Below are 114,648 nucleotides of genomic sequence, written 5' to 3'. Positions count from 1 at the left end.
TCTCGACGAACTTGCCGTCCTTGAATTCGACATGCACGGTCTTCAGGCCCGTGACCTTGCCGTTCTTGCCGATGAATTCCTTGGTCGAAATGGCGAACTCGCGCTGGCAACCTTCCTCGTGGCTGGAACTGGTCCGCAGCTTCAGCGGCCAGTAGGGCCAGACCAGAGGTTTGTTCTCCTGCTCGGGCGGCATGGGCATGACTTCGAACTGGGTCACACTGGCGGCACCGTGACGGTTGCTGGTGCCCACACAGTCCGAACCCGTGTCACCACCACCGATCACGATGACATGCTTGCCATCGGCACGGATCTGATCCTTAACCTTGCCGCCGGCATTGATACGGTTCTGCTGCGGCAGGAACTCCATGGCGAAGTGAATGCCGTCGAGGTCGCGACCGGGCACCGGCAGATCGCGCGACTGCTCGGCACCACCGGTCAACAGCACGGCGTCGAACTCCTTCTTCAGCTGTTCGGCACTGACCGTGTCCTTGGCCCAGTTGGTGACCTTGGAGCCCTTGGGCAATTCGCCGACCAGGGTGTTGGTCTTGAACACCACGCCCTCGGCTTCCATCTGCTTGACGCGACGGTCAATGTGCGACTTGTCGAACTTGAAATCCGGGATGCCGAAGCGCAACAGACCGCCGATGGTGTCGTTCTTCTCGAACACCGTCACGGCGTGGCCGGCACGCGCCAGCTGCTGGGCCGCCGCCATGCCGGCGGGGCCGGAGCCGACCACGGCCACCTTCTTGCCGGTCTTGACGGCCGCCGGCTGCGGCTTGACCCAACCCTGCTGCCAAGCCTTGTCGATGATGGCGTGCTCGATCGACTTGATACCCACCGCATCATCGTTGATGTTCAGCGTGCACGCTGCCTCGCAAGGCGCCGGGCAAACGCGGCCGGTGAAGTCCGGGAAATTGTTGGTCGAGTGCAGCACCTCGATCGCGTTCTTCCAGTCGCCCTGGTAAACCAGATCGTTGAAATCCGGAATGATGTTGTTGACCGGGCAACCGTTGTTGCAGAACGGCGTACCGCAGTCCATGCAGCGGGCGCCCTGGATCTTGGCCTGCTCGTCGGTCAGGCCGATCACGAATTCCTTGTAGTTTTTCAGGCGCTCGGCGACGGGCTGGTAGCCCTCTTCGAGACGCTCATACTCCATGAAGCCGGTGACTTTACCCATGATGTTTCCTATCTAGTCAGTTGGGGACAGAGCAGATTGGCTGCACAAATCCTGATCTGTCCCGCCAAGTCATTACTTAGCCGCAGCGGCTTCTTTCTTGCTGGCAGCCTTGGCAGGCGCAACAGCAGCCTTCTTGGCGTTGATTTCGCCCAGAGCACGCTTGTATTCGTTCGGGAACACCTTGACGAACTTGGCGCGGGCCTCGGCCCAGTTGTCCAGCAGTTCGCGCGCGCGCTTGCTGCCGGTCCAGCGGTGGTGATCTTCCAGCAATTTCTTGAGCTGGGCTTCGTCAGTCTGATCACGGTGCCAGATGGCGCGGTTGATCGTGGACTCCTGCTCGGCTGCCGGCAGCACCTTCTCCATGGACACCATGGCGGTATTGCAGCGCGTTGCAAACTGGCCGTCCTCGTCATAGACGTAGGCCAAACCGCCACTCATGCCCGCCGCGAAGTTACGACCGGTCTTGCCCAGCACGGCGACCGTGCCGCCGGTCATGTACTCGCAACCGTGGTCACCTGTACCTTCCACCACCGCCGTGGCGCCTGACAAGCGAACGGCAAAACGCTCGCCGGCCACGCCGCTGAAGAAAGCCTCGCCGCTGGTGGCACCGTACATCACGGTATTGCCGACGATGATGTTGCGAGTGGCTTCGCCGCGGAAGTCCAGGCTCGGACGCACCACGATGCGGCCACCCGACAGGCCCTTGCCGGTGTAGTCGTTGGCTTCACCAATCAGGTACAGCGTGATGCCCTTGGCGACAAAGGCGCCGAAGGACTGGCCGCCCGTGCCTTCGAGCTGGATGCGGATGGTGTCATCCGGCAAACCTTCCGGGTGCACCTTGGTCAGCGCACCGGACAGCATGGCGCCAACCGAGCGGTTGACGTTGCGCGCGACTTCCATGAACTGGACCTTCTCGCCCTTGTCGATGGCAGCACGCGACTTGGCGATCAGCACATTGTCGAGCGATTTCTCCAGACCGTGCTCCTGCTCGGCCACGTGGTAGCGCGGCACATCGGCAGTGACAGCCGGCATGGCGAACATGCGCGAGAAGTCCAGGCCACGCGCCTTCCAGTGTTCGATGCCGCGACGCATATCGAGCAAGTCGGCACGTCCGATCATGTCGTCGAACTTGCGGATGCCCAGCTGCGCCATGATCTGACGCACTTCCTCGGCAATGAAGAAGAAGAAGTTCACCACATGCTCAGGCTTGCCCGAGAACTTCTTGCGCAGCACCGGGTCCTGCGTCGCCACACCCACCGGGCAGGTGTTCAGGTGGCACTTGCGCATCATGATGCAGCCCTCAACCACCAGCGGTGCGGTGGCAAAGCCGAACTCGTCGGCGCCAAGCAGGGCGCCGATGGCCACATCGCGACCGGTCTTCATCTGGCCGTCAGCCTGCACACGGATGCGGCCGCGCAGGCGGTTCAGCACCAGGGTCTGCTGGGTCTCGGCCAGACCGATTTCCCACGGGCTGCCGGCGTGCTTGATGGACGACCAGGGCGAGGCACCGGTACCGCCGTCATGGCCGGCAATCACCACGTGATCGCTCTTGCACTTGGCCACACCTGCGGCAATGGTGCCGACACCGATTTCGCTCACCAGCTTGACGCTGACGCTTGAGTGCGGCGCCACATTCTTCAGATCGTGGATCAGCTGCGCCAGATCTTCGATCGAGTAGATGTCGTGGTGCGGCGGCGGCGAGATCAGGCCCACACCCGGCACCGAGTAACGCAGCTTGCCGATGTAGTCAGACACCTTGCCGCCGGGCAACTGGCCACCTTCGCCCGGCTTCGCACCCTGTGCCATCTTGATCTGGATCTGGTCGGAACTGGCCAGGTACTCGGCCGTCACGCCGAAACGGCCAGACGCGACCTGCTTGATCTTGGAGCGCAGCGAATCGCCATCCTGCAGCGGCAGGTCGACTTCCACCTGGGCGTCGCCGATCACGCTCTTGAGGGTCTCACCTTTCTTGATCGGGATGCCCTTGAGCTCGTTGCGGTAGCGCGCCGGGTCCTCGCCGCCCTCGCCGGTGTTGCTCTTGCCGCCGATGCGGTTCATGGCCACGGCCAGCGTGGCATGCGCCTCAGTGGAGATCGAACCCAGCGACATGGCGCCGGTGGCAAAGCGCTTGACGATTTCGCTCGCCGGCTCCACCTCGTCAACCGGAATCGCCTTGGCCGGATCAATCTTGAACTCGAACAGGCCGCGCAGCGTCATGTGGCGCTTGTTCTGGTCGTTGATGATCTGCGCGTATTCCTTGTAGGTGTTGAAGTTGTTGGCGCGCGTGCTGTGTTGCAGCTTGGCAATGGCATCCGGCGTCCACATGTGCTCTTCGCCACGGGTACGCCAGGCGTATTCGCCACCGGCATCCAGCATGGTGGCCAGCAGCGGATCGTGCCCGAAGGCCGCCTTGTGCATGCGGATGGCTTCCTCGGCGATCTCGAAGACGCCAATGCCTTCCACGCGGCTGGGGGTGCCGGTGAAGTATTTGTCGACAGTTGCGGTGTTCAGGCCGATGGCTTCGAACAACTGGGCGCCACAATAGCTCATGTAGGTGGACACCCCCATCTTCGACATGATCTTGGACAGGCCCTTGCCGATCGCCTTGACGTAGTTGTAGATGGCCTTGTCGGCGCTCAGGTCACCCGGCAGGTCCTTGTGGATGGCCACCAGGGTTTCCATGGCCAGGTAGGGGTGCACGGCTTCGGCACCGTAGCCGGCCAGCACGCCAAAGTGATGCACTTCGCGCGCCGTGCCGGTTTCGACCACCAGGCCGGCCGAGGTGCGCAGGCCCTCGCGCACCAGGTGCTGGTGAATGGCGGACAGCGCCAGCAGCGCGGGAATGGCCACCTGCATCGGGCTGACACCGCGGTCGCTGATGATCAGGATGTTCTTGCCACCCTTGATGGCATCAACCGCCTCGGCGCACAGCGAGGCCAGCTTGGCTTCCACCCCCTCATGGCCCCAGGCCAGCGGGTAAGTGATGTCCAGCGTCTGGCTGCGGAACTTGCCCTTGGTCGTGGCTTCGATGTTGCGCAGCTTCACCATGTCCGAGAAGTCCAGAATCGGCTGACTCACTTCCAGGCGCATCGGCGGGTTGATCTGGTTGATGTCAAGCAGGTTCGGCTTCGGACCGATGAAGGACACCAGCGACATCACGATCGCTTCGCGGATCGGGTCGATCGGCGGGTTCGTCACCTGGGCGAACAGCTGCTTGAAGTAGTTGTAGAGCGGCTTGTTCTTGTCGGACAGCACTGCCAGCGGGCTGTCGTTGCCCATGGAGCCGATGGCTTCTTCACCAGCGGCGGCCATCGGGGCGATCAGAAATTTGAGGTCTTCCTGCGTGAAGCCGAAGGCCTGCTGGCGGTCCAGCAGACTGACGCCGCCCTCTGCCACGTGGTCATCGGCGCCAGTTTCGACATCGTCGAGCTTGATGCGCAGGTTCTCGATCCACTGCTTGTAGGGCTTGCTGTTGGCGAGGTTGGCCTTGAGCTCTTCGTCGTCGATCATGCGGCCCTGCTCGAGGTCGATCAGGAACATCTTGCCGGGCTGCAGGCGCCATTTGCGCACGATCTTATTCTCCGGCACCGGCAGCACGCCGGACTCGGAACCCATGATGACGAGGTCATCGTCGGTAACGCAGTAACGCGCAGGACGCAGGCCGTTGCGATCCAGCGTGGCGCCAATCTGGCGACCGTCGGTGAACACGATGGAGGCCGGGCCGTCCCACGGCTCAGGGATCATCATCACCGCCTGGCTGATCGGATAACCTGCCATGGTCAGCAGTTCCAGGCAGTTGTCGAAGGTCGCGGTGTCGGACTGGCCGGCAAAGCTGATGGGGTACAGCTTCTGCAGGTCTTCGCCCAGAACCGGTGAAGACATCACGCCTTCGCGCGCCTTCATCCAGTTGTAGTTGCCCTTGACGGTGTTGATCTCACCGTTGTGCGCGACATAGCGGTAGGGGTGGGCCAGCGGCCATTCCGGGAAGGTGTTGGTCGAGAAACGCTGGTGCACCAGACCCAAGGCCGAGACGCAACGTTTGTCTTGCAGGTCCAGGTAGTAGGTGCCCACTTGATCCGCCAGCAGCAGGCCTTTGTAGACCACGGTCCGGCTGGACATGCTCGGCACATAGTATTCCTTGCTGTGCTTGAGCTGCAGGGCCTGGATGGCGGCACTGGCAGTCTTGCGGATCACATACAGCTTGCGCTCCAGTGCGTCCTGCACAATCACATCGCTGCCGCGGCCAATGAACACCTGACGCAACACCGGCTCTTTTTCACGCACGGTGGGCGACATGGGCATGTCGCGGTTGACCGGCACATCGCGCCAGCCCAGCAGTACCTGGCCCTCGGCCTTGATGGCGCGCTCCATCTCTTGTTCGCAAGCCAGACGCGAGGCGTGCTCTTTGGGCAGAAAGATCATGCCCACACCGTACTCGCCGGGCGGCGGCAGTTCCACACCCTGCTTGGCCATTTCCTCGCGGTACAAGGCATCCGGCAACTGGATCAGGATACCGGCCCCATCGCCCATCAGCTTGTCAGCGCCCACGGCGCCGCGGTGATCCAGGTTCTCCAGGATCTTGAGCGCGCCTTGCACGATGTCATGGGACTTGATGCCCTTGATATGCGCAACAAAGCCCACACCGCAAGCATCATGCTCACTGGCACCGGAATACAAACCGTTTTGTTGGAGATGCTGGATCTCGGCAGCCGTTGTCATGGCGCACTCCTAAATATTTCACAGGGGTTGCAAGCATAGTGCAGTGCAACAGGAATGCCAAGAGAAATAATTAGGGTCAGATTCCAATTATTTGTTGAATTTTTTTATTCAACAAATAATTGGGGACATATTAAATTGATAACGCAATCGCCCAATCCACTGCCGGAAAGAGTTCATGACGCACCTTTTGAGGACGACTGTGGGCGCCCTGCGGATGCCTTGCTGAGACGGCGACTTGTCCGCTTCTGCAAATCCGCCATGAAGTCAACCTCACCCAAGGCCCATCCGCGCAACGTCGACTGCGTCAGATCTTCTTGCTGAGCGGCACTCACCCCTGACTGCACCAGCCCGGCGTAAGCCGCTTCACGGGCGAAAGGGGTGTTGCCAAGTCCCCAGTACAAAGGATGGGGGGTGACCAACTTGTCCGTACGCAAGCCAATGTAATGCGCATGACTCGACCATGGATAGTCGCGCGCCTGGCCTACCAAGCCGGCACGGACCGGGTTGAGGTCGATGTAGGCCATGCAAGCCAGCAAATAGCGATCCGCCTGGATCAAGGTCGCCCTGTAACGCCCCTCCCACAGTGTGCCGCTGCGTTGCTGCGCATGGTTGAAGTACCGCACATAACGGCGGCCGATCGCCTGCATCATCTGCGGCAACGCGGTATCGGTCTGTGGCGTGACCAGCAGATGGAAATGATTGCCCATCAGCACATAGGCATGGATGGCGACGTCGAACTTGCGGGCATTTTCATCCAACAGGTCGAGAAAGAATGCGTAGTCAGCATGCGAGACAAAGATTGGCTGACGGTTGTTGCCCCGCTGAATCACATGGTGCGGATAACCAGGAACCGTGAGACGGGGAAGGCGTGCCATGATGATGCGAAGAAATGCGTCGCATCATCATAGTTCGAATCTGACCCTGATTATTTCTGGGCTTGGTTATTTGGCGCCTTGGCCACGCGGACCTTGCCGCCTGTCGTGACCAGCACAACGGACTCGCCAGGAGCAAAGACTTCAGCACCTTTGGCCTGCACCACAGCACGGCGGTCGCCATTCTTGAGCTGGACCAGGATTTCATTGGCATCTTCGCGTGTACTCATGCGCTCAATGGCATGGCCGGCCACCACACCGGCCACGGCACCGAGCACCCCAATGATCTGGCCTTCACGCTGGTTGCTGCCAGCGCCATAACCGGCCAGACCACCAACCACACCACCGGTGGCCGCACCGGCACCAGACTGGCTACCTTCCACCGTCACACTGCGCACGGACAGCACCGTGCCATCCTCGACCACCGACAGGCGTTGCGCATCATTGCGCTGGATCACATCCGGGCTGCTACTGGCACAGGCCGTCAAGACCAAAGCCAAAGCCACCGCAAAAAGCTTTTTCATAGTTCACACTTTCCTAAAACATCACAGGGTCGACACAGCCAAGTCGGAAGATACCGACACCGCAATCACTCTCCAACGCGGGGCGCATCCGACGGTTGACCTTCAGGCAGGCGAAAACGCGTCTCCAGCAGCGAGGTAAGCCCGAACTCCTCCAGAATGGAGTGCAGGCGCTGGGCCGCCGCCCGTTTTTTCTGCCCGGTGTAGCGAGCAATGATGAGCTCGTTCTTCATGCTGTGCTCCCAACCCACCAGTTCGGTCACCGTGACCTGGTAACCCCAAGCCTCCAGATAAAGGCAACGCAGCACATTGGTGATCTGGCTGCCCAATTCACGGGTGTGCAAAGGATGGCGCCAGAGCTCAGCCAGAGGTGTGCGCGACAGCGACAACGCCTTGCCCGAATTCAGCACACGCGCCACCTCCGCCTGGCAGCAGGGCACCAGCACCATGAAACGCACCTGCTTCAACAGGCCGAAGGCAATCGCATCGTCGGTGGCGGTGTCGCAGGCATGCAGCGCGGTCACGATGTCGATGCGGTCGGGCAACTCCTTCGAATGCGCTGACTCGGTCACGCTCAGATTGAGGAACGACATGCGTTCGAAGCCTAGTCGTGCAGCCAGTTCGCGCGACTTCTGCACCAGTTCGGGCCGGGTTTCGATACCGTAGATACGGCCACGCTGATGCTGTTTGAAGAACAGGTCGTAGATGATGAACCCGAGATAGGACTTGCCGGCACCATGGTCCGCCAGCGTGATGCCGGGGGCATCCGCACCGGCACGCTCGGACTGCAACTCCTGCAGCAGTTTTTCGATGAACTGGAACAGGTGATAAACCTGCTTGAGCTTGCGACGTGAGTCCTGGTTGAGCTTGCCGTCGCGTGTCAGGATGTGCAACTCCTTGAGCAGCTCGATCGACTGCTCAGGCCGGATCTCGGGCGCCAACAGCCCAGACGAACCGATACCCCCTTCTGCGACGGACTGCTTGCGCTTCTTGCCAGAAGTCATCATGGTGCATCTTTCTCTTTACCAGCATCGGCGGCTGGCATTGTTTCGGATTCGGGCTGGCCACCACCCACCTTCAAAGCCGCCCAGCCCGCGTGCCCGAGTTCCTCCAGCGTTTGCATGTTTTTCTCGAAAATCATTTCAGCCTCGGGAAAGGCCTGCACAGCACGATCGATGCTGGCCTCGCGCAACAGGTGCAAGGTCGGGTAGGGCGCGCGGTTGGTGTAGTTGGTGATGTCGTCCGGGGCAGTGCCGGCAAACTGGAACTGCGGATGAAAACTGGCAATCTGCAAGTCCCCCTCCAGGCCGAGCTCATCCAACACGGCATCGGCTTCGTCGAGAAAATCATTGAAGTCGAGAAAGTCCTGCAGGCACAACGGCGCCATCAGCAAGGTGGTGTCGCGCAACTCGGGATCGGCAGCATGCAAGGCCGTCAATTCGCGCACCAGTTCCTCACGCAAGGCCTGCGGTTCGGTCGCCAGGCTCACGACATAGTGGACCTGGCCCTTCACATGCACGCTCTTGGCGAACGGGCAGAGATTGAGGCCGATGACGGCCCGCTCCAGCCAAGTCTTCATGTCTTGCACCACGCGGGCGATCAGCGCCTGTTCGGGAAATGGACTCATCGTTGGCTCCTCGCACCCAGTTGCCGCGCCAGCAACAGACCGGTCAGTGAGCAGGCGCCCGTCACCCCCCAGGTCCAGTGCCAGCCCCCCACACTCGCGGCCACCCAGGCCACCAGCGGTGGCCCGGCAAACTGCCCCAGTGAAGACCATTGCTGCATCCAACCCACGGTGGTGGATACCGTGCGTTCATTGGGTGCCAATCGAACCGCCAGCGAGAACAGTGTGCCGGGGATCATGCCACCGAGCATGGAAAAAAGTAACACGGCCATGAAACGGAAGATCGGCGGCAGGCCCGAGGCGCCAGGCGCCAGCGGGAAGGTCACAAAGGCCAGCAGCGTGCCCAGCCCCATGGCACAAAAACCAATGTAGAGCAGGGTCTGCGGCCGCACGCCCCGCGTCAGCAGGCGCCCGGAAACGATGTTGCCGACCATGTTGACGGCAGCCACCAATGCCGTCAGCACAGCGGTAACGCCTGCTGCAACACCCGCTTGCGCATAGATGGTCGGAAGAAAACCGATCACGGCCAGCCACTGGCCCGAGTACACGGCAAAGCTCAACGCCACCAGCCACGGGCCGGGCGCCACAAGCGTCTGCCGCAAGCGCTGCGGCCAGGCGTTCGCCTGCGCAGCAGTTCCTGCCTTCATGTCTGGTGCGGAGTGGCCCGGCACACGCACCTGATCCGGCGGCACCACCTGCCACAACCACAACGCCATCAAGAGCGTCAGGGCGGCAAGCCCCCACCACCAAACCTGCCAACTCGCCAGTGCAATCACCAGCGGTCCGAACAGCAGGGCGCTGGCCGTCCCCAACGGCATGTAGGCGCCCCACAGCCCGAGCATGGCGCTCATGCGATGCGGCGCCACCAGATGACGAATCAGGCTCGGCGCCGGCATGGACACCAGGAGAAAACCAAAACCCTCAACCGCCCGCAGCAGCAGCAGGCTCGGGGCATCTTGTGCCCAACCACCCAGCAGCGAAGCAGCGAACAGCACCAGCAATCCGCCCAGCATGCTGCGCTTGAGGCCCAGACCATCGGCCGCCAACCCGACCGCCAGGCCGAGCGTCATGCCGGCGAGCTGTACCAGCGAGAGCAGAAACCCGGCTTGCAACAGTGACACGCCAAGCGCCTCTCGCAATACCGGCAAAGCCGGCGACAGCTTGCCGACATGCAGTGCTGCGCTGACGCCGCCGAGGATCACCACCAGGGCGGGATCGACCGTGCGGATGGATCGACTCCAGACGGCACTCATGCCAGCAACCTCTGCCCCGTGAGGCGTTCATGCTCGCGCCAGGCGAAACGGTCCGTCATGCCGGCAATGTAGTCGGCCACCACGCGCAGTACGGCGTGCTCTTCATCTGCTTTGCCGTGCACGGCCAGTGCCCGCGCAACAAAACCGGCCTGCATTTCCTCGGGTGACTCCCGGTAAGCCTCAAACAATTCGCGAATCGCCTGGCGCGCCTGCCCGGTGGTATGCACGACTTGCGGATGCCGATAGAGGTTCTGAAACAGGAATTTCTTCAGCGCCGCCGAGCGGGAACGCATCTCATCACTGAAGCGCAGCAGGGCCGGCAGCTGACGCACTGCGTCGGCACTCATGGGCGCCGCTGCACACAACGCCTGTTGCGTGGCCTCAATGACGTCGTACACCTGCGCACTGAGCATGCGACGTATCGTTTCATACAACAAGCGCCGCCCCTGCGCTGCAGACCCCAACTGGGGGTGATCCTGCAACGTCTGACGGCGGAAGTCGTCGAACAGCGGCACCGCCTCAAGCTGCTCCAGCGTGATCAGGCCCGAACGCACCCCATCATCGATGTCATGCGCGTTGTAGGCGATTTCATCGGCCAGATTGCACAACTGCGCTTCCAGGCTGGGCTGTGTACGCAACAAAAAGCGTTGTGCCACCCCACCTGGCTCGGCCGCCTCGAGCAGCTCGGCATTCTTGCGCGAACAGTGCTTGAGAACGCCCTCACGGGTCTCGAATGTGAGATTCAGGCCATCGAACGCAGGATAACGCTCTTCCAGCTGGTCCACCACCCGCAGGCTTTGCAGGTTGTGCTCGAAGCCGCCGTGAGCTGCCATGCATTCGTCCAGCGCGTCCTGGCCGGCATGACCAAAAGGGGTATGCCCCAGATCATGCGCCAGCGCGATGGCCTCCACCAGATCCTCGTTAAGCCCCAGGGACCGCGCCATCGAACGCCCGAGCTGTGCCACTTCGAGCGAATGCGTCAACCGCGTGCGGAACAGGTCGCCCTCATGATTCAGGAACACCTGCGTCTTGTAGACCAGACGACGAAAGGCCGTGGAGTGGACGATGCGGTCACGGTCACGCTGGTACTCCGTGCGCGTGGGCGCCACCGCCTCAGGGTAGCGGCGACCGCGCGAACGGGCGGGATCGCAAGCGTAGGCGGCAAGCGTCATGATCTCAAAAGAATTTGGGCATCAGCCCTTGTCAATAATGCGCAAGGTGCTACTGAATTTATAGCAAACTTAAACACAGCAAGAATCGATCACCTCGCGCACCAAGGCATCCGGGGCGCCCTTGACAGCGGCGCGCCCTGGCCCGTCGATGACCACAAAGCGGATCTCCCCCGCCTCGGCTTTCTTGTCCACGCGCATGAGTTCCAGATAGCGTCCGGCGTTGTCCTGTGCCGACAGCTTCGGCCCAACCACCGGCAAACCGGCCCTTCCGATCAGTTTTTTCAGCCGCGCGGTAAACGCCGCATCCACCAGACCGAGCCGACACGACAGTTCAGCGGCCATGACCATGCCGCAACCGACCGCCTCGCCATGCAGCCATGCGCCATAACCCAGTCCGGCTTCGATGGCATGGCCAAAGGTGTGCCCGAAGTTGAGGATGGCACGAAGTCCTGACTCGCGTTCGTCCTGCCCCACGACGTCAGCCTTGATCTCACAGCTGCGCTGGATCGCCTTGGCCAGGGCCGTCGCATCACGCGCCATCAGGGCCTCGATATTCGCCTCAATCCAGTCCAGGAACGCCATGTCGGCAATGGGACCGTACTTGATGACTTCGGCCAGACCGGCACTGAGCTCCCGCTCGGGCAAGGTCTTGAGCGTGTCAAGGTCGCACACCACGCGCAGCGGCTGGTAGAAAGCACCGATCATGTTCTTGCCCAGCGGATGATTGATCGCCGTCTTGCCGCCGACGGACGAGTCAACCTGGGCCAGCAACGTGGTGGGCACCTGAACAAAAGGCACACCTCGCATGTAGCTGGCTGCCGCAAAACCGGTCATGTCGCCGATCACGCCCCCACCCAAGGCAAACAGCACGGTCTTGCGATCGCAGGCATGGCCCAGCAAGGCATCAAAAATCTGGTTCAGGGTTTCCCAGGTCTTGAAGGCCTCACCATCAGGGAGCTCAACCAGATGGATCGTCGCGAAATGGGGCTGCAGCGCTGCCCTGAGCGTCGCGGCATACAACGGCGCCACCGTGGTGTTCGTGACAATGAGCGCCTGCGCGGAGCGCGGCAAGCCGGCAAAGGTGGCGGAATTGGCCAACAAGGCGCTGCCGATCATGATCGGGTAGCTGCGATCAGCCAAGCTGATTTGAACCTGGGCGGCCAGGCAAGGCGAAATGTCAGGAGAAGACTGCATAACCCCAAGTTTAGGGCACACGCTGCAGCCTTGTCGGTTTCTCGGCAATCACGGGGCCGACGGCAGCAGTCCGGCCAGCTCCAGTTGCATCACAATCATGTTGACCAGAGTCCCAACCGACGGACGTCCGGTCTCGATGACGAAATGCGCGGTTTCCCGGTACAAGGGGTCACGCACGGCGTAAAGCTCACGCAGGCGCCCCAAGGGGTCAGCCACCTGCAGCAGCGGTCGGTTGGTGTCGTGCCGCAAGCGGCGGAACAACTCATCCGGCGAGGACTTCAGATAGACCACCTGGGTGCGCGACTTCAGACAGCTCCGATTGACCGGCCGCAATACGGCACCACCCCCCGTTGAAAGCACACCCGCTGGCTGCCGCGTCAACTCGTCCAGCACCGCCTGCTCCATGTCGCGGAAACGCTCCTCGCCTTCACGCTCGAAGTAGGTCCGGATCGAACAGCCCAAGCGATCTTCGAGCACGTGGTCGGAGTCGACAAAGGGCAGATGCAGGCGCCGCGCAAGCTGCCGCCCGACGGTAGATTTCCCCGAACCGGGCAGGCCAATCAGACTGACTATCAACTTGTCACAGAATTGAAAATTAGCGCCCTGCTTCAGCGCACAGCCGCCTTGTCGCTGATCATCTTGGGCGTGATGAACACCAGCATTTCCTGCTTGTTCGACACCTTGCCCCGGCTCTTGAACAGATTGCCCACCCCCGGCAGGTCGCCGAAGAAAGGCACCTTGGTTTCATTGGTCGACTCGGTCAACTCGAAAATGCCGCCGATCACCACCGTCCCGCCATTTTCCACCAGCACTTGCGTTTGGATGTGTTTGGTATTGATGGCAAAGCCCGCTGCAGTCGACTGACCCACCGTATCCTTGGCGATGTCCAGCTCAAGAATGATGTTGCCTTCCGGGGTGATCTGCGGCGTCACCTCCAGTTTCAGATTGGCCTTGCGGAAAGCAATCGAAGTAGCACCGCTGGCTGTAGCCACCTGGTATGGCAACTCGGTACCTTGCTCGATCACGGCCTTGATCTTGTCGGCCGTCACCACGCGCGGACTGGACACTACCTTGCCCTTGCCATCAGCTTCCAGGGCGGAAATCTCAAGATTCAGGAAGCGTGCCGCGTTCTCGCCAAAGATGGACACCGCAAAAGTCGCCGGGTTGTAGCCCCCTTGACCGACAGCCGGCAAGCTGACAAAGGTACCCGAGGTGGTGGCCGCCGTGCCATCAACGTAGCTGGAGCCAACCGACCCGCCCATGCCCCCCGAGGCAGCAGGAACATTGCCGGTACCGCCGCCCAGCTTCACCCCAAGCGATTTGCCGAAGGTGTCGGAGGCTTCGACAATGCGCGCCTCGATCAAGACCTGCCGTACGGCAATGTCCAGCTTGGTGATCAGGCTGCGAACCTGTTCGAGCCTGCTGGAGACATCGGTCACAAACAACTGATTGGTACGCGGCTCGGCGATGGCACTGCCCCGTGTACTGAGCAGACGCGCACTGGCAGCACCTGCCGCACCCCCGACGGGAGCTGCCCCTGGAACAGCACCGCCCATCAACTGACGGGCCACGTCTGCGGCCTTGGCATAGTTCAACTGGAACGACTCGGTGCGAACCGCTTCCAGCCCCTCCAGCGCCACATTCGCTTCGCGCTCCAGCTTCTCCTTGGCAACGATCTCATCCTTGGGCGCGATCCAGAGCACATTGCCGGCCTTGCGCATACCCAGGCCCTTGGCCTGCAAGATGATGTCGAGCGCCTGATCCCAGGGGACGTCCTGCAAGCGCAGCGTCACAGACCCGGCGACCGAGTCCGAGGTCACAATATTGAAATTGGTGAAGTCAGCGATCACCTGAAGCAAAGAGCGCACTTCAATGTTCTGGAAATTGAGTGACAGCTTCTGACCGTTGTAACCCGGTCCCTGCGTCAGTTTCGAGGGGTCGACCCGCTGTGGCTTGACCTCCACGACGAACTGGTCATCGCTTTGGTAGGCGCTGTGCTCCCAAGCCCCCTTGGGCTCAATCACCATGCGCACCCGGTCCCCCGTCTGGAACGTGGTCACCGTCTGGACCGGCGTCCCGAAATCAGCCACATCGAGGCGACGCTTGAGCCCCTCGGGCAAACTCGTCTTCATGAACTCCACCACCAGGGTCTGACCACGCTGGCGGATGTCCACACCGACCTGGCTGCTCGGCAACGCTACGACAATGCGGCCTGCGCCATTGACGCCCCGTCGGAAATCAACATCTTTCAGCGGCAGCACATCCCGGCTCCGGGGTTCCGCAAAAGCTGGCACAGCAGTCGCCTCCGGCGCCGGCGTCACCACCGGGTCAAGCACCACGAGCAATGACTTGCCTTGCAACTGGGTCTTGTAGCTGGTGGCCTGCTTGAGATTGAGCACCACCCGACTGCGCTCGCCTGCCTGCAGCACACTGACCGAGCGCAAATTACCTTGATTGATATCGATGGTGGAACGCCCGATGGCATTGGTCACACCAGGAAAATCCAACGCAATCCTGGCTGGAGACTGAATGACAAAGCCCGTCGGCGCGGCCGTCAAGGCTTGCGACAAATCAATCCGCACCACCTCAGCCCCGCCTTGCAACGCGCCCGTGACGGACTCAAGGGTCGTTTGTGCCAGCGAGGACACGGCTGTCACCGCCAACGCCAACGCCAGCAGAACCTTTCGCCCCGCACGCTGTGCGGCCCAACATGTTTGACTGTTCATTTCAATCTCTCCTGCAACTGCAGCGTGGCAGGGCGCTCCACCCATTCGCCCACTGCGTCTTGCGCGATTTCACGCAGCGTGACTTGCGTTTCAGTAATTTTGGTAATCCGCCCATAGTTCTGGCCAAGGTAATTTCCTGGCCGCACTTGATAGAGCAGGTTGTCGACCTTGACCAAGGCCACCGGCTTCCCCTCTTTCAGCAGGCTGCCGACCATGGTCATGCTGTCGAGCGGAAAGGCCTCCAACGGCTCCTTGCGTCGCGCCAGTTCCGGCGCAATCAATGCGCTGCTGACCGCTGACTGCGACGATTCGCGTTTGAGGGCCTGTGCCAACTTCTCCTTGCTGAACGGCTCCACGGCTCCCGCCTGAGCATAGGGCTCCGGTTTGAACTGCTTCGGCTCAGGAATCGGCGTCACTCGCGGGCGTGTCTGGCTTCGCTGCTCAGCCATCCATTGGCGCAATTCATCCTCGCTTGACGCGCCGCAACCGGTCAAGACCAGAACAGAAGCCGCAACCAGAAATCCGTACCCCAGGGTCTTCATTTCTTACCCCCTTTGGCACCACCGGTTGCCTTGCGCTGTGCCGCGACCTCATCCGCATCAAGATAGCGGAATGTTTTCGCTGTCGCATCCATGGCCAGAGCGCCTTCTCGCCCCGGCACGATGGTCATGTTGTTGAGCGTCACAATCCGCGAAAGATGGGCAATGTCCGAAGCGAAAGCCCCGATGTCGTGGTAGCGACCGGTCACGCGCACGGCAATTGGCAATTCAGCGTAGTAGTCTTTCACGAGCACCTGGCCGGGCCTGAAGAGCTCGAACTGCAGACTGCGCCCCAGGCCGGCCTGGTTGATGTCTGACAGAAGCGCATCCATTTCAGCCTTGCTCGGCAGCTGTTTTTCCAGCTGATTCACATATTGCTGAACCTGTTCACGCTGCTTCTTCAGCACCTCCAGATTGACTGCCTTGACCAATTTGCCCTTGTAGTCTTCACGCAGCTGCGTTTCCTTTGCCCGCTCGATTTCCAGCTCCTCATCGGAACTGCTGAGCCAGACAAACCACAAGACCACAACGACCAAGGCCGCCACAGCCGACATCAGCGCGTAACGTGGAATCACCGGCCAGACAGCCGGATTCTGGGGATCCAGGTTGCGAAACTGGCTCTGCACCTGCTCTTTCAGGTCAGCGAGATCGGGGAAAGAAAGTCGGGATGCCATGACTCAATCCAGTTATTTGCCAGCAGGCGCCGAAGCCGCGGCAGTCGGTACGGATCCTGTTGCAGGCTGCGCCTTCTGAGCTTCACTCGCCCTCACCAACCGGACTCGGATGGAAAAATTGGAAACCCGGCGCTGGTCGCGCGCGCCCAGGGTGATGTTGCCAGCCACAATCTCCACCAGTTCCGGCTTGGAAAACCACGGCGTGTTGTTTGCAAGATTGCGCAACAACTCTGAGACCCGCTCATTCGACTGCGCCACCCCCTGCAGGCTGACGGCTTGATTCTCCTGCCGCATATTGGTGATGTAGACACCATCCGGCAACTGCTTGACCAATTCCGACAACATGTGCACCGGCAGGTTCCGGTCTGATTGCAAATCCTCCACGACCTGCTGTCGTGCGCGCAGGGCAGCAATCTCGGCCTCCAAGCCTGCAATTTCCTTGATCTGCGCGTCCAGGGACGCAATCTCTTTTTGCAGAATCATGTTCTGATCCTGCTGAGACGAAATCTGCCCTTGCAGCCACAGGTAAATGACACATGCGATCACCGCACCGGCCAGCGCCGAAGCAACCAGAGACAGATTAAAAACATCCTGTCGCTTTTTACGCGCCGCCTCTCGGTGCGGTAGCAGATTGATCAGAATCACAGCAGGAACCTCCGCAACGCCAAGCCACAGGAGGTCAAGTACGAAGGCGCCTCGCGCGTCATTCTTTTCAGGCGCACCCCATCGCCGATTTCCATGCCGTCAAAGGGATTCACCAGACTGCAAGGGAATCCCGTCTGCTGCGTCACAGCCTCCGTCAAACCCGGCAAGGCTGCCGAACCACCCGCCAGCATCACATAGTCAACCTTGTTGTGCGGCGTGCTGGTGAAAAAGAACTGCAAAGCACGGCCAATTTCCTGCACCATGCTCTCAACAAAGGGATGCAAGACGGTCGATTCATAATCTTCCGGCAGTTCACCACTGCGCTTCTTGCTCTCGGCCTCTTCGAGAGAAAAACCATACTGGCGCACGATCAGCTGCGTGAGTTGAGCGCCACCGAAGGCTTGGTCACGCTCATATAGCACTTCATCATCGCGGATCACCTGCATGCTGGTGGTCAAAGCCCCCACCTCGAACAGCGCCACAATGGTTCCAGCCCCCTTGTCGGGCAGATTTTCAATCAGGCGCCCCGCGGCCAAACGAGAGGCATAGGACTCCACATCAACGATGACGGGCTTGAGCCCGGCTGCTTCAGCCAAACCCTGGATGTCTTGCACCTTTTCCCGGCGTGCAGCCGCAATGAGTACGTCGACATCGCCCGCCGATGCCGCGCTGGGGCCAACCACACAAAAGTCCAGGCTGACCTCGTCCAGCGGGAAGGGGATGTACTGATTGGCTTCCGCCTCGACCTGCATCTCCAACTCGACATCGTTCAGACCACCGAGCAACACGATTTTCTTGGTGATGACGGCCGAAGGGGGCAACGCCATGGCCACATGGCGGGTTTTGGCGCCGCTTTTCTTGACGAGTCGGCGAACCGCATCGGCAACTTCATCGAATTTCTCGATATTGCCGTCACTCACCCACCCTCGCTCCAGCGGCTCAATGGCGCAGCGCTCAAGCACAAGCTGGCCGGCCTTGTTCCGACCCAGTTCGACCAGTTTGACACTGGATGAACTGACATCCAGACCCAACATTGGCTCCGGCTGACGACTGAAAAGCGACCCCAAAGAGATCAAGCGCATCCCCTGAAATATGCCGGCCCAAAACCGGAAAAACTTAAGAATTCACTTCAATGCTAGCAGTAAGATCCTTGTCCAGCAAAGGTTTTTCCCCATTCATCATCCTTGATGCGTTGTCAAAAGTTGACGCTTTGTATGCAATTGAAACAAGGCCACCAAGCCCAATCCGGGCTTGGTGGCCCAGCCTTCACAATGCAAGCTGAGCCCTGATCACTTGGATCGTGTGCAGATTTTTATAATGCACGACGCGCACCCTATTACTCTTTATGCCCGCAAAACCCAAGCCGCCTGTTTCAGCTGCCCCTGCAGGCGTGAACCCCCACAAACCCGCCATGCACTGGCTGACCCGATTAGGCTTGTGGGCTGGTGGACTGGCCTTGGCCGGGCTGCTCTCGATCCTGATGGTCGTGGCGATTGCCCTGGCCGTGGCCTTCCCTAACCTGCCAGACATCTCAGATCTTTCGGATTACCGGCCCAAGCTGCCGCTGCGTGTGTTTTCGACGGAAGGCGACCTGATCGGCGAATTTGGCGAAGAAAGGCGCAATCTCACCCCGATCAAGGACATCCCCAAGGTGATGACCGATGCCGTGCTGGCCATCGAAGATGCCCGCTTCTACCAGCATGGCGGCGTGGACTACCTCGGCGTGATTCGCGCCGGCCTGGCCAATGTCGGTCGCGTCAAGAGCCAGGGCGCCTCCACCATCACCATGCAGGTGGCCCGCAATGTCTACCTGTCGTCGGAAAAGACCTTCACCCGCAAGCTCTACGAGATCCTGCTGACGTTCAAGCTTGAGCATCTGCTCACCAAGGATCAGATCCTCGAGATCTACATGAACCAGATCTTCCTGGGGAATCGGGCCTATGGTTTTGCCGCAGCCTCGGAAGCTTATTTCGGCAAACCGCTCAAGGACATCACCATTGCCGAGGCCGCCATGCTGGCCGGCCTGCCCAAGGCACCCTCCGCCTACAACCCGATCAACAACCCGAAACGGGCACGCTCACGCCAGCTCTACATCATCGAGCGCATGCAGGAAAACGGCTTCATCACAGAAGAACAAGCCATTGCAGCCAAAAAACAAGAGTTGAAAGTCAAGCCGGCCCACCAAAATGGGCGCATCCATGCCGAGTTTGTGGCCGAAACCGTGCGCCAACTCATGTATGCCCAGTATGGCGATGAAACCTATACCCGCGGCCTGAATGTCTACACCACCATCCGCGCTGCCGACCAGGATACGGCCTACAAGGCCTTGCGCCGCGGCATCATGGACTACGAACGGCGCCAGATCTACCGCGGCCCGGAAAAGTTCGTCAACCTGCCGAGCAAACCGCAGGAACTTGAAGACGCGATTGACGATGCACTGGATGACTTTCCGGACAACGGCGACCTGATGTCAGCGGTGGTGCTGGAAGCCGACCCTAAAAAGATCGTGGCCGTCCGGCAGAACGGCGAACCCGTTGAGATCACCGGGGAAGGCCTGCGTCCGGCGCAGTCCGGCTTGTCGGCCAAGGCCCCGCCGCACATTAAGATCCGTCGAGGTGCGATCATTCGTGTCGTCAAGACCCCGAAGGACACTTGGGAGATCACGCAACTGCCCGAGGTCGAAGGCGCTTTTGTCGCACTGGATCCGCGAGACGGCTCCATCAAGGCCTTGGTCGGTGGCTTTGATTTCGTCAAGAACAAGTTCAACCATGTCACCCAGGCATGGCGCCAACCTGGCTCCAGCTTCAAGCCCTTCATCTACTCGGCCGCCTTGGAAAAAGGCTTCACGCCAAGCACCGTGGTCAACGATGCGCCGCTGTTCTTCGACTCCGGCGTCACCGGCGGTCAGCCCTGGGAGCCGAAAAACTACGACGGCAAGTTTGAGGGCCCGATGACCTTGCGCCGCGGCCTCGCCAAGTCGAAAAACATGATCTCGATCCGCGTTCTGCAGGCTGTGGGCCCACAGAACGCGCAGAACTGGATCACGCATTTCGGCTTCGAAGCCGATAAGCACCCCCCCTACCTGACCATGGCCTTGGGTGCCGGCTCCGTCACGCCGATGCAGATGGCAACGGCCTACTCGGTGTTCGCCAATGGCGGCTACCGCGTCAACCCCTGGCTCATTGCCAAGGTATCGGAACAAAAAGGCGGAAAGGTGCTGGTCAACACAACACCGCCAGTACTCGACGACGCCATGCGTGCCATCGATGCCCGCAACGCCTTCATCATGTCCAGCCTGCTGCAGGAGGTCACCCGCTCCGGTACGGCTGCCCGTGCGCAAGCCACACTGAAGCGCCCTGATCTTTACGGCAAGACCGGTACCACCAATGACTCCATGGATGCCTGGTTTGCTGGTTACCAACCCACGCTCACGGCCGTGACCTGGATCGGCTACGACACCCCCCGCAAGCTGGGTGATCGTGAGACTGGCGGCGGCTTGAGCCTGCCGGTATGGATCAGCTTCATGGAACATGCCCTCAAAGGGGTCCCCGTGACCGAAATCAGCGCCCCTGAAGGCGTGACCAATACCGGTGGCGACTGGGCCTATGAGGAGTACGCCAAGGGCGCCGGCGTCAGCAATCTGGGGCTGGAAGACAAACCGGCCGGCGAACCAGGCGGCACTGTTCAGGCCTTGCCGCCAGCCGATGAAAAGAAGAAGATCCTCGATCTGTTCAAGAACTGATCAGGCAGAGAAACTTAAGGGACAAGCCGCCTGCTCCGAGGCATGGGCCGACAGATTGGCAAAAAATTCGCCATGTCCTTTGGTGTCTATCCACTGGCGACCATCGAACTTGTAATGAAACCCCCCTGCCTTGGCGGCCAGCCAGATCTCGTGCAACGGTTTCTGCAGGTTCACGACGATCTGGCTGCGGTTGCGAAACACCAGCGTCACCATGCCTCCAACACGTTGGTTATCAATATCGGCGTCGCTTTCGTCGTTGATGCGGTCGCAGCTGGCCTCGATCGCGCGTAAGACCAATTCGGCGCGATCCATGAATTCGGTGTCGGTCATTACAATTTCGTGATGTTGCAAACAAACCAAATTCTAGTCAGGGCACTAACCCTTATGGGCCTTGCTGCCATTGCGGCTAGCTTGACAACCCTCCTCAGCGGCTGTGGTCAGCCGGGAGCACTGTACCTGCCGACCGAACCGGCTGCTGCCCGCCGCGCCACCTTGCCTGAAACCCTGATCCCCGACTCGCGCCGGGACAGCGCCGCCACCGCCCCTGCTGCCCCCGCCTCTGCCCCCGCCTCCAAATGACTGCTCCCAAACTTCCCGGCCATCCCCATATCGCCTACCAGGGTGATGAACTTTTCATTGAGAACGTTCGTCTGAGCGACTTGGCTCGCCAGTACGGCACGCCTTTGTTTGTGTATTCCAAGGCCGCCATGCTCTCGGCCTTGGCCGCCTACCAACGCGGCTTTGCGGGCCGGAAGGTGCAAATCTGCTACGCCATGAAAGCCAACTCCTCGCTAGGCGTCCTGCAGGTCTTCGCCCAGGCCGGCTGCGGCTTTGACATCGTTTCCGGTGGAGAACTGGAACGCGTGCTGGCCGCAGGCGGCGAGGCCAAAAGAGTCATCTTCTCCGGTGTGGGCAAAACGCGCGCTGAAATGCGCCGTGCACTGGAAGCCGGCATCGGCTGCTTCAATGTCGAGAGCGAAGCCGAGCTGGAAGTGCTCAACGACGTGGCCCTGGCCATGCACCAGCGTGCACCGGTCAGCATTCGCGTCAATCCCAATGTCGACCCGAAAACCCACCCCTACATCTCGACCGGCTTGAAGGGCAACAAGTTCGGCATTGCGCACGAACGCACCCTCGCCACCTACCAGCGAGCCGCTTCACTGCCGGGGCTGCAGGTCGTGGGCATTGACTGCCACATCGGCTCGCAGATCACGCAGGAAGAGCCGTATCTTGATGCCATGGACCGTGTGCTCGATCTGGTCGAGACCATCGAGGCTGCAGGCATCCCTCTGCACCACATTGATTTCGGCGGCGGTCTCGGCATTGACTACAACGACGATACACCGCCAGCAGCCGATGCGCTGTGGGCCAAGCTGCTGGCAAAGCTTGATGCACGTGGTTTCGGCGGGCGGCAACTCATGATCGAACCCGGGCGCTCCCTGGTGGGCAATGCCGGCGTCTGCCTGACCGAAGTGATGTATCTCAAGCCCGGCGAGCAGAAGAACTTCTGTATCGTCGACGCGGCCATGAACGATCTGCCACGCCCCGCCATGTACCAGGCTTTCCATCGGATTGTCCCTTTGACGTCGCGTCCGGCAACGTCGACGCTTTACGACGTCGTCGGCCCCATCTGCGAAAGTGGCGACTGGATCGGACGTGACCGCAGTCTGGCCGTTGCACCCGGCGATCTGCTGGCCGTGTTGTCTGCCGGCGCCTACTGCATGAGCATGGCCAGCAACTACAACACCCGCGGCCGGGCGGCAGAGGTCTTGATTGACATGAATCAAGTCCATTTGATCCGCGTGCGCGAAAATCCCGCAGACACGTTCAGCCACGAACGCTTGCCAACCTAGGCAGACATTTGTGGTTGCGGTCATTGCATCAGCGATCGACCGCCCATTCCGGATTGACGCCCCTGCCTCAGGGGCGGTCTTACTTTGCGCTGCCATGTCACCTGTTGAGCTCTACAAAGACAAGACCCATGAGGTCCTGATGTTCACCGACCTGATCGATGAAGACGGCCAGGCGGTGCAAGCCAACCAGTTCCTCATCTGCGATGGCGACACCGGCGCCATCATCGACCCGGGCGGCAACCTGGCCTTCAACGAGTTGTTCCTCAACATGTCGAAGCACTTCCCGCCCAGCAAGCTGGCCTACCTGATCGCATCCCATGCCGACCCGGACATCATCGCCTCGCTGGACCGCTGGATGACCAGCACCCGGGCGACACTGGTCATCTCCCGCATCTGGGAGCGCTTTGCACCACACTTCACCAAGGTAGGAAAAACCGATGACCGTGTGGTGGGTGTGCCCGATGCCGGGGGACGCCTGCCGCTGGGACAGCACGAGCTCTGGCTGCTGCCGGCCCATTTCATGCATTCGGAAGGCAACTTCCATTTTTACGACCCGGTCAGCCGCATCCTCTTCACCGGGGACCTGGGTGCCTCGCTTGTCAGCGGCAAACAAGCGCGCGAGCCTGTGACCGAACTGAAGCCGCACCTGCCGAACATGGAGGGCTTCCACCGCCGCTACATGGTCTCCAACAAGATCCTGCGCCTGTGGGTTCGCATGGCTCGGGAACTGGATATCGCAATGATCGTGCCGCAGCATGGCGCGCCGATCGCCGGCGCGGGAGCCATCAAAGACTTCCTGGCCTGGATTGAAAACCTGCAATGCGGTATCGACCTGTTCGACAGCTCGGCTTACCGTCTGCCCAAGAATGTCATCGATCCCAGCATCACGGCTGGGCATCGGCCAGCCTAAGTGCGCCGCAGCGCCAGCCTGCGCCACAAGCGCCAAGCCAGCAGGATGCCGACAATACCGGCGTAGACCACCACCTCGGCCAAGTTGTTCTTGGATGCGCGCATCCAGAAGAAATGCAGCACCCCCAAGACTGCGATGCCATAGACCAGCCGATGCAGGACCCGCCAGCGTGGAGCGCCCAGCCAGCGGATGGCACGGTTGAAAGAGGTGGCAGCCAAGGGCGTGAGCAAAACAAAGGCGGCAAAACCTACCAGGATGAAAGGCCGCTTGGTGATGTCGCGTGCAATGTCCTGCAACTCGAACCCCATGTCGAACCAGCTGTAGCACAGCAGGTGCAACAGCACATAAAAATACACAAACAGCCCCAGCATGCGACGGAATCGTGCCAGCGAAGGCAAGCCGGCCCGTATGCGCAGGGGTGTCACCGCCAACACCAGGCACAGGAAGCGCAAGGTCCAATCGCCCGTCGAACGCACCAAGGCTTCTGCCGGATTGGCCCCGAGTTGATCAGACGCGGCGGCATAAACCAGAAAGGCACATGGCAACAGACATACCGCCAGCAGCAGTGGTTTGGCTAAAGGACTCAGCAAGAAACGATTCATCCCCAGATTAGCTGCAACGGTTTCAGTAGTATTTCTTGAGGTCCATGCCGGCATACAGTTGGCCGACCTGGGCCTCGTAGCCGTTGAACATCAGCGTCTTGCGCTTCTGGGAAAACAAGCCGTCTTCCCCAATGCGCCGCTCCCGTGCCTGGCTCCAGCGAGGATGATCCACATTCGGATTCACATTGGAATAGAAACCGTATTCCTGGGGAGCGGCCTGGTGCCAGGCGGTCATGGGCTCCTTGTCGGTAAAACGGATCTTCACCAGACTCTTGCCACTCTTGAAACCGTATTTCCACGGCACGACCAGGCGCAAGGGCGCACCGTTCTGCTTGGGCAGGATCTCGCCATACATGCCGAAAGTCAGCAGGGTCAGCGGATGCATGGCCTCGTCCATCCTCAACCCTTCGACATAAGGCCAATTCAGCACGTGGGTGCTGACATAGGGCATGGTCTTGCGGTCAGCCAGGGTGACGAACTCGACATACTTGGCGCTGCTCAGCGGCTCAACTTTCTTGATCAGTTCCGACAGTGAGTAACCCACCCAGGGGATCACCATCGACCAGCCTTCGACGCAGCGCAGGCGATAGATCCGCTCCTCCTGGGGGCTGAGTTTGAGCAAGTCTTCTAGGGTGTAATTGGCGGGTTTCTTCACCAACCCCTCGACCGCCACCGTCCAGGGTGAAGTCTGCAGTGTGTGTGCGTTGCGCGCTGGATCGCTCTTGTCCGTCCCGAATTCGTAGAAGTTGTTATAGCCAGCGGCATCCTTGTACTCGGTGATCTTCTCCACCGTGGTGGCACCGCTGACCATGGACTTGGCAGCCGTCAGCGCCGTCAGTTTGCCTGGCCGTGCTGTCACAGTCTGGGCTTGGGCGTCGCGCATGGCCCACGTTGCCAGCGCAGCCCCGGCGGCGCCTGTGGCCATGAGCCGGATCAGTTCACGGCGCTGCGTGTAAATCCCCTGCGGGGTGATCTCACTGGCGACCGGATGAATGAAGCCATTGTTGCGCGATTTGATCAGCATGATGCGGTCCTTGTTACAACATGAGTCGTAGGAGCGCCTCCACGCTGACAAAGTTCCTACAAGGCGCCGTAACTGTGCAAGCCGCTGAGGAACATGTTGACGCCGATGAAGGCAAACGTGGTCACCCCCAGGCCAGCCAGCGCCCACCAGGAAGCCACCGTGCCGCGCAGGCCCTTCATCAGCCGCATGTGCAGCCAAGCCGCATAGTTGAGCCAGACAATCAGCGCCCAGGTCTCCTTCGGGTCCCAGCTCCAGTAGCCGCCCCAGGCCTCGGCCGCCCACAAGGCGCCGAGCACCGTGGCAATGGTGAAGAAGGCAAAACCGACGGCGATGGCCTTGTACATCACGTCGTCCAGCACCTCCAGCGTCGGCAGGCGTTCAGCGATGCGCTTGCGACCCAGCAGGATGCCGCCCACGATCAGGCTGGCGATGATGAAATAAACCAGCCAATAGCTGCCGCCCGCTTCGGCCGTGCTCTTGCGGAAGGCCAGCGGAACGAAGCACAGCACGATGCCGAAGATCCACAACGGCGCCAATCGGAACCAGCGCGTTTCCTGCGTCTGGCTCTTGATCAGATAGGCAAATGCCACCATCGCGGAGAGGGAGAAGGTACCGTAGCCGATGAAGTTGGCCGGCACATGCAGCTTCATCCACCAGCTCTTGAGCGCCGGCACCAGCGGCTGGATTTCATGCGCCTCACGCACCGCCGTGTACCAGAGCAGGAAACCGACCGCCGCACTGACCACCAGCATGACGAAAGCGCCCATGGCACGCGTCTGGTACTGGGCTTCGAAGTAGAGATAGAACAGTGCCGTCATCCAGCAGAACAGCACGAACACCTCGTACAGGTTGCTCACCGGGATGTGGCCGATGTCGGAACCGAGCAGATAGCTCTCATACCAGCGCACCATGGTGCCGATCAGGGCCATGGCCACGGCCAGCCAGGCCAGGCGCGAACCGATCAACTCCATCGTGGCGCCCTGCCCCTTGGCAAACATGCCGAGCCAGTAGAACAGCGTGCTCATGAAGAACACCATGCTCATCCACAGGATGGCGGACTGACTGGACAGGAAGTACTTGAGCCAGAACACGCTCTCGGCACGCGCCAGCTGCCCTTGGTAAGACACAATGCCCAGCAGGGAAAAGACCGCCACCAGCAGCATCAGGGCGCGCAGCGGACGCCAGAACCAGCCCAGCGCCACAGCCGAAGGCATGGCCAGCAACAGGATGCCCTTCTCGTACACATCCATGGCGTGGCTGTAGGTCGAGAAGGCAAACAGTCCCCCTGCCAGCACAAGGGCGGCAAACAGCCAGTCGAAGACATTGCGCTTGGCAAAGTAGCCTTCGTTCAGGGTCAGTGTCGTGGTTGCAGTATTCATGTCTTACTCCTTGGCCCCGATCAACTTGTCGCGGAGCTGTGCAAATTCGCGGTCACCGTCCATCGTCTTGCGGTTGGCCGACAGCGCCATGGTGGCGTGCGCGCCAGCGTCTTGCGGCGCCAGCCACACCCACAGGCGGCGCTCCCGCACATACAGCATGGCAAACACACCGAGGATCAGCAGGGCGCAGCCCAGATAAACAATGTTCTTGCCCGGGGCACGTGCCACCTGGAACACGCTGGCCTGCACCTGTTTGAAATCGACCAGTTGCAACACCATGGGTGCCGGGTACAGATAGGCATCGCTCAAGGCCAGCACGGCCTGCGTCATGAACGCCTGCGAAGCTTCATCCGGCACCAAAGCCTTGAGGCCGGCACGCTCACGCGCCACCTGGGCCAACTCGAACAGCGTCCCGTTGAGGATGCGGATCAGCATCTCGCCGGCACGGTTGCGCTCGCTTTCCGGCACGTTGGCCTCCATGAAATCGGCCACCGCCTGCAGGCCGCCCGGCGCCGAACTGCCTTTGACTTTTTCCAAACCGGCGAACAGGCCCAAGGCCCGCGCGGCAGACGCCGTCAGCTGCGGCAACAGATCGGGGCGCGAAGCATCCACCACCTTGGCAGCATAACGGCGCACCGCCTGCTCACGCAGTGCAGGGTCGGCCAAGGCAGACCGCAGGCGGAAGAATTCGTCGCTCGAACCCTGCGCATCGGCCGGTACGCGCAGATAGCGGAAGGGCTCGGCCGGCGTCTCGCGCATGCCCAACAGGAAGACCGGCACGCCATCACCCAGGTCCATCGGCAGCATGTAGTTGTGGAACTCACGCGCCTGGCCGGCAGCATCGCGCAGCTTGTAGCTGATGCTGGGGCCGACATTGCGCTGGGTCTTCTTGGCGTCGGCCTTGTTGGCCGCACCGAGGCGCTGGTTGAGCGATTCACGCAGATCGACCTTGCGCACATCCACGCCGGAAGGACCGTTGCCGGCAAAATTCTCCACATTGATCACCCGCAGGCCGGTGTACTCCAGCGTCAACTTCTCGCTGCCATTGGTAAGCTGTGACGCGCTGCCGATCACGCCCTCGATCTGGAACGGCTTGGTGGCCGCGTTCATCGGCAAGGCCTGCAGCCGCACGGTGGAGCCACCATCGTCAAAACTCGACTGGTAGATCTCGACACCTTTGTAGCTGGCCGGATGGTTGACCTCGACGCGCGCCTCCTGCTTCTCACCGGTGGCCTTGTCGTGGATCACGATCTCGCTGGCAAACAGCTTGGGCATACCGGTGGAGTAATGCTCGACGATGAACTTCTTCAACTCGACGGCAAACGGCAGTTCCTGCAGCAGGATGCCGTCAGACTGGCTCAGGATGGCCGTGCTCGATTGCGTGCCTTCGGCCACCAGCAGGTTGCCGCGGAAGGTCGGGTTGCGCTCGCTCAGGCGGTGTTCGGGTTTCACATCGGCGATCAGGCCGCCACCGTTGTAAGGCGTCTTGCCGCCCACCCACATCTGGGCACGCACGATCAGGTCACCATCGAGCAGGCCGCCCAGACACACCAGCACGATGGCACTGTGCGCCGCGATATAGCCCAGCTTGTTGGCCGCGCCCGCCTTGGCGGCTACCATCCAGCCGCTACCGGCCGACGTTTCGCGCTGCTGCAGTTTGACCTTCCAGCCGCTGCCCGCCAGCAGCTGGCCAATGCGTCGTGCCGCCGTTTCGGGTGCCTCACCCAGTGCCGCTTCCGCCCGATGGTGGAAAGCCCGCAGGCTCTGTTCGCGGATGTTTTCCTTGTACGACTTGAGGTCGGTGATGATCTTGGGCGTGTTGCGTGCGATGCACAAGGTTGTGCTGGTCACCAGAAAGGCCAGGATCAAGAGGAACCACCAGGCGCTGTACACCGCATACAGGTCCAGCTTGCCGAACACCTCGGTCCAGAAAGGACCGAACTGGTTGATGTAGTTGGTCAGCGGCTCATGCTGCTTGAGGACGGTACCAATGACCGAGGCGATGCAGATCACCGTCAGCAGCGAGATGGCAAAGCGCATCGACGACAGCAACTCCACCGCGGCGCGCAACGAGCTGGAAGACGACTTGAGTTCAAGACCCTGGGTGGAGACTGTCATGCGTGAATTGTGCTGTGCACCAATAAAAAAGGCAGGTCTTCACAAAAGACCCGCCTTGGTATGGAGTGTTCGAAAGCTGCCGGGTTCCGTCAGCGGGTGCGAATCCGCCATTCTCCCCCAAACATCATCCGAAACTTATTGATTTCGGCATTGCCCCGGCACCAAGCCGGTGTATTCGATCAGCGCAGACCGGCAATGTAGTCGGACACCGCCTTGATCTCACGGTCGTTCATCTTGGCCGCCACCTGCGTCATCTGGATGCTGTTCTTGCGCACGCCGTCTCGGAAAGCCACCAGCTGGGCCGTGGAGTAGTCGGCATGCTGGCCGCTCAGACGCGGGTACTGGGCGGGAATGCCGGCACCGTTGGGGCTGTGGCAGCCGGCACAGGCGGCAATCTGGCGGTCGGCAATGCCGCCGCGGAAGATGCGCTCACCCAAGGCCACCAGATCCTTGTCCTTGGCAAAGCCGGGTTTGGCTTTTTGCGAGGTCAGCCAGGCGGCGATGTTCTTCATGTCATCGTCGCTCAGGGTGGCAGCGAAACCGGACATCACGGCGCTGGCACGCTTGCCGGACTTGAACTCCTGCAGCTGCTTGACCAGGTAGGCGGGGTGTTGCTGCGCCAGCTTGGGGTTGGCTGGCGTGCCCGAGTTGCCATCGGCACCGTGGCAGGATGCGCACACCGCCGCAAACTTGGCCTCGCCTTGGGCCAGATCCGGCTTGGCCGGTGCTTTGGCCTCTTGTGCCGCGTGGGAAAAAGCAGGCGCTGCCAGCGCGGCAGCCATCAACAGGTGAGCAAGCAACTTCATGGTGATTGTCTGGTGTGGTTGGAGCAAAACTGCCTGATTCTACAATGCGGATCCAGGCTTTCCAGCACACACAATGACCACCCCCTCCAAAACGCCCGCTCCGTCCCGCCCTGACCACCGTCAAGGCACGCCCGCCAAGACGGAAGCCGTCCAGGAGTTGGGCTGGCTGCACACGGCCCGTTTCCTCACCACGGCCCCGCAGCTGCAGTTCCTGCCAGCGCTGGACGTGCCGGAAATCGCCTTTGTCGGCCGCTCGAATGCCGGCAAGTCCACCTGCATCAACACGCTGACACAGCAGAAACAGCTGGCCTTCGCCTCCAAAAAACCCGGCCGCACCCAGCACATCAACCTCTTTGCCCTAGGCAAGCAGGGCCTCACCGACGCCGTGCTGGCCGACCTGCCGGGTTACGGTTACGCCGCTGTCCCGAAGCAGGACAAGATCCGCTGGCAACAAGTCATGGCCAATTACCTGGTCACGCGCGAAAACCTCAAAGGTATCGTCCTCCTGTGCGACCCACGCCACGGCCTGACCGAGCTGGACGAGGTGCTGCTGGAAGTGATCCGCCCCCGAGTCGAAGAGGGCCTGAAGTTTCTGGTCATCCTGACCAAGGCCGACAAGCTCACTCGCAGCGAAGCCGCCAAAGCCCTGTCCATCATGAAGCTGAATGCCGGCGGCGGCGAGGTGCGGCTGTTCTCCGCCACCAAACGCACCGGCATCGAGGACGTGGCCCGCCTGTTATGGCAATGGGCCCACCCTGAGAGCGAAGCATTGCCAGCATGATCGAAACCTGGCTGCAGCCGCTGCCGCACGGCATCACCCTGAGCTGCCGCGCCGCCGGCGCGCGCGGCCGGCCGGTGCTGCTGTTTCTGCACGGTTTTCCGGAAGCCGCCTTTGTCTGGGACGAACTGCTGGAACACTTCGCCCGCCCCGAGCATGGCGGCTACCGCTGCGTGGCGCCCAACCTGCGCGGCTACGAGCAGTCGAGCGCACCAGCCGATGTGGCGGCCTACCGCGCCAAGCACCTGGTGCAGGACATCGCGGCGTTGATCACCATCGAAGCCAAGGACCAAGGCGGCCAGCTGGCCTGCCTGGTGGCGCACGACTGGGGGGGCGCGGTGGCCTGGAACCTGGCCAACCAGTTGCCGCAATTGCTCCAGAAACTGGCCATCATCAATTCGCCGCACCCCGGCACCTTTTTGCGCGAGCTGAAAAGCAATCCGAAGCAGCAGGCTGCCAGTGCCTACATGAACTTCCTCATCCGGCCCGATGCCGAAGCCTTGCTGGCGCAGGACGACTACCGCCGGCTGTGGGACTTCTTCCTCAACATGGGTGCGGGTACCGGGGGATATGGCTGGCTGACCGAAGAGGTTAAGGCGCGTTACCGTGCCGTCTGGAATCGCGGACTCACCGGCAGCCTGAATTACTACCGCGCCTCGCCGCTGCGCCCGCCGCGCGTGGACGATCCGGCGGCAACATCAATCGACTTGCCGCGGGAAATGCTCACCATCGACCGGCCGACGCTGGTGCTCTGGGGCCTGGGTGACACCGCCTTGCCGCCCGAGTTGATCGAGGGTCTGGACGACTACATCCCGCAGCTCACGCTGCAGCGCGTGCCAGATGCCACGCACTGGATCGTGCATGAGCAGCCCCAGTTGGTGATGGAGGCGCTGCAGGCCTTTTTGCTACAAAAATAGAAGCAGCTGGCGCAATCGGAACGGGCGCCAAACCCGGTTTTCATTGCCAAACACCGTCTCAGTAGACCGATGGCACACCGGCTGGCCGGTCCTTGAAGCGTTTGTGAACCCAGTAGTACTGGCCGGGCATGGTGTCGATGTAGTCCTGCAGGCGCCGGTTCATGCACGCCGTATCCGCCTCGGCATCGTCGGTCGGGAAATCATCCCAAGCTGGCATCACCCGGACCTCGTAACCCGCCGCCGTCATGCGCGTCACCACCGGCACCACCTTGGCACGACCCAGTTTGGCAAAGCGCGACAGTGACGGCACGGTCGCCGCTGGCACACCGTAGAACGGCACGAAGACCGAGTCTTCCGGGCCAAAATTCATGTCAGGCAGGAGATACAGCGGCTCGCCCTCACGCAACGCCGCCACGATGGCCTTGACGCCGTCAATACGGCCGAACAGCCGCCCCTGGCCAAAGCGCCGGCGCCCGGCCAGTATCCAGGCGTCCACCACCGGATTGGCCTGGTTGGTGTAGATGGTGGTGAAGCGGCGCGGCAGCTGCTGCGTCAACGCAGTCCAGCCGGCGTCCAGCCCCATGAAGTGCGGCGCGAAGATGACCGTCGGCGCCTCGCCCTGCAGTTCGGCCACGGCACCCGTCAGCCGCAGGCGCCGGCGCGTCACCTCGGGGGCACCGTGCCAGAGCCAGCTGCGGTCCAGCCAAGCCTGAGCAAAACGAATGAACGTCTCGATCGACAGCGAGCGGATGTGGCGCTCGTCCCATTGCGGGAAACACAGCCGCAGATTGGTACGCACCACATAGCGCCGCGACCGGATCAAACCGTAAAGCACCCAGCCAAACACCCAGCCCAGCGCCCGCAGCCACGGTAACGGCAAAAAGGCCAACAGCCGCATGAAAGCGACACCGACATGACTCAAAAGATGTCCCAACTTCAACCCTGTTCTTCCCGCGGCTGCTTGTAGCGCGCATAACCCCACAGGTACTGCTGGGGGCACTCGGCAATCAATTGCGCCATCGCTTGGTTGATGACGGCGGCGGCGGCCGTCATCTCGGCGGGCAACTCAACGCCCAAGGGGCGCACGTGAATGCGAAAACCACGCCCCCACGACAGACGTTCACCCCAGGCCACCAGCACCGTCGCCCCGGTCTGCTGTGCCAGCCGGGCCGACAGCGTCATGGTGTAGGCCGGCTGGCCGAAAAACGGCGCCCAGACGCCCAGGCCCAGCGGCGGCACCTGGTCAGGCAACAGCCCGACCGACTGCCCCTGGCGCAGGGCCTTCAGCATTTGCTTGACGCCCGCCAGGGTGGTCGGCACGGTGTGCAGCCCGGGACGGCTGCGCGCCGTGGCCACCAGCGTGCGCAGCCAGGGCTGCCGTGCCGGGCGGAACAGCACCGTCATCGGTTGGCGCTGGCCAAACCGCTGTGCATAGGCCTGCGCCGTGATCTCGAAACAGCCCAGGTGCGGCGTCAGGAACACGATGCCGCGGCCCAGCGCCAGCGCCGCCTCGATGTGCTGTGCGCCATCCCACTGAATGGTCACCGGCCGCCCCAGCCACAAACGCGGCAGCTCGGCCACCAATTGGCCGGCGGGACCCACGGCGCCGCGCCACTGCTGCCGACCATAGCCGGCCTGATGCGCGTTGGACAGGAAGCGGCGCCGGTACACCCTGGACAACAGAAACACCACCCAGCCCAGCAGCCAGCCAACGCCCTGCATCAACCCCAGGGGCAGGATGGACAGAAAACGGAACAGGGTGATCATGAGTCGGATAAACTACGCTGGTCGCTGAGTTATGAACTACTTGCAGGGCGACACCGCAGGCGCCGCATCCAAATGTGTGGCAATTGTGCCTCGTCCATCGTGACGAATCTGCTAAAGCGTTCGCCGAAGCTCCGGAGCCCAGGCAACGCGCCTGAAACCAAACTATGGAGTTTATTCACATGGCGAACGATTATCTGTTTACTTCCGAGTCCGTTTCCGAAGGCCATCCCGACAAGGTGGCGGACCAGATCTCCGACGCGATCCTGGACGCGATCTTCAAGCAGGACCCGCGTTCGCGCGTGGCCGCCGAAACCCTGACCAACACCGGTCTGGTGGTGCTGGCTGGCGAGATCACCACCAATGCGCATGTCGACTACATCCAGGTTGCACGCGACACCGTCAAGCGCATCGGCTACGACAACACCGAGTACGGCATCGACTACAAGGGCTGCGCCGTGCTGGTGGCCTACGACAAGCAGAGCAACGACATCGCCCAGGGCGTGGACCACGCCTCCGACGACCACCTCAACATCGGCGCCGGCGACCAGGGCCTGATGTTCGGCTACGCCTGCGATGAAACGCCCGAGCTGATGCCGGCACCGATTCACTACGCGCACCGCCTGGTGGAACGCCAGGCCCAGCTGCGCAAGGACGGCCGTCTGCCCTTCCTGCGCCCGGACGCCAAGAGCCAGGTGACCATGCGCTATGTCGACGGCAAGCCGCACTCGATCGACACCGTGGTGCTGTCCACCCAGCACAGCCCCGACCAGAGCGAAACCCAGACCAAGATGAAGGCCTCGTTCACCGAAGCCATCATCGAAGAGATCATCAAGCCGGTGCTGCCCAAGGAGTGGCTCAAAGAGACACGTTACCTGATCAACCCGACCGGCCGTTTCGTCATCGGCGGCCCGCAGGGTGACTGTGGCCTGACCGGCCGCAAGATCATCGTCGACACCTATGGCGGCGCCTGCCCGCACGGTGGTGGCGCCTTCTCCGGCAAGGACCCGTCCAAGGTCGACCGTTCCGCCGCCTACGCCACGCGTTATGTGGCCAAGAACATCGTGGCGGCCGGCCTGGCCAAGAAATGCCAGGTGCAGGTGGCCTACGCCATCGGCGTGGCCAAGCCCATGAACATCACGGTCAACACCCACGGCACCGGCGTCATTGCCGATGACAAGATCGCCGCCTTGGTGGCCGAGCATTTCGACCTGCGTCCGAAGGGCATCATCCAGATGCTGGACCTGCTGCGTCCGATCTACGAAAAGACCGCCGCCTACGGCCACTTCGGCCGCGAAGAGCCCGAGTTCACCTGGGAACGCACCGACAAGGCCCAGGCGCTGCGCGCCGCTGCCGGCCTGAAGTAAAGGCGGGGACGGCCGGGCATGAAGCTGCAGACGCAACGCTGGATAGATCGCTGGGTTGGCCAGCTCCTGTGCGGCGCTGTGTCGCTGTGGGCGCGGCTGATCGGCACGCGCGCACCGAAGGTAGACCGCAGCCGCGCACCGCGCCACATTCTGGTCATCCTGCTGTCCGAGATGGGCAGCGTTGTGCTGGCCGGCCCGATGTTCGCGGCGCTGCGCCAGCGTTACCCCGGCGCCACGGTGCATGTGCTGCAGTTGAAGAAGAACCAGGAAGTCGCGCGCATGCTCGGGCTGGCAGCGCACGAGCACCTGCACGCGATCGACGACAGTTCGGGTTTCCGGTTGCTGCGCGACATCCTGCGTGTCACGCTGGCCATGCGCCGCCTGCCGCTTGATGCCGTGATCGACTGCGAGCTGTTCTCGCGCGTCAGCAGCCTGCTGTCCTACCTGACCGGCGCCCCCCGGCGCGCCGGCTTCACGCCGCATACTCAGGAAGGCCTGTACCGCGGCAGCTATATCAACTACGCCATTCCCTACAACCCCTACCAGCACATCAGCAAGCAGTTTCTCTCGCTGGTCGACGCGCTGGAAAGCGATGGCGCACCACGCAACAAGGCCGCACCCATCCGCGAGCTGCCGAGCGAGACCGGCCTGTCGGTGCCCTTCACCGCGGAGGAGTTGCAGGCCTATCGGGCCCAGGTGCTGGCCGACCACCCGGTGCTGGCCGGTCGCAAGCTCGTGCTCATGTACCCCGGCGGCGGCATCCTGCCCGAGCGCGCCTGGCCGGCTGCGCACTATGCCCGCGTCGCCCGCGGCCTGTGCGACCAGGGCCATGCCGTGGCCTTCATCGGCCTGAAGGACGACACCGCCCTGGCCAATGAGATCCGCGCCCAGGTCGGCAGCGAACTGTGTGTGGCCCTGACCGGCTACACGCGCAGCCTGCGCGAGCTGCTGATGCTGTTCCACGCCAGCCACCTGCTGCTGACCAACGATGGCGGCCCGGGCCATTTCGCCAGCCTGACGCCGATCCGCGTCCTGATGTTCTTCGGCCCAGAGACCGGCAAGCTCTACGGACCGCTGCCCGGCCTGCGCCCTGCACATCTAGGCCCTCAAGCCACCGTGTACGAGTCCGGCATCGCCTGCTCACCCTGCCTCTCGGCCTACAACCACCGCCTGACCTTCTGTGACGGCGACAACCAGTGCCTCAAACGCATCGCCCCCGATCCCGTGCTGGCCGATGCCCTGCAGGCCCTGCGCGAATTACCGGAGCCCACCGCGGCATGAGTGCGTCTTCCTTGCGCGAGCGCATCTGGCGCCTGATCGACTGGCTGCACAGCTTCCGCTATGTGCGCTTCGGCCTGGTCGGCGCCAGCGGCACGGTGGTGAATCTGGCCGTGCTCTATACCGCACACGAGTTCCTGTTCAACGCCATCGAAGCGCCGGGCAGCAAACCCTATTTCTCGCTGGCACTCGCCATCGCGGTGGCCACGGTCAACAACTTCACCTGGAACCGGCTGTGGACATGGTCCGACCGGCTGCACGCCACCTCGATGCAGCACGAGGCGGGCTACTCGAAGCGCAACCTGCTGACGCAGCTGGGCCAATACGCCACCGCCTCCTGGCTGGGCATCCTGCTGCAGTACGCACTCACCCTGTGGCTGACGCACTTCATGCACTATCTGCTGGCCAATGTGATCGCCATCGTGATCGCCAGCGTCAGCAACTTCGTGGCCAACGACCGCTGGACCTTCCGTCACCGCCGCAAGCCATAATGCCGGGCATCGCCGGGGCAGCCCGGCATCGGGACTTCCATGCGCTCTTCCGGCTACTCGACCCCAGCCTCTGCGGCTGACCCTACTTTCATCTGGCTGGCCCTGTTGCTGCTGGCCATCGCGGTCTATGCCTGCGGGCTGGGCGGGCAGTACATCCCGACCAATGGCGACGAGATGGTCTATGCCCATATCGCGCGCAAGACGGCGGAAACCAGCCACTGGCTGCCGCTGGCCTCCGAGCTGGCCGACACGCGCAACACCAAGCCACCGCTGCTGTTTTGGCAGGCCATGGTGGCGGGCGATTGGGGCCAGCACTGGAGCCTGGCCGCCCTGCGCACGCCGAGCCTCATCTACACGCTGCTGATCGCCGCCGCCATCGCCTGGAGCGTGCGGCTGATCACGCGGCACTGGCGCGATGGCCTGATCGCCGCCTGCGTCTATCTGGTCTTTCTCAGCACCTTCCGCTACGGCCGGCCCTACCTGACCAGCGCGCCCGAGACCTTTTGGTTCAGCCTGCCGCTCTTCAGCCTGCTGTGGCAACGGCTGCGCCAGCCTGCCAACGGCCCCGGCTGGGGCCTGCATGCCCTGTTCGGCCTGGGCCTGGGACTGGGCCTGGCCTACAAGTCGTTTGCCCTCATCGCGCCGGCGGCGGCGGCCTGGTGGCTGGCCCTGGTGCTGAGCGAATCACATCTGACGTGGCGCACACTGCTGCGCCACACCCTGCGCACGGCGTTCAGCGCACTGCTGGCCCTGGGCGTGTTCGCGCTCTGGTTCGTACTCGACCCCGACCCGGCTGCGGTCTGGCGCGAGTTCATCGTTGGCGAGAACGCCGCCAAGTTCTCCGACGCACGCGGCTACTGGCAGGAGGCGCTGTCACTCAGCGGCTCCAGCCTCTGGTCGCAGCTGCTGGCCTATGCAGTCAATGCCGGTCTGCTGGCCTTCGCCGTCATTGGCTTGGCTTGGCTGGGTTTGAAACAACTGCCGCGGCTGCGTACCAAGCTGCCCTTGCCGCCACACCAAGCCATCCTGCTGGCCTGGGCTGCGGTCTGGCTGCTGGTCTTCCTGTTCCCAAGCCAGCGTTCGGCGCGTTATGTCATTCCGGCCATGCCGGTGGTGGCCATGCTGCTGGCGCTCCATTGGCGCAGCATCGGACGCCTGTGGTTTGTGCCGACCCTGCTGCTGTCAGGCCTGGCCTTGTTGGTGCTGGGGCGCATTGCCTGGGTCGGCCATGCGCTGGGCCTGTCGTCGGCCACGGACATCGGCCTCGTTTTGTTGACCGTCGGCCTGGGGGCCTGCGTCATCGTCATCGGTCTGTGGCATGCCACCTGGACGCGCACCGGTGCCGTGCTGGCAGGCCTGCTGGTCTATGCCACGTTCGACCTGACGGTGGCCCCCATGGATGGCCCGGTCGGGCTCTATGAGGCCGCCACTGCGACGCCTGCCGGGCGCATTGCCGTCCCCAATGGCTTTAACAGCCAGTTTGAGCGTTTCCAGTTCCTGCTGCCGGGCCAGCGCCAGTTCATCCCCTACGACACCGGGGGCCGCGCCCTGGCCCGGGTCGCGCCGGGGACCACCTTGCCGATGCCGGCACAGCAGCTCCAGCAGTTGCTCGCCTCCCATGACGGCGTGGTGTGGATCCAGTCCGACAGCGCGGAAACCGCACCGACGTGTCTGCCTCAGTGCCGAGTACTGGGGGAGCGCTGGCTGCTCACCAGCCGGCATATGCCAGGCGAAGTCACGCTGGCCAATCTGTGGCAGCCGCAGCAGTGGTTGTTCAAGCGTGAATGGTTGTTGACGCGTTGATGCACGTCGCCTGACATCAGGACTGACTGCTGCGAAAGCGGCGCAGCCCGCGCTGCAGCCCCTCAAGCTGCAACACGATCCACAGCCAGGGATCGAGCAGAGCGTCCCACAGGTTGCCAGTCGGCAGCCGCAACAGCACCTGCAGCAGAAGCACCGCAACGAGCAGAAGCGATATGTTGCGCGTCGACTGGCGTTGCCCCGCCAACAGCCATGGCAGGCCGGCGACCAGTGCCACCACGGCCAACGAGACCGGGCTGAAACCGAGCGCATACAGCGACACGGGCCACACCGCAAAGGTATCCAGCAACAGCAGCCAGCCCAACACAATGCCCAGCATGCCGAAATACCATGGCAGCGCACAGCACGTTGCCGGCAGCACCGCCGGCTTGAACTGCCGCAGCACGAACAAGCCGCACAGCACCGCGCTCATCAGGCTCGGCGCCTGGAATGCCAGCCCCAGCCAGTAGGTGGGCGACAGCGCCCCCGGCCACGCAGCCCAGAGCGCCAGACCTGCCGGCAAGAGCCAGTACCAGATGGACTTGCCCGCCGGCCCCCAGCGCCGCAACAGCCAGAGCCCGAATGTGGCCAGCACCAGGGCCCAGCTCAGCGCCAGGTACAGGCGCACCATGCCGGGCGAAGGTAGCACCGGGACCTGCGTCGACAGCAGGCTGTTGAGTTGGGCGGTCCAGTCCATGGTGCGTGGTCTCAGCGTTTGTCAGCGGGGTCCAGCCGCTGCCAGGCAATCGTGCGCCGCTGGTCGGTATAACTGACCCACAAGCTGCCGTCGGCCCAGGCCAGGGACGGGTAGGAGTATTCGCTCGGTCTTTCGCCTTGGGCCAGTGTCAGCAGGCGGCGCCACTGCAAGCCATCACTGGAAACACTCAGATCCAGCACGGCACGCGAATCAGGGCGCGGGTTGTGCGCCAACAGCATCAGCCCTGGCTCCAGTGTCAGCGCAGCAATGGCGGCATCCGGATTGTGCAGGCCCGGGTCTGGCAGGTCCTGCCAGTGCTGGCCACCGTCCAGCGTCTGCACGGCCCGCAGCTTTTTCTCCGCGCTGTTGTCGCGCAGCAAGGCCAGCCAGTCGGTCTCGTTGCGCATCAACAGTGTGGGCTGCAGCAGGTAGCCGCGCTGCGACATGCGCACCATGCCACGGAACTCGCCATGCGCGTCAAAACGCAAGGCCACCGGGTATTTCTTGCCCAGCTCGAAATAAGCCGGCAGCACCATGCCGCCATCGGCCAGGGGCAGCGGCATGGCACGCACCAGGTGACTGGTGTTCCACGCCCAGGACAGCGGCAGCACGCGCACCGGTGCAAAAGCCAGTTGCTCAAAGTCCGGTCCGCCATCGACCTGGCGCAGGTGCAGGATGCGCCCGGCCGCCCAGCCGCCCAGGCCGGTGGCCACGACAAACAGGTGGATGCGTCCGTCCGCATCACGCCAGGCCACCGGGTTGCCCAGGCGGCGCAAGCCAAAACCCAGCTGCACACCCGCCTCATGGCGGTTCACCACAAAGCGTGCAGCGCTCCACTGCTGACGGCTGCGGTCGAACGCCGAGGCGGCAATCTGCACATCTGGCCCGCTTTCGCGCGAACCGGCAAACCAGAAGGCCAACAGTGACACGGCGTTGTCTGCCGGCAGCGGCAGCAGCGTGCTCGCATGGGCTGCCGGCGTGTTGGCCGGCATTGGAATCTGGCCGCCGGCGCGCGGGATCAGTGTTGTCGTCGGCATGCTGTCCGTCGGCACAGGCCACACCGCGCGGGGCCGAGCCGGCGGCGGGACACGTTGCCACAGATCCAGCCCCACCAGCACCGCGCACACGCACAACACGCAGGCCAGCCGCATGCCGAAGGAACGACCGGAGAGGGGGGGCAGGGACTCAGACACGGATCAGGCAGGTGGGTAACAGGAGGCTGTCATTTCCTTAACCCGCGGGAGTGTAACTTGCCCTGTCTTGAAAGCCGACTAAAAAGCCTTATGATTAGCACTCGCTGGATTTGAGTGCTAACAACACCATCCAACAAAGTTAATGAGCACCAACTTAACCGCTGATGCTTCGGATTTAACCACCCATTGTTTCAAACTCAAGGAGATTCCTGATGAAACTGCGTCCTCTGGCCGACCGCGTGATCGTGAAGCGCGTGGAAAACGAAACCAAAACCGCCTCCGGCATCGTCATCCCCGACAGCGCCGCCGAGAAGCCTGACCAAGGTGAGGTGCTGGCCGTTGGTCCCGGCAAGAAGAACGACAAGGGCGAACTCGTGGCCATGAACGTGAAAGTTGGCGACCGCGTCCTGTTCGGCAAGTACAGCGGCCAGACCGTCAAGGTCGATGGCGATGAACTGCTGGTGATGAAGGAAGACGACCTGTTCGCCGTCGTCGAGAAATAAATCGCATCGCGATTCATTTTCAGCACAGGCTCACTTGGTGCAGCCAAGTGAAGGGGCAAAGCCCCGGCCGAAGCTAAAAATAAATCACAGCAATTTCCACCTCTTATTGAACTGAATTCGGAGAAATCAACATGGCAGCAAAAGACGTCATTTTCGGCGGCGAAGCCCGCGCACGCATGGTTGAGGGTGTGAACATCTTGGCCAACGCAGTCAAAGTCACCCTGGGCCCGAAAGGCCGCAACGTGGTGCTCGAGCGCTCCTTCGGCGCCCCCACCGTGACCAAGGACGGTGTGTCCGTGGCCAAGGAAATCGAACTGAAGGACAAGCTGCAGAACATGGGCGCGCAGATGGTCAAGGAAGTCGCTTCCAAGACCTCTGACAACGCTGGCGACGGCACCACCACCGCCACCGTGCTGGCCCAGGCCATCGTGCGCGAAGGCATGAAATACGTTGCCGCCGGCATGAACCCGATGGACCTCAAGCGCGGCATCGACAAGGCCGTGGCTGCCCTGATCGAGCAGCTGAAGAAGGCATCCAAGCCCACCACCACCTCGAAGGAAATCGCCCAGGTCGGCTCCATCTCCGCCAACAGCGACTCCAGCATCGGCGAGATCATCGCCAATGCCATGGACAAGGTCGGCAAGGAAGGCGTGATCACCGTGGAAGACGGCAAGTCCCTGCAGAACGAACTCGACGTGGTCGAGGGCATGCAGTTCGACCGTGGCTACCTGTCGCCCTACTTCATCAACAACCCCGAGAAGCAGGCTGCCCTGCTGGACAACCCATTCGTGCTGCTGTTCGACAAGAAGATCAGCAACATCCGCGACCTGCTGCCCACGCTGGAGCAAGTGGCCAAGGCTGGCCGTCCGCTGCTGATCATTGCCGAAGACGTCGAAGGCGAAGCCCTGGCGACCCTGGTGGTCAACACCATCCGCGGCATCCTGAAGGTCGTGGCCGTCAAGGCCCCGGGCTTCGGCGACCGTCGCAAGGCCATGCTGGAAGACATCGCCATCCTGACCGGCGGCAAGGTCATCGCTGAAGAAGTCGGCCTGACCCTCGAGAAGGTCACGCTGGCTGACCTCGGCCAGGCCAAGCGCATCGAAGTGGGCAAGGAAAACACCATCATCATCGACGGCAACGGCGCTGCTGCTGACATCGAAGCGCGCGTCAAGCAGATCCGCGTGCAGATCGAAGAAGCCACCTCCGACTACGACCGCGAAAAGCTGCAAGAGCGCGTGGCCAAGCTGGCCGGCGGCGTGGCCGTGATCAAGGTCGGCGCTGCCACCGAAGTCGAAATGAAAGAGAAGAAGGCCCGCGTGGAAGACGCCCTGCACGCCACCCGCGCTGCCGTGGAAGAAGGCATCGTGGCCGGCGGTGGCGTGGCCCTGCTGCGCGCCCGTCAGTCCGCTGGCGAGATCAAGGGTGACAACCATGACCAAGACGCCGGCATCAAGCTGGTGCTCAAGGCCATCGAAGCGCCCCTGCGCGAAATCGTGTTCAACGCCGGCGGCGAGCCGAGCGTGGTGGTGAATGCCGTGCTGGCCGGCAAGGGCAACTACGGCTTCAACGCCGCCAACGACACCTACGGCGACATGATCGAGATGGGCATTCTGGACCCGACCAAGGTGACCCGCACCGCGCTGCAGAACGCTGCTTCCGTGGCGTCCCTGATGCTGACTACCGAATGCATGGTGGCCGAGGCGCCGAAGGATGAAGCGCCTGCCGGCGGCGGCATGCCTGACATGGGTGGCATGGGCGGTATGGGTGGCATGGGCATGTAAGGGCTCCTTGCCTGACGATCCAGGGCGTCGTTGCGGCGGCTTGCCGTACCCCAAGGTACTGTCTGCGTCGCCGCGCCTAGCCCTGAATCGCCATGCTGCGTCGATGAGTGTTGGCGCTCACGACCATCAAAAAACCCGCAGTGCGCAAGCGCTGCGGGTTTTTCTTTGTTTGGACAATTCTGCTATTAATTCAGTAGCTGGTCGCGCAATATCAGAAAGGATTAATAGCCTATTTGGCTCTTAATTTTTTCAACAAGCCGGCGCTGGAAGCATCCAACCCATCGGCGTTGCCGCTGTCCAAGCGCTGCTCCATGTCCTTGGCCAGCACCTTGCCGAGTTCCACGCCCCACTGGTCGAAGCTGTTGATGCCCCAGAGTGAGCCGGTCACGAACACGCGATGTTCCTGCAGCGCGATGATGGCCCCCAGGCTGGCCGGCGTCAGCTCGTCCAGCAGCAGAAAAGTGCTCGGGCGGTTGCCTGGCAGATGACGGTGCCCCCCAGCATCCTGCTGCCCCAGCATCAGCGCGCGCGACTGTGCCAGCGCATTAGCCAGCAGCTTGTGGTGATGTTCCGGCAGCGAGTGTGACACCTTCTTCACTGCGATGAATTCCACCGGAATCACGTCACTGCCCTGGTGCAGCATCTGGAAATAGGCGTGTTGGCCGTTGGCCGCCGGCTCACCCCAGATCACGGGGGACGTGGCATAAGGCAGGGCCTGGCCCTCTTCATCCACTCGCTTGCCGTTGCTTTCCATCTCCAGTTGCTGCAGGTAGGCCTGCATACGGCGCAGGCCGCTGTGATACGGCGCCACACTGCGGCTGCCGAAGCCGTGGAAGTTACGGTACCAGACGTCGAGCAAGGCGAGACGCACCGGCAGATTGCGTTCCAGCGGTTCGTTGCGAAAATGTTCGTCCATGGCATGCGCACCGGCCAGCATCTCGCGAAAACGCTCCGGCCCGATGGCAATCGCAATCGGCAAACCGATGGCCGACCACATGGAATAGCGTCCGCCGACCCAGTCCCAGAAATCGAACGTGGTTCCGATGCCGAATTCGCGCGCCGCCTCGACATTGCTGGTGAGGGCACAGAAATGCCTCGCGATGTCGCGCCCGCCCTTGGCCTCGAACCAGGCCTTGGCCGAGCGCGCGTTGGTCATGGTCTCCAGGGTGGTGAAGGACTTGGAGGCGATCAGGAACAGCGTGCTCTCGGGCTGGACCTGCCGCAGCACCTGGCTGAGTTCATGACCGTCGACACTGGAGACAAAGTGGAAACGCTTGTTCTGGGCCACAAATTCATCGAGCGCCAGCACCGCCATCTGCGGTCCCAGATCGGAGCCGCCAATGCCAATATTGACGATGTCGGTGATACCTTCGTCATGACGCACCATATCGGCGTAGGTCAGCATAACGCTGAGGGTGGCATGCACCTGGCCCAGTTCTTTGGTCAGATTTTTTGTTGCCCCCTGCGCGGCATCCGCAAGGCCTGTTGCCGGATAGCGCAACAAGAAATGCATGACTCTACGTTGCTCTGTCGTGTTAATCACATCGCCACGGAACATGGCATCGCGATGCGCCTGCACACCGCACTGGTGCGCCAGTTCGAGCAGCTGATCTTGGACAGCAACATTGATCAGATTTTTCGACAGGTCGGCAAACACGTGCGGCGCCTGCAAGCTGAAGCATTCAAAACGCCGCACATCAGCGGAAAACGCCTGGCGCAGGTCGAAGTCACGGCCCTGGGTATCGTAGAGCGCGCGCAAGGCGCCCCAAGCCGGCGTATGGTCACAGCGACAACGACGCATGTCAGGCTGCCAGCATCAGCTGTTCGAGCTTGCGGGTATCGACCGCAAAAGCGCGGATACCCTCGGCCAGCTTGTCAGTTGCCATGGCATCTTCATTGAGCGCATAACGGAACCCCGGTTCGTCGTAACTGATTACTGGCAAATCCATGGCACGCGCCACTTGTACATCCAGTGCACGCACCAGTGGCGCATCGCTGGCCGCGAGCTGAGCCAGCAGTTCAGGCGAAATCGTCAGAAGATCGCACCCTGCCAATGCCGTGATCTGTCCGATGTTGCGGAAACTCGCTCCCATGATCTCGGTGGCGATGTCGAAGCGCTTGTAGTGCTGGTAGATGGCGCGTACCGAGGCCACGCCGGGGTCGTTGACGCCAGCATGGGCGGCCTCATCCCAACTGGCGCCGGCCGTCTTCTTGTACCAGTCATAGATGCGACCAACAAAAGGCGAGATCAGTTGTACCTTGGCCTGGCCACAGGCCACCGCCTGGCAGAAGGAGAACAGCAGGGTCAGATTGGTGTGGATGCCGCGCCGCTCCAGCTGCGCGGCCGCCTGGATTCCTTCCCAGGTGGCTGCGATCTTGATCAACACGCGGTCGATGTGGATACCCTGCGCTTGGTACAGCTCAACAATGCGCTCGGCCCGCGCCACGGTGGCCTGGGTGTCGAAGCTCAGCCGAGCGTCGACCTCGGTGGAAACGCGCCCCGGTATTAGTGAAAGAATCTCGCAGCCGAAGCGGACCAGCAGCCGGTCCATGATCTCGTCTAGCGGCCGCCCCCTGAATTGCGCCACCGTCTCCTTGAGCAAGGGCTGGTAATCGGCCTTCTGCACCGCCTTGAGGATGAGCGAAGGATTGGTGGTCGCATCCTGCGGCTTGAAGGCTGCAATCTGCCTGAAGTCCCCGGTATCCGCCACCACGGTGGTGAACTGTTTGAGTGCGTCGAGCTGGTTCATGGGCTTGAATTATGAGTGAAATAAAATTACGCTCAATCGCTTTTCTGTGTAACCATCACGCAGCGCTTGAAACAGGCGCGCAGGAGTCGACATGCTGGATCGAATCAGGGCCTCGCTGCCCTCCCTGGCCCCCGCCGAACAACGCGTCGGCAAACTCGTGCTGACCGACCCGCGCGCCTTTGCCAAGCTGCCGGTCAGCGAACTGGCCGAGCGCTCTCATGTCAGCAAACCCACGGTGGTGCGCTTCTGCCGCAGCATGGGCTATGACGGTCTGTCCGACTTCAAGCTCAAGCTTGCCGGTACCGTGAGTGAGGGTGTGCCCTTCATTCACCGCAGTGTCGATGTGGATGACAAAACCAGCGATGTGGTGGTCAAGGTGATCGACAACACCGTGGCAGCCTTCCTGAAATACCGCAACGATGCATCCACGGCAGCCATTGACAAGGCCGCTGCCGTTCTGGCCGCCACCTTCAAGACCGGCAAACGCATCGAGTTCATCGGCGCTGGCAACTCTGGCATCGTGGCGCTGGATGCGCAGCACAAGTTCTTTCGTCTGGGAGTCAATACCGTGGCCTACAGCGACGGCCACATGCAGGTCATGAGCGCCTCGCTCATGGGCCCTGGCGACTGTCTGGTCGTCATCTCCAACTCGGGCCGCACACGCGACCTGATGGACGCCTGCGACATCGCGCGCAAGAACGGCGCGACCACCATCGTCATCACCACCAGCGGCTCGCCGCTGGCCATGGCCGGCCACATCCATCTGGCGGCCGATCACCCGGAAGGCTACGACCGCTACAGCCCCATGGTCTCACGACTGCTGCACCTGATGATCGTGGACATCCTGGCCACCTGCGTGGCACTGCGCATCGGCGGCAGCCGCCTGCAGCCCATGCTCAAGGAAATGAAAAACAACCTGCGCAACAAGCGCTACGCTTGATGCGTCTCCATGCCCAGCCCCGGATCGCTCCAGACAGCCTTCAGTCGTTTTGAGCCAGCAGCGGCGACTGATGCTGCACTAGCCCGTACCAGGCACGTGCCACGGTCCGGGTGTTATCGCTGTCCGTCATGATGGCCATGCCAACCAGTGCACCCGGCGGCTCGCCAAAGGCTTGCATGAAGTCGGCACGGATATCACGCTCGTAATCCAGCCATTGGTTGAGACGACTCCGTCCCGACTCGACCACCAGTTTCCGAATGCGGTCGGTACGCGGGTTGACGATCACGCTGCCCGGTGGGCGCGTATTGCACCAGACATACATCAGCGTCGCATAAGGCATGGGCTCGCCGGTGAGCGCATGCGCCAACTCTGACAACATGCTATCTTTAAATGACAGTCTGGAACGGTCACCCTCAAAGGCCAACACAATCCGCACCGGAGAATCCGCCGTGTCGCGCTGCGCCAGATCGGCCTGTGCAATCAGTTCCGGCACCTTCCATGAAAAGTTGAGTTTCCCCAAGTCCTGCGGTTCAATGTGCACCCGTCGACGCAACATGCTGGCCGAGGCGTCTGCCCTGACAGCAACAGCCTCTCGCCCATCCTCTCGTGTGGGCACATAATCTGTTGCGTGTTTGCCCGGCAACTGCGAATGCTGCCATTGATCAAAGCCTGTTGCTCGTGTCTGGGGATCAGAAACAGTCGTTACGCTCGGCGGAAGTGGCGAGCACGCTGACAGCAACAACGTGAAACCCAGTGCCTGCACACGCCAACTCACGGCCTATCATCTCCAGTTGCCAGAGGTAACTTCTAACAAAAAAACCCTGCCGCTTTGCAACGGCAGGGTTTTAGCTTTCAATTTAACTACTGGCTAAGCCAGCAGAAAAATTAGAAAGTGTGACGGATACCAATGGAGGTCACGGTACGTTTGGTATCGCCAACACCATTGAAAGCAGCACCAGTCAGGCTATTAGCAGCGGTGATGTTCAGAGTACCGTCCAGCTTGTTGGTCACGCCGGTCTTCAGGAAAGCCGTCGTACGCTTGCTCAGAGCATAGTCACCACCGATAGCCCAGTCGCTACCGCTGGCATCGCCAGCGGTGTTGCCGGCCATGTCGGTCGTGTAGGTGTTGCGGCCGATCTGAGCGATAGCAGTGATAGCACCGAACGGAACGGTCACGCCCAGGTTGGTTTCAGTTTGACGGGTTTCGCCAGCCAAGTTCGAAACGGTGGCCTTCGTATTGATGTAGTTACCCACCAGTTTGAACGAACCGAAATCATAGGAAGCACCCAGGATTTGCATTTCGTTCTTGGTGTTCACGCCAACGGCGCCACGATTGCCAGCGATCGCTTCGGTGTTACCCAGACCGAGGCCGACGTACACCGGGCCGTTAGAGTAGACGCCGGAAGCGCTGTAGTTGCGGTTCACGCCATCTTGAGCAGTAGCAGCGGGGCCAGTGATGCTGGCGTCAGTATTGCCGTAAGACAGCTTGCCGGTGAAACCACCGAAGTTGGGGGTGGTGTAAATGAATTGGCGATCCAAGGTGCTACCAGCAGAAGCAGCCAGACCAACCGTGGTCAGGTAGCTTTGGCCGAACACGTCGGTAGCAGTAGCCAAGGAGAGGGTCGGGACATAGTCACGGCCCAGAGCGATGGTACCGAAACCGCCAGACAGGCTCACCAAGGAGGTGCGGTTGAAAGCGCCAGTAGAAGCTTGGGCAGTAGTTGCGCCAAAAGCGGCGATGCCAGAAGCTGCACTGCTGTTGCCGGTCACACCAGTTGCAACAAACAGGTCTTGCTCAAGCTTGAAACCAGCTTTCAGGCCACCGCCGAGGTCTTCGGTGCCCATGATGCCCCAGTAGCTGGAAACGCTATTGTGGGAAGTGATGCCGGTCTTGCGGCCTTCGCTCGTAACGCCAGCCTGCGTTTGCGAGTCAACTTGGCTAGCGTAGCCAACGTCCAGACGGCCGTACAGGGTCACGGAAGATTGGGCGAAAGCGCCGGTGGCAGCCAGAGCGGCCAGGGCAATCAGGGTCTTTTTCATATTGAAAGTTCTCCAAAGGTTAAACAAGGGTCCCGATGGGAGTTTCGGTTCCCCGGGCCAACCTCCTCTTAAGGAAGTTGTATGTATTGCACCAGAGCCCGGCGCCTTTGGCAAAGAAAAACTACCTCAATCAGCGTTATCGGAGTGGTTTCGTTGCATCACTGCAACAAAGTGCAACGTCGCAGCCTAGCTCCTCTTTGAGCCTCAAATATCTCCATGATCATCTCCATTTATCTAAAATCCATTCATCGTGAAAAAGCAGAAAATCAACATCACGCTGGATCCGGACCTTATTGCCTGGTTCAAGGCTCAGGCGGGCGGTCGCGGTTACCAGACACTGATCAACGCGGCTCTGCGCGAGGCCATGGACCGGGCTTTGCTGGAAGACGCCTTGCGCCGCATCATCCGCGAAGAAATGCAGCCCATGCAGAGAGCCCCGTCGCCCGCTGATCCCGCTGAAAAGGAACCCACATGATCGACGCCTTTCTGACCACGGCAGACACCGCCCTGCGCACCCTGTTCGCACCTCCGCGTGCGGCCCAGCCGACACCTCAGCCGACCCAGGCCGCCAGCGACCTCTCGAACGAAGAGAAAAAACTGGCCGCAGCGCTGATGCGCGTCAACCATGTGGGAGAAGTCTGCGCCCAAGCGCTCTACACGGCCCAGGCCTTTGCCACCCGCAACGAAACACTGCGTAGTCACTTCACCCGCGCCTGCGTCGAGGAGACCGACCACTTGGCCTGGACCAAACAGCGCCTGGACGAACTGGACTCACGTCCCTCGCTGCTCAACCCGCTCTGGTACGCCGGTGCGTTCGGTATCGGCCTGCTGGCCGGACGACTGGGCGACCGCGTGAGCCTGGGTTTTGTGGTGGAAACCGAGCGCCAGGTGGAAGCGCACCTGATGAGCCACATGGACCGTCTGCCGGCGGGCGATACCGCCTCGCGCGCCATCGTAGCGCAGATGGCCGAAGACGAAGTGCGTCATGCGCTTGACGCCCAGAAAGCCGGCGCCGTGGAGTTGCCGGCACCGGTCAAAAGCCTGATGAAAGCCGCCGCCAAGGTGATGACGACGGTGGCGCATCACATCTGAACGTCAGTCGACACTACAAAAACAGTAGCTGTCGGCGCAATCAAATCAAGGCCAAACGGCCAATTTCGCGCCAGATCAGAGTTCCACCAGTTCGAAACTGGTCGTGATCTCGGCCGTCTTGCCCAGCATGATGCTGGCCGAGCAGTACTTGTCATGACTCATGGCAATGGCGCGCTCCACCGCTGCCGCTGGAATGCCTTTGCCGCTGACGGTGAAGTGCATGTGGATCTTGGTGAACACCTTGGGATCGGTCTCAGCCCGCTCGCTGCTGAGCTTGACCGAACAGCCGCGCACGTCATGCCGGCCGCGCTTGAGAATGAGCACCACGTCGTAGGCAGTGCAGCCGCCAGTGCCGGCCAGCACGGTTTCCATCGGGCGCGGTGCCAGGTTCTGGCCGCCGTTCTCGGGTTTGGCGGCGTCGGGTGCGCCGTCCATCATCAGCGTGTGGCCGCTGCCGGTCTCAGCCAAAAAGCCCATGCCCGAGCGCGCGCCCGTGGCGCCGGTCCAGCTCACTGTACATTCCATGGTTTTTCTCTTGTCAAAATGGAGGGATGGTGTAGCGCAAATTATGACTACACTGGCTCCTCCCATGAAAACACCCCGCCTCAAACCCGCCGATTACCTGAAAAAAATCCTGACCGCCCGCGTTTATGACGTGGCGCTGGAGTCACCCTTCGAACCCGCCAAAGCCCTGAGCCGCCGCCTGCACAACAAGGTGCTGCTCAAACGCGAAGACCAGCAGCCGGTGTTCAGCTTCAAGCTGCGCGGCGCCTACAACAAGATGGCGCACCTCACGCCCGAGCAACTCAAGAAGGGCGTGATCTGCGCCTCCGCCGGCAACCACGCGCAAGGCGTGGCCTTGAGCGCGCATAAGCTGGGCTGCCGCGCCGTGATCGTGATGCCCACCACCACGCCGCAACTGAAGGTCGACGCCGTGAAGGCCCTGGGGGGTGAAGCGGTACTGTTCGGCGACAGCTACTCGGACGCCTACAACCACTCCCTGGCCCTGCAAAAGAAACAGGGACTGACCTTCGTCCACCCGTTTGACGACCCAGACGTGATCGCCGGCCAGGGCACCATCGCCATGGAGATGCTGCGCCAGCACCAGGGCCCGCTGGACGCGGTGTTCGTCGCCATCGGCGGCGGCGGTCTGATCTCCGGCGTGGCCGCCTACATCAAGGCCGTGCGACCGGAGGTCAAGGTCATTGGTGTGCAGATGAACGACTCCAACGCCATGATCCAGTCGATCGCGGCCGGCAAGCGCGTGACGCTGGATGACGTCGGCCTGTTCTCCGACGGCACCGCCGTCAAGCTGGTGGGCGAGGAAACCTTCCGCCTCACGCGCGCGCTGGTGGACGACTTCATCGAGGTCGACACCGATGCCGTGTGCGCGGCCATCAAGGACGTGTTCGTCGACACGCGCAGCATCGTCGAGCCGGCCGGCGCACTGGCGGTGGCGGCCATCAAGCAGTACGTGGCAAAGCACAAGACCAAGGGCGAGACCTACGCCGCCATTCTGTGCGGCGCCAACATGAACTTCGACCGCCTGCGTTTCGTGGCCGAACGTGCCGAAGTGGGCGAGGAGCGCGAAGCACTGTTCGCGGTGACGATTCCCGAGGAACGTGGCAGCTTCCGCCGTTTCTGCGAGTCGATCGGCACACTGCCTGGCGGCCAGCGCAACGTGACCGAGTTCAACTACCGCATCAGCGACGCCCGCCAGGCGCATGTGTTCGTGGGCCTGACCACCTCGGCCAAGGGCGAAAGCACCAAGATTGCGACCAGCTTCAAACGCCAGGGCTTCGACGCCATTGACCTCACGCACGACGACCTGGCCAAGGAACACATCCGCTACATGGTGGGCGGCCACTCGGCTCTGGCGCAGGACGAGCGCCTGCTGCGCTTCGTCTTTCCCGAGCGCCCCGGCGCGCTGCTCAAGTTCCTCAGCCTGATGCGCCCGAACTGGAACATCAGCCTGTTCCACTACCGCAACCAGGGCGCCGATTACGGCCACATCCTGGTCGGGCTGCAGGTACCGAAGGCCGACGACAAGGCATTCGCCAAATTCCTGGCCACGCTGGGTTATGCCTACGTGGAGGAAACCCGCAACCCGGCTTACCGCATGTTCCTGCAAGCCTGAAATGAAGCCCCCCCGTGGCGGCCCTGAGGCCGCCTCCCCCCTCAAGGGGGCAACGCCAGTAGCCCGGCATAGCCGGTTCTACGGCGTTCCCCGGTTGGACCGTTCCTTGCGCCGCGCACGATCCGCGGCGCGGTGGAGTAACTGATTTCAATGGAGACCCCTATGACCTACGAACTGATCCAGGTGCGCACCGAAGCCGACAAGGTCGGCATCATCACACTCAACCGCCCCAAGCAGCTCAATGCACTGAACGACCAGCTGATGAACGAGCTGGGCCACGCGCTCAAGGCTTTCGACGCCGACCCGGGCATCGGCTGCATGATCATCACCGGCAGTGACAAGGCCTTTGCCGCCGGCGCCGACATCGGCGCCATGGCCAGCTACAGCTTTGCCGACGTCTACAAGGGCGACTACATCACGCGCAACTGGGAGCAGATCCGCAGCATCCGCAAACCGGTGATCGCGGCGGTCAGCGGCTTCGCCCTGGGCGGTGGTTGCGAATTGGCCATGATGTGCGACTTCATCATCGCCGCCGACAACGCCAAGTTCGGCCAGCCCGAGATCAAGCTCGGCATCATCCCCGGCGCCGGCGGCACACAACGCCTGCCGCGCGCGGTGGGCAAGGCCAAGGCCATGGACATGGCACTGACCGGACGCATGATGGACGCTACCGAGGCGGAGCGCGCCGGCCTGGTCAGCCGCGTGGTGGCACTGGACAAGCTGATGGACGAGACACTGGCCGCAGCGCTGATGATCAGCGACTTCTCGCAGGTGGCGGTGATGGCGGCCAAGGAGTCGGTCAACCGCGCCTTCGAAGGCACCTTGAGCGACGGCGTGATGTTCGAACGCCGCCTGTTCCACGCCCTGTTCGCCACGGCGGACCAGAAAGAGGGCATGGACGCCTTCGTGGCCAAGCGCAAGCCCGAATTTCGGCACCAGTGACAAACAGCCAAAGATGACGCTATAATTTGAGGCTCTGGCGCTTTAGCTCAGTCGGTTAGAGCGATGGAATCATAATCCACAGGTCCGCGGTTCGAATCCGTGAAGCGCCACCAAACACCTGTCATGCCACGGCCCGTTCCGAGGCGTTGACAGACAAGCCACTGTCCCGCACAGTGGCTTTTTATTTTGTACTTTCAGCCTCTGGATGAACACCATGAACCGCTGTCTGCTTCTCCCCCGCCACCTGCTGGCGGCACTGCTCGCCCTGTCTGCCGGGCTGGCCTTGTTCCTTGCGTTTCCGGCGACGGCGCAAGACACCGTACAACGCCCCATCCCCCTGGCCGCCAAACGCGGTCTGCTGGTGGTCACCCAGCCGCCCGAAGTCCTGCTCGATGGCCGGCCCGACCGGCTGTCGCCAGGCACGCGCATCCGTGGCCGCAACAATCTGCTGGTGCTGTCGGCCTCGTTGGTCGGGCAGGAACTGCTGGTGCGTTATGTGCGCGGCCCGGAAGGCCAGATCCACGATGTCTGGATCCTGACCGAGGCAGAAGCCCAGGCCAAACCCTGAAACGGCGCACCCGCGCCAAGTTCAAGGCATTTCAGGGCCTCCGCCCTTGTCTTCATTGCGCAAACAGCTATCGATTTGATAGCAAAAAGATTCCCCATGAGCAAAAAAGTTTTCATCAAGACCTTCGGCTGCCAGATGAACGAGTACGACTCGGACAAGATGGCGGACGTGCTGGGCGCAGCCCAGGGTTATGAGCCGACGCAGAACGTGGACGAGGCCGACCTGATCCTCTTCAACACCTGCTCGGTGCGCGAGAAAGCGCAGGAGAAAGTGTTCTCCGACCTCGGCCGTGTGCAGCACCTGAAGAAAAAAGGCGTGAAGATCGGCGTCGGCGGCTGCGTGGCCAGCCAGGAAGGTGCCGAGATCATCCGCCGTGCGCCCTATGTGGACGTGGTGTTCGGCCCGCAGACCCTGCACCGCCTGCCCGAACTGCTGGCCGCGCGCGAGGCGCAGAAGCGGCCGCAGGTGGACATCAGCTTTCCCGAGATTGAGAAATTCGACCACCTGCCGCCCGCCAAGGTGGAAGGCGCCACTGCCTTCGTCAGCATCATGGAAGGCTGCTCCAAGTACTGCAGCTACTGCGTGGTGCCCTATACACGCGGCGAGGAAGTGAGCCGCCCCTTCGAAGACGTGCTGGTGGAAATCGCCGGCCTGGCCGACCAGGGCGTGAAAGAAATCAACCTGCTGGGCCAGAACGTGAACGCCTGGCGCGCGCCGATGGGCGGCACCGCGGAACAGGCCGACTTCGCCACCCTGATCGAGTACGTGGCCGACATCCCCGGCATCGAGCGCATCCGTTACACCACCAGCCACCCGAACGAATTCACGCCGGCGCTGATCGCCGCCTACGACAAGGTGCCCAAGCTGGTGAGCCACCTGCATCTGCCGGTGCAGCACGGCAGCGACCGCATCCTGATGGCCATGAAACGCGGCTACACCGCCATGGAATACAAGAGCACGGTGCGCAAGCTGCGCGCCATCCGCCCCGACATGTCGCTCAGCAGCGACTTCATCGTCGGCTTCCCGGGCGAGACCGAGGACGATTTCGCCAAGATGATGAAGCTGATCGATGACGTCGGCTTCGACAACTCCTTCAGCTTCATCTTCAGCCCGCGGCCCGGCACGCCGGCGGCCAATCTGCACGATGACACGCCGCACGACGTGAAGCTCCGGCGGCTACAGGAGCTGCAGGCCGCGATCGAGGCCAACATCAAGCAGATCAGCGCCAGCCGCGTCGGCACGGTGCAGCGCATCCTGGTGGAAGGCACGTCCAAGCGCGATGCGGACGAGTTGATGGGCCGCACCGAATGCAACCGGGTCGTGAACTTCGCCGCACCCGAGTCAATGGCAACAGGCAGCCTGATCGGTCAACTGGTGGATGTGACGATCACGCAGGCCATGCACTACTCACTGCGCGGCACGGTCTGCTGAACTCTGGCGCGCCCCTGGGCGCAACGCCAGTCAGCGCCTCAGTTCCTGAGCTTGTAGCCGGTCCGGAACACCCACCATACGAAAATCAGGCAGAGCACGAGGACCGCCAGGGTCATGCCGAAGCTCACAGCGATATGGACGTCGGCAATGCCGTAAAAACTCCAACGAAAACCGCTGATCAGGTAGACGACCGGGTTGAACAGAGCAATGGTCTGCCACAGCGGTGGCAGCATGCTGATCGAATAGAACGCCCCACCCAGAAAGGTCAGGGGTGTGACGATCAGCAATGGGACGACTTGCAGTTTCTGAAAACTGTCGGCCCACAGGCCGATGATGAAACCGAACAGGCTGAATGTGACGGCGGTCAGCAGGAGGAAACTGGCCATCCAGACTGGGTGGGTAATCTCGTAGGGCACGAAAATGCGCGCGGTGCCCAGGATCAGCAAACCGAGCATGACCGACTTGGTGGCGGCCGCGCCGACGTAGCCCAACAGCACCTCGATCCACGACACCGGCGCCGAGAGCAGTTCGTAAATGGTGCCGGACCACTTGGGCATGTAGATGCCGAACGAGGCGTTGGAAATGCTTTCATTCAGCAGCGACAGCATGACCAGGCCGGGGATGATGAAGGCGCCGTAGCTCACACTGTCGATATCGCCCATGCGCGCACCGATCGCCCGGCCGAAGACGATGAAATACAGCGAGGTGGTGAGCACCGGCGCAGCGATGCTTTGCATCACGGTGCGAAACGCGCGCGCCATCTCGAAGCGGTAGATGGCACGGATGCCATGCATGTTCATGCGAGTGTCTCCTTCGGGCTGCGCACCAGGCTGACAAAAATATCCTCCAGCGAACTCTCGCTGGAACGCAAGTCCTTGAAGTCGATGCCATGCGCACCCAGCGTGCGCAGCAGTTCGGCGATGCCGGTTTCTTCCTTTTGCGTGTCGAAGGTGTAGACCAGAGCCTGGCCGCCGGCGGCAAGTTCCAGCGGCCAGGCCGCCAGTTCGGCCGGCAGGCTGGCCATGGGGCGTTGCAGAGTCAGGGTGAGCTGCTTCTTGCCGAGCTTGCGCATCAGCACATGCTTGTCTTCCACCACGATCAGCTTCCCCTGGCTGATCACGCCGATGCGATCGGCCATGTCTTCAGCCTCTTCAATGTAATGGGTGGTCAGAATGATGGTGGTGCCGCGGTCGCGAAGTTCGCGCACCATACGCCACATGTCGTGGCGCAGCTCGACATCGACGCCGGCACTGGGCTCGTCCAGAAACAATATCTTCGGCTCGTGCGCCAGTGCCTTGGCAATCAGCACCCGGCGCTTCATTCCGCCCGACAGTGTCATGATCTTGGCGTCGCGCTTGTCCCACAGCGAGAGGTCGCGCAGCACTTTTTCCAGGTGGGCGGGATCGGGTGCATGGCCGAACAGGCCGCGGCTGAACGTGATGGTGGCCCAGACCGACTCGAAGGCATCGGTATGGAGCTCCTGCGGCACCAGGCCAATGGCTGCCCGCGCCGCGCGGTAGTCGCGCACGGTGTCGTGGCCATCGGCACGGACGGTGCCTTCGGTCGCATTGACAATGCCGCAGATGATGTTGATCAGGGTGGTCTTGCCAGCCCCATTGGGCCCGAGCAAGGCAAATATCTCGCCGCGCCGGATGTCCAGATCGATGTTCTTGAGCGCCTGAAAGCCACTGGCGTAGGTCTTGCCAATGCCACGCACACAGACGATGGGGGCGGTACGCCCGGCGGGGTCGAATGCGGCATGGGAGGAGGTGGTCATGAAGGTGATGTCAACAGAAGAACGGAGGTATTGAGGTGGTGTCGGCGCCCAGGGCACTGACGCCACCTGCGCCTGAACGTGTCAAAACGGCATCTTGGGCATGCCCTTCATGCCGCCCATGCGCTTCATCATCTTCATGAGGCCGCCGCCCTTCATCTTCTTCATCATCTCCTGCATTTGCTCGAATTCCTTGAGCAGGCGGTTGACGTCCTGCACCTGCACACCGGCGCCAGCGGCGATGCGGCGCTTGCGCGTGGCCTTGATAAGTTCGGGCTTGCGCCGCTCCAGCTTGGTCATGCTGTTGATGATGCCTTCCTTGCGGCGCAGGTCCTTCTCCACGCGGTCGGTATCGACCTGACCGGCCTTGGCCGCCATCTGCGCCGGCAGCTTGTCCATCAGGCTGGACAGACCACCCATCTGCTTCATCTGCTGCAGCTGGGCCAGGAAGTCGTTGAGATCGAAGCCCTCGCCGCTCTTGACCTTGGCCGCCAGCTTTTGCGCCGCCGCCATGTCCACGCCAGCCGCCACCTGCTCGACCAGGGCCACAATGTCGCCCATACCCAGCACACGGCCGGCATGGCGTTCGGCATCGAACACCTCCAGGCCGTCGATCTTCTCGCTGGTACCGGCGAACTTGATCGGCACGCCGGTAACAGCACGCACTGACAGGGCCGCACCACCGCGTGAATCGCCGTCGGTCTTGGTCAGGATGATGCCGGTCAGCGGCAGCGCGTCCTTGAAGGCCTTGGCAGTGTTGACCGCGTCCTGGCCCTGCATGGCATCGACCACGAAGAGCGTTTCCACCGGGTTGATGGCCGCATGCAGGTCACGGATCTCGCGCATCAGCGCCTCGTCAATCGCCAGCCGGCCGGCGGTATCGACCAGCAGCACGTCGAAATAATGCTTGCGGGCGTAATCCAGCGCTGCGTTGGCAATGTCGACCGGCTTCTGGTCCGGCGTGCTCGGGAACCACTCGGCACCGGCCTGCGCGCTCACGGTCTTGAGTTGCTCGATGGCCGCCGGGCGGTAGACGTCACCCGAAACGGTCAGCACCTTCTTTTTGCGCTTTTCGATCAGGTGCTTGGCCAGCTTGGCCGTGGTGGTGGTCTTGCCCGCGCCCTGCAGGCCAGCCATCAGGATCACCGCCGGCGGCTGCACCGCCAGGTTCAGATCGCTGATGCCCTCGCCCATGGTGGCAGCCAGCTCGCGGTTGACGATGCCCACCAGCGCCTGCCCCGGCGTGAGCGAACCCATCACCTCCTGGCCCAGCGCCTTCTCCTTCACGCGGGCCACGAAGTCGCGCACCACCGGCAACGCCACGTCGGCCTCCAGCAGGGCCATGCGCACCTCGCGCAGCATGTCCGCCACGTTGGATTCGGTGATGCGGGCCTGGCCCCGGATTTCCTTGACGAGGCGGCTGAGTTTGTCGGTAAGGGCGGAGGCCATAGAGGGTATTCCGGCGAACGGAACCAAAGTTGGGTGTCAACGGCGAAGTGACACGGTGCAAAACGCTAAACTGTACCCATGATTCTAGCGAGTGCTTCCTGGCTCCCCGTGGCCTTGGCCGTCGCGGCCACCGTTGCCTATATTGCGCCGGCCACCGCCGTACGCCGCCTGGGCCCGCAGGCCATGCGCCGCAGCATGATAGTGGCCTGGCTGCTGCACGGACTGGTGCTGGCCTTCAGTCTGCTGGGCACCAGCCCGCACTTCGGCTTTGCGCCGGCGCTGTCCGTCACCACCTGGCTGGTCGCGGCCGTCTACACCGTGGAAAGCCACGTCTACCCGCAACTGGAAACGCGCTGGGCTTTCTCAGCCCTGGGGGCCGTCGCGGTGATCCTGGCACTGTTGTTCCCGGGTCAGCCCCTGCACGCAGCGGCTTCGCCTTGGCTGCCCTTGCACTGGGCCCTGGGCATTGCCTCCTACGGCCTGTTCGCCGCCGCTGCGGCCCACGCCTGGCTGATGAACCGCACCGAAGAACGCATCCGCCTGGCGGCCGACCCGCACAGCGGCCTGCCGCTGCTGACGATCGAACGCCTGACCTTCCGCTTCGTCAGTGCCGGCTTCGTGCTGCTGTCAGCCACCCTGCTGGTCGGCATTCTGTTCGGCGAATCGCTTTACGGCACGACCGGCGCCCACTGGAAGTGGGACCACAAGACCGTCTTTTCCGTCCTGTCCTGGCTGACCTTCGCCATTCTGTTGATCGGCCGGGCACGCTTTGGCTGGCGCGGCCGGCGTGCCGCACGGATTCTCTACATCGGCTCGGGTCTGCTGCTGCTGGCCTATGTGGGGTCCCGCTTCGTCATCGAGATCATCCTCGGCCGCAGCACATGAAGTTTTTGCTGTTGCTCGTGGTGGTGGTCGCTGCTGTATGGCTGTGGCGTTCAGGCCGGCTGGCCGATGCTGCATCCAAGCAGAAACCATCGCCCCCACCGCCGCAGGACATGGTGCGTTGCGCTCACTGCGGCGTGCATTTCCCTCAAGCTGACGCCTTTGCCGGACGCAACGGCTTGTATTGCTGCGTCGAGCACCGGCAACGCGCGGAGTCCTGAATGCAGCCGGCCGACGAGGTTCACTCCTGGTTTGGACCATCCCTGCTGGACACCGACCTGGAACCTGCCGACAACACGCTCCCGGAACTGGAACGGTTGTGGCGCGGTTTCATGACCGCCCGCGTCACGCTAGGCTTGGTGCTCCTGCTGCTGCAGATCACCCTGTACGGGCTGGGCCAGGTCAGCAACCTCTGGCTGCTGGGCGTTTGCGTCGGTTATTTCATCAGTACGCTGGCGGTGCGCATTGGCTCCCGCCCACGCCGCTTGGGCCGGACATTCGACCTGCAATGGGTTGCCGTCATTGGTGTCGATGTGCTGGTATTTGCTGCCTTGCAGTTCCTGCATGGCAGCAGCATCAACTACACGCCGCTCTTCGCTCTGCCAGTGCTGCTGGCCTCGGTGCTGGGCTCCCTGCTGCTGGCCATGGGCACTGCGGCGGGCGTCACGCTGATGCTGCTGCTGCATGCCGTCCGGCTGTCACTGCAGACCCATGGTGACGTCACACCGCATCTGATTCAGGCGGCCCTCACGGGCGCGGGCAGCGTCGTGATCGCGCTCCTGTCGCACCAGCTTTCCACTCGTTTGGCCAGGGAAGAACAACGGGCCCGCCGCAGCCAGTCTGCCGCACGCATCCAGCAGCAGGTCAACGACCTGGTGATCGAGACCTTGAGCGACGGCATTCTGGTCGTCGATGCACGCGGTACCGTGCACGCGGTCAATCCGGCTGCGCGCCAGATGCTGCAATCAGACAACCAGCCCTTGCCGCCCCCGCCCTTCACGTTGAGCAGCGAAACGGCCTGGCAGCCCTTGGTCGACCTGACGCAGCAAAGCTTTGCGTACCGCGGCATCCAGCAGGCCGACATCAACATCCAGCATGCCGGACAGGGTCCGCGGCACATCCGGGTCCGCACACGTCTGACAGCAACCCGCGGCAGCGGCGCCAAAAACCTGTGTGTCGTGTTTCTGCAGGACCAGCGTGAGATGGAAGCCCGCATGCGCACCGAAAAATTGGCCAGCATGGGGCGCATGTCAGCGGCCGTCGCGCATGAAATCCGCAACCCACTGGCAGCCATTGCCCAGGCCAATGCGCTGCTGGACGAAGATCTCAGCGATCCCAGGCTCAGGCAACTCACCGGACTGGTGCAGCAAAATGCCCAGCGGCTGGAAAAGATCGTGGAAGACATCCTGGACATCTCCCGCGTGCACAAGCGTGGCGAGGGCTCCGCTCAGACACCGGAAACACTGCCGCTCGACGAGAGCGTCGCCCGCATCTGTCAGGACTGGGCGCAGCAGGTGCAGGGGCAACATGTCCTGCACTGGCAGCTGGCCACCGCCCCGCTCAGGGTGGATTTCGCGCAGGATCATCTGCGCCGCGTCCTGGTCAACCTGCTCGACAACGCCCGGCGTTATGCCAGCGGACAGGCCGAATCCATCCAGGTCGCCACGGAGGTGGCTGCCCGGGGGCAAGTCACACTCTCCGTCTGGAGCGAAGCTCCTCCCATGGAGCCATCGGTCGAGCGCCACCTGTTCGAACCCTTCTTCTCCTCCGAGAGCCGCTCCAGCGGCCTGGGCCTGTACATCTGCCGCGAATTGTGCGAGCGGCACGGCGCGGCCATCACCTACCGGCGCAGCCAGCGCATGACCCGCGGCACCCGCGTGGAGGGCAACGAATTTTTCGTATCCTTGCGTCGCACACGTGCCACCGGCAAAACCGTCCCCGCCATCAATTCCATCGACACCCCATGGCACTGAACACCTCCCCCGCTCACATCCTGGTGGTCGATGATGAGCCCGACCTGCGCACGCTTTACGAACTCACCCTGCTGCGCGAGGGTTACCAGGTTGACGTGGCCGAGAGTCTGGCAAGTGGCTGGCAGCAACTGAGCGAGCGGCGTTTTGACGTGCTGATCACTGACATGCGCCTGCCCGACGGCTTGGGCATCGAGTTGATCCAGCGCCTGCGCACTCAACAGCGCAGCGAGCGCTGCGTGGTCATCACCGCCTATGGCTCGGCGGAAAATGCCGTCGAGTCGCTCAAAGCCGGCGCCTTCGACTACCTGACCAAACCGGTCAATCTACGGCAATTCCGCGCTGTCATCGCCTCCGCCGTACAGGATGCACGTGCACAGCAGACAGATGTCACAACCGCCCGCCGCACGACCGAGGCCGGAACCGCCCCCCAAGCAGACATCAGCTTGCAGCGCCTGGTCGGCCCGTCTGTCGCCATGCGCTCGGTCAAGGAGCGCATAACCAAGGTGGCGCGCAGCATGGCACCGGTGCTGGTCTGCGGTGAGTCCGGCACCGGCAAGGAACTGGTGGCCAATGCGCTGCATGCCAACAGCCACCGTGCCGGCGGCCCCTTTGTTGCGGTCAATTGCAGCGCCATTCCGGAAACCCTGCTGGAGGCCGAGTTCTTCGGCGTCAAAAAAGGGGCCTACACCGGCGCCACACAAGACCGCGAAGGTTTCTTCCAGGCCGCCAACGGTGGCACGTTATTCCTGGATGAAATCGGTGACCTGCCTTTGGCCATGCAGGCCAAGCTGCTGCGTGCCATTCAGGAACGCTGTGTGCGTCCGGTTGGCGCAACCCAGGAAGAGCCGGCCGATGTGCGCATCGTCAGTGCCACCCACAAGAACCTGGCGGACGAAGTGCAAGCCGGCCGCTTTCGCCAGGATCTCTATTACCGGCTCAACGTGATCGAGATCGACATCCCACCGCTGCGGGAACGGCGGGAAGACCTGCCCGCCTTGTGCGATGCGCTGCTCAAGCGGATTGCCGCCGAGTCCGGGCTGCCCGTGCCAGCGCTGACCCAGACGGCCCTGACGCAACTGGCACAGCACCCGTTCAAGGGTAATGTGCGGGAGCTGGAAAACCTGCTGCACCGCGCCGTGGCCTTGAGCGATGGCCACGAATTGCAGATCGAATCAGCGGCGCAAGCCGTACCGCCCCCACTCGAACCCACGACCCCATCCACACCGCCCCCTGTCGCTGAAACGCCCAGCGCACTTCCGGACGACCTGCAACGCCATCTGGACCTGCAGGAACGCGACATCCTGATCAAGGCCCTGCAGGAAACCGGTTTCAATCGCACCGCCGCCGCCGCCCGCCTGGGCCTGAGCCTGCGCCAGATCCGCTACCGGATCGCCCGGTTGAACATCGACATGCCGCAAGACCATGACACAGCCCCCGACACCCCATAACGAGCCCGCTGCCGATGCCCTGTGGAACGGCGGCTGGTATCGCTTCGCCCGCCGTCTGGCATCCCCCAACTTCGGTCCGCGCCCACCACAGGCCACGGTGGACCTGATCGTCATCCATTCAATCAGTCTGCCGCCCGGCCAGTACGGCGGGGACGAAGTGCAACGTCTCTTCACCAACACCCTGGACTGGAACGCCCACCCTTACTTCCAGACAATCCAGGGGCTGGAAGTCTCCGCCCATTTCTACATCCGACGCAATGGTGAGCTCTGGCAATTCGTCAGCTGCGATGAACGGGCCTGGCATGCCGGCAGCTCACACTACCGCGGCCGCGACAACTGCAACGATGACTCCATCGGCATTGAACTGGAAGGCCTGGAAGGCACCCCGTTCGATACCGCCCAATACGAAACCCTGGCGGGCCTGTGCGCAACCCTCCCGCAGCGCTATCCCATCCGCCACATTGCCGGTCATGAACACATTGCCCCCGGCAGGAAAGCCGATCCCGGCGCTGGCTTCGCGTGGGCCGCTTTGCGGCAAAGTCTGGGCTGGCCAACTCAGTGTTTTCCCCAAGACGTTGCATAGATGTTGCGTCACTGAAAATATTTTTCTGCACCGGCGTGATGCGCACATCGCCCGCGCACATTGATCGTGCATCACACGATGCGCAAGCACCATGCGGCCATGCAAGCAAAAATCCGCTGCATCGCTTGTGTTCTCTGGCTGTCTCACAACAACGCTCGATTTGACCCGAGTTTCGGCCTGCTCTCGACATTCCGTCCGCCCTGTTTCACCGACTTGGTGCCAGCCATCTTTCATGCGACTGACACAGTCATGCCATCGCGACGCGATACACTACCTGTAGTGGCTTGTATTCACACAAGACCCCATATATAGTGTTTCCTGTTTGCACCACGGTTGTTGCCGGTGGTGCATGAAAAGCCGGCAAACAAGACTGAAATAACCAATAAATTTGCGAAGACGAGGAACAGATGCAACCTGCCCTGAACACATCCACCCCCCTCAACACAGGCGTCCTGAACATGCAAACTCAGGAAAATGCGGCAGCCCAACCGCTCAACCACTACCAGATCATCCGGCGCAATGGCGCCGTGGTGCCGTTCGAACCCAACAAGATTGCCGTGGCCATGATGAAGGCCTTCCTGGCGGTGCATGGCACCCAGGGGGCAGCATCGGCCAGCGTGCGTGAGGTGGTTGATGAACTGACCCAGGCCGTGGTGCGTGCCCTGATGCGCTCGCGTCCCGGCGGCGGCACCTTCCACATCGAGGACGTGCAAGACCAGGTGGAACTCGGCCTGATGCGTAGCGGCCACCACGAAATCGCCCGCGCCTATGTGCTTTACCGTGAACGCCGTACCCAGGAGCGGGCTCGCCAGACCACCGCAGAAACACCCAAGACGCCGGAGCTGCACGTTGTTGACGGCACCCAACGCATCGCCCTCGACCTCGACCGTCTCAAAAGCCTGATCGTGTCGGCCTGCGCCGGCCTGGGCGCCGACATCAAGCCAGAACCGATCCTGGCCGAGACCATGCGCAACCTCTACGACGGCGTCCCCATCGACGAGGTGTACAAGGCCGCCATCCTGGCCGCCCGCACATTGATCGAAAAAGACCCCGACTACACCTACGCCACCGCACGCCTGCTGTTCCATACCATTGCCAAAGAGGTGCTGGGGCGCGACGTGCAGCCGTCCGAAATGGCCGAGGCTTATACCGACTACTTCCCCGGCTTCATCAAGAAGGGCGTGGAAAACGACCTGCTTGACGAGAAACTGCTTCAGTTCGACCTCAAGCGCCTGGGTGCCGCACTCAAGGCTGAGCGCGACCTGCAGTTCGACTACCTTGGCCTGCAGACGCTGTACGACCGCTACTTCCTGCACGTGCGCAAATCGCGCATCGAATTGCCGCAGGCCTTCTTCATGCGCGTGGCCATGGGCCTGTCGCTCAATGAAATCGACCGCGAAGCCCGTGCCATCGAGTTCTACGAAGTGCTGTCTTCGTTCGACTTCATGTCCAGCACGCCTACCTTGTTCAACAGCGGCACGCTGCGCTCGCAACTCTCGAGCTGCTACCTGACCACGGTGCCCGACGATCTCGATGGCATCTACGAATCCATCAAGGAAAACGCTCTGCTGTCCAAGTTCGCCGGCGGCCTGGGCAACGACTGGACGCGCGTGCGCGCCCTGGGCTCCCACATCAAGGGCACCAACGGCGAGTCGCAGGGTGTCGTGCCTTTCCTCAAGGTCGTCAACGACACCGCCGTCGCCGTGAACCAGGGCGGCAAGCGCAAGGGCGCCGTCTGCACGTATCTGGAAACTTGGCACCTCGACATCGAGGAATTTCTGGAGCTGCGCAAGAACACCGGCGATGACCGCCGCCGCACCCACGACATGAACACGGCCAACTGGATCCCGGACCTGTTCATGCGTCGCGTGATGGAAAAGGGCCAGTGGACCCTGTTCTCCCCGTCCAACGTGCCCGACCTGCACGACAAGTTCGGCGCCGACTTCGAGAAAGCCTATGTCGCCTACGAAGAAAAGGCCGCCCGCGGCGAGATCAAGCCGACGCGCACCCTGCAGGCGACCGACCTGTGGCGCAAGATGCTGACCATGCTGTTCGAGACCGGCCACCCCTGGATCACGTTCAAGGACGCCTGCAATGTGCGCTCGCCCCAGCAGCATGCCGGCGTGGTGCACTCCTCGAACCTGTGTACCGAGATCACGCTCAACACCAGCGACACCGAAACCGCCGTCTGCAACCTGGGCTCCGTCAACCTGCGCCAGCACTTGAAAGATGGCCAGATCGACCACGCCAAGCTGCAGAAGACGGTGGCCACCGCTATGCGCATGCTGGACAACGTGATCGACATCAACTACTACGCCGTCAAGAAGGCCCGCGACTCCAACCTGCGCCACCGTCCGGTCGGACTGGGCATCATGGCCTTCCAGGATGCTCTGTATGAACTGCGCATCCCCTACGCCAGCGATGCTGCCGTGGACTTCGCCGACAAGTCCATGGAAGCCGTCTGCTACTACGCCTACTTGGCATCGACCGATCTCGCCAGCGAACGCGGCCGCTATTCCAGCTACCAGGGCTCCCTGTGGGACAAGGGCATCCTGCCGCCGGACACGCTGGACATGCTGGCACAGGCGCGCGGCGGCTACGTCGAAGTCGACCGTTCATCCACCCTGGACTGGGACGCCCTGCGCAAGAAGATTGCCAAGGACGGCATGCGTAACTCCAACTGCGTGGCCATTGCCCCGACCGCCACGATTTCCAACATCATCGGCGTGGATGCCTCCATCGAACCCTGCTTCGGCAACCTGTCGGTGAAGTCCAACCTGTCGGGCGAGTTCACCGTCATCAACAGCTACCTGGTGCGCGACCTCAAGCGCCTGGGCCTGTGGGACGACGTCATGGTCATGGACCTCAAGCACTTTGACGGTTCGCTGGCCCCCATCGACCGCGTGCCGCAGGAGATCAAGGCCTTGTACGCCACGGCTTTTGAAGTCGAAACCAGCTGGCTGGTGGAAGCGGCAGCACGCCGCCAGAAGTGGATCGACCAGGCGCAATCGCTCAACATCTACATGGCGGGCGCCTCCGGCAAGAAGCTGGACGAAACCTACAAGCTGGCTTGGCTGCGTGGCCTGAAGACCACCTACTACCTGCGCACCACCTCGGCCACACAAGCGGAGAAATCCACCGTGGCAGCTGGCCGACTCAATGCCGTGTCCTCCGGTGGTGCAGCGCAAGGCGGTGCCGGCATGAGCGCACTTGAAGCTGCGGCTGCGGCCGCGCAGGCACAGATGGCAACAGCCGCCACCGACATCAAGTTCTGCGCGATCGATGACCCTGGCTGCGAAGCCTGCCAGTAAATCGACGCCTGCTTCGCATGCCATGCGATGCTATTGAGCAACACAATTGAGCAGCGATGTGAATGAATACTTTTCATTTCATCTCGCTGCTCTCATAATCCGCTGATTGGAATCTCATATGTTGAACTGGGACGAAGAAGTCAAGCCCACATCGCAAATGCCTTTTGCACACGGCTCATCCAGCAGCCGTACGACCGAGCTTCCCCTGCAATCTCCTGAACTGCGTACGGCACAAGCCGTGAACGCCACGCCGTTCACCTCCGCCGCACCGGCTACGTCCGCGGCTGCACACCGCATCAAGGCAGCCGACAAGCGCATCATCAACGGCCAGACCGACGTCAACCAGCTGGTGCCGTTCAAATACAAATGGGCCTGGGAAAAATACCTGGCCACCTGCGCCAACCACTGGATGCCGCAGGAAGTGAACATGACGCGTGACATCGCCTTGTGGAAAGATCCGAATGGTCTGACCGAAGACGAGCGACGCATCGTCAAGCGCAATCTGGGCTTTTTCGTCACGGCCGACTCACTGGCCGCCAACAACATCGTGCTGGGCACCTACCGCCACATCACGGCCCCCGAGTGCCGCCAGTTCCTGCTGCGCCAGGCCTTTGAAGAGGCGATCCATACCCACGCGTACCAGTACATCGTCGAATCGCTCGGTCTGGATGAGAGCGAAATCTTCAACGCCTACAACGAAATCCAGTCGATCCGCGACAAGGACGAGTTCCTGATCCCGTTCATCAACGCGATCATGGACCCCAACTTCAAGACCGGCACCCAGGAAACCGATCAGACGCTGCTGAAGTCGCTGATCGTGTTCGCCTGCCTGATGGAAGGCCTGTTCTTCTATGTCGGTTTCACGCAGATCCTGGCGCTGGGCCGCCAGAACAAGATGACCGGCGCCGCCGAGCAGTACCAGTACATTCTGCGTGACGAGTCGATGCACTGCAATTTCGGCATTGACCTGATCAACCAGCTCAAGCTCGAAAACCCGCATCTCTGGACGGCTGAATTCAAAGCCGAGATTCGCGGGCTGTTCGAGAAGGCCGTCGAACTCGAATACCGCTATGCCGAAGACACCATGCCGCGCGGCGTGCTCGGCATGAATGCCTCCATGTTCAAGGGTTACCTGCGCTACATCGCCAACCGGCGTGCCACGCAGATTGGCCTGGAGCCCCTCTTCCCCAATGAGGAAAATCCTTTCCCTTGGATGAGCGAAATGATTGACCTCAAGAAAGAGCGTAATTTTTTCGAAACCCGCGTGATCGAGTATCAATCGGGTGGCGCCCTCTCCTGGGACTGAGCAAACAAACCATGGCTTCCAGAATTACACATGTCGCCGACCGCTCCCGAGAGAGCGGCTGTGGCATGTGCACCCGAGTTCATGGCGTTGGGATTGGTCCCAGCGCCATGAATCGCTTCATGCTCTCCAACTGGCGTGAAGTGCTCTTTGTAACTTGATCAAGGAGAAAATGATGGCAACTGCAAAAAAACCGGCCGCAAAGAAGGCCGCACCGAAGAAAGCTCCGGCAAAGAAAGTCGCAGCTAAGAAGGCTCCCGCCAAAAAGGTAGCAGCGAAGAAAGCTCCGGCCAAAAAAGCCGTAGCCAAGAAAGCTGCCAAGAAGCCGGCTGCGAAGAAAGCCGCGAAAAAGCCTGCTGCCAAAGCAGCGCCTGCCCCGGCTGCCCCCGCGGCTCAGACCACTCTGAACCCGCAGGCCGCTTGGCCGTTTCCGACGGCCAGCAAGCCCTGATTCAGCGGCTTAGCCTCAAGCCCGATGACCGCAAGGCATCGGGCTTTTTCTTCGTCACATCAACGCCGCCATGACTGTTTCCAAGCTGCCTTTCCTACGAACCGAAAAGGATGGTGGAGTCATCGTGGATGTTCACGTCATGCCCAATGCACCACAGACCCAGATTCAAGGCCTGCATGACAATGCCTTGCGTGTTCGACTGAAGGCGCCACCAGTAGACGGCAAGGCCAACCTCGCCCTACAAGCCTGGCTGGCGAAGACACTGGGCATACCGCGTGCGGCCGTCGAACTGGTTCGCGGTGACACGGCACGCAGCAAGCAGCTCCGCGTGGCAGCCGGCCATGTAGCGGCCGCCGACTGGGCGCAGCTGACACCCCCTGCCGTTGACTGAGCGTGACTTACAAGCCAAACGCCTTGGTATCGACCGTGTAGTTCTGCGGACCCCGGTGCGCGATCTTGTGGGAGCCCATGCGATTGCCAAGCTCGGCACAACGCGCCAACGACCAGCCCTGCTCCAGTCCATAGAGCAAGCCGCCACGGTAGGCATCGCCACAGCCTGTCGGATCAATCACCTCCACGGCCTTGACCGGTGGCACCAGTGTCTTCTGGCCATCGACCCAGACCTCGCTTCCCTCATGGCCGAGCGTGATGACCAAGCCACGAACCTGGCGTGAAATCTCGGCCGGGCTCCAGCCCGTGCGATCGCACAGCATCTTGCCTTCGTAGTCATTCACTGTCACCCAACTGGCCTGTTCAACAAAACGCGCCAACTCCTTGCCATCAAACATGGGCAGACCTTGACCCGGATCGAAAACAAACGGAATATCTGCGGCCTTGAACTGCTCGGCATGCTGGAGCATGGCATCGCGGCCATCCGGTGAAATGATGCCCAGCTTGACATCAGGATGGCGTTCGATGCGGGTCACGTGCGCCTGCATCATGGCGCCCGGATGGAAAGCGGTGATCTGGTTGTTGTCCTTGTCCGTCATGATCAAGGCCTGTGCGGTGTAGGTATCGCCCATCTCACGCACAAACTGCGTGGCAATCCCCAGTTCGCGCAAACGCTGCAGATAGCCGGAACCGTCGTTGCCCACGGTTGCCATCGGCAGCGGCACGCCACCCAATGCCTTGAGCGCATAGGCAATGTTGCCAGCGCAACCACCGAAGTCGCGGCGCAGCGTTGGCACCAGAAAGGACACATTGAGAATGTGCAGCTGATCCGGCAGGATTTGCTCGGCAAACCTGCCTTCGAAATTCATGATGGTGTCAAAAGCCAGGGAGCCGCAGATAAGAGATGCCATGGTGATGTTGAAAAGTTTCAGGGATAAAAAGCAAGAACACGGTAACCGGCAATGCGTTCTGCATTGCCATTGGTCGTGATGTTCAACGCCAGGGAAACAGGGGACTCGGAGCCAGCGGCGAGCACAGTTGAAGGCAAGCCCAGATCATCGGCCACAAAGACGCGCCGGATGAACACTTGGTCCTGGGTGTCGGTCACCGACAACTCGAGCGCCGGCAACGCCACATCGTTTCCGGCCGTGTTCTTGAGCGTCAGGCTCAATCGGTAGACATCCGGCCTAAGTTTGCTGAAAGATGAACTGTCAATCAGCACGGATTCAATCTGGCGCCATGGTGCCACGCTGCATTGCATCAGCACGCACACTGCCTCCACCACCGGTTGGAAGCCGGGTGCAGCTGCCGCAATCCTGTCTCGCTCGTGGGCGAGCAGCTGAACGGACAACGTCAGGCACAAGACAATCGCAGAAACCAGCCAAGCCATGCGCCGACGAGGATGCTCCCGGGTTTTAGTGTGGTCACGCGCCTGGCGCATGAAGGAAAGGGGCACTGGCTAGGCCGGCTCGGTCGAATCGGACAATGAGGTCGAATCCCAGACGTCCGTCAGCACCGCGGTTTCCGGTCCCTCCGGCTCTGGTGCGGGTGCTACGTCCTGCTCTTGCTCAATGAAAGAAGGCTCCGCATGGATAGACCGAGACCGATCAGACGTGGCATCGGGAGCCGGCTCGCCATCGGCCGGCACAGGCATCGCATCCACCTCGATATCAACTGGATCCGACGGCAATGCCTCGACCGCCAGCGGATCCTGCATGTTCAGCGAGGCATCGAATATCTCGTCACATTGGCCACAACGCACCCAACCTTCAGAAATGCGCAACTGGTCGGGCACGACCTTGAACATCGTCCGGCAGGCTGGGCATCGGGTGATCAGGCTCATGACTTCGGGATTGTAGAGCGCTGCCCCGCACCGATCAGAAGCTGGCCGTCATCAAGATCCAGCCATCTTCCGAGTCATTCACCGCCAGTTGGCAATAGGGCGCATAGGCCAGCTTCAGCTCTTCCGCCTGCCGTTCAAGAATGCCGGCCAGCACCAGCGAACCGCCAGCCGCTACCCGGGCACACAGCAAGGGTGCCAGCACCTTCAACGGTGTCGCCAGGATATTGGCCAGCACGGTCCGGTACTGGCCACTGACCGCATCTGGCAAGCCCGCATTCAACGCAACCTCGTTGGCCTGGGCATTGAGTAGGGTTGATGTAACTGCTGCCTCGTCGATGTCGACCGCATCAATCTCGGTTGCCCCGTGCTTGGCCGCGCCAATGGCAAGAATGCCGGAACCGCAGCCGTAGTCCAGCACACGCCCCAGCCCGCCCCGATCGGTGGCGTGGTGTGCGATCCAGCGCAGGCACATGCGGGTCGTTGGATGCGTGCCCGTGCCGAAGGCCAGCCCCGGATCAAGCCGGATGATGGTCTTGGCTTGTGCCGGTGGTTCATGCCAGGTCGGAACGATCCAGAAGTCCGGCGTGATCTCGACCGGAGAAAACTGCGACTGTGTCAGGCGCACCCAGTCCTGCTCGGGAACTTCAGCGATCCCCAGCAGGCGGCAACCATCGAAAAAGTCCTGCGCCTGCAGCAAAGCTGCCGCCTCGCTGGCTGCTGCTTCGGTCGGGTACAGGGCCAGCACACGCGAACGCTGCCAGCCATCCTGCGGCGGCGGCATGCCAGGCTCGCCGAACAAGGCCTGCTCGGCCTCGGTCTGGGCATCCGCATCTTCCACGCTGACACTCAGGGCGTCGAGCGCATCCAGCGCCTCACTCAGGACCTCAACCCGCTCCTGCGGACACAACAGACTCAGTTCGTACATGGCGGTTGCTTAGCGCGCGTGGCGAGCCATCCACTCTTCAAGGTAGTGGATGTTGGTTCCACCGGCCATGAACTTGGCATCCGCCATCAGTTCGCGATGCAGCGGGATGTTGGTGTTGATGCCTTCGACCAGCGTTTCGCCCAAAGCGGTACTCATGCGCGCCATGGCCTGCTGCCGCGTATCGCCATGAACAATGACCTTGCCGACCATCGAATCGTAGTTCGGCGGAACAAAGTAGTTGGTGTAGACGTGCGAATCAACCCGCACACCTGGCCCACCGGGTGCGTGCCACATGGTGATGCGGCCCGGCGACGGCGTGAACTTGTAGGGATCTTCGGCGTTGATGCGGCATTCGATCGCATGACCACGAATCTGGATGTCACGCTGGGTGAACGGCAGGCGCTCGCCAGCCGCCACCATGATCTGCGTCTTCACGATGTCCACACCGGTGATCATCTCGGTCACCGGATGCTCCACCTGGACGCGTGTGTTCATTTCGATGAAGTAGAACTCGCCGTCTTCATACAGGAACTCGAAAGTGCCAGCGCCACGGTAGCCGATCTTCTTGCAAGCCGCCACGCAACGCTCGCCCACCTTGTCGATCAGCTTGCGCGGGATGCCCGGTGCCGGCGCTTCTTCGATGATCTTCTGGTGGCGGCGCTGCATGGAACAGTCGCGCTCACCCAGGTACACCGCATTACGATGCTTGTCCGCCAGGATCTGGATTTCAATATGCCGCGGGTTCTGCAGGAACTTCTCCATGTAGACCGCCGGGTTGTTGAAGGCTGCCCCCGCCTCGGCCTTGGTCATCTGCACCGCGTTGATCAATGCCGCCTCGGTGTGCACCACGCGCATGCCGCGCCCACCGCCACCACCCGCCGCCTTGATGATCACAGGGTAGCCAATGGCCTTGGCAATGCGGCGGATCTGCACCGGATCATCCGGCAACTCGCCTTCCGAACCCGGTACACAGGGCACGCCGGCCTTGATCATGGCCTGTTTGGCCGACACCTTGTCACCCATGATGCGGATGGACTCGGGTGTCGGGCCGATGAACTGGAAACCGCTTTGCTCCACGCGCTCGGCAAAATCGGCGTTCTCGCTCAGGAAACCGTAGCCTGGGTGGATGGCTTCGGCATCAGTGACCTCCGCCGCCGAGATGATGGCGGGCATGTTGAGATAACTCTGCGCAGAAGGCGCCGGACCAATGCAGACCGCCTCTTCGGCCAGCTTGACGTACTTGGCTTCGCGGTCCGCCTCGGAGTAAACCATCACCGCTTTGATGCCCAGCTCGCTACAGGCGCGCTGGATCCGCAGGGCGATTTCTCCCCTGTTCGCAACCAGAATCTTCTTGAACATGAGACGGTGTGCCTTATTCGATGACGAACAGGGGCTGACCGTATTCCACGGCCTGACCGTTCTCGCCCAGGATCTGGGTCACAGTGCCAGCCTTGTCAGCCTCGATCTCATTGAGGATCTTCATCGCCTCGATGATGCACAGGGTGTCGCCTTCCTTGACAACGGAGCCCAGCTCCACAAACGCCTTGGCCCCCGGCGAGGCAGAGCGGTAGAACGTGCCGACCATGGGCGACTTGACGGTGTGGCCAGTGACTGCCGGCGGGGCGGCAACCGGAGCGGGGGCAACAGGCGCCGCAGCAACCGGTGCTGCCGCCACGGGCGCCGCCATCGGGACCGCAGGCATTTGATAGCCCTGAACCATGGCACCGCCGCCTTTGACGATACGCACCTTGCCTTCGGCTTCGGTGATTTCAAGTTCCGACACATTGGAGTCGGACACCAGGTCAATCAAGGTCTTGAGTTTTCGCAAATCCATGGGATCACCAACATCTTTCTAAAGATTGCTTCAATTTACTTCGAACTGAAGCGATTTCCACCCAATTTTTGGGAATTCCAAAAAAGCAAAAGGGCGGACACTTGCCGCCCGTCATCATAAAGGATGCGCTACAGGCCCTACTGTAACTCACGCCAGCTCGCCAAATCGGCCGATGAGACTTTGCCGATTTTACGATCGCGAACCACCCCGTCAGCCCCCAACACGACGGTAAAGGGGAGCCCTCCGCTCAGATTTCCCAACGATTTGCTGAGACCAACGCCTTCCATGCCCGCCAAGGCAACCGGAAAAGACAGGGGGTGCTTGGCCAGGAAATCACGCACAGGGAGCATTTTATCTACCGCCAAACCAAGAACTTGCCAACCTTTAGCCGCATTTTCTTTGTAGAAGACATCCAGTAAAGGCAATTCCTCGATACATGGCGGACACCAGGTTGCCCAAAAATTGATCAGCAAAGGTCGCCCCCGCAGACGCTGCAGTGTCAACGGCCCATCCGCCGGGGTGTCGAAGGACAGCTGCCACAACGCGGCCATGGCCTCCTCATCCACCGGTTTGGGTGAGAACTTCCACCAAGCCAAGCCGGCACCACCCAAGCCGGCAACCGCCGCCACAGCGGCATACAGCCAACGTCTCTTGGCAAGACTCGGGTTATTTCCAAAATTCACAAATTTCCTTAAATTAATTAAAAATCTGCCAACAACCGACGAACAGCATCCAAATTACCACGCGGTGATCTGTCTTTGGCGTCCCGCACCAATGCACCGCGCAAGTCATCAAGGTCGTGAATCATCAAATGGACCCCGACGGACTCCCCCAGTTCCGGACAGTGGGCATGAAGGCTTAGCGCCTCCACCGGCTCGTGATGGAAGCCGGTCACCCTACGCGGCTCGTAAGGCTGCCCCATGTCAATCAGGGCAATTTCCGCTGATTTTTCATCATCGCAAAACAACTGCAGATAAATATCTGACAAACGGGTCGCTGTGCCATGCCAGACTGCACCACTCAAATGCGGTCGGAACACGGCCAGCCGCTCCATCCACTGCAGGGCCAGTCGGCGCAGCGCCAGCAATTCAGCCGGCTGGGTGTCGGCACAGAACACGGCAATATAGTCACGCACCGCATCCTCCACCTCGTCATTGCCAGGTAGTGGCGTACGCTGTGGCAGGCCGAGCTGGCGCACAGCGCGGCGCTTGGCCGGCCCGTACTCCAACCCTTCTTCCACCACCATCTGTGCCGCTGCAGCGGCAATTTCCTGTTTGCTCATGCCAAGGGTATTGTGCACCTGCGCGGGATCTCCGGACGACCGCAAGGGCACCGGCAGCCACCCCCTAGAATCGGGCGATGCATATTCACATTCTCGGTATCTGCGGCACCTTCATGGGGGGACTGGCCGCCCTTGCCCGCGAGGCGGGCCACAAGGTCACCGGCTGCGATGCCGGTGTCTACCCACCGATGAGCGACCAGCTGCGCGCCCTCGGTATCGAGCTGATTGAGGGGTTCGGCACCGAGCAACTGGCGTTGCGACCCGACATGTTCGTGATCGGCAACGTGGTCAGCCGCGCACGCCAGGCTGACGGCAGCCCCAAATTCCCCCTGATGGAGGCCATCATGGAAGCCGGCCTGCCCTACACCAGCGGCCCGCAGTGGCTGGCCGAGCATGTGCTGCAGGGTCGCCATGTGCTGGCGGTGGCCGGCACCCACGGCAAGACCACCACCACCTCGATGCTGACCTGGATTCTGGACGCAGCCGGCCTGCAACCGGGATTTCTGGTTGGCGGCGTTCCCATGAACTTTGGTGTTTCGGCCCGCCTTGGCGCACCCGTTCGCCCCAATGCCAGAACACCGACCGACCAGCGCCCGCTCTTCGTCATCGAAGCCGACGAATACGACACTGCCTTTTTCGACAAGCGCAGCAAGTTTGTGCACTACCGGCCACGCACGGCCGTCCTCAACAACCTCGAGTTCGACCACGCCGACATCTTCGACGACCTGGCCGCCATCGAGCGCCAGTTCCACCATCTGGTGCGTACCGTGCCCGGCTCGGGCCGTGTCGTGGTCAATGGCTTGGAGGAAAGCCTAGTGCGCGTGCTGCACGCCGGCTGCTGGAGCGAGGTGCGCAGTTTCGGCGCCGCCGTGAGCGACTTCTCGGCCCATGGCGAACCACACTGCTTTGACGTGCTGAACCAAGGCCAACCGGTTGCCAAGGTCGAGTGGGCGCTCACCGGCATACACAATCAACTCAATGCGTTGGCCGCCATCGCCGCAGCCGAACATGTCGGCGTGGCGCCAGCGATGGCCGCACGTGCGCTGGGCGATTTTCAGAACGTCAAGCGTCGTATGGAGGTACGCGGTAGCGTCCATGGCATCACGGTCTACGACGACTTCGCCCACCATCCGACCGCCATCCGCACCACGCTCGACGGCCTGCGCCGCAAAGTCGGGGCGGACAGCCGCATCCTGGCGGTGTTCGAACCGCGCTCCAACACCATGAAGCTGGGCACCATGAAAGCGCAGCTACCCTGGAGCCTGGAAGATGCCGATCTCGCCTTCTGCCATGCCGGCGGCCTGGGTTGGGATGCTCGCGAAGCCCTGGCTCCCATGGGGGCACGCGCGCAGGTGGCGGATTCGATCGATGAACTGGTGCACCAGGTGGTCGCCAGCGCGCAAGCGGGCGATCACATCCTGTGCATGAGCAATGGCGGCTTTGGCGGCATTCACCTCAAGCTGCTGCAGGCGCTGCAACCCGCGAGCCCCTGAGTGCTGACGGCCATGCTCGCTTGCCCTAATATGGGGAGCGGGCGAAGATGCCGATAAGATGGCATCGGGTTAGATTTCTGTTTGCATCCAGGAACAGCCATGGCTTCCGACACACCGCCGAAAAGCAGCACCACCCAGGTGAAGGTCACGCCGTTCGCCCCGCACGGTCAGGTGGACATGTGGATGGACGGCGACCTGCTGCACTACGAGTCCACCGGACCTTTCAACAAGGAACTGGCAGACTGCCTGGCGGTGGCGCAGTCGAATTTCCTGCAGGCGCTGCAACCGAGCGGCCCTTGGGTCAGCATCTGCACCGTGCGCAAAAGTGCCCTGGCCACCCCTGACGGCCTGCAGCGCTACGCCGAACTGATCCGCCAGGCACCGCCGCAGTTCACCCCAGTGGCCACGGCCTATGTCATCGGCCCGGAAGTCGAAGGAGGCCAATTCATGGCCCCCCATTTCGCCAAAATTTTCGCCGATGTCGGCCGCCCGTTTCAGGCCTTTGAAACCATGGCCGAAGCCCAGAGCTGGGCCAGGGCCATGATCGACAAGGCCGGCGCGCCTTAACGTTCCCGGCGCGCCTTGACCGCGCCGGACAGGACTTCCAGCACTTCCAGCGAATCGTCCCATCCCAGGCAGGCATCGGTGATGCTCTTGCCGTACTCCAGGTTGCCGGCGTCGTCCTTGCCCGGTGTGAACTTCTGCGCACCGGCATGCAGGTGGCTTTCAACCATCACGCCGAAAATATGACGCGAGCCCCCCGCCATCTGGGTGGCAATGTCGCGTGCCACATCGAGCTGCTTTTCATGTTGCTTGCTGCTGTTGGCATGGCTGCAATCCACCATCAGGGTGGCGGGCAGCTTGGAGGCCTCCAGCTCCTTGCAGGCCGCTGCCACGCTGGCGGCGTCGTAGTTCGGCGCCTTGCCGCCACGCAGGATGACGTGACAATCCTTGTTGCCGTTGGTCTGCACGATGGCGACCTTGCCGTTCTTGTGCACCGACAGGAAATGGTGGCCGCGCGCCGCCGCCTGGATGGCATCGGTGGCAATCCGGATGTTGCCGTCCGTGCCGTTCTTGAAACCGATGGGGGCGGACAGACCGGACGCCAGCTCACGATGCACCTGGCTTTCGGTCGTACGCGCACCGATGGCCCCCCAGGAGATCAGGTCGCCAATGTATTGCGGCGAGATCACGTCGAGGAACTCGCTGCCGGCCGGCAGGCCCAGGCGATTGATCTCGATCAGCAGCTGGCGCGCGATGCGCAGACCCTCGTCGATGCGGAAGCTCTCGTCCAGGTAAGGGTCGTTGATCAGCCCCTTCCAGCCGACCGTGGTGCGCGGCTTCTCGAAGTAGACGCGCATCACGATCTCCAGCGTGTCCTTGTACTTCTCGCGCTGTGCCTTCAGGCGTCGGGCGTACTCAAGTGCTGCGGCCGGGTCATGGATGGAGCACGGGCCGATGATGACCAGCAGGCGATCATCCTTGCCGGCCATGATGTTGTGGATGGTGTGGCGAGTGTGGGAGATCAGGGTCTCCACAGGCGTTCCCTCAATGGGGAAAAAACGGATCAAATGTTCGGGCGGGGGCAACACGGTGATGTCCTTGATACGTTGGTCGTCGGTACGGCTGGTCTTGTCACCAGGGTGCGTATACCAAGCATCGGTGCTAGAGGGTTGTGCTTTGGCAGTCATCGTGTCGCTCCTTGTATTCGGATTGGATGTGTGAGCAGGTAAAAAAAAACCGCCGGACTGGCCGGCGGTTTGGTGGAATTCGGTACGTTTCTTGTGGGTACGTTCAGAACTCTCTTCCGCCGACGGCGCTTGAGAACCAAAAGTAGCCAAAAAAGTAGGAACGGGTCGAAACCATGGGCATCAATATAGCACACCAGCAAATCAGGCCGTTCCTCCAACGGTCAAACCATCGATGCGCAAGGTCGGCTGGCCCACGCCCACCGGCACGCTCTGGCCTTCCTTGCCGCAGGTGCCAACACCGCTGTCGAGTTCCATGTCGTTGCCGATCATGGTCACGCGCGTCAGCGCGTCCGGCCCGTTGCCCACGATGGTGGCGCCCTTGACCGGATAAAGGATCTTGCCGTTTTCCACCCAGTAGGCCTCGCTGGCCGAGAACACGAACTTGCCGGAAGTGATATCGACCTGACCACCGCCGAAGTTGGTGGCGTACAGCCCCTTCTTGATGCTGGCCACGATTTCATCCGGCGACTTGTCGCCGCCGAGCATGTAGGTGTTGGTCATGCGCGGCATCGGGATGTGGGCATAGCTCTCGCGCCGGCCGTTGCCGGTGGGCCGTACCTTCATCAGGCGTGCGTTCATGGCGTCCTGCATGTAGCCCTTGAGGATGCCGTCCTCGATCAGCACATTGCGCTGGCTGGCATTGCCTTCGTCGTCCACGTTGAGCGAGCCGCGCCGGTCGGCGATGGTGCCGTCGTCCAGCACCGTCACACCCTTGGCCGCCACGCGCTGGCCGATGCGGCCGGAGAAGGCGCTGGAGCCCTTGCGGTTGAAGTCGCCTTCCAGTCCATGGCCAATGGCCTCGTGCAAGAGCACGCCGGGCCAGCCGGGGCCGAGCACCACGGTCATCTCGCCGGCCGGCGCCGGGCGGGATTCGAGATTGGTCAACGCGGCGGCCACGGCCTCGTCGACGTACTGGCGAATGCGGGCCGGGTCGAAATAGGCCAGGCCGAAACGACCACCACCGCCCGAAGACCCCATCTCACGCCGGCCAGCCTGTTCGGCGATCACCGTCACACTCAGGCGCACCAGCGGCCGCACGTCAGCCGCCAGCGTGCCGTCGGCGCGCGCCACCAGTACCACGTCGTATTCGCCCGCCAACCCCGCCATGACCTGCACCACACGCGGATCCTTGGCGCGCGCCAGCTGCTCCACGGCTTCAAGCAGCTTGACCTTGGCCGTGCTGTCGAGCGTGGCGATCGGATCCATGCCAGGGTAGAGCGAGCGTGCCGAAGCAATCTTGGGTGTTCCCGCCTTCACACGCGCGGATTTGGCGGCGGCAGAAATGGTGCGCACGGTATGCGCGGCATCGAGCAGCGAGGCCTCGGAAATGTCATCTGAATAGGCAAAGGCGGTCTTCTCGCCACTGACAGCGCGCACACCGACACCCTGGTCGATGGAGAACGAGCCGGTCTTGACGATGCCCTCCTCCAGGCTCCAGCCCTCACTGCGCGTGTACTGGAAATACAGGTCGGCATCGTCCACCCGGTGGGCGCGGATTTCGGCCAGCGCACGTGTCAGGTGGGACTCGTCGAGCCCGAAGGGCGTGAGCAGCAGATCCCTGGCAATGGCCAGGCGCTCCAGGGTGGGTTCGCGGGAAATCATGGCCTCATTTTAGGCCGGTGCGATCTCCGCCCCCTGTGTGGGGCTTCCGCTCATGGCGCCTGACGTCAGGTCTGCACCAGACGTTTGGATCGGGCGATCGACATCAGGATGCCCAGGCCCATGCCCAGCGTCACCATGGCCGTCCCGCCATAGCTGATGAAAGGCAGCGGCACCCCGACCACCGGCAGGATGCCGCTGACCATGCCCATGTTGACGAAGGCATAGGTGAAAAAGATCATGGTCACGCTGCCGGCCAGCAAACGGGCAAACAGCGTGGGGGCTTCCAGTGCAATCGCCAGGCCGCGCAGGACGAGGAAAATGAAACTGCTGATCAGCAACAGGTTGCCAAACAGGCCGAACTCCTCGGAGAAGGCGGCGAAGATGAAATCGGTGGTGCGCTCGGGAATGAATTCCAGATGGGTCTGCGTGCCCTGCATGAAGCCTTTGCCGAAGATCCCCCCGGAACCGATGGCGATCATGCCCTGGATGATGTGGAAACCCTTGCCCAGGGGATCGCGTGTCGGATCCAGCAAGGTGCAGATGCGCTGTTGCTGGTAGTCGTGCAGCACCGGCCAGCGCACGCCCTGCGCGCACAACTGTGGCTCGAAGATCACCACCAGCAGCAGACCGACCACCCCCAGCAGGACCGGCGGAATGATGAGCTTCCAGCTCAGTCCGGCAAAGAAGATCACCGACAGGCCCGCGGCCAGCACCAGCAGGGCCGTTCCCAGGTCGGGCTGCTTCATGATGAGTCCCACCGGCACGGCCAGCAACAGGCCGGCCACCAGGAAGTCGAGCGGGCGCAACTGGCCTTCGCGTTTCTGGAACCACCACGCCAGCATCAGCGGCATGGCGATCTTGAGAATTTCGCTGGGCTGAATGACGATGCCGACATTGATCCAGCGCCTGGCACCTTTCTTGGTGATGCCGAACACCGCCACCGCAATCAGCAGGGTCACCCCCAGCACGTACAGCGGCACCGCCAGCGTCATCAGCCGCTGCGGCGGAATCTGCGCCACCACGAACATGATGAAGCCGGCAATCAGCATGTTGCGCCCATGGTCCAGGAAGCGCGTGCCATGGTCGTAGCCGGAGGAGAACATGGTCAACATGCCCGCACAGACCAGCAGGAAAACGGCAAAGGCCAGCGGGCCGTCAAAGCCACTGAACCAGGGCATTGCCCGCTTGAGCAGAGAAGGTCTTTCAAATACAACCGCCATGGTGTGCGATTATCCAGCACATGCCCACCACCCATCTGCTTTATCTGCACGGTTTCCGCTCCTCGCCCCGCTCCACCAAGGCCCAACTGGTACGCCAGCGCATCGAGGCGCAGTACCCCCAGGTGACGTTGTGGTGTCCGCAGCTGCCGCCTTCGCCACGCGAGGCCATGGCCTTGGTCACGCAGGGCATCGCCGGCTGGCCGCGCAAGCGTATGGCGGTCGTGGGCTCGTCGCTCGGCGGCTTCTACGCCACCTGGGTGGCGGAGCAAACCGGCTGCCGCGCTGCCCTGCTCAACCCGGCTGTTGACCCGGCACGCGATCTGGCCAAATACATTGGCGAGCAGACCAGCTGGCATGACCCGCAGGAGCGCTTTTTCTTTCGTCCCGAGTTCGTGGATGAGTTGCGCGCCCTCAGCGTCCAGGCCATCACCTATCCCGAGCGTTACTTTGCCTTGATTGCCAAAGGCGACGAGGTGCTGGACTGGCGCGAGATGACGGGCCGCTACCCTGGCACGCACCTCCGGCTGCTGGAAGGCAGCGACCATGCCATCAGCGAGTTCGCCGATTACCTGGACGAGGTGCTGGCCTTCCTCGATCTGGCGACCTGAGCCCCACTGCAACATTCTGAAAAATTCGAATCCTTCTCCCGGCTCGAAAGCCCCGGCCAACGGGAAGCGCTGATTTACTGGGACAATCGGGCCCATGTTTGCATTGTTTGATGAAGCCGGCAAATTCCTCGCCGGCAGGATCCTGTCCGAGGCCGAGGCCTCGATCCAGGTAGAACTGGAATCCGGCAAGCGCGTCAAGGTGAAAGCCGCCAACGTGCTGCTCAAGTTCGACAAGCCCAGCCCGGCCGAGTTGCTGAGTGCGGCCCAGACGCTGAGCCAAGGCATCGAGCTGGAGCTGGCCTGGGAATTCGCACCGGAAGATGACTTCGGCTTTGCCGATCTCGCCAGCGTCTACTTCCAGGATCCGCCCACGCTGCCGCAGCAAGCCGCCGCACTGTTGCGCCTGCAGGAAGCACCGCACTATTTCCGCCGCGCCGGCAAGGGGCGCTTCAAGAAGGCGCCGGCCGAAATCATCCAGCAGGCGCTGGCGGCGATCGAAAAGAAACGCGTGCTGCAGCTGCAGATCGAGGACTGGGCCGCCGCCCTGGGCCGCGGCGAGTGCCCGCAACCGATCCGCGAGCAGCTCTACAAGATCCTGTTCAAGCCGGACAAGAACGCACCCGAGTACAAGGCCGTGGTCGAGGCCTCGCGTGCCACCCACACCGCACCGCTGGACCTGCTGCAGAAGGCCGGCGCCATCGACTCGCCCTACCAGTTCCACTGGCGGCGCTTCCTGTTCGAGAACTTTCCCAAGGGCTACGGCTTTCCTGCCCTTGAAGCCCCCGAGATCCGGGACGAACTCCCGCTGGCCACCGTGCAGGCTTTTTCCATCGATGATTCGGCCACCACCGAGATCGACGACGCGCTGTCGGTGCAAGGTCTGGGCGAAGGTACGGTGACAGTCGGCATCCACATCGCCGCGCCGGGCCTGGCGGTGCAACGCGACAGCGCGGTTGACAACGTGGGCCGCGCGCGCCTGTCCACCGTCTACATGCCGGGCTACAAGCTCACCATGCTGCCTGACGAGGTGGTGCAACGCTACACCTTGCAGGAAGGGCGTGACTGCCCGGCGGTGTCGCTCTATGTGGCGCTGGACGAGACGACGCTGGAGATTCGCGGCCATGAGACGCGGCTGGAACGCGTGCCGATCGCGCACAACCTGCGCCACGACCAGCTCGACGCGGTGGTCACGGCCGAGTGGCTGCAAAACCCCGGGTTTGAGCATCAAAACGGCACGCAGCCCTTGTCACATCTGCGCGAACAGCTATCATTTTTATACCGCTTGGCCCTGCACCTGAAAGCGCAGCGCGAGATGGTGCGCGGCAAACCCGAGACCTTCAACCGCCCGGACTACACCTTCAAACTGGTCGGCAACGGCGATGCCGAACCCAGCGGCCACGAACAGGTCGTGATCGGCACGCGTCAGCGCGGCGCCCCGCTCGACCTGATGGTGGCCGAGGCCATGATCCTGGCCAACAGCACCTGGGGCCAGTGGCTGGCCGAGCACGGCGTGCCCGGCATCTACCGCAGCCAGGCCAGCCTGGCGCCGGGCGTCAAGGTGCGCATGGGCACCAAGGCGCTGCCGCACGCCGGCATCGGCGTCAAGGCCTACGCCTGGAGCACCTCGCCGTTGCGTCGTTACACCGACCTGGTGAACCAGTGGCAGATCATCGCCTGCGCGCGCCATGGCAAGACGGCGGCGCTGGCCGCGCCCTTCAAGCCGAAGGATGCCGAGCTGTTCGCCATCGTTTCCGGCTTCGACGCCGCCTACAGCGCCTACAACGGCTACCAGGGTGCCATTGAGCGCTTCTGGACGCTGAAATACGTGCAACAGAACAACATCACCGAGCTGGTGGCCATCGTGTTCAAGGACAACATGGCGCGCGCCGACGAGCTGCCGCTGGTGCTGCCGGTGCTCGGCGCACAGGACCTGCCGCGCGGCGCCAAGGTGCGCGTGAAGCTGGGCGAGATCGACGAGGTGGCGCTGGATGTCAAAGGCACGGTGATCGAGCGGCTGGACACCGCGCCCGAAGCCGTGGCCGAGGAGGAAGCCGAGGAAGAGGAGGCCGAACACCTGGCCGCCGGCCCGATCGAGATCGCCGTCGACGTCAACGAAGCTGAAGCCCCCGCGGGCGATAATCCTGCCTCGTGAACCTGCGCGCCCTCAGTCCCTTGCAGCTGGCCCTCGGCATCTCGGTGGCCGTCCATGCCGTCTTGCTGACGGTGCGCATCGTCGACCCCGAAGCCTTCAACCGCGTGTTTGAAGACACACTGCTGGAAGTGGTGCTGGTCAACGCCCGCACCAACGAACGCCCCGACAAAGCCCGCGCCATTGCCCAGGCCACCATGGCCGGCGGCGGCGAGGCGCAGCAGGGCCGGGCCACCAGCCCGTTGCCCTCCGCCTTGCTGAGCGACAGCGGGGATGCCGTCGAAGAGGAAACGCAAAGGAAACTGCAGGCCATGCAGGTCCAGCAGACCCTGTTGCTGGCACAGATCAAGCAGCAGATCGCGGCCCTGCCCAAGACCGATCCGACGCAACCCAGCGATGCCTCCGAGCTGGCTGCCCGCGAGGAAAAGCGCCGCCAGCTGATCAAGCTGCTGGCCGAGATCGAACGCCGCATCAACCAGGAAAATGCCCGACCCAAGAAGCGCTACATCAGCCCGGCCACGCGGGAAGAGGTCTACGCCATTTACTACGACCAGCTGCGCCGCAGCATCGAGGACCGCGGCACGGAAAACTTTCCCGAGGCCGGCGGCAAAAAACTCTATGGTGAGTTGACCATGATGGTCACCGTCAACCACGACGGCCGTGTGCTCGCCACCGAGGTGGTGGAAAGCTCAGGCAACCGTACGCTCGACCGCCGTGCCCAAGCGATTGCCAAGAGCGCCGGCCCCTTCGGCGCGTTCAGCCAGGCGATGCGCCGTCAGGCCGAGCAGATCGTGGTGGTGTCGCGCTTCCGTTTCACGCGCGACCAGACCCTGGAAACCCGCATCAGCGCACCGGTGTCACAGCGATGAAAGGCTTGCTGCGCTGGACTTTCCTGCTCGCGGCTGCGCTGCTGGCGCTGCAGCTGTTCTTCGTGGCGCGCATCGCCTTGATGGTGGTCGTCAATCCGCAGTCCACCGCCTTTGAGCGCTCCGAGGCCTGGCGCCTCCTGAACGAGAAGGACCAGCTGCGCTGGCGCCAGCAGTGGGTGGACTATGCCGACATCTCCGACCACCTCAAACGTGCGGTGATCGCCTCGGAGGACGACGGCTTCACCTACCACGATGGCGTGGACTGGGACGCGCTGGAAAAAGCCTGGCAGAAGAACGCCAAGGCCGAAGCGCAGGCTGCGAAAAAAGCCGCCAATGGTGCCAAGGTGGTGAAGCCGCCCAAGATCGTCGGCGGCTCCACCATCACGCAGCAGTTGGCCAAGAACCTGTTCCTCTCCGGCGAGCGCAGCTTCGTGCGCAAGGGCCAGGAGTTTGTGCTGACCTTCCTGCTGGAACAACTGCTGAGCAAACGGCGCATCCTGGAGATCTACCTCAACCACGTCGAATGGGGCGAAGGCGTGTTCGGTGCCGAAGCTGCCGCGCAGCACTACTTCCGCAAGCCAGCCGCCCGGCTCACACCGCTGGAGGCGGCACGGCTGGCCGTGATGCTGCCGCGGCCCAAATACTTCGAGAAGCTGCCCAACTCCAGCTACCTGGCCGAGCGCTCGGCGGTGATCGCCGCACGGCTGTGGAACGCAGAGCTGCCATGAGGATCCTCGGCATCGACCCCGGCCTGCGCACCACCGGTTTCGGCGTCATCGACGTGACCGGCCACCAGCTGAGTTATGTGGCCAGCGGCACCATCAGCACCCTGCACCTGGCACAAGGCGAGCTGCCGGCGCGCCTGAAGGTGCTGTTCGATGGTATCCATGAGGTGATCGCGCGTTACCAGCCCGAGGCGGCTGCCGTGGAAATCGTGTTTGTCAACGTCAACCCGCAGTCCACCCTGCTGCTGGGCCAGGCACGCGGCGCCTGCGTCACGGCGCTGGTGACGCGCGACCTGCCGGTAGCCGAGTACACCGCGCTGCAGATGAAGCAGGCCGTGGTCGGCCACGGCCGCGCACAAAAAGCCCAGGTGCAGGAGATGGTGAAGCGCCTGCTCAAATTGCCCGGCCTGCCGGGGCCGGACGCGGCCGACGCGCTGGGTCTGGCCATCACCCATGCCCACGTGGGGCAGGCTCAGGCGCAGATCGCCAAAGCCACGCCGCTGACGCGCAAGACCAGCGGCATGTACCGCGCCGGGCGCAGCCGCTGAGCACCAGCCGCCTCAGATCTCGATGCCGGGTTTGTAATCCGCTGCCGGTACGGTCTGCCAGTGCCGCACCAGACTGGCCAGCAGCAGCGCCAGCGCACCGATCAGCATCAACTCCAGCCAAGCCGATAGCCAGCCGTGGTCAAAGGCCCCGAACAGGCTGGCACGCAGTGCCTTGACGACCCACGTGAAGGGCAGCCAGGCGTGCACGGCCTGGAAGAAATCGGCCGTGAGTTCAATCGGCATCACGCCGCCGCCGGCCGCCAGCTGCAACGTGAGCAGCAGGACGACCAGCAGCTTGCCCGCCTCACCCAGGGCTCGCAGCAACAGGTAGACGATGGCCAGAAAGGCCTGGCCGGCCGCCAGCATGACCAAGATGAGGCTGGCATAGTCCGGCACCGTGATGCCCAGGCCGAACACCAGCATCAGCAAGGTCAGGCCCGTCTGCACCAGCACCACCAGGGCAGGTGCGACAAACTTGCCGAGTGTTTTGACCAGTGCAGGCGCCCCTGCGTGCTCCACCGCCAGCACGCGCACATTGAACAGGTACACCGCCATCACCGCCCCCAGCCACAAGGCCATGGCGATCATGTTGGGCGCAAAAGCGCTGCCATTGTTGGCCACTGGCGCCATCACTTCCAGCGCGGGCTTGACGGAATCCGCCAGCCCGCTCGCACTGCCGTCCAGCTTGCTGACTGATGTCGGCAGCGCCGAGGCCACCAGCTCGATCCCGGTCCGCAGCTTGGTGGCGCCGCGCAGCAAGTCGCCACTGCCCTTGGCAAAAGCATCCAGCCGCGCATCTTCCGGCAGTTTCTCGGCCAGCGTGCGCAGCCCCTCACCCAGGGCACTGGCGCCATCGACCAGTTTGTCCGCCCCCTCTTCCACCCTGGCAGCACCACGCGTCAGGCGTGCATTCGCATCCAGCGCCTTCATCAGCCCGTCGTTCAACTGTTGACCGCCTGCGGCCAGTTCCCCGGCGCTGGCTGAAATTTTGTCGCCCACGAAGGGAATGCCCGCGGTTTCCTGCTGCATCTGAACGGCGCCTTCGGTCAGCTTGAGTGCGCCGGCCTGCAATTGCTCCAGCCCTGTGCCCAGCTCACGCTGGCGCAGGTTCAGACGCTGGGTACCCGCCTTGAAGGCCTTGAGCTCGGCCTCAGGCGGCAACTTGGACTCCATGGTGCGGATGCCGGCGCCAACCTGCTTGAAGCCATTCGCCAACTGCACTACCGTGCCGCTGTAGCGGGTCAGCCCGTCGTTGTAGGTCAAGACGCCGGTGCGCAACTCCGCCATGCCGGCCTTCAGCATGTCCAGGCTTTTGCCGGAACCATCCGCCGACAGCAGCACCTGCTCCCAGCGCTTCTCGTTCAACGCTTCATTGACCTGATGCCCCAGGTCGACCGCAAAGCGGCGCGCAAAACCCGCCGCCGCGTAGTTGTTGCCTTCGGACAGCACCACCGTCACGGTGCCGGCCCCGGCATACTCGCCGGGTACCGCGCTGGCGCTGAAATCGCGCGGGATGATGATGGCAAACGCCAGGCTGCCGTGCTTGACCGCCTGGCGCGCGGCATCGGCAGCATCCAGCTTGCGAAAACCGAAGGTGGCGGACTTGATCAACTCGCTTGTCAGCTCCGCACCCACATTCATGTTGCGGCCACGGTAATCGAAGCCCTCGTCCAGGTTGACGATGCCTACCGGCAGATCACTGGTCTTGGCATTCGGATCCCAGACGCTGGAAAGGTAAATCAGCGCATAGGCTGCCGGCACCAGCGCAATGGCCAGCACGGCCAACCACAGGCGCGAAGAGCGACGGAACAACGCCAGGTCGGTCCTGACGATCTGCCAGATGGCGAGCATGGCGCGGCTCAATGGGTTTGCGGAGCTCATGGCGCTGATTGTGCTGGTTTTCACACGGGCACAACAACGCGCCCACGGTGCTGCCTCATCTTTTACATAACTTCATCGACCGCCCGCCAGCCTAGCTGGCATTGACAACCGCTCCTCAGACTGAAGAGTTGCATGTCTTTGGGTGAGCAGCCCATTCTTGCCTGCAAACGGCCTCAACGCTTGCAGTTCGACGACCCGCGAAAGCCCCAATCACCTGGGCATGGTTCTGTATCAACTTCGTATCGACAAGCGCTGCACCATGTCATGTTGATATGTCTTCGGTAAACATTTATTTCAATGTGGAGGCGTGGTTTCTCCAGTGAAAACCTGGTTTGTCAGAGCCCCGAGGAGTGACGAATTTTCTTCCGGTTAATGGAGAGAGCGACATGGAATGGCAAACCTACCATTCATTCACCCCCTCAACCAACCTTCGGGAGATTATTGTGAGCAGCATCAATTCGATTTCTTCCTATGTGCAACCTTTGACCTCAACAAAGGCTTGCCAGGACGACTACACGATCAACGCCAACCTGTACGGCCCGGCCGTTGCCTCCGTGATCGGTGTGGCCAACGCCGCGGCAGACTCGGTCAGCGCCATTTGCTCGTTCAGTGCGGAAAGCCTGGAAAAACTGGGCGACATGGCCGATGCCGGTTATGACGCCGTCGGCACGGCACTCAGCGATACCGGAGACGCCGTCGAATCGGCCATCGACAGCGTCACAAACGGTTTCACCCAGCTGTACACAGACGTCGCCGCCATGGCCAGCGACGGCCTGGACACCCTCGGCGAGGTCGGCCAAAGCGTGAGCCATGCGGCGGAAGACGTTGTCGACAGCATTGAAGACGGGCTGTCGGATGCCGCCACCGCCGTCAGCGATGCGGCATCCTCTGTCGTCGACGGCATCAGCACCGCCGCCGGCAATGTGGCCGACTTCGTGTCGTTGGGTGTTACCGCCGGCACGCTGTCCTGAACAGGGTCGGCTGACATGTTGTGCCGCCACTCACCACGCAAGTCACCGGTCATGCACCGCCAAGCGCTTCAACTGCAAGTCCTCGCCCTGGTCATGGCCGGGCTGTCGCTGTCAGGCTGCTCGATCATCAGCCCGGCGCCACTCTGGGAATTGGCCAAGGCAACAGGCAGTCTGGCCAGCATGGCCGTGGCAACCGCCCCTGGCGAGTCCAGCAACACGGTGTACCACGCCCATGAACCGCTCAAGGAGTTGTGCATTGAGTTCAACCCTCAAGCGCAGGTGGCGGACATCGTGCCGGCCCTGCAGATCGCGCTGCGCCAGCACCAGATCGAAAGCCGGGTGTACGAGGGCATTGCTGCGACCGAGAAATGCAATGTCTGGTTGAGGTACAGCGCTTTCATCGACTGGGGACAGTACCCGCTCAGCGACCGCTACAAACCGTATGTAAGCAAAGCCGCACTGACGCTGCAAACAGCCCGGGGACGGGTTCTGTCAAGCAGCCACTATGAACTGGACCCCGTGCTCGGCACAAGCAAATGGGCCAGCACGCAAGACAAGCTGACCCCTGTGGTGTCCGCCCTGATCACCGGCATCGAGAACAAGCCTGCGTCCACCCCCACCTCCCAGAAGGAGAAGACATGAAGCAACTTTCAGTACCTCGCGCATGCACGCCCGGCAACGGTGGCATGTACAGCACGCTGGTTTGTACGGTCTTGTGCGCCTGCCTGGCGACCGGTTGTGCCAACACGCCCCGTACGATTGTCCAGGGCCCGTTGACGGCACCGCCGGTCTCCCGTCCGGCCGCTGTGGAGCGTGTGAATACCGGTTCGCTGTTTCAGCCGGGCATGGCATCGCTCTACTCGGGCCGGCAAAAACCACGCCACATCGGCGACACGCTGAAGGTCGACATCTCCGAAAATCTTCGCGCGAGCAATACGGTCAAGAACGACATGAACCGCGCGAGCTCGTTCAGCTCCAAAGGGCCTGGCAATGCCGACCCGGCCAACCTCCTGAGCGGGTTGATGAATCAGAACATCTCGGGCTCGGGCAGCACTGCCTTCAAGGGCGATGGGACCACCAAGAACGACAGCAGCTTCACAGGCCAGCTGGCTGCCTCGGTGATCAATGTGCTGTCCAACGGTAATCTGGTCGTCGCCGGCGAACGCAGCATTGCACTCAGCGGCAGCGTCAGCACCATGCGCTTTTCGGGCGTCGTGGACCCCAAGGACATCAAGGAAGGCAACGTCATCATCTCGAGCGATGTGGTCAATGCACGTCTCGAGGTCGTCAGTCAGGGCGACGTGGCGGACAGCACCACACGCAACTGGCTGCAACGCGTTCTGACCAACAACCTCGCCGTCTGGTAACGGGGAAAACGGACCGCACTGTGCATCGACCCTCAGCATTTTTCATGCGGTTCCCCTGTGATATCGCGGAGCCGCGCAAGGAGAAAATCATGATTTCACGCTTTCGGACCAGCCTGGCTGCTGCTGCCTGCGCGCTTGCCTGGGCCCCGGCCATGGCCTCAGTCAACATGGAAGGTGTCGCGCTGGACGAATCGGTCCTGGTCGCCGGCAAGAACCTCAAACTCAACGGCGCCGGCATCAGCTTCCGGCTGATCTTCAAGGTGTACGCCATGGGGCTGTACCTGCTGGATCGCAAGGCGACCGTCCAGGACGTACTGGCCACGGACGGCCCCCGCCGCCTCGTCATCACCATGCTGCGTGACGTGAGCGGCGAAGACTTCAACGAAGCCATTCTGAGTTTCATCTCCAACGAAGCTAGCAGCATGCAGGCCAAATCGATCGGACATGTTCTGTTGCTGGGCAAGGCCATTGCCAGTCAGCCCCAAGGCCTGCGCAAGGGCGACACCTTGACCATGGACTGGGTACCGGGCACCGGCACGGTGATTGAACTCAACAAGAAGCCGCTGACCGAGCCGATGCGCGACATCGCCTTCTACAACGCATTGCTGAATATCTGGCTGGGTGACAAGCCGGCCGATCCGGCACTCAAGACCAAGCTGCTGGGACGCCCTGCGCAAGTGCGCGCCGCAGTCAACTGATGCCGGAATCTGCCGATGTTCCAAGAAGCCATGCGCCGTACCTGACAGGAAGCACGCTGCTTTTTCGCGCCGCACGAGATGCATCGAGCATCTCCCGTGTTGCGAGGCAAGGCCCTATCCAGCGTGTTTTTTTCTTTATGTAAACGCTATTTATCACCTATGTATCCAGCATGGCGTGAATGAGTCAGTAAGCGTTGAAATGAGCGAAGAAAATCGCGCAATTCAACGTTTAAGTCGGAATCGTCACTCGACTGTTTCTTGTTTAATCCGTATGTCATGACCTCGCGAAAACAAATTTTGATCGTTGACGACGACAAAGAGATCACCACGATGCTGCCCCAGTATCTGGTCTCGTATGGTTATGAAGCGTTTGCCGCTGGTGATGCCGACAGCATGCAATACCAGTTGTCCCAGCACGCGATTGATCTCATCATTCTGGATGTGATGCTGCCGGGCACCGATGGTCTTGCACTGGCGCGCGAGATGCGAAAGAAGTCGCGCCTGCCGATCATCATGTTGACCGCACGTACCAACCCCTATGATCGTGTCGTCGGTCTGGAAACAGGTGCCGATGACTACATGGGAAAACCTTTCGAGCGGCGCGAATTGGTGGCGCGCATACAGTCGGTCCTGCGCCGATCCACAGCCAGCCTCAGGCGACCAACGGACCATGCACGTAGCGACATGATCAGTTTTGACGGCTGGGAGTTGCATCGGGAAAACCACTGCCTGCATGCACCCGACGGGGCTGTCGTGGCCTTGTCCAATGCTGAATTTCGTCTGCTGTGTCTTCTTCTGCAAACGCCGCGTCGCGCCCTCAAACGCGATCAGCTCATGGAAAGAGGAAGCAGTCACACCCTGGATTCAGGCGAACGCAGCATCGATCTGCTGGTATCACGGCTGCGTCAGAAACTGGTCCGCACGCCTGGCGGCTTCAACATGATCAAGACCGTACGCGGCGTTGGTTACATGCTCAATGCCCAGTCAGTTCAGGGGCGCATGGTGTGGCGCAGCTAAGCACCTGGCTTCGAAGGCTGACGCCAAACACCCTGTTTGGCCAACTGACGCTGCTCTTGTTCACAGCCCTGCTGGCGGGGTACATCCTGGCCCTGATCGTGATGTTCCAATTGTGGCCGGAGATGTTCGAGACGGGCCCCGTGCCCGGTGGGACTCCGCAAGCTGGAGCAGCTGCCGGGGTGGATTCGCTGCCTCCCGCTCCAGCCGTCATCGACACACTTGTCACACTCGCTTCTTTCTCTCATACCGGTGCCTGGCTCGACCTGGGGGCGAGGTTCCTGATTTTGATACCGGCAGCCGGTCTCGGTGCCCGCTGGCTGCTGTCCAGCATGCAACGCCATGTCCTGTCGACACATGAGTTTGAGCACAAGCGCCCATATCTGGCGGGGATGGGTGGCAATGATGCGGCATGCCGGGAAATCGGCGAGGTGCGTCAACCGCCCTCGGCAGAAGTTGCTCGGACGCTCAGTGAGGCCGACTTCTTTCTGGCCGCGGTATCGCATGACCTTCGAGCGCCTTTGACACGTCTGGCACTGCGTGTCGAGAGCCTGTCCAGCGAAGAACAGCAGCGGGGCTTCTGGCGTGACATCCGCGAGATGAATGCCATGATCTCGTCGACGCTGAATCATCTGCGCGGCGTGGCTGATCCGGAACCTCTTGTATCGCTGGATCTGGTCTCGCTGTTGAACAGCGTCGCCGATGATCAATTGGCGAGCGGCCATCCCGTGCGCATCTTCGATGCCGACCCGCCCCTGCCCTGTCCGACCTTGCGGACCCAGGCTTCGGCTTTGCGCCGCTGCATCAGCAATCTTGTCGATAACGCTGTGCGCTACGGTGGCAGCGCCGAAATCCGTTACAGGGATTTGACCGACCATGTCTGCATCGAGATCCGTGATCACGGCCCCGGCATCCCTGACGACGAGCTGGACAAGGTAGTGATCCCCTTCTATCGCATGGCGGACTCACGCGAGCGCCATGGTGGCGGCGTCGGCCTGGGCCTCTCGATTGCCAACAGCATCGTGCAACGCCTTCAGGGCCAACTGCATCTGAGGAACGCCCAACCGAATGGGCTGGTGGTGACGGTGACGTTGCCGCGTTGAAGGTATTCAGCGCGGCTGCAAAGCCGCACCTTTATGCGATCCGCTCCAGGATCAGGACGGCAAAAAACCCGCCGGCGGCAATCAACGTCCACTTGAGTGTGAGCAAGCCCCAGCGCTTGTAGCGTGGCTGGCCTGTGCCAACAAAGAAGGCGAAAGACACCGCTGCACCGATCAGCAGCAACAGGATGAGCCAGCGAAACAGCAGCACCGCGCTTGCTCCGTGTCTGCCCTACCAGGCGCGCGCCAGCTGGGCAAAGCCCTTGGGAGCCAGCTTTTCGTCGGGGAAGGTCACGGTTTCCCAGGCATCGGTGCGCACCAACAATTCGCGCAACAGCTTGTTGTTCAGCGCATGGCCAGAGCGGAAGGCGCTGTAGCTGGCCAGCAGCGGCTTGCCCAGGACATAGAGGTCGCCCATGGCGTCGAGAATCTTGTGCTTGACGAACTCGTCGTCGTAGCGCAGCCCGCCGGCGTTGAGCACCTTGTAGTCGTCCATCACGATGGCGTTGTCCAAGCCACCACCCAAGGCCAGGCCGTTGGCACGCATCATCTCCACATCCTTCGTAAAGCCGAAAGTGCGCGCACGGGCAATGTCACGCGAGTAGGAGTTGGTGCTCATGTCGAACTCGACACGCTGTCCGGTGGAATCCACCGCCGGGTGGCTGAAGTCGATCTCGAAACTGAGCTTGTAGCCGTGATAGGGGTCGAGTCGCGCCCATTTTTCAGCCGCACCCTGGCCTTCGCGCACTTCCACCGGCTTGGTCACGCGGATGAAACGACGTGGCGCGTTCTGCAATTCGATGCCGGCACTTTGCAATAGGAAGACAAAGGATGCTGCCGAGCCGTCGAGAATGGGCACCTCTTCGGCCGTGATGTCGACATACAGGTTGTCCACCCCCAGGCCAGCACAGGCCGACATCAGGTGCTCCACCGTATGCACCTTGGCGCCGCCATTGGACAGCGTCGAAGCCAGACGCGTGTCACTCACCGCCATCGCCGAGACCGGAATGTCGACCGGCTGTGCCAGATCGACACGCCGGAACACGATACCGGTGTCGGGCTGTGCCGGGCGTAGCGTGATCTCGACCCGCTGGCCGCTATGCAGACCCACGCCAACGGCGCGGGTGAGGGATTTGAGAGTTCTTTGCTGAAGCACAGTTTGATTTTACGGTTGGCGGCATTTTCCTGCCGAAAACAGGCTGGCCCCCTTGCCACCCATAGGGGCAAGAGGGCCTGGCTCAGACCACAGGATCAGTCGGCTTGTTTGCGCAGGAAAGCCGGGATCTCGAAGTCGTCCATGCCACCGGAGGACAACGCATCGACCTTGGCCGCAGCCTGGGTGCGATTGGTGCGCCAGACGCTGGGCGTGGCCATGGTCTGGTAGTCCGGCTGCGGCACACCCGCGGTGGCGGGGGCCACGCCGGGCGCCATCATGCCGCCCGTGCCCAGAGCACCACCCGCCGGGGTGCCACCCATCGGCGTGCTGAGCGTGGGCACCTGGAACGGCACGTTGTCGGTACCGGTGCGCAGCACCTGCAGCGGCGGCGCGGTGCGGCGCATGCCCTGGCGGGAGAGGCCGGTGGCCACCACGGTGACACGGATGTCGTCGCCGAGCTCGTCGTCGTAGGCGGTACCGTAGATCACGTGGGCGTCCGGCGAAGCATAGGCACGGATGGTGTTCATGGCCAGCTTGGACTCAGACAGCTTGAGGCTGCCCTTGGCTGCGGTGATCAGCACCAGCACACCGCGCGCGCCGGAGAGGTCGATGCCCTCGAGCAGCGGGCAGGCCACGGCCTGCTCGGCAGCAATGCGGGCCCGGTCCGGACCGCTGGCGACGGCGGTGCCCATCATGGCCTTGCCAGGCTCGCCCATCACGGTGCGCACATCTTCAAAGTCGACGTTCACATGACCGGGCACGTTGATGATTTCGGCAATGCCGCCCACGGCGTTCTTCAGCACGTCGTTGGCATGGGCAAAGGCCTCGTCCTGCGTCACGTCATCACCCAGTACCTCGAGCAGCTTCTCGTTGAGCACGACAATCAGCGAGTCCACATTGGCTTCCAGTTCGGCCAGACCACTGTCGGCATTGGTCATGCGGCGACCACCTTCCCAGTCAAAGGGCTTGGTGACCACACCGACGGTGAGAATGCCCATTTCCTTGGCCACGCGCGCGATCACGGGGGCCGCACCGGTGCCGGTGCCGCCGCCCATGCCGGCAGTGATGAACAGCATGTGGGCACCTGCGACGGCGGCACGGATGTCATCCTCGGCCACTTCGGCGGCGTCGCGCCCCTTCTCGGGCTTGCTGCCGGCGCCCAGGCCGCTGTTGCCAAGCTGGATCACCTTGTGCGCACTGCTGCGCATCAGGGCCTGGGCGTCGGTGTTGGCGCAGATGAATTCCACGCCCTGCACTTCGCTGGCGATCATGTGTTCCACCGCATTGCCGCCGCCACCACCAACACCGATCACCTTGATCTGGGTGCCCTGGTTGAAGCCTTCTTCTTCAATCATTTCGATACTCATTTTTGATTCTCCTTGATGCAGTTGCCTTTGATTTCTGTTCGATAGCCGTGAATGCGGGTCATGAGGGCGGGCCGATGCACCGCCATCGGGGGTGAGGACTTCCGCGTGCCAACCAGATCTTGTGTTGCATGGTCAGAAGTTCCCGATGAACCAGTCCTTGACGCGGCCCATCGCCGTCTTCATGGAACCATTTTTCTGCGCCACCTTGAAGCCGCGCATGCGCGCCAGCCGGGCCTCTTCGAGCAGCCCCATGACGGTGGCCGCGCGCGGCTGGGCCACCATGTCGGACAGGGCGCTGGCGTATTTCGGCACACCGCGGCGCACCGGCTTGAGGAAGATGTCCTCGCCCAACTCGACCATGCCCGGCATGATGGAGCTGCCGCCGGTGAGCACGATGCCGGAGGACAACACCTCCTCGCAACCCGACTCGCGCAGCACCTGGTGCACCAGCGAAAAGATTTCTTCAATGCGCGGCTCGATCACGCCGGCCAGCGCCTGGCGGCCAAGCATGCGCGGGCCGCGGTCACCCAGGCCCGGCACCTCCACCTGGGTCTCGGGGTCAGCCAGCAGCTGCTTGGCAAAGCCGCTTTCCACCTTGATGTCCTCGGCGTCCTTGGTCGGCGTGCGCAACGCCATGGCAATGTCGCTGGTGATCAGGTCACCGGCAATCGGGATCACCGCCGTGTGGCGGATGGCGCCGTTGGTGAAGATGGCCACGTCGGTGGTTCCTGCGCCGATGTCGACGCAGGCCACGCCGAGTTCCTTCTCGTCCTCGGTCAGCACCGACAGACTGGAAGCCAGCGGGTTGAGCATCAGCTGCTCCACTTCCAGGCCACAGCGGCGCACGCACTTGATGATGTTTTCGGCCGCACTCTGGGCACCGGTGACGATGTGCACCTTGGCTTCCAGACGGATGCCGCTCATGCCGATCGGCTCGCGCACATCCTGGCCGTCAATGATGAACTCCTGCGGCTCCACCAGCAGCAGGCGCTGGTCGGTCGAGATGTTGATGGCCTTGGCGGTTTCCACCACACGCGCCACGTCGGCCGCCGTCACTTCGCGGTCCTTCACCGCCACCATGCCGCTGGAGTTGATGCCGCGGATGTGACTGCCGGTGATGCCGGTGTAGACGCGCGTAATCTTGCAGTCGGCCATCAGCTCGGCCTCTTTCAGCGCCTGCTGGATGCTCTGCACCGTGGCATCGATGTTGACCACCACGCCACGCTTGAGGCCGTTGCTCGGGGCGATGCCCAAGCCGGCGAGCTTGAGTTCGCCATTGGGCAGCACCTCGGCCACCACCGCCATCACCTTGGCGGTGCCGATGTCGAGCCCGACAACCAGGTCTTTGTACTCTTTTGCCATATGCGGTCCTGTGTGTCTTTGTTTCTCGCTACGTTTGTTTGCTCTGTCGCTTCAAGGGTTCTTTTGCGCCTTCTGCGCCTCCGGCAGGACGGTGCTCACACCGCGCAGCCGGATGGCGTACCCTTCCTGGTGGCGCAGGTCAGCCGACTCCAATGACGTGACCGAGCGGCCATAACGCGAGGTCACCTGCGTCAGGGTCCCCAGGAAACGCTGTGTACGCGCCACCACCTCTTCTTCCGTGCCACGGCCGAGTTCGATCTCCGCACCGGTATCCAGCTTGGCGCGCCAACTGCCCCGGCCCGTGAGGTCCAGTTCCTCGATCGACAACTCCAGTCGCTCGAACAGTGGCTGCAAGGCGCGGTACATGGCAAGCGCCTGGACCGACTGTCCCTGCGGGCCGTCCAGACGCGGCAGCTCCTGCTCGACCTCGTCCACATTGGCCTCGAACACCTCGCCATAACTGTTCACCAGTGTCGAATCGCCCTCCGCACCCCAGTAACCCACGGCCTGGTGCTCCTGCAGAATGACCTTGAGCCGATCCGGGAATTCGCGCCGCACCACGGCACGGCGTACCCAGGGCATGGCCTCGAACGCGCGCCGCGCCGCCACCAGATCGATGGTGAGGAAGGTGCCGCGCAACTGCGGCGCCACATTGGCTCGCAGCGTCAGCGCGTTGTTGTGGTTCACGTCGCCTGTCACCGTAACCCCCCGGATGGCGAACAAGGGATGCGCCATCACCCACCCTGCCGCAGCCCCCAGCGCCAGCAGCACAAACGCGACCAGCAGCAGCCTGCTGGTCAGGTTCATGAGCTTGACGTCCAGGGGGACGGGCAGGTTGTGGGTCATGCACGCTCCTGCGGATGGTCGAGTGTGGCCGCCTGCAGCAGCCGCACGCACAGGTCTTCATAGCTGATACCGGCAGCACGCGCCGACATCGGCACCAGCGAATGGCTGGTCATGCCGGGGGCGGTGTTGATCTCCAGCAGGTAGGGCCGGCGGGTACGGGCGTCGATCATCACGTCCGCACGGGCCCAGCCGCGGCAACCCAAGACGGTGAAGGCCTTCAGCACGAGTTGCTGGATGGCCTCTTCCTCGCCCGCCGGCAGGCTGCAAGGCACCAGGTACTGCGTGTCGTCGGTGAAGTACTTGTTCTGGTAGTCGTAGTTGCCGCCGGGCGCCACGATGCGAATCACCGGCAAGGCGCGCGCCTGGGCGCCGGTACCGAGCACCGGCACCGTGACTTCATCACCGCTGATGAACTGCTCGCACAGCACCTGCTCATCTTCCTGTGCGGCACGCGCATAGGCGGCGTCACATTCGTCGGCCGACATCACCTTGGTCAGGCCGATGGAAGAGCCTTCACGCGCCGGCTTGACGATCATGGGGGCGCCGAGTTCGGCAAACGCCGCCCGGGTGGCTTCGGCACTTGCGACCCGTGCCCACGCCGGCGTGGGCAGTCCTTCCGAGCGCCAGATGCGCTTGGTCATGACCTTGTCGATGGCGATGCTGGACGCCATCACGCCCGAACCGGTGTAGGGAATGCCCATCAATTCAAGTGCGCCCTGCACCGTGCCGTCTTCGCCAAAACGGCCGTGCAGCGCGATGAAACAGCGCGCAAAACCGTCGCGCTTGAGATCGCCCAGATCCCGCTCCGAAGGGTCAAACGCATGCGCATCCACCCCGCGCGACTGCAAGGCCTTGAGCACACCGCTGCCCGACATGATCGAAATGTCGCGCTCGGCAGACGCCCCGCCCATCAGCACCGCTACTTTTCCCAGATTCACTTGGTCCTCGCTCACTTCTTTCTTGCCTGGGCCGCCTGGCCCTGCAACTCCACCACCTTGGCCGGCACCGCACCAATCGAGCCCGCCCCCATGCACATCACCACATCACCGTCCCGCGCGTTGTCCGCTACCGCCTGCGGCATGGCGGCGATGTCGTCCACGAAAACGGGCTCTACCTTGCCAGCCACACGCAAGGCGCGCGCCAGCGCCCGCCCGTCGGCCGCCACGATGGGCGTTTCGCCGGCGGCATAGACCTCGGCCAGCAGCACGGCGTCAGCCTCGCCGATGACTTTGACGAAATCCTCGAAGCAGTCGCGCGTGCGGGTGTAGCGGTGTGGCTGGAAAGCCAACACCAGGCGCCGCCCGGGGAAGGCACCACGCGCCGCCGCCAACGTGGCCGCCATTTCCACCGGGTGGTGGCCGTAGTCGTCGATCACGGTGAACGTGCCGCCGTTCTTGGCGTTCACCTCCCCGTAGCGCTGGAAACGCCGGCCCACGCCTCTGAATTCGGCCAGTGCCTTGAGCAGCGCCGCGTCCGGTATATCCAGTTCGGCCGCCACCGCAATGGCCGACAGGGCATTGAGCACGTTGTGGCGCCCCGGCAGGTTGAGCACCACCTCCAGATCAGGCAGCACCACGCCGTTGCGGCGCTGCACGGTGAAATGCATCTGGCCATCGACCGCGCGCACGTTCAGCGCCCGCACCTGCGCGCCTTCGTCGAAACCGTAGCTGGTAATCGGGCAGGAGACCTCAGGCACGATCTCGCGGATCGCCGCGTCATCAGTGCACAGGATCGCGGTGCCGTAGAAGGGCATGCGGTGCAGGAAATCGATGAAGGCTTTTTTCAGCCGGCCAAAGTCGTGGCCGTAGGTCTCCATGTGATCGGCGTCGATGTTGGTCACCACCGCCATCACCGGCATCAGGTTGAGGAAGGAGGCGTCCGATTCGTCGGCCTCCACCACGATGTAGTCGCCCTGGCCCAGCCGCGCGTTGGCACCGGCGCTGTTGAGACGCCCGCCAATCACGAAGGTCGGGTCCAGCCCGGCCTCGGCCAGCACACTGGCCACCAGGCTGGTGGTGGTGGTCTTGCCGTGCGTGCCGGCAATGGCAATGCCCTGCTTCAGGCGCATCAGCTCGGCCAGCATCACGGCGCGCGGCACGATCGGAATGCGCTTCTCTCGCGCCGCCAGCACCTCGGGGTTGTCACCCTGCACGGCGGTGGAGGTCACCACCGCGTCGGCACCGGCGATGTTGGCCGGCGCATGGCCGACAAAGGTCCGGATGCCCAGCGTTGCCAGACGCTTGAGCGTGGCGCTGTCAGCCAGGTCGGAACCGGAGATCTGGTAGCCGAGATTGCACAGCACCTCGGCAATGCCGGACATGCCGGAGCCACCGATGCCGATGAAATGGATGTGTTTGATGGCGTGCTTCATCGGCTCAACTCCTCACACGCCGCCACGACTTGGGCGACAGCGTCAGTTTTGGCAAGCTTTTTGGCCTCTACGCCCTGTGAAATCAGCGCATAGCGCTCTGTTTTTTGTAGCAATTCAGCCAATCTTTCAGGTGTCATGTCGTGTTGCGGCAGCAACTGGCCCGCGCCCTGGTCAACCAGGAAGCGTGCGTTGGCGGTCTGGTGGTCATCCACCGCCGCAGGGAAAGGTACAAACAAGGCGGCGGCGCCGATGGCGGCAATCTCGGTCACGGTGCTGGCGCCGGCGCGGCACAGGATGAGGTCAGCCTCGGCAAAGGCCCGGGCCGTGTCGTCGATGAAGGGTGTCAGTTCTGCCTGTACGCCGGCGGCGGAGTAATTGGCGCGCAGCGCCTCGATCTGCTTGGCGCCGCTCTGGTGCGTCACCTGCGGCCGCTGCCCGGCCGGAATCAGTGCGAGCGCTTTCGGCACGGTGTCGTTGAGCGCCTTGGCACCCAGGCTGCCACCGACCACCAGCAGACGCAGGGGACCGCTGCGGCCGGCAAAACGCACCGCCGGTTCGGGTTGCTGGAGGAAGGCTGCACGCAAGGGATTGCCAACCCACTGCGCGCCCTTGATGGCGTCGGGGAAGGCCGTGAAAACACGGTCCGCCACACCGGCCAGCACCTTGTTGGCCATGCCCGCTACCGAGTTCTGCTCGTGCAGCACCAGCGGCTTGCCGAGCAGAACGCCCATCAGGCCGGCCGGGAAGGTGATGTAGCCACCCAGCCCCACCACCACGTCTGGTTGCACACGGCGCAGCACCTGGATGCTCTGCCAGAAGGCCTTGAGCAATCGCAACGGCAGCAAGGCCAGCGTGGCAAAGCCCTTGCCGCGTACGCCGGAAAAGTCAATCGTCTCGAGCGGGAAACCGCGTGGCGGCACCAGCGTGGCCTCCATGCCGCTGGCATTGCCCAGCCAGTGCACGCGCCAGCCCTGGGCACGCAAGGCCTCGGCCACGGCCAACCCCGGGAAGATATGCCCGCCCGTGCCGCCGGCCATGATGAGCGCGCACTTGCTCATACACGGCCTCCGTGCATGAGCCATGTCGCGTGCCGCGTCATGCGCGCTGCGCGCTGTGCCATGTTTTGAATAAACAGACCACTCATACACGGCCTCCGTGCATGAGTTGCCTGTTTTCAAAGTCAATCCGCAGCACCACGGCAAGGGCCACCAGATTCATCAGGATGGCCGAGCCGCCGTAGCTCATCAGCGGCAAGGTCAGGCCCTTGGTTGGCAGAGCCCCGAGGTTCACGCCCATGTTGATGAAAGCCTGGAAACCGATCCAGACGCCCACCCCCTGCGCCACCAGGCCGGCAAAGACCCGGTCCAGCGCGATGGCCTGGCGGCCGATGTGCATGATGCGCCGCGTCATCCAGAGAAACAGGCCAATCACGGTCAGCACGCCGATCAGGCCGAACTCCTCACCGATGACGGCCAGCAGGAAGTCGGTGTGCGCCTCCGGCAGCCAGTGCAGCTTTTCCACACTGCCGCCCAGACCGACGCCGAAGATCTCGCCGCGGCCGATGGCAATCAGCGAGTGCGACAGCTGGTAACCCTTGCCCAGCGTGTGTTTTTCGTCCCAGGGATTGAGGTAGGCAAAGATGCGCTCGCGCCGCCATTCGCTGAAGGCGATCATCATGCTGAAGGCCACCACCAGGACGGCAGCGATCAGGAAGAACATGCGGGCATTGACGCCGCCCAGGAAGAGGATGCCCATGGCGATGACGGCGATCACCATGAAGGCGCCCATGTCGGGCTCGGCCAGCAGCAACAGGCCGACCACCGCCACCGCAACCCCCATCGGCAGCACGGCGCGGAAGAAACGCTCCTTCACGTCCATCTTGCGCACCATGTAGTCGGCGGCGTACAGCAGCACGGCGAACTTGGCCAGCTCCGAGGGCTGGAAGTTCATGATGCCCAGCGCGATCCAGCGCCGTGCCCCATTGACGCCCTTGCCGATGCCGGGAATCAGCACCGCGATCAACAGCACCAAGGATGCGACAAACAGCCAGGGCGCCAGCTTCTCCCAGGTTTCCACTGGCACCTGGAAAGCGATCAGCGCGGCCACGAACGCCACCACCAACGACAGCATGTGCCGCGTCAGGAAATGGGTGTGGGCATAACGTGCGAACTTCGGGTTGTCCGGCATCGCAATCGACGCTGAATACACCATCACCAGTCCCCAGATCAGCAGGGCCACCGTGACCCAGATCAGCGCCTGATCAAAACCCGACATCCGCACCGGCGCACTGCCGGCACCGCCACGCATGCCGCCCAGGCGCACCGGCAACACATCGCCAGCCGGGCGCGCCATGCCACCCAGCCAGCCTGTGAAGCGTTGCGCCAAGGTGTTCATGCCATGCCCCCCTCGGCCACACCGGCATCCTGCGCCAACGCCTGCACGGCCTCCACGAACACGCGGGCGCGGTGCTCGTAGTTGTCAAACATGTCGAAGCTGGCGCAAGCCGGCGACATCAGCACCGCATCGCCTGCGTGCGCCAATTGGCTGGCCAATTGCACGGCCTGCGCCATGGATTCGGCGCTCACCAGAGGCACACCACTGCCTTCAAGTGCCGACTGAATCGTCGGCGCATCACGCCCGATCAGGACCACGGCGCGTGCATAACGCGCCACGGGAGCAGCCAGCGGCGCGAAATCCTGGCCTTTGCCGTCGCCGCCCAGGATGACCACAATCTTTCGCTCGGCACCGAGTCCGGTCAGGGCCGCCACGGTGGCGCCCACATTGGTGCCCTTACTGTCATCAAAGTACTCGACCTCGTTCACGATCGTGACAGGCTCCACGCGGTGCGGTTCACCGCGGTACTCGCGCAGGCCATAAAGCACGGCCGCCAGGCTGCAGCCCGCCGCCTGAGCCAGGGCCAGGGCCGCCAGGGCATTGGTGGCGTTGTGCCGCCCGCGGATGCGCAGCGCATCCGCCGGCATCAGGCGCTGGATGAACAGCTCCACCTCTTCGCCGCGCTTGCGCTTTTGCGTTTCATCAGCCTCCATGGCGCGCACCAGCCAGGCCATGCCATTGACCATCTCGATGCCGAAGTCACCCGGACGCTGGGGCATCTCCAGCCCGAAACTCACATACTCGCGCCACTGCGGCTTCTGCAGCTTGACACGCACCGGCTCGGGCAGCATGGCCATCACCGCCGGGTCATCGCGGTTGAGCACCAGCAGGCCGCGTTCGCCAAAGATGCGCGCCTTGGCGGCACCATAGGCTGCCATGCTGCCGTGCCAGTCAAGATGGTCCTGCGTCAGGTTCAACACCACAGCCGCCGTGGGCTCGAAGCCCTGCACGCCATCGAGCTGAAAGCTGGACAGCTCCAGCACCCAGACCTCGGGCAGCGTGCCTGCATCGATCTGCTGGGCCAGCACATCCAGCAGATTGGGACCGATGTTGCCCGCCACCGCCACGGTCTTGCCCGCATGGGCCACCAGCTGGCCGGTGAGCGAGGTCGTGGTCGTCTTGCCGTTGGTACCGGTGATCGCCAGCACCTTGGGGGCATAGCCTTGCGCGACCTGCAAATCGCGCAGGGCACGCGCGAACAGGTCCAGCTCGCCGCCCACCCACAGGCCGATGGCCTGCGCCGCCTGCCAGAGCGGCGCCACCGTAGACGGCGACAGCCCGGGGCTCTTGAAAACGGCGCGGAAGTCACTGCCTTCAATCAACGCGGCGTCGAAAGCGCCGCTGCGGAAGGTCACCTCGGGCAGCTCGCTGCGCAAGGTCGCCAGTTGCGGCGGCGTTTCACGGGTATCGGCCACTGTCACGCGTGCGCCCAGGCGCACGCACCAGCGGGCCATGGCCAGCCCCGAAGCCCCCAGCCCAAGGATGAGCACCGGCTGGTCCTGCAGCGGCGACGCCACCACCTCATCAGATGACTCGGCGCTCGCCGGCGTTACGTCAACTTCTCCCGGCGTGCTGTCTTCAGCAGGCTGCTGCACGTCCTCCATCGGCGCATTCGGGACAACGCTCTCAGGCGCACTCACCTCGGCAAACAGTTGTGCCACAAAGGCTGCTGCATCGCGTGCAGCCGTGAGCGTTTCTGGCAGCGGTCGCACCGCTTTCGTGCTGGCGGCTGCCTCAGCGGGTGCCGGAGTCGCTTCTGTCGCAGACGGCTGCGATGCAGACTCCGCAGGCAGTGTCGGCTCAGCCTCAGCCTCAGCCTCAGCCTCAGCCTCAGCCTCAGCCTCAGCCTCAGCCTCAGGCACAGGCACAGGCACATCAGTCTCCAGCCCCGGCGCGGGCACCGGCGTCACCGCCTCCTGAGGCGGTACAGGCACATCACCGGGGTTGAGGGGATCGTTCGGATTCATCGCAGTTTCAGGGTCGACAGGCCAATCAGGCACAACAGCATGGTGATGATCCAGAAGCGCACCACCACCTGCGTCTCCTTCCAGCCACTTTTCTCGAAATGGTGGTGCAGCGGCGCCATCTTCAGAATGCGCCGGCCTTCGCCGTATTTCTTCTTCGTGTACTTAAAGTACGTGACCTGCAACATCACGGACAGCGCTTCCACCACAAAGATGCCGCCCATGATGGCCAGCACGATTTCCTGCCGCACGATGACGGCGATCGTGCCCAGCGCGCCGCCCAGCGCCAGTGCGCCGACGTCGCCCATGAAGACCTGCGCCGGATGGGCATTGAACCAGAGGAAGGCCAGGCCGGCACCGGCCATGGCGGCACAGAAGATCAGCAGCTCGCCCGAACCTGGGATGTAGGGGAAAAACAGGTATTTGGAATAGACCGCGCTGCCGGTGACGTAGGCGAACACGCCCAGCGCCGACCCCACCATGACCACGGGCATGATGGCCAAGCCGTCCAGACCATCGGTCAGGTTGACGGCATTGCTGGCGCCCACAATCACCAGGTAAGTCATGATGACGAAACCAAACACGCCCAGCGGGTAGCTCACTTCCTTGATGAAAGGCAGCAGCAGGCCGGCCTTGGGTGGCAGGTTGACGTCGAAGCCGGAGCGCACCCAGGTGATGAAGAGCTCCAGCACCCGCAGGTTGTTGCTCTCGGAAATGCTGAACACCAGGTACAGCGCGGCAATCAGGCCGATGAGCGACTGCCAGAAATACTTCTCGCGCGAACGCATGCCCTCGGGGTCCTTGTTGACCACCTTGCGCCAGTCGTCAACCCAGCCGATGGCACCGAAGCCGAGCGTGACCAGCAGCACGATCCAGACGAAGCGGTTGGAGAGATCGAACCACAGCAGCGTGGAGATGGCGATCGACAGCAGGATCAGCACGCCGCCCATGGTGGGGGTGCCGCTCTTGGCCAGGTGCGTCTCCATGCCGTAGCCACGCACCGGTTGGCCGATCTTGAGCGCGGTCAGGCGTCGGATCACGTAGGGGCCTGCCACCAGCCCCATGAGCAAAGCGGTGAGGGCGGCCATGACGGCGCGGAACGTCAGGTACTGGAACACCCGGAAAAATCCGAATTCGGGTGACAGGGTTTGCAGCCACTGGGCCAGGCTAAGCAGCATGAATGGGTTCCTTGTTCTGTTGCGCGCACGCCGTGATGGCCTGCACCACACGCTCCATGCGCATGAAACGTGAGCCCTTGACCAGCACACTGCGCAGGTCAGGCGGCGTGCTGAGCACGGCGGTGTTCAGCGTCTCGATATCCGTGAAATGGCAGCCCTGGACCGATGGCTGCGAGAAGTGCTGCACGGACACGGCCGCCTGCTCGCCCAGTCCGAACAGCATCTCGACGCCGCGTTCGCGGGCATAAGCGCCGACCTCGGCGTGGAAACGGGGGCCTTCGCTGCCGACCTCACCCATGTCACCCAGCACCAGCAGGCGCGGCCCGGGCAGACCGGCCAGCACGTCAATGGCGGCACGCACCGAGTCGGGGTTGGCGTTGTAGCTATCGTCCACCAAGGTGATCGTGCGACCGGCCAACTCGACTGCCAGCGCACGCGAACGGCCCTTGACCGGCTCAAAAGCTTCCAGCCCACGTGCGATGTCTGCCAACGGCACGCCAGCGGCCAGCGCACAGGCTGCAGCTGCCAGCGAGTTCTTGACGTTGTGCAGGCCAGCCACCTGCAGGGTGTAGGCCAGCGGGCCAGCCGGCGTGTGCGCCTGGATCTGCCAGGCGTTGTTCGCCCATTGCGGTGCAGCACAGCTCAGGTCGGCCGCTGTCGTGTCGGACGTGAGGGCGAAGGTCAGTTGCGGTCGTGTACCTGACAGGTCATGCCACAGTGCGCTGTAGGTATCGTCCGCCGGGAAGACCGCGGTGCCAGTGGCAGCCAACGCCTCGATCACTGCACCGTTTTCGCGCGCCACGGCCTCGATGGTGGCCATGAATTCCTGGTGCTCGCGTTGCGCGTTGTTCACCAGCGCCACGGTCGGCTGTGCAATGGCGGCCAGCACGGCAATCTCACCCGGGTGGTTCATGCCGAGTTCGACCACGGCCAGTTCATGACCTGGGCGCAAGCGCAGCACGGTGAGCGGCACACCGATCTCGTTGTTCAGGTTGCCTTCCGTGGCCAGCATGGCCTGCGGGCAGTAGGCACGCAGGATGGCGGCAATCATCTGCGTCACCGTGGTCTTGCCGTTGCTGCCGGTCACGGCAATCAGCGGCAGCTTGAACTGGGTACGCCAGCCGGCAGCCAGCTGGCCCAGGGCCAGTTTGCTGTCGGCCACCACCACACCGGGCAGTCCGGCAGCACGCAGTGCTGCTTCGTCATAGCAGATCGCTGCCACGGCACCCTTGGCCCGGGCCTCGGCCAGGAAATCGTTGGCATCAAAACGCTCACCCTTGAGCGCAACAAACAGATCACCCGCCTGCAAGGTACGGGTATCGGTGTGCACACGCAGCACCGCCACGCCACCGTCACCGACAAGCTGCGCACCCGCCACCCACTGTGCGACCTGTTGCAGGGTCATCATGGCGCTCATGCGCTCGCTCCTTCGACGGCAGCTGCACGGGCCTGCAAGGCCCGTTGCACCTCGACGCGATCCGAGAACGGTGTGCGCAGGCCGGCCGCCTCTTGGTAATCTTCATGCCCCTTGCCGGCCACCAGCACCACGTCATGCGCTGCGGCCTGCCGCACCGTTTCGGCAATGGCCTGTGCTCGGTCGCTCTGCACGCTCACGGCGCCACACCCCTCCAGCCCGAGCAGGATCTGGCTGAGGATGGCCTCGGGTTTTTCGTTGCGCGGATTGTCATTGGTCAGCACCACCTGGTCCGCATACTGGCCAGCCATGGCGCCCATGAGCGGCCGCTTGATCGGATCACGGTCACCGCCACAACCAAACACACACCAGAGCTGTCCGCCGCGCTGCTCGGCCAGCGGACGCAGCGCCAGTAGCGCCTGGGCCAGCGCATCGGGCGTGTGGGCGTAGTCCACCACAACCAGAGGCTGCTCACCCCCACCCAGGCACTCCATGCGCCCGGGCACCGGGTGCAGCACGTGGCAAGCCGCCACCGCCGCAGCCAGCGGCACCCCCAGGGTCCGCATGGCGGCAATGACCCCCAGCAGGTTGGCCACGTTGTAGTGGCCCACCACCTGCGTTGCCAGTTCGTGGCGCGCCTCGCCTTCGCAGACAGTGAACCGCAGGCCCTGGCCTTCAAACCGGATATCGTCCGCCCTCAGCCGCGCCTCGTCCTTGCAGGAAACCGTCCACAACGCCAGCGGCCGACCCGCCAGTTGCTCCGCCAGTTCGACGCCTTTTCCATCATCAATGTTCACCACCGCAGCGCGCAAGCCGGGCCAGTCGAACAGCGCGGCCTTGGCCTGCCAGTAGGCCGCCATGCTGCCGTGATAGTCGAGATGGTCCTGGGTGAAATTGGTGAAGACAGCGGTGCGGATCTGTGTGCCCTCCAGGCGCTGCTCCTCAATGCCAATCGACGATGCCTCGATCGCGCAGGCCACCATTCCCTCGGCGACAAAACGACGGAAGGTCTGCTGCAGCAGCACCGGGTCGGGCGTGGTCAGGCCGGTGCTCACCACGTTGTTGACCTCTCCCACACGCGGCGCAGAGCCGATGCCCAGCGTGCCCACCAGGCCACAGGGCATGGCCGGCTGCAGGGCCGACAATGCCTGCGCCAGCCACCACGTGATGGAGGTCTTGCCATTGGTCCCTGTGACGGCTATTACGTCAAGCTGCTGCGAGGGCTGTTCGTAATAAGCGGCGGCAATCGGTCCGCTGGCCGCCTTGAGGCCGGCGTAGGCCGCCACCTGCGCACTCTCGAACCGATAGCCATCCACACCCACCTGCTCAACCACACAGGCGGCCGCGCCTTGCGCCAGTGCACTCGTCACGTACTGGCGACCATCGGTGGCAGCCCCCGGCCAGGCGATGAAGCCATCCCCGGCACGCACCTTGCGGCTGTCCGTCTGGAGCATGCCCTGCACATGGGTGCGCAACCACTGGGCGGCCTGATCGGGTGTCTGGAGCTTTATCATCAGAAGCTCTCCTCCACCGCCTTGGCCACGATCTGCGGCTTGACCGCCATGTCGGGCTGCACACCCATCATGCGCAGGGTCTGCTGCACCACTTCACTGAACACCGGCGCCGCCACGGCGCCACCGAAATACTGGCCGGCACTGGGCTCGTCGATCATGACCGCCACGATGATGCGCGGCTGGTCGATCGGTGCCATGCCGGTGAACCAGGCACGGTACTTGTTGCTGGCATAGCTGCGCCCGATCTGCTTGTGCGCCGTCCCTGACTTGCCGCCGACCGAATAACCGATGGTCTGGGCTTTCGGCCCGGTTCCGCCGGGCCCGGCGGCCATCTGCAACATCTTGCGGATCTGGGTCGCGGTCTGTGACGACAGCACCTGCACACCCACGACGGGCTCATTGCTTTTGAGGATGGTGGCCGGAATGATCTGGCCATCGTGCGCGAACACCGTGTAGGAGCGCGCCATCTGGAACAGGGAGGCCGACAGGCCATAGCCGTAGGACATGGTGGCCTGCTCGACCGGTCGCCAGGTCTTGTAGGGCCGCAGCCGGCCCGAGGCCACGCCCGGAAAACTGATCTGAGGCTTTTGACCAAAACCGGCAGCGGAGAAGATCTCCCACATCTCGCGCGGCTGCATCTGCATGGCCATCTTGACCGTGCCCACGTTGCTCGATTTCTGGATCACCTCCTCCACCGTCAGCACGCCATGCGGATGAGAATCAGAGATCGTCGAGCCCGTGATCTGGATCTTGCCGGGTGCGGTCTGTATCTGGGTACTCGGTTTGACGCGCCCGGTTTCCAGCGCCAGACCGACGGTGAACGGCTTCATGGTCGATCCCGGCTCGAACACGTCGGTCAAGGCGATGTTGCGCAACTGGGCGCCGGTCAGGTTCTGGCGCTTGTCCGGCACGTAACTCGGGTAGTTGGCCAGCGCCAGCACCTCGCCGGTCACGGAGTCGAGTACCACCACGCTGCCGGCCTTGGCCTTGTTTTCCAGCACAGCGGACTTGAGTTTCTGGTAGGCAAAGAACTGCACCTTGCTGTCAATCGACAGCTGGATGTCCTTGCCGTCTACCGGTGGTACCTGCTCGCCCACATCTTCCACCACGCGCCCGAGCCGGTCCTTGATGACACGGCGGGAACCGGGACGTCCGGCGAGTGACTTGTCGAAGGCGAGTTCCACGCCTTCCTGACCGTGGTTCTCGACGTTGGCAAAACCGACCACATGTGCCGCCGCCTCGCCTTCGGGATACTTGCGCTTGTATTCCTTGCGCTGGTAGATGCCCTTGATGTTCAGCGCTGCGATCTGCTGCGCCACCGGCTCATCCACCTGGCGCTTGAGCCAGACGAAGGTCTTGTCTTCGTCGTCCAGCTTCTTGTTGAGCTCGGCAAGCGGCACGCCCAGCAACTGGGCCAGCTGGCGCAACTTGGCCTTGACCTCGGCGTCATCACTCTCCACGTCTTCCGGGATCGCCCAGATACTGGGCGCCACCACATTGGAGGCCAACAACAGGCCATTGCGGTCCATGATGCGGCCGCGGTGGGCCGGCAGCTCCAGCGTGCGCGCAAAACGCACCTCGCCCTGGCGCTGGAAGAAATCATTCCCCACCACCTGCACATAGGCGGCGCGCGCTGCCAGCCCGCCAAAACCCAAAGCCAGTGCTGCCACGATGAACTTGCTGCGCCACACCGGCGTGCGGCTGGCCAGCAGCGGGCTGGAGGTGTAGAGGATGCTGCGGCTCATTGCACGCGCCCCCTGGCTTGCGCCTGCTTGCTGGCGGTCTCGTCCTGCTCCGTCGCGGCCCCCGGTCCTGCCGTGTAGGTCACATAGTTCGTGATGGCCGGCGTCGCGACACGCATGTGCAACTGCTCACGCGCCAGCTTGTCGACCCGCAGCGGCGTGGCCTGGCCCCGCTTGTCGATCTGCAGCTGCTCACGCTCGGTCTCGATCCGGCGCGCATCCAGCTTGGCGCGGTCGATTTCCGTGTACAGGCGACGCGACTCATACTGCACATTCACCAGGTACAAGGCACTGGCCAGCACCGCCAGCAGCAGGACGATGTTCAGCCGCGTCATACCGCCGTCCTCACTGCCACGCGCATGATGGCGCTGCGCGCGCGCGGGTTGCCCGCCACTTCAGCAGCGCTCGGCTTGATCCGGTCCAGCGCGAGGAGCTTCATCGGCTTGGGCGCGGCAAAGGGCGCCCGGCGGTCGAACACCTCGCGCGAATGCTGCGCGATGAATTGCTTGACGATGCGATCTTCCAGCGAATGGAAACTGATCACCACCAGCCGACCTCCGGGTTGCAAAACATCCAGGCTCGCCTCTAGCGCCGATTGCAGCTCTTCAAGCTCGGCGTTGATGAAAATCCGAAAAGCCTGAAATGTGCGCGTTGCAGGGTTCTGGCCCGGCTCGCGGGTTTTGACCGTGTCAGCCACGAGCTGGGCCAGTTCAGTGGTGGTTGAAATTGGGCCCCGCTCTTGTCGGCGAGCAACAATCGCCTTTGCAATTTGGCCAGCAAACCGTTCTTCACCGTAGTCACGTATCACCTCCGCGATCTGCTTGGTTTCGGCTGTCGCCAGCCACTGCGCCACACTCTGGCCGCGCGTGGTGTCCATGCGCATGTCCAGCGGCCCTTCGAATCGAAAACTGAAACCCCGCTCGGGGTTGTCGATCTGCGGCGAGCTCACACCCAGATCCATGAGCACCCCCGACGCGCTGGCCGGCGGCAATTCGTCCAGATGGCGAAAGCCCTGGTGGCGAATGACAAAGCGCGGGTCGGCGATGCGCTGCGCTTCGGCAATCGCCATCGGGTCCTTGTCGAAGGCGATCAGCCGCCCTTGGGGCGACAGTCGGGAAAGGATGAGACGCGAGTGCCCGCCGCGGCCGAAGGTGGCGTCGACATAGGTGCCATCGGCCGGGTCCGGCCCGTCCGCCTGCGCGGCCGGCTTGTTGAATAAGGCTTCGACGGCTTCGTTCAACAAGACGGTGGTGTGTGTCCATGCGGAGTTTTCCACCGTCAACCTTCAGAAGGAAAAGTCCTTGAAGACGTCGGGCATCTCGCCCTGCATGGCCTGGGCCTCCTGCGCATCGTAGGTCGCCTTGTCCCAGAGCTCGAAGTGGTTGCCCATGCCCAGCAGGATGGCGTCTTTGGCAATGCCCGCCGCAGCACGCAACTCCGGCGAGACCAGCACGCGGCCGGTGGCATCCATCTCCACATCCATGGCGTTGCCAAGGAAGATGCGCTTCCACCACTGGGCGGCCATCGGCAGCGCCGCGATGCGCTCGCGGAACTTCTCCCATTCCGGGCGCGGAAAGACCATGAGGCAGCCGTGTGGATGCTTGGTGATGGTCAGCTGTCCGGTGGCCGTCGCACTCAGGACGTCACGGTGCCGCGTGGGCACCGACAGGCGACCCTTGGCATCCAGACTGAGTGACGAAGCACCTTGAAACACGACAGCAAACCCCTCTTGAACAGAAAAGCCGAACGGCGAAAAGCACAAAGGCACTTTTCACCACTTAATTCCACTTTTTTGCACTGTAGCAGCAAAATAGTTCGCCGCAAGAGGGATTACAAGAAAAATTTCAATGAAATCAAGGACTTAGAACGGTTTCCCGAGAAAATTCCCAGATAAAAACCGTTCTAAATTAAGCACTTAGCAAGCGATATGAATGTGATGCTTGAAGGACTGTCGTTGTCCAGAAATCGCTCACAAAATGTAACGGGAAAGATCCTCATTGCGGCTGAGGTCATCCAGCCGGGCGTCCACGTAGGCAGCATTGATCGTGACCGTCTGCCCGTGCAGGGCGGCGGCATCGAAGCTGACGTCATCCAGCAGACGCTCCATGACCGTGGCCAGGCGACGCGCTCCGATGTTTTCGGTGCGCTCGTTCACCTCATGGGCAATGTGCGCCAGCCGTGTGATGCCCTCGGGCGTAAAGGCCAAGGTCACGGCTTCGGTCGCCAGCAGCGCCTGGTACTGCTTGACCAGCGAGGCATGGGTTTGCGTCAGGATGGCTTCAAAGTCCTGCACCGACAGCGACTGCAGTTCGACACGGATCGGAAAACGCCCCTGCAACTCGGGGATCAGATCACTCGGCTTGCTCAGGTGGAATGCGCCCGAGGCAATGAACAGGATGTGATCGGTCTTGAGCATGCCGTATTTGGTCGATACCGTCGTTCCTTCCACCAGCGGCAGCAGGTCACGCTGCACCCCCTGGCGCGAGACTTCGGCACCGCTGCCTTCGCTGCGGGAAGTCACCTTGTCGATCTCGTCGATGAAAACGATGCCGTTCTGCTCGGCACTGTGCAGTGCCTGGGTCCTGATCTCGTCTTCATTGACCAGCTTGGCCGCCTCTTCGTCGACCAGCAGCTTGAGCGCTTCCGCAATCTTGAGCTTGCGCGTCTTGCGCTTCGTCTGGCCCATCTGCCCAAACAGGCCACGCAATTGCTCGGTCATCTCCTCCATGCCGGCCGGGCCCATGATTTCGAGCTGCGGCCGCGGCTCAGCCACGTCGAGTTCGATTTCGCGCTCATCGAGCTGGCCTTCGCGCAGCTTCTTGCGGAAGGTCTGCCGCGCTGTGCTTTCAACCGCTGGTTCCGAGGCGCCGAATTCGCTGCGCGGCGGCGGAATCAGGACGTCAAGGATGCGCTCTTCCGCCGCATCCTGTGCCCGTTCCTTCACCTTGCGCATCTCGGCATCACGCGTCTGCTTGACAGCCACCTCGGCCAGGTCGCGGATGATGGAGTCCACATCCTTGCCGACATAACCGACCTCGGTGAACTTGGTGGCTTCGACCTTGATGAAAGGCGCATCGGCCAGCCTGGCCAGACGGCGCGCGATCTCGGTCTTGCCGACCCCAGTGGGGCCGATCATGAGGATGTTCTTGGGTGTGATCTCGGTGCGCAGACCGGTATCGACCTGCTGACGACGCCAGCGGTTGCGCAAGGCGATGGCCACGGCACGCTTGGCCTGGGCCTGGCCGACGATGTGACGGTCGAGTTCGGAGACGATTTCCTGTGGGGTCATGGAAGACATGGCGTTACTCACAAAAGCAAGTTCAGTTCGAATGACGCGGATCCAACCGCGGAACGCCGTGGAACCGGCTTCGCCGGGCCACTGGCGTTGCCCCCTTAAGGGGGGATGCGAGCCACACGCAGTGGGCGAGAATCGGGGGTGTCACCCCAGTACCTCGATGGTGTGGTTCATGTTGGTGTAGATGCACAGTTCGCCGGCAATCGACAGCGACTGCTTGACGATGTCCTGCGCCGACAGCTCGGTATTGCCGAGCAGGGCAATGGCGGCGGCCTGCGCGTAAGCGCCGCCGGAGCCGATGGCGACCACGCCGTTCTCCGGCTCCAGCACATCGCCGTTGCCGGTGATGATGAGGGAGCATTCGCGATCAGCCACGGCCAGCATCGCCTCCAGACGGCGCAGCACGCGGTCGGTGCGCCAGTCCTTGGTCAACTCGATGGCGGCACGCTGCAAATGACCCTGGTGCTTTTCCAGCTTGGCCTCAAAACGCTCGAACAGCGTGAAGGCATCGGCTGTGGCGCCGGCAAAACCCGCCAGCACCTTGCCGTGGTAGAGCTTTCGCACCTTGCGTGCCGTGCCCTTGACGACGATGTTGCCCAAGGTAACCTGACCATCGCCGCCGATGGCAACGTCGAACCCATCCGCCGTCTTGCGTCGCACGCTGACGATGGTGGTGCCGTGAAATTGTTCCATGCTGTGTTCCCAAAGCTCGAAGATGACCACGCCAGGACAACGTCCCAGCCCGAATAGCCCGAACGCTCAGGTGCTGCGAGGCACGATCCGGGCGTGCTCGTGGATGCCGATGACGCGGAAAAAAGCGGCCACGATGCGGTTGACATCGTGGAAATGGACCCGCCGCCCCTGCACATCCTGGGCTGCCACCCAGTTCAAGATGCTGCCAGCCGCGGAGAAATCAACCCGGACGAGCCGGGCACAGGAAATCACGAGTCGTTTGGCATCGTCCATGCCGGACTCAAAACCGGCCAGCATGCCAGAGGCATCCCCCACGATCTCGCCCAGCAACTCCATGCTTCCGGCTTGCCGCTCCTCATGACCGGCGCCAGCCGCCTCGACCGACGGCTCCGCTGCTGCACCTGGGCCGCGGGCGGCAAGCCCCTCAAGGGCACAATCGCAGCGCACGTCCTGCCAGGAGGGCGGCGAGACCTCGAAGGTCACGCAATAGTCCAGGGCCGCCAACTCGAATTCGTCCTGCAGACGCAGAATGCGCAGTGCATCCATGCGCAACTGCCAACCGACGGGGCTGGCACTGCGCTCACCCGACGGCGTGAGTGTCTTGAGCACGCGCTCCAGCGTGTCATGCCCCCGAAAAACCAGATGGACCGGCGTGTTGCACCAGTGGGCAAACACCTCGGCCAGCCCTGCCACCGCGTCAGGGGCAATGGCCGTCAGTGCCTGCCAATCCAGCAGAAAGGGGCCGGCACCGTTTTGCGTCGCCTCCTGCAATCGCGCCACGCTTGCCGGCCTCAGCTCGGCGGGGCTGACCCAGACGAGTTCATGTACGGCCCGCAAAGGGCTGGGCTGGGTGGCTTGCATCTCCGATGAGCGCCCCAGCGAGTCGGGAATGGAGAACCAGGCCGGCGACGAACGGCCAAAACGATTGGCCATGTCGAGTGCAACGCTGTCAAAGCGGGCTTGCTGGCCCGTCGCCCGGTACAGATCGAACAAGGCCGCCATCCAGGCCTCTGCCAGCTCGGGGCGCGGGCTCTCGCCCTGCAAGGCCGCCAGCAAGGTGGCTTCGGCGCCGGCAACGTCGCCATTGGCATAGCGGATGGCCGCCTCCTCCAGATCGGCGTCGCTCAGGTTGTCCGCCTCATCCGCCATCGACTGGCGGGAGCTGACAAAGCCGGAACCCACCAGGTTGACACCCCGGGTGGTGGCGAAAGGCTGGCTCAGCGAGGGCTGCAGAGGTTCGTAGCCGGCCTCCGCCGGATCCATGCGCGTGAGCGCATATTCCTCCGGCACCTCGAACCAGTTGGAGCCGGTCCGCAAGGCCGAGGACTGGGTCGTGGCAAATTTGCTGTCGCCACCCTCCTCCTGCGAGGCCATGGGCTGGGTCGGACCTGCGTCGGGCCCCAGCATCGGGTTGGGCGACATGGGGAAGCCGCCGGCATGGGTAGCGCCCTCGTCCTGCTTGCCCTGCCACCACTGGCGCGACATCTGGGCCTCGATCTCATCGATCTTGCGCAGCGTCATGGCCCGCTCGTCAGGATTGGTCGGCAGACTGCTCTGGAAAAACGAAGGCCGCCCCGTCTGGCCGGCCCCGGCCAGTGACTCGCGACGGCGCAGTTTGCGCAGGTAGTCGAACTCACGCTTGCGCACGAAATCGTTCTGCCGCTTGCGCTCGATCATCTGCCGCAGCACCTCCTTGCTGAAGCCGCTGTCGGCTTCAGGCTCCTCCGGCTGGTCGAGTTCGGACCAGTCCCGCGTGGGATTGCGCACGAACCTCGCCACCTTGGACAGCAAACCAGGGGAGGAATCGCCTTTGGCCATGTCTCGCTGATCTGGGCTGAACCGGATTACCCAATCGTCCGGGCTTAATCCCCGAACATCTTCTGCTTGGG

At 62.5% G+C, this 114,648-nt stretch carries 105 protein-coding genes, 1 tRNA gene and 1 pseudogene (1 of these 107 only partly in view); 42 read left to right on the top strand and 65 right to left on the bottom strand.

The window, feature by feature from the left end:
• The 15 genes from CDE01S_RS00530 to CDE01S_RS00460 all read right to left on the bottom strand — a co-directional run.
• Positions 1-1,177: the 5' portion of a glutamate synthase subunit beta gene (locus CDE01S_RS00530; RefSeq protein ID WP_066702095.1), read on the bottom strand. The gene continues 290 nt to the left of window position 1, outside the view; the window shows 1,177 of its 1,467 coding nt (coding positions 1-1,177); it begins with the start codon at positions 1,175-1,177; its stop codon lies off the left edge, out of view.
• A 72-nt stretch (positions 1,178-1,249) separates the two neighbouring features.
• Complete coding sequence (locus CDE01S_RS00525) at positions 1,250-5,896, bottom strand: glutamate synthase-related protein (protein ID WP_066702094.1); 4,647 nt, start codon at positions 5,894-5,896, stop codon at positions 1,250-1,252.
• 173 nt (positions 5,897-6,069) lie between these two features.
• A complete protein-coding gene (locus CDE01S_RS00520; RefSeq protein ID WP_066702093.1) occupies positions 6,070-6,771 on the bottom strand; it encodes an REP-associated tyrosine transposase in 702 nt (233 codons plus the stop codon).
• 50 nt (positions 6,772-6,821) lie between these two features.
• Positions 6,822-7,292 (bottom strand): outer membrane lipoprotein, encoded by a 471-nt coding sequence (locus tag CDE01S_RS00515; protein ID WP_066702092.1) that lies wholly within the window; start codon positions 7,290-7,292, stop codon positions 6,822-6,824.
• Between the two features lie 65 nt (positions 7,293-7,357).
• On the bottom strand, positions 7,358-8,293 hold the full coding sequence (locus CDE01S_RS00510; protein ID WP_084382611.1) for a class I SAM-dependent methyltransferase: 936 nt from the start codon (positions 8,291-8,293) through the stop codon (positions 7,358-7,360).
• Complete coding sequence (locus CDE01S_RS00505) at positions 8,293-8,916, bottom strand: DUF1415 domain-containing protein (RefSeq protein ID WP_066702089.1); 624 nt, start codon at positions 8,914-8,916, stop codon at positions 8,293-8,295. The genes CDE01S_RS00510 and CDE01S_RS00505 overlap by 1 nt, the downstream gene beginning before the upstream one ends.
• Positions 8,913-10,166 carry an MFS transporter gene (locus CDE01S_RS00500; RefSeq protein ID WP_066702087.1) on the bottom strand — a complete coding sequence of 418 codons (1,254 nt, stop codon included), beginning with the start codon at positions 10,164-10,166 and terminating at the stop codon, positions 8,913-8,915. The genes CDE01S_RS00505 and CDE01S_RS00500 overlap by 4 nt, the downstream gene beginning before the upstream one ends.
• Positions 10,163-11,338, bottom strand: a complete 1,176-nt coding sequence (locus CDE01S_RS00495) for a deoxyguanosinetriphosphate triphosphohydrolase (RefSeq protein ID WP_066702085.1) — start codon at positions 11,336-11,338, stop codon at positions 10,163-10,165. Before CDE01S_RS00495 ends, CDE01S_RS00500 begins: the two co-directional genes overlap by 4 nt.
• 69 nt (positions 11,339-11,407) lie before the next feature.
• Complete coding sequence (aroB, locus tag CDE01S_RS00490) at positions 11,408-12,532, bottom strand: 3-dehydroquinate synthase (protein ID WP_066702083.1); 1,125 nt, start codon at positions 12,530-12,532, stop codon at positions 11,408-11,410.
• A gap of 48 nt (positions 12,533-12,580) precedes the next feature.
• Entirely contained in the window at positions 12,581-13,108 is a 528-nt protein-coding gene (locus CDE01S_RS00485; RefSeq protein ID WP_066702082.1) for a shikimate kinase, read from the bottom strand.
• Positions 13,109-13,140: 32 nt separating this feature from the next.
• Positions 13,141-15,258, bottom strand: a complete 2,118-nt coding sequence (locus CDE01S_RS00480; protein ID WP_066702080.1) for a type IV pilus secretin PilQ — start codon at positions 15,256-15,258, stop codon at positions 13,141-13,143.
• Positions 15,255-15,800: a pilus assembly protein PilP gene (locus tag CDE01S_RS00475; RefSeq protein WP_066702078.1), complete on the bottom strand. Its 546-nt coding sequence runs from the start codon at positions 15,798-15,800 to the stop codon at positions 15,255-15,257. Before CDE01S_RS00475 ends, CDE01S_RS00480 begins: the two co-directional genes overlap by 4 nt.
• Positions 15,797-16,471, bottom strand: a complete 675-nt coding sequence (locus CDE01S_RS00470; protein ID WP_066702076.1) for a type IV pilus inner membrane component PilO — start codon at positions 16,469-16,471, stop codon at positions 15,797-15,799. The genes CDE01S_RS00475 and CDE01S_RS00470 overlap by 4 nt, the downstream gene beginning before the upstream one ends.
• A 12-nt stretch (positions 16,472-16,483) precedes the next feature.
• Entirely contained in the window at positions 16,484-17,116 is a 633-nt protein-coding gene (locus tag CDE01S_RS00465) for a PilN domain-containing protein (protein WP_066702074.1), read from the bottom strand.
• Positions 17,113-18,192, bottom strand: a complete 1,080-nt coding sequence (locus tag CDE01S_RS00460; protein ID WP_066702498.1) for a pilus assembly protein PilM — start codon at positions 18,190-18,192, stop codon at positions 17,113-17,115. Before CDE01S_RS00460 ends, CDE01S_RS00465 begins: the two co-directional genes overlap by 4 nt.
• A 335-nt stretch (positions 18,193-18,527) precedes the next feature.
• On the opposite strand from CDE01S_RS00460, the gene CDE01S_RS00455 reads away from it, so the two are divergent.
• The gene (locus CDE01S_RS00455; RefSeq protein WP_066702072.1) at positions 18,528-20,858 is read left to right on the top strand and encodes a penicillin-binding protein 1A; all 2,331 of its coding nucleotides are present in this window, start codon (positions 18,528-18,530) and stop codon (positions 20,856-20,858) included.
• On the opposite strand, the gene cyaY is transcribed toward CDE01S_RS00455, so the two are convergent.
• A complete protein-coding gene (gene cyaY, locus CDE01S_RS00450; RefSeq protein ID WP_066702070.1) occupies positions 20,859-21,188 on the bottom strand; it encodes an iron donor protein CyaY in 330 nt (109 codons plus the stop codon). It abuts the gene before it with no gap.
• Between the two features lie 12 nt (positions 21,189-21,200).
• Between cyaY and lptM the strand changes: the two genes are divergently transcribed.
• The 3 genes from lptM to CDE01S_RS00435 all read left to right on the top strand — a co-directional run bounded on the left by lptM (position 21,201) and on the right by CDE01S_RS00435 (position 23,621).
• Positions 21,201-21,437: an LPS translocon maturation chaperone LptM gene (gene lptM, locus CDE01S_RS00445; RefSeq protein WP_066702068.1), complete on the top strand. Its 237-nt coding sequence runs from the start codon at positions 21,201-21,203 to the stop codon at positions 21,435-21,437.
• Positions 21,434-22,711: a diaminopimelate decarboxylase gene (lysA, locus tag CDE01S_RS00440; protein WP_066702062.1), complete on the top strand. Its 1,278-nt coding sequence runs from the start codon at positions 21,434-21,436 to the stop codon at positions 22,709-22,711. The genes lptM and lysA overlap by 4 nt, the downstream gene beginning before the upstream one ends.
• A 94-nt stretch (positions 22,712-22,805) precedes the next feature.
• Entirely contained in the window at positions 22,806-23,621 is an 816-nt protein-coding gene (locus CDE01S_RS00435) for an oxygen-binding di-iron domain-containing protein (protein ID WP_066702059.1), read from the top strand.
• On the opposite strand, the gene msrQ is transcribed toward CDE01S_RS00435, so the two are convergent.
• From msrQ to CDE01S_RS00410, 5 genes are all read right to left on the bottom strand, one after another.
• Entirely contained in the window at positions 23,618-24,223 is a 606-nt protein-coding gene (msrQ, locus tag CDE01S_RS00430) for a protein-methionine-sulfoxide reductase heme-binding subunit MsrQ (protein ID WP_066702057.1), read from the bottom strand. The genes CDE01S_RS00435 and msrQ overlap by 4 nt on opposite strands.
• 22 nt (positions 24,224-24,245) lie before the next feature.
• Positions 24,246-25,247 carry a protein-methionine-sulfoxide reductase catalytic subunit MsrP gene (gene msrP / locus CDE01S_RS00425; protein WP_066702052.1) on the bottom strand — a complete coding sequence of 334 codons (1,002 nt, stop codon included), beginning with the start codon at positions 25,245-25,247 and terminating at the stop codon, positions 24,246-24,248.
• Between the two features lie 56 nt (positions 25,248-25,303).
• Positions 25,304-26,626, bottom strand: a complete 1,323-nt coding sequence (ccsB, locus tag CDE01S_RS00420; RefSeq protein ID WP_066702050.1) for a c-type cytochrome biogenesis protein CcsB — start codon at positions 26,624-26,626, stop codon at positions 25,304-25,306.
• 3 nt (positions 26,627-26,629) lie between these two features.
• Complete coding sequence (locus CDE01S_RS00415) at positions 26,630-28,744, bottom strand: cytochrome c biogenesis protein ResB (RefSeq protein ID WP_066702048.1); 2,115 nt, start codon at positions 28,742-28,744, stop codon at positions 26,630-26,632.
• Positions 28,745-28,923: 179 nt separating this feature from the next.
• The gene (locus CDE01S_RS00410; protein ID WP_066702495.1) at positions 28,924-29,550 is read right to left on the bottom strand and encodes a c-type cytochrome; all 627 of its coding nucleotides are present in this window, start codon (positions 29,548-29,550) and stop codon (positions 28,924-28,926) included.
• Positions 29,551-29,623: 73 nt separating this feature from the next.
• Here CDE01S_RS00410 and yihA point away from each other — a divergent pair, with 73 nt between their 5' ends.
• Positions 29,624-30,331, top strand: a complete 708-nt coding sequence (gene yihA / locus CDE01S_RS00405; protein WP_439648655.1) for a ribosome biogenesis GTP-binding protein YihA/YsxC — start codon at positions 29,624-29,626, stop codon at positions 30,329-30,331.
• Positions 30,328-31,245 (top strand): alpha/beta fold hydrolase, encoded by a 918-nt coding sequence (locus CDE01S_RS00400; RefSeq protein WP_066702038.1) that lies wholly within the window; start codon positions 30,328-30,330, stop codon positions 31,243-31,245. Before yihA ends, CDE01S_RS00400 begins: the two co-directional genes overlap by 4 nt.
• 58 nt (positions 31,246-31,303) lie before the next feature.
• On the opposite strand, the gene CDE01S_RS00395 is transcribed toward CDE01S_RS00400, so the two are convergent.
• Complete coding sequence (locus CDE01S_RS00395) at positions 31,304-32,179, bottom strand: LpxL/LpxP family acyltransferase (protein WP_281179329.1); 876 nt, start codon at positions 32,177-32,179, stop codon at positions 31,304-31,306.
• A gap of 2 nt (positions 32,180-32,181) precedes the next feature.
• The gene (locus CDE01S_RS00390) at positions 32,182-33,012 is read right to left on the bottom strand and encodes a lysophospholipid acyltransferase family protein (protein WP_066702033.1); all 831 of its coding nucleotides are present in this window, start codon (positions 33,010-33,012) and stop codon (positions 32,182-32,184) included.
• A 179-nt stretch (positions 33,013-33,191) separates the two neighbouring features.
• Here CDE01S_RS00390 and metK point away from each other — a divergent pair, with 179 nt between their 5' ends.
• The 4 genes from metK to CDE01S_RS00370 are packed head-to-tail and all read left to right on the top strand — an operon-like array spanning position 33,192 to position 37,948.
• Complete coding sequence (gene metK / locus CDE01S_RS00385; protein WP_066702492.1) at positions 33,192-34,376, top strand: methionine adenosyltransferase; 1,185 nt, start codon at positions 33,192-33,194, stop codon at positions 34,374-34,376.
• Between the two features lie 18 nt (positions 34,377-34,394).
• On the top strand, positions 34,395-35,657 hold the full coding sequence (locus tag CDE01S_RS00380) for a glycosyltransferase family 9 protein (protein WP_066702030.1): 1,263 nt from the start codon (positions 34,395-34,397) through the stop codon (positions 35,655-35,657).
• The gene (locus CDE01S_RS00375; RefSeq protein ID WP_066702028.1) at positions 35,654-36,145 is read left to right on the top strand and encodes a GtrA family protein; all 492 of its coding nucleotides are present in this window, start codon (positions 35,654-35,656) and stop codon (positions 36,143-36,145) included. Before CDE01S_RS00380 ends, CDE01S_RS00375 begins: the two co-directional genes overlap by 4 nt.
• A gap of 39 nt (positions 36,146-36,184) precedes the next feature.
• Positions 36,185-37,948, top strand: a complete 1,764-nt coding sequence (locus CDE01S_RS00370; RefSeq protein ID WP_066702025.1) for a glycosyltransferase family protein — start codon at positions 36,185-36,187, stop codon at positions 37,946-37,948.
• A gap of 16 nt (positions 37,949-37,964) precedes the next feature.
• Here CDE01S_RS00370 and CDE01S_RS00365 read toward each other — a convergent pair whose 3' ends face one another.
• Together CDE01S_RS00365 and CDE01S_RS00360 are read right to left on the bottom strand one after the other, a co-directional pair.
• The gene (locus CDE01S_RS00365) at positions 37,965-38,642 is read right to left on the bottom strand and encodes a hypothetical protein (RefSeq protein WP_066702021.1); all 678 of its coding nucleotides are present in this window, start codon (positions 38,640-38,642) and stop codon (positions 37,965-37,967) included.
• 11 nt (positions 38,643-38,653) lie between these two features.
• Complete coding sequence (locus CDE01S_RS00360) at positions 38,654-39,835, bottom strand: exo-alpha-sialidase (RefSeq protein WP_157076999.1); 1,182 nt, start codon at positions 39,833-39,835, stop codon at positions 38,654-38,656.
• A gap of 212 nt (positions 39,836-40,047) precedes the next feature.
• Here CDE01S_RS00360 and groES point away from each other — a divergent pair, with 212 nt between their 5' ends.
• Positions 40,048-40,338 carry a co-chaperone GroES gene (groES, locus tag CDE01S_RS00355; protein ID WP_066702016.1) on the top strand — a complete coding sequence of 97 codons (291 nt, stop codon included), beginning with the start codon at positions 40,048-40,050 and terminating at the stop codon, positions 40,336-40,338.
• Positions 40,339-40,469: 131 nt separating this feature from the next.
• Entirely contained in the window at positions 40,470-42,119 is a 1,650-nt protein-coding gene (gene groL, locus CDE01S_RS00350; RefSeq protein ID WP_066702014.1) for a chaperonin GroEL, read from the top strand.
• A 229-nt stretch (positions 42,120-42,348) separates the two neighbouring features.
• Here groL and pgi read toward each other — a convergent pair whose 3' ends face one another.
• Complete coding sequence (gene pgi / locus CDE01S_RS00345; protein WP_066702006.1) at positions 42,349-43,920, bottom strand: glucose-6-phosphate isomerase; 1,572 nt, start codon at positions 43,918-43,920, stop codon at positions 42,349-42,351.
• Between the two features lies 1 nt (position 43,921).
• Entirely contained in the window at positions 43,922-44,869 is a 948-nt protein-coding gene (gene tal, locus CDE01S_RS00340; protein ID WP_066702004.1) for a transaldolase, read from the bottom strand.
• A gap of 91 nt (positions 44,870-44,960) precedes the next feature.
• Here tal and CDE01S_RS00335 point away from each other — a divergent pair, with 91 nt between their 5' ends.
• On the top strand, positions 44,961-45,809 hold the full coding sequence (locus CDE01S_RS00335; RefSeq protein ID WP_066702001.1) for a MurR/RpiR family transcriptional regulator: 849 nt from the start codon (positions 44,961-44,963) through the stop codon (positions 45,807-45,809).
• Between the two features lie 40 nt (positions 45,810-45,849).
• On the opposite strand, the gene CDE01S_RS00330 is transcribed toward CDE01S_RS00335, so the two are convergent.
• Positions 45,850-46,584 (bottom strand): DUF3047 domain-containing protein, encoded by a 735-nt coding sequence (locus CDE01S_RS00330; protein WP_084382609.1) that lies wholly within the window; start codon positions 46,582-46,584, stop codon positions 45,850-45,852.
• A gap of 110 nt (positions 46,585-46,694) precedes the next feature.
• Complete coding sequence (locus tag CDE01S_RS00325; protein WP_066701997.1) at positions 46,695-47,849, bottom strand: porin; 1,155 nt, start codon at positions 47,847-47,849, stop codon at positions 46,695-46,697.
• A 250-nt stretch (positions 47,850-48,099) separates the two neighbouring features.
• Between CDE01S_RS00325 and CDE01S_RS00320 the strand changes: the two genes are divergently transcribed.
• Together CDE01S_RS00320 and coq7 are read left to right on the top strand one after the other, a co-directional pair.
• Complete coding sequence (locus tag CDE01S_RS00320; protein ID WP_245636066.1) at positions 48,100-48,324, top strand: BrnA antitoxin family protein; 225 nt, start codon at positions 48,100-48,102, stop codon at positions 48,322-48,324.
• Positions 48,321-48,941, top strand: a complete 621-nt coding sequence (gene coq7 / locus CDE01S_RS00315; RefSeq protein WP_066701995.1) for a 2-polyprenyl-3-methyl-6-methoxy-1,4-benzoquinone monooxygenase — start codon at positions 48,321-48,323, stop codon at positions 48,939-48,941. The genes CDE01S_RS00320 and coq7 overlap by 4 nt, the downstream gene beginning before the upstream one ends.
• Before the next feature lie 75 nt (positions 48,942-49,016).
• Here the strand turns inward: coq7 and CDE01S_RS00310 are convergent, their stop codons facing one another.
• Complete coding sequence (locus CDE01S_RS00310; RefSeq protein WP_066701993.1) at positions 49,017-49,466, bottom strand: OsmC family protein; 450 nt, start codon at positions 49,464-49,466, stop codon at positions 49,017-49,019.
• A gap of 64 nt (positions 49,467-49,530) precedes the next feature.
• Between CDE01S_RS00310 and ilvA the strand changes: the two genes are divergently transcribed.
• The 5 genes from ilvA (at position 49,531) to miaB (ending at position 54,019) form a co-directional block, all read left to right on the top strand.
• Positions 49,531-51,078, top strand: coding sequence for a threonine ammonia-lyase, biosynthetic (gene ilvA / locus CDE01S_RS00305; RefSeq protein ID WP_066701992.1), 1,548 nt, complete (start codon positions 49,531-49,533; stop codon positions 51,076-51,078).
• Between the two features lie 162 nt (positions 51,079-51,240).
• Complete coding sequence (locus CDE01S_RS00300; protein WP_066701991.1) at positions 51,241-52,020, top strand: enoyl-CoA hydratase; 780 nt, start codon at positions 51,241-51,243, stop codon at positions 52,018-52,020.
• A gap of 36 nt (positions 52,021-52,056) precedes the next feature.
• Positions 52,057-52,133, top strand: a tRNA-Met gene (locus CDE01S_RS00295).
• 101 nt (positions 52,134-52,234) lie between these two features.
• Positions 52,235-52,588 carry a hypothetical protein gene (locus CDE01S_RS00290; RefSeq protein WP_245636065.1) on the top strand — a complete coding sequence of 118 codons (354 nt, stop codon included), beginning with the start codon at positions 52,235-52,237 and terminating at the stop codon, positions 52,586-52,588.
• Positions 52,589-52,684: 96 nt separating this feature from the next.
• Positions 52,685-54,019 (top strand): tRNA (N6-isopentenyl adenosine(37)-C2)-methylthiotransferase MiaB, encoded by a 1,335-nt coding sequence (gene miaB / locus CDE01S_RS00285; protein ID WP_066701986.1) that lies wholly within the window; start codon positions 52,685-52,687, stop codon positions 54,017-54,019.
• Positions 54,020-54,057: 38 nt separating this feature from the next.
• On the opposite strand, the gene CDE01S_RS00280 is transcribed toward miaB, so the two are convergent.
• The 3 genes from CDE01S_RS00280 to ffh all read right to left on the bottom strand — a co-directional run bounded on the left by CDE01S_RS00280 (position 54,058) and on the right by ffh (position 57,242).
• Complete coding sequence (locus CDE01S_RS00280; protein WP_066701984.1) at positions 54,058-54,819, bottom strand: ABC transporter permease; 762 nt, start codon at positions 54,817-54,819, stop codon at positions 54,058-54,060.
• Positions 54,816-55,796 carry an ABC transporter ATP-binding protein gene (locus CDE01S_RS00275; RefSeq protein WP_066701982.1) on the bottom strand — a complete coding sequence of 327 codons (981 nt, stop codon included), beginning with the start codon at positions 55,794-55,796 and terminating at the stop codon, positions 54,816-54,818. Before CDE01S_RS00275 ends, CDE01S_RS00280 begins: the two co-directional genes overlap by 4 nt.
• A gap of 81 nt (positions 55,797-55,877) precedes the next feature.
• Complete coding sequence (ffh, locus tag CDE01S_RS00270) at positions 55,878-57,242, bottom strand: signal recognition particle protein (RefSeq protein ID WP_066701980.1); 1,365 nt, start codon at positions 57,240-57,242, stop codon at positions 55,878-55,880.
• 78 nt (positions 57,243-57,320) lie between these two features.
• Here ffh and CDE01S_RS00265 point away from each other — a divergent pair, with 78 nt between their 5' ends.
• The 9 genes and pseudogenes from CDE01S_RS00265 to CDE01S_RS00225 all read left to right on the top strand — a co-directional run bounded on the left by CDE01S_RS00265 (position 57,321) and on the right by CDE01S_RS00225 (position 67,584).
• Entirely contained in the window at positions 57,321-58,127 is an 807-nt protein-coding gene (locus tag CDE01S_RS00265) for a cytochrome C assembly family protein (RefSeq protein ID WP_066701979.1), read from the top strand.
• Complete coding sequence (locus CDE01S_RS00260) at positions 58,124-58,345, top strand: PP0621 family protein (protein ID WP_066701977.1); 222 nt, start codon at positions 58,124-58,126, stop codon at positions 58,343-58,345. Before CDE01S_RS00265 ends, CDE01S_RS00260 begins: the two co-directional genes overlap by 4 nt.
• On the top strand, positions 58,346-60,097 hold the full coding sequence (locus CDE01S_RS00255; RefSeq protein WP_066701975.1) for a sensor histidine kinase: 1,752 nt from the start codon (positions 58,346-58,348) through the stop codon (positions 60,095-60,097).
• On the top strand, positions 60,088-61,545 hold the full coding sequence (locus CDE01S_RS00250) for a sigma-54-dependent transcriptional regulator (protein WP_066701972.1): 1,458 nt from the start codon (positions 60,088-60,090) through the stop codon (positions 61,543-61,545). Before CDE01S_RS00255 ends, CDE01S_RS00250 begins: the two co-directional genes overlap by 10 nt.
• Complete coding sequence (gene ampD, locus CDE01S_RS00245; protein ID WP_066701968.1) at positions 61,520-62,128, top strand: 1,6-anhydro-N-acetylmuramyl-L-alanine amidase AmpD; 609 nt, start codon at positions 61,520-61,522, stop codon at positions 62,126-62,128. Before CDE01S_RS00250 ends, ampD begins: the two co-directional genes overlap by 26 nt.
• 407 nt (positions 62,129-62,535) lie before the next feature.
• Complete coding sequence (locus CDE01S_RS00240) at positions 62,536-65,439, top strand: ribonucleoside-diphosphate reductase subunit alpha (protein ID WP_066701965.1); 2,904 nt, start codon at positions 62,536-62,538, stop codon at positions 65,437-65,439.
• A 118-nt stretch (positions 65,440-65,557) separates the two neighbouring features.
• Positions 65,558-66,745 (top strand): ribonucleotide-diphosphate reductase subunit beta, encoded by a 1,188-nt coding sequence (locus tag CDE01S_RS00235; RefSeq protein ID WP_066701962.1) that lies wholly within the window; start codon positions 65,558-65,560, stop codon positions 66,743-66,745.
• A 175-nt stretch (positions 66,746-66,920) separates the two neighbouring features.
• Positions 66,921-67,193: pseudogene (locus CDE01S_RS18030) on the top strand (histone); the annotation flags it as partial.
• Positions 67,194-67,317: 124 nt separating this feature from the next.
• A complete protein-coding gene (locus tag CDE01S_RS00225; protein WP_369406349.1) occupies positions 67,318-67,584 on the top strand; it encodes a DUF167 domain-containing protein in 267 nt (88 codons plus the stop codon).
• A gap of 7 nt (positions 67,585-67,591) precedes the next feature.
• Here the strand turns inward: CDE01S_RS00225 and CDE01S_RS00220 are convergent, their stop codons facing one another.
• From CDE01S_RS00220 to CDE01S_RS00185, 8 genes are all read right to left on the bottom strand, one after another.
• Complete coding sequence (locus CDE01S_RS00220) at positions 67,592-68,494, bottom strand: carbohydrate kinase family protein (RefSeq protein ID WP_066701953.1); 903 nt, start codon at positions 68,492-68,494, stop codon at positions 67,592-67,594.
• Between the two features lie 17 nt (positions 68,495-68,511).
• The gene (locus CDE01S_RS00215) at positions 68,512-68,973 is read right to left on the bottom strand and encodes a DUF3426 domain-containing protein (protein ID WP_169802223.1); all 462 of its coding nucleotides are present in this window, start codon (positions 68,971-68,973) and stop codon (positions 68,512-68,514) included.
• Positions 68,974-69,042: 69 nt separating this feature from the next.
• Positions 69,043-69,426: a zinc-ribbon domain-containing protein gene (locus CDE01S_RS00210; RefSeq protein ID WP_084382605.1), complete on the bottom strand. Its 384-nt coding sequence runs from the start codon at positions 69,424-69,426 to the stop codon at positions 69,043-69,045.
• A gap of 34 nt (positions 69,427-69,460) precedes the next feature.
• Positions 69,461-70,351 (bottom strand): 50S ribosomal protein L11 methyltransferase, encoded by an 891-nt coding sequence (prmA, locus tag CDE01S_RS00205; protein ID WP_066701942.1) that lies wholly within the window; start codon positions 70,349-70,351, stop codon positions 69,461-69,463.
• Positions 70,352-70,360: 9 nt separating this feature from the next.
• A complete protein-coding gene (gene accC, locus CDE01S_RS00200; protein ID WP_066701931.1) occupies positions 70,361-71,710 on the bottom strand; it encodes an acetyl-CoA carboxylase biotin carboxylase subunit in 1,350 nt (449 codons plus the stop codon).
• 13 nt (positions 71,711-71,723) lie between these two features.
• Positions 71,724-72,185 (bottom strand): acetyl-CoA carboxylase biotin carboxyl carrier protein, encoded by a 462-nt coding sequence (gene accB / locus CDE01S_RS00195; RefSeq protein WP_066701930.1) that lies wholly within the window; start codon positions 72,183-72,185, stop codon positions 71,724-71,726.
• Positions 72,186-72,322: 137 nt separating this feature from the next.
• Complete coding sequence (locus CDE01S_RS00190) at positions 72,323-72,868, bottom strand: TlpA disulfide reductase family protein (RefSeq protein WP_245636064.1); 546 nt, start codon at positions 72,866-72,868, stop codon at positions 72,323-72,325.
• Between the two features lie 17 nt (positions 72,869-72,885).
• Positions 72,886-73,467 carry a hypothetical protein gene (locus CDE01S_RS00185; protein ID WP_066701923.1) on the bottom strand — a complete coding sequence of 194 codons (582 nt, stop codon included), beginning with the start codon at positions 73,465-73,467 and terminating at the stop codon, positions 72,886-72,888.
• A 77-nt stretch (positions 73,468-73,544) separates the two neighbouring features.
• Here CDE01S_RS00185 and mpl point away from each other — a divergent pair, with 77 nt between their 5' ends.
• Together mpl and CDE01S_RS00175 are read left to right on the top strand one after the other, a co-directional pair.
• Complete coding sequence (gene mpl, locus CDE01S_RS00180; RefSeq protein ID WP_066701920.1) at positions 73,545-74,960, top strand: UDP-N-acetylmuramate:L-alanyl-gamma-D-glutamyl-meso-diaminopimelate ligase; 1,416 nt, start codon at positions 73,545-73,547, stop codon at positions 74,958-74,960.
• Positions 74,961-75,059: 99 nt separating this feature from the next.
• On the top strand, positions 75,060-75,527 hold the full coding sequence (locus CDE01S_RS00175; RefSeq protein WP_066701916.1) for a hypothetical protein: 468 nt from the start codon (positions 75,060-75,062) through the stop codon (positions 75,525-75,527).
• On the opposite strand, the gene CDE01S_RS00170 is transcribed toward CDE01S_RS00175, so the two are convergent.
• From CDE01S_RS00170 to rodA, 3 genes are all read right to left on the bottom strand, one after another.
• Positions 75,524-76,651 (bottom strand): 3-deoxy-7-phosphoheptulonate synthase, encoded by a 1,128-nt coding sequence (locus CDE01S_RS00170; RefSeq protein ID WP_066701912.1) that lies wholly within the window; start codon positions 76,649-76,651, stop codon positions 75,524-75,526. The genes CDE01S_RS00175 and CDE01S_RS00170 overlap by 4 nt on opposite strands.
• A gap of 201 nt (positions 76,652-76,852) precedes the next feature.
• Positions 76,853-78,313 carry a metalloprotease TldD gene (gene tldD, locus CDE01S_RS00165; protein WP_066701905.1) on the bottom strand — a complete coding sequence of 487 codons (1,461 nt, stop codon included), beginning with the start codon at positions 78,311-78,313 and terminating at the stop codon, positions 76,853-76,855.
• 65 nt (positions 78,314-78,378) lie between these two features.
• Positions 78,379-79,533 carry a rod shape-determining protein RodA gene (rodA, locus tag CDE01S_RS00160; RefSeq protein WP_066701902.1) on the bottom strand — a complete coding sequence of 385 codons (1,155 nt, stop codon included), beginning with the start codon at positions 79,531-79,533 and terminating at the stop codon, positions 78,379-78,381.
• A gap of 20 nt (positions 79,534-79,553) precedes the next feature.
• Here rodA and CDE01S_RS00155 point away from each other — a divergent pair, with 20 nt between their 5' ends.
• From CDE01S_RS00155 to ruvC, 5 genes are all read left to right on the top strand, one after another.
• Positions 79,554-80,141 (top strand): YqiA/YcfP family alpha/beta fold hydrolase, encoded by a 588-nt coding sequence (locus CDE01S_RS00155; RefSeq protein ID WP_066701901.1) that lies wholly within the window; start codon positions 79,554-79,556, stop codon positions 80,139-80,141.
• Positions 80,142-80,235: 94 nt separating this feature from the next.
• Positions 80,236-82,293, top strand: coding sequence for a ribonuclease catalytic domain-containing protein (locus tag CDE01S_RS00150; RefSeq protein ID WP_066701896.1), 2,058 nt, complete (start codon positions 80,236-80,238; stop codon positions 82,291-82,293).
• Complete coding sequence (locus tag CDE01S_RS00145; RefSeq protein WP_245636063.1) at positions 82,290-83,159, top strand: energy transducer TonB; 870 nt, start codon at positions 82,290-82,292, stop codon at positions 83,157-83,159. The genes CDE01S_RS00150 and CDE01S_RS00145 overlap by 4 nt, the downstream gene beginning before the upstream one ends.
• On the top strand, positions 83,156-83,887 hold the full coding sequence (mtgA, locus tag CDE01S_RS00140; protein ID WP_066701893.1) for a monofunctional biosynthetic peptidoglycan transglycosylase: 732 nt from the start codon (positions 83,156-83,158) through the stop codon (positions 83,885-83,887). Before CDE01S_RS00145 ends, mtgA begins: the two co-directional genes overlap by 4 nt.
• Positions 83,884-84,432 carry a crossover junction endodeoxyribonuclease RuvC gene (gene ruvC / locus CDE01S_RS00135; RefSeq protein ID WP_066701891.1) on the top strand — a complete coding sequence of 183 codons (549 nt, stop codon included), beginning with the start codon at positions 83,884-83,886 and terminating at the stop codon, positions 84,430-84,432. Before mtgA ends, ruvC begins: the two co-directional genes overlap by 4 nt.
• 12 nt (positions 84,433-84,444) lie before the next feature.
• Here ruvC and CDE01S_RS00130 read toward each other — a convergent pair whose 3' ends face one another.
• Positions 84,445-86,313 (bottom strand): YhgE/Pip domain-containing protein, encoded by a 1,869-nt coding sequence (locus tag CDE01S_RS00130; protein ID WP_245636062.1) that lies wholly within the window; start codon positions 86,311-86,313, stop codon positions 84,445-84,447.
• 386 nt (positions 86,314-86,699) lie between these two features.
• Between CDE01S_RS00130 and CDE01S_RS00125 the strand changes: the two genes are divergently transcribed.
• The 6 genes from CDE01S_RS00125 to CDE01S_RS00100 all read left to right on the top strand — a co-directional run bounded on the left by CDE01S_RS00125 (position 86,700) and on the right by CDE01S_RS00100 (position 91,466).
• Complete coding sequence (locus CDE01S_RS00125) at positions 86,700-87,284, top strand: hypothetical protein (RefSeq protein ID WP_066701882.1); 585 nt, start codon at positions 86,700-86,702, stop codon at positions 87,282-87,284.
• A 51-nt stretch (positions 87,285-87,335) separates the two neighbouring features.
• Positions 87,336-87,926 carry a cell division protein FtsI gene (locus CDE01S_RS00120; protein WP_157076998.1) on the top strand — a complete coding sequence of 197 codons (591 nt, stop codon included), beginning with the start codon at positions 87,336-87,338 and terminating at the stop codon, positions 87,924-87,926.
• Positions 87,923-88,651: a flagellar basal body L-ring protein FlgH gene (locus CDE01S_RS00115; protein ID WP_245636061.1), complete on the top strand. Its 729-nt coding sequence runs from the start codon at positions 87,923-87,925 to the stop codon at positions 88,649-88,651. Before CDE01S_RS00120 ends, CDE01S_RS00115 begins: the two co-directional genes overlap by 4 nt.
• Before the next feature lie 89 nt (positions 88,652-88,740).
• Positions 88,741-89,349, top strand: a complete 609-nt coding sequence (locus CDE01S_RS00110) for a chalcone isomerase family protein (RefSeq protein WP_066701878.1) — start codon at positions 88,741-88,743, stop codon at positions 89,347-89,349.
• 276 nt (positions 89,350-89,625) lie between these two features.
• Complete coding sequence (locus tag CDE01S_RS00105; protein WP_066701875.1) at positions 89,626-90,366, top strand: response regulator; 741 nt, start codon at positions 89,626-89,628, stop codon at positions 90,364-90,366.
• Positions 90,354-91,466: a sensor histidine kinase gene (locus CDE01S_RS00100; RefSeq protein WP_066701872.1), complete on the top strand. Its 1,113-nt coding sequence runs from the start codon at positions 90,354-90,356 to the stop codon at positions 91,464-91,466. The genes CDE01S_RS00105 and CDE01S_RS00100 overlap by 13 nt, the downstream gene beginning before the upstream one ends.
• A 31-nt stretch (positions 91,467-91,497) precedes the next feature.
• Here the strand turns inward: CDE01S_RS00100 and CDE01S_RS18650 are convergent, their stop codons facing one another.
• The 20 genes from CDE01S_RS18650 to CDE01S_RS00005 form a co-directional block, all read right to left on the bottom strand.
• Positions 91,498-91,674, bottom strand: a complete 177-nt coding sequence (locus tag CDE01S_RS18650) for a hypothetical protein (RefSeq protein ID WP_169802221.1) — start codon at positions 91,672-91,674, stop codon at positions 91,498-91,500.
• 21 nt (positions 91,675-91,695) lie between these two features.
• Entirely contained in the window at positions 91,696-92,619 is a 924-nt protein-coding gene (lpxC, locus tag CDE01S_RS00095) for a UDP-3-O-acyl-N-acetylglucosamine deacetylase (RefSeq protein WP_066701869.1), read from the bottom strand.
• 95 nt (positions 92,620-92,714) lie between these two features.
• The gene (gene ftsZ / locus CDE01S_RS00090) at positions 92,715-93,986 is read right to left on the bottom strand and encodes a cell division protein FtsZ (protein WP_066701866.1); all 1,272 of its coding nucleotides are present in this window, start codon (positions 93,984-93,986) and stop codon (positions 92,715-92,717) included.
• A 132-nt stretch (positions 93,987-94,118) separates the two neighbouring features.
• Positions 94,119-95,348 (bottom strand): cell division protein FtsA, encoded by a 1,230-nt coding sequence (gene ftsA, locus CDE01S_RS00085; protein ID WP_066701863.1) that lies wholly within the window; start codon positions 95,346-95,348, stop codon positions 94,119-94,121.
• A gap of 51 nt (positions 95,349-95,399) precedes the next feature.
• Complete coding sequence (locus tag CDE01S_RS00080; RefSeq protein WP_066701860.1) at positions 95,400-96,194, bottom strand: cell division protein FtsQ/DivIB; 795 nt, start codon at positions 96,192-96,194, stop codon at positions 95,400-95,402.
• Complete coding sequence (locus tag CDE01S_RS00075; RefSeq protein WP_084382603.1) at positions 96,191-97,147, bottom strand: D-alanine--D-alanine ligase; 957 nt, start codon at positions 97,145-97,147, stop codon at positions 96,191-96,193. Before CDE01S_RS00075 ends, CDE01S_RS00080 begins: the two co-directional genes overlap by 4 nt.
• Positions 97,144-98,565 carry a UDP-N-acetylmuramate--L-alanine ligase gene (gene murC / locus CDE01S_RS00070; protein WP_066701858.1) on the bottom strand — a complete coding sequence of 474 codons (1,422 nt, stop codon included), beginning with the start codon at positions 98,563-98,565 and terminating at the stop codon, positions 97,144-97,146. The genes CDE01S_RS00075 and murC overlap by 4 nt, the downstream gene beginning before the upstream one ends.
• A complete protein-coding gene (gene murG, locus CDE01S_RS00065) occupies positions 98,562-99,623 on the bottom strand; it encodes an undecaprenyldiphospho-muramoylpentapeptide beta-N-acetylglucosaminyltransferase (RefSeq protein ID WP_066701856.1) in 1,062 nt (353 codons plus the stop codon). Before murG ends, murC begins: the two co-directional genes overlap by 4 nt.
• An 82-nt stretch (positions 99,624-99,705) precedes the next feature.
• The gene (gene ftsW / locus CDE01S_RS00060; RefSeq protein ID WP_066701855.1) at positions 99,706-100,959 is read right to left on the bottom strand and encodes a putative lipid II flippase FtsW; all 1,254 of its coding nucleotides are present in this window, start codon (positions 100,957-100,959) and stop codon (positions 99,706-99,708) included.
• Positions 100,956-102,926, bottom strand: coding sequence for a UDP-N-acetylmuramoyl-L-alanine--D-glutamate ligase (gene murD, locus CDE01S_RS00055; RefSeq protein ID WP_084382602.1), 1,971 nt, complete (start codon positions 102,924-102,926; stop codon positions 100,956-100,958). The genes ftsW and murD overlap by 4 nt, the downstream gene beginning before the upstream one ends.
• Entirely contained in the window at positions 102,923-104,101 is a 1,179-nt protein-coding gene (gene mraY / locus CDE01S_RS00050) for a phospho-N-acetylmuramoyl-pentapeptide-transferase (protein WP_066701852.1), read from the bottom strand. Before mraY ends, murD begins: the two co-directional genes overlap by 4 nt.
• A complete protein-coding gene (locus CDE01S_RS00045) occupies positions 104,091-105,509 on the bottom strand; it encodes a UDP-N-acetylmuramoyl-tripeptide--D-alanyl-D-alanine ligase (protein WP_084382620.1) in 1,419 nt (472 codons plus the stop codon). Before CDE01S_RS00045 ends, mraY begins: the two co-directional genes overlap by 11 nt.
• Positions 105,510-105,514: 5 nt before the next feature.
• A complete protein-coding gene (locus tag CDE01S_RS00040; protein ID WP_066701846.1) occupies positions 105,515-107,029 on the bottom strand; it encodes a UDP-N-acetylmuramoyl-L-alanyl-D-glutamate--2,6-diaminopimelate ligase in 1,515 nt (504 codons plus the stop codon).
• On the bottom strand, positions 107,029-108,774 hold the full coding sequence (locus CDE01S_RS00035; protein WP_066701843.1) for a peptidoglycan D,D-transpeptidase FtsI family protein: 1,746 nt from the start codon (positions 108,772-108,774) through the stop codon (positions 107,029-107,031). The genes CDE01S_RS00040 and CDE01S_RS00035 overlap by 1 nt, the downstream gene beginning before the upstream one ends.
• Entirely contained in the window at positions 108,771-109,106 is a 336-nt protein-coding gene (ftsL, locus tag CDE01S_RS00030) for a cell division protein FtsL (RefSeq protein ID WP_066701833.1), read from the bottom strand. The genes CDE01S_RS00035 and ftsL overlap by 4 nt, the downstream gene beginning before the upstream one ends.
• On the bottom strand, positions 109,103-110,047 hold the full coding sequence (gene rsmH, locus CDE01S_RS00025; protein WP_066702471.1) for a 16S rRNA (cytosine(1402)-N(4))-methyltransferase RsmH: 945 nt from the start codon (positions 110,045-110,047) through the stop codon (positions 109,103-109,105). Before rsmH ends, ftsL begins: the two co-directional genes overlap by 4 nt.
• Positions 110,048-110,056: 9 nt before the next feature.
• Positions 110,057-110,485, bottom strand: coding sequence for a division/cell wall cluster transcriptional repressor MraZ (mraZ, locus tag CDE01S_RS00020; protein WP_066702469.1), 429 nt, complete (start codon positions 110,483-110,485; stop codon positions 110,057-110,059).
• Between the two features lie 255 nt (positions 110,486-110,740).
• The gene (hslU, locus tag CDE01S_RS00015) at positions 110,741-112,069 is read right to left on the bottom strand and encodes an ATP-dependent protease ATPase subunit HslU (protein WP_066701830.1); all 1,329 of its coding nucleotides are present in this window, start codon (positions 112,067-112,069) and stop codon (positions 110,741-110,743) included.
• Between the two features lie 141 nt (positions 112,070-112,210).
• Positions 112,211-112,759 carry an ATP-dependent protease subunit HslV gene (hslV, locus tag CDE01S_RS00010; RefSeq protein WP_066702468.1) on the bottom strand — a complete coding sequence of 183 codons (549 nt, stop codon included), beginning with the start codon at positions 112,757-112,759 and terminating at the stop codon, positions 112,211-112,213.
• A gap of 66 nt (positions 112,760-112,825) precedes the next feature.
• Positions 112,826-114,577, bottom strand: a complete 1,752-nt coding sequence (locus tag CDE01S_RS00005; RefSeq protein ID WP_066701827.1) for an STAS domain-containing protein — start codon at positions 114,575-114,577, stop codon at positions 112,826-112,828.
• Positions 114,578-114,648 lie beyond the last annotated feature (71 nt).

The organism is Curvibacter delicatus NBRC 14919 (assembly GCF_001592265.1).
GTDB classification, from domain to species: domain Bacteria; phylum Pseudomonadota; class Gammaproteobacteria; order Burkholderiales; family Burkholderiaceae_C; genus Hylemonella; species Hylemonella delicata.
This window is presented reverse-complemented; position numbering and strand designations above follow the sequence as displayed.

Excerpts from the sequence above, each read along its gene's own strand:
- CDE01S_RS00525 (WP_066702094.1), bottom strand. The coding sequence starts at position 5,896 with ATGACAACGGCTGCCGAGATCCAGCATCTCCAACAAAACGGTTTGTAT.
- CDE01S_RS00520 (WP_066702093.1), bottom strand. The coding sequence starts at position 6,771 with ATGGCACGCCTTCCCCGTCTCACGGTTCCTGGTTATCCGCACCATGTG.
- CDE01S_RS00515 (WP_066702092.1), bottom strand. The coding sequence starts at position 7,292 with ATGAAAAAGCTTTTTGCGGTGGCTTTGGCTTTGGTCTTGACGGCCTGT.
- CDE01S_RS00510 (WP_084382611.1), bottom strand. The coding sequence starts at position 8,293 with ATGACTTCTGGCAAGAAGCGCAAGCAGTCCGTCGCAGAAGGGGGTATC.
- CDE01S_RS00505 (WP_066702089.1), bottom strand. The coding sequence starts at position 8,916 with ATGAGTCCATTTCCCGAACAGGCGCTGATCGCCCGCGTGGTGCAAGAC.
- CDE01S_RS00500 (WP_066702087.1), bottom strand. The coding sequence starts at position 10,166 with ATGAGTGCCGTCTGGAGTCGATCCATCCGCACGGTCGATCCCGCCCTG.
- CDE01S_RS00495 (WP_066702085.1), bottom strand. The coding sequence starts at position 11,338 with ATGACGCTTGCCGCCTACGCTTGCGATCCCGCCCGTTCGCGCGGTCGC.
- aroB (WP_066702083.1), bottom strand. The coding sequence starts at position 12,532 with ATGCAGTCTTCTCCTGACATTTCGCCTTGCCTGGCCGCCCAGGTTCAA.
- CDE01S_RS00480 (WP_066702080.1), bottom strand. The coding sequence starts at position 15,258 with ATGAACAGTCAAACATGTTGGGCCGCACAGCGTGCGGGGCGAAAGGTT.
- CDE01S_RS00475 (WP_066702078.1), bottom strand. The coding sequence starts at position 15,800 with ATGAAGACCCTGGGGTACGGATTTCTGGTTGCGGCTTCTGTTCTGGTC.
- CDE01S_RS00470 (WP_066702076.1), bottom strand. The coding sequence starts at position 16,471 with ATGGCATCCCGACTTTCTTTCCCCGATCTCGCTGACCTGAAAGAGCAG.
- CDE01S_RS00455 (WP_066702072.1), top strand. The coding sequence starts at position 18,528 with ATGCACTGGCTGACCCGATTAGGCTTGTGGGCTGGTGGACTGGCCTTG.
- cyaY (WP_066702070.1), bottom strand. The coding sequence starts at position 21,188 with ATGACCGACACCGAATTCATGGATCGCGCCGAATTGGTCTTACGCGCG.
- lptM (WP_066702068.1), top strand. The coding sequence starts at position 21,201 with ATGTTGCAAACAAACCAAATTCTAGTCAGGGCACTAACCCTTATGGGC.
- lysA (WP_066702062.1), top strand. The coding sequence starts at position 21,434 with ATGACTGCTCCCAAACTTCCCGGCCATCCCCATATCGCCTACCAGGGT.
- CDE01S_RS00435 (WP_066702059.1), top strand. The coding sequence starts at position 22,806 with ATGTCACCTGTTGAGCTCTACAAAGACAAGACCCATGAGGTCCTGATG.
- msrQ (WP_066702057.1), bottom strand. The coding sequence starts at position 24,223 with ATGAATCGTTTCTTGCTGAGTCCTTTAGCCAAACCACTGCTGCTGGCG.
- msrP (WP_066702052.1), bottom strand. The coding sequence starts at position 25,247 with ATGCTGATCAAATCGCGCAACAATGGCTTCATTCATCCGGTCGCCAGT.
- ccsB (WP_066702050.1), bottom strand. The coding sequence starts at position 26,626 with ATGAATACTGCAACCACGACACTGACCCTGAACGAAGGCTACTTTGCC.
- CDE01S_RS00415 (WP_066702048.1), bottom strand. The coding sequence starts at position 28,744 with ATGACAGTCTCCACCCAGGGTCTTGAACTCAAGTCGTCTTCCAGCTCG.
- CDE01S_RS00410 (WP_066702495.1), bottom strand. The coding sequence starts at position 29,550 with ATGAAGTTGCTTGCTCACCTGTTGATGGCTGCCGCGCTGGCAGCGCCT.
- yihA (WP_439648655.1), top strand. The coding sequence starts at position 29,624 with ATGACCACCCCCTCCAAAACGCCCGCTCCGTCCCGCCCTGACCACCGT.
- CDE01S_RS00400 (WP_066702038.1), top strand. The coding sequence starts at position 30,328 with ATGATCGAAACCTGGCTGCAGCCGCTGCCGCACGGCATCACCCTGAGC.
- CDE01S_RS00390 (WP_066702033.1), bottom strand. The coding sequence starts at position 33,012 with ATGATCACCCTGTTCCGTTTTCTGTCCATCCTGCCCCTGGGGTTGATG.
- metK (WP_066702492.1), top strand. The coding sequence starts at position 33,192 with ATGGCGAACGATTATCTGTTTACTTCCGAGTCCGTTTCCGAAGGCCAT.
- CDE01S_RS00380 (WP_066702030.1), top strand. The coding sequence starts at position 34,395 with ATGAAGCTGCAGACGCAACGCTGGATAGATCGCTGGGTTGGCCAGCTC.
- CDE01S_RS00375 (WP_066702028.1), top strand. The coding sequence starts at position 35,654 with ATGAGTGCGTCTTCCTTGCGCGAGCGCATCTGGCGCCTGATCGACTGG.
- CDE01S_RS00370 (WP_066702025.1), top strand. The coding sequence starts at position 36,185 with ATGCGCTCTTCCGGCTACTCGACCCCAGCCTCTGCGGCTGACCCTACT.
- CDE01S_RS00365 (WP_066702021.1), bottom strand. The coding sequence starts at position 38,642 with ATGGACTGGACCGCCCAACTCAACAGCCTGCTGTCGACGCAGGTCCCG.
- groES (WP_066702016.1), top strand. The coding sequence starts at position 40,048 with ATGAAACTGCGTCCTCTGGCCGACCGCGTGATCGTGAAGCGCGTGGAA.
- groL (WP_066702014.1), top strand. The coding sequence starts at position 40,470 with ATGGCAGCAAAAGACGTCATTTTCGGCGGCGAAGCCCGCGCACGCATG.
- pgi (WP_066702006.1), bottom strand. The coding sequence starts at position 43,920 with ATGCGTCGTTGTCGCTGTGACCATACGCCGGCTTGGGGCGCCTTGCGC.
- tal (WP_066702004.1), bottom strand. The coding sequence starts at position 44,869 with ATGAACCAGCTCGACGCACTCAAACAGTTCACCACCGTGGTGGCGGAT.
- CDE01S_RS00335 (WP_066702001.1), top strand. The coding sequence starts at position 44,961 with ATGCTGGATCGAATCAGGGCCTCGCTGCCCTCCCTGGCCCCCGCCGAA.
- CDE01S_RS00325 (WP_066701997.1), bottom strand. The coding sequence starts at position 47,849 with ATGAAAAAGACCCTGATTGCCCTGGCCGCTCTGGCTGCCACCGGCGCT.
- coq7 (WP_066701995.1), top strand. The coding sequence starts at position 48,321 with ATGATCGACGCCTTTCTGACCACGGCAGACACCGCCCTGCGCACCCTG.
- CDE01S_RS00310 (WP_066701993.1), bottom strand. The coding sequence starts at position 49,466 with ATGGAATGTACAGTGAGCTGGACCGGCGCCACGGGCGCGCGCTCGGGC.
- ilvA (WP_066701992.1), top strand. The coding sequence starts at position 49,531 with ATGAAAACACCCCGCCTCAAACCCGCCGATTACCTGAAAAAAATCCTG.
- CDE01S_RS00300 (WP_066701991.1), top strand. The coding sequence starts at position 51,241 with ATGACCTACGAACTGATCCAGGTGCGCACCGAAGCCGACAAGGTCGGC.
- CDE01S_RS00290 (WP_245636065.1), top strand. The coding sequence starts at position 52,235 with ATGAACCGCTGTCTGCTTCTCCCCCGCCACCTGCTGGCGGCACTGCTC.
- miaB (WP_066701986.1), top strand. The coding sequence starts at position 52,685 with ATGAGCAAAAAAGTTTTCATCAAGACCTTCGGCTGCCAGATGAACGAG.
- CDE01S_RS00280 (WP_066701984.1), bottom strand. The coding sequence starts at position 54,819 with ATGAACATGCATGGCATCCGTGCCATCTACCGCTTCGAGATGGCGCGC.
- CDE01S_RS00275 (WP_066701982.1), bottom strand. The coding sequence starts at position 55,796 with ATGACCACCTCCTCCCATGCCGCATTCGACCCCGCCGGGCGTACCGCC.
- ffh (WP_066701980.1), bottom strand. The coding sequence starts at position 57,242 with ATGGCCTCCGCCCTTACCGACAAACTCAGCCGCCTCGTCAAGGAAATC.
- CDE01S_RS00265 (WP_066701979.1), top strand. The coding sequence starts at position 57,321 with ATGATTCTAGCGAGTGCTTCCTGGCTCCCCGTGGCCTTGGCCGTCGCG.
- CDE01S_RS00260 (WP_066701977.1), top strand. The coding sequence starts at position 58,124 with ATGAAGTTTTTGCTGTTGCTCGTGGTGGTGGTCGCTGCTGTATGGCTG.
- CDE01S_RS00255 (WP_066701975.1), top strand. The coding sequence starts at position 58,346 with ATGCAGCCGGCCGACGAGGTTCACTCCTGGTTTGGACCATCCCTGCTG.
- CDE01S_RS00250 (WP_066701972.1), top strand. The coding sequence starts at position 60,088 with ATGGCACTGAACACCTCCCCCGCTCACATCCTGGTGGTCGATGATGAG.
- ampD (WP_066701968.1), top strand. The coding sequence starts at position 61,520 with ATGACACAGCCCCCGACACCCCATAACGAGCCCGCTGCCGATGCCCTG.
- CDE01S_RS00240 (WP_066701965.1), top strand. The coding sequence starts at position 62,536 with ATGCAACCTGCCCTGAACACATCCACCCCCCTCAACACAGGCGTCCTG.
- CDE01S_RS00235 (WP_066701962.1), top strand. The coding sequence starts at position 65,558 with ATGTTGAACTGGGACGAAGAAGTCAAGCCCACATCGCAAATGCCTTTT.
- CDE01S_RS00220 (WP_066701953.1), bottom strand. The coding sequence starts at position 68,494 with ATGGCATCTCTTATCTGCGGCTCCCTGGCTTTTGACACCATCATGAAT.
- CDE01S_RS00215 (WP_169802223.1), bottom strand. The coding sequence starts at position 68,973 with ATGGCTTGGCTGGTTTCTGCGATTGTCTTGTGCCTGACGTTGTCCGTT.
- CDE01S_RS00210 (WP_084382605.1), bottom strand. The coding sequence starts at position 69,426 with ATGAGCCTGATCACCCGATGCCCAGCCTGCCGGACGATGTTCAAGGTC.
- prmA (WP_066701942.1), bottom strand. The coding sequence starts at position 70,351 with ATGTACGAACTGAGTCTGTTGTGTCCGCAGGAGCGGGTTGAGGTCCTG.
- accC (WP_066701931.1), bottom strand. The coding sequence starts at position 71,710 with ATGTTCAAGAAGATTCTGGTTGCGAACAGGGGAGAAATCGCCCTGCGG.
- accB (WP_066701930.1), bottom strand. The coding sequence starts at position 72,185 with ATGGATTTGCGAAAACTCAAGACCTTGATTGACCTGGTGTCCGACTCC.
- CDE01S_RS00185 (WP_066701923.1), bottom strand. The coding sequence starts at position 73,467 with ATGAGCAAACAGGAAATTGCCGCTGCAGCGGCACAGATGGTGGTGGAA.
- mpl (WP_066701920.1), top strand. The coding sequence starts at position 73,545 with ATGCATATTCACATTCTCGGTATCTGCGGCACCTTCATGGGGGGACTG.
- CDE01S_RS00175 (WP_066701916.1), top strand. The coding sequence starts at position 75,060 with ATGGCTTCCGACACACCGCCGAAAAGCAGCACCACCCAGGTGAAGGTC.
- CDE01S_RS00170 (WP_066701912.1), bottom strand. The coding sequence starts at position 76,651 with ATGACTGCCAAAGCACAACCCTCTAGCACCGATGCTTGGTATACGCAC.
- tldD (WP_066701905.1), bottom strand. The coding sequence starts at position 78,313 with ATGATTTCCCGCGAACCCACCCTGGAGCGCCTGGCCATTGCCAGGGAT.
- rodA (WP_066701902.1), bottom strand. The coding sequence starts at position 79,533 with ATGGCGGTTGTATTTGAAAGACCTTCTCTGCTCAAGCGGGCAATGCCC.
- CDE01S_RS00155 (WP_066701901.1), top strand. The coding sequence starts at position 79,554 with ATGCCCACCACCCATCTGCTTTATCTGCACGGTTTCCGCTCCTCGCCC.
- CDE01S_RS00150 (WP_066701896.1), top strand. The coding sequence starts at position 80,236 with ATGTTTGCATTGTTTGATGAAGCCGGCAAATTCCTCGCCGGCAGGATC.
- mtgA (WP_066701893.1), top strand. The coding sequence starts at position 83,156 with ATGAAAGGCTTGCTGCGCTGGACTTTCCTGCTCGCGGCTGCGCTGCTG.
- ruvC (WP_066701891.1), top strand. The coding sequence starts at position 83,884 with ATGAGGATCCTCGGCATCGACCCCGGCCTGCGCACCACCGGTTTCGGC.
- CDE01S_RS00130 (WP_245636062.1), bottom strand. The coding sequence starts at position 86,313 with ATGAGCTCCGCAAACCCATTGAGCCGCGCCATGCTCGCCATCTGGCAG.
- CDE01S_RS00125 (WP_066701882.1), top strand. The coding sequence starts at position 86,700 with ATGGAATGGCAAACCTACCATTCATTCACCCCCTCAACCAACCTTCGG.
- CDE01S_RS00120 (WP_157076998.1), top strand. The coding sequence starts at position 87,336 with ATGCACCGCCAAGCGCTTCAACTGCAAGTCCTCGCCCTGGTCATGGCC.
- CDE01S_RS00115 (WP_245636061.1), top strand. The coding sequence starts at position 87,923 with ATGAAGCAACTTTCAGTACCTCGCGCATGCACGCCCGGCAACGGTGGC.
- CDE01S_RS00110 (WP_066701878.1), top strand. The coding sequence starts at position 88,741 with ATGATTTCACGCTTTCGGACCAGCCTGGCTGCTGCTGCCTGCGCGCTT.
- CDE01S_RS00105 (WP_066701875.1), top strand. The coding sequence starts at position 89,626 with ATGACCTCGCGAAAACAAATTTTGATCGTTGACGACGACAAAGAGATC.
- ftsZ (WP_066701866.1), bottom strand. The coding sequence starts at position 93,986 with ATGAGTATCGAAATGATTGAAGAAGAAGGCTTCAACCAGGGCACCCAG.
- ftsA (WP_066701863.1), bottom strand. The coding sequence starts at position 95,348 with ATGGCAAAAGAGTACAAAGACCTGGTTGTCGGGCTCGACATCGGCACC.
- CDE01S_RS00080 (WP_066701860.1), bottom strand. The coding sequence starts at position 96,194 with ATGACCCACAACCTGCCCGTCCCCCTGGACGTCAAGCTCATGAACCTG.
- murC (WP_066701858.1), bottom strand. The coding sequence starts at position 98,565 with ATGAAGCACGCCATCAAACACATCCATTTCATCGGCATCGGTGGCTCC.
- murG (WP_066701856.1), bottom strand. The coding sequence starts at position 99,623 with ATGAGCAAGTGCGCGCTCATCATGGCCGGCGGCACGGGCGGGCATATC.
- ftsW (WP_066701855.1), bottom strand. The coding sequence starts at position 100,959 with ATGAACACCTTGGCGCAACGCTTCACAGGCTGGCTGGGTGGCATGGCG.
- murD (WP_084382602.1), bottom strand. The coding sequence starts at position 102,926 with ATGAATCCGAACGATCCCCTCAACCCCGGTGATGTGCCTGTACCGCCT.
- mraY (WP_066701852.1), bottom strand. The coding sequence starts at position 104,101 with ATGCTGCTTAGCCTGGCCCAGTGGCTGCAAACCCTGTCACCCGAATTC.
- CDE01S_RS00045 (WP_084382620.1), bottom strand. The coding sequence starts at position 105,509 with ATGATGACCCTGCAACAGGTCGCACAGTGGGTGGCGGGTGCGCAGCTT.
- CDE01S_RS00040 (WP_066701846.1), bottom strand. The coding sequence starts at position 107,029 with ATGATAAAGCTCCAGACACCCGATCAGGCCGCCCAGTGGTTGCGCACC.
- CDE01S_RS00035 (WP_066701843.1), bottom strand. The coding sequence starts at position 108,774 with ATGAGCCGCAGCATCCTCTACACCTCCAGCCCGCTGCTGGCCAGCCGC.
- ftsL (WP_066701833.1), bottom strand. The coding sequence starts at position 109,106 with ATGACGCGGCTGAACATCGTCCTGCTGCTGGCGGTGCTGGCCAGTGCC.
- hslU (WP_066701830.1), bottom strand. The coding sequence starts at position 112,069 with ATGTCTTCCATGACCCCACAGGAAATCGTCTCCGAACTCGACCGTCAC.
- hslV (WP_066702468.1), bottom strand. The coding sequence starts at position 112,759 with ATGGAACAATTTCACGGCACCACCATCGTCAGCGTGCGACGCAAGACG.
- CDE01S_RS00005 (WP_066701827.1), bottom strand. The coding sequence starts at position 114,577 with ATGGCCAAAGGCGATTCCTCCCCTGGTTTGCTGTCCAAGGTGGCGAGG.